The 112,672-nt window shown below is 73.9% G+C and carries 105 protein-coding genes, 1 pseudogene and 1 riboswitch (2 of these 107 cut by a window edge); of the genes and pseudogenes, 67 read left to right on the plus strand and 39 right to left on the minus strand.

Annotation, left to right across the window (positions count from 1 at the left end):
• Positions 1-928, plus strand: partial view of a sensor histidine kinase gene (locus ACZ46W_RS16925; protein ID WP_468337858.1) — the 3' portion only. Its footprint begins 170 nt before the window's first position; the window shows 928 of its 1,098 coding nt (coding positions 171-1,098); the start codon falls outside the window, past its left edge; its stop codon occupies positions 926-928.
• On the opposite strand, the gene ACZ46W_RS16930 is transcribed toward ACZ46W_RS16925, so the two are convergent.
• Positions 925-2,460 (minus strand): VWA domain-containing protein, encoded by a 1,536-nt coding sequence (locus tag ACZ46W_RS16930; protein ID WP_468337861.1) that lies wholly within the window; start codon positions 2,458-2,460, stop codon positions 925-927. The two genes, ACZ46W_RS16925 and ACZ46W_RS16930, sit on opposite strands and share 4 nt — an antisense overlap.
• A 259-nt stretch (positions 2,461-2,719) precedes the next feature.
• On the opposite strand from ACZ46W_RS16930, the gene ACZ46W_RS16935 reads away from it, so the two are divergent.
• Entirely contained in the window at positions 2,720-4,768 is a 2,049-nt protein-coding gene (locus tag ACZ46W_RS16935) for a PhoX family protein (RefSeq protein WP_468338779.1), read from the plus strand.
• Between the two features lie 10 nt (positions 4,769-4,778).
• Here the strand turns inward: ACZ46W_RS16935 and ACZ46W_RS16940 are convergent, their stop codons facing one another.
• The 4 genes from ACZ46W_RS16940 to ACZ46W_RS16955 all read right to left on the minus strand — a co-directional run bounded on the left by ACZ46W_RS16940 (position 4,779) and on the right by ACZ46W_RS16955 (position 8,998).
• Positions 4,779-5,729, minus strand: a complete 951-nt coding sequence (locus tag ACZ46W_RS16940) for a hypothetical protein (RefSeq protein ID WP_468337864.1) — start codon at positions 5,727-5,729, stop codon at positions 4,779-4,781.
• A gap of 104 nt (positions 5,730-5,833) precedes the next feature.
• Positions 5,834-7,336, minus strand: coding sequence for an APC family permease (locus tag ACZ46W_RS16945; RefSeq protein ID WP_468337867.1), 1,503 nt, complete (start codon positions 7,334-7,336; stop codon positions 5,834-5,836).
• A 429-nt stretch (positions 7,337-7,765) separates the two neighbouring features.
• Positions 7,766-8,002, minus strand: coding sequence for a DUF2630 family protein (locus ACZ46W_RS16950; protein ID WP_468337871.1), 237 nt, complete (start codon positions 8,000-8,002; stop codon positions 7,766-7,768).
• An 18-nt stretch (positions 8,003-8,020) separates the two neighbouring features.
• Positions 8,021-8,998 (minus strand): endonuclease/exonuclease/phosphatase family protein, encoded by a 978-nt coding sequence (locus ACZ46W_RS16955; protein ID WP_468337874.1) that lies wholly within the window; start codon positions 8,996-8,998, stop codon positions 8,021-8,023.
• Between the two features lie 113 nt (positions 8,999-9,111).
• Here ACZ46W_RS16955 and ACZ46W_RS16960 point away from each other — a divergent pair, with 113 nt between their 5' ends.
• From ACZ46W_RS16960 to ACZ46W_RS16975, 4 genes are all read left to right on the plus strand, one after another.
• Positions 9,112-9,519, plus strand: a complete 408-nt coding sequence (locus ACZ46W_RS16960) for a hypothetical protein (protein WP_468337877.1) — start codon at positions 9,112-9,114, stop codon at positions 9,517-9,519.
• 40 nt (positions 9,520-9,559) lie between these two features.
• Positions 9,560-9,865, plus strand: a complete 306-nt coding sequence (locus ACZ46W_RS16965; protein ID WP_468337880.1) for a hypothetical protein — start codon at positions 9,560-9,562, stop codon at positions 9,863-9,865.
• Positions 9,866-10,006: 141 nt separating this feature from the next.
• On the plus strand, positions 10,007-11,002 hold the full coding sequence (locus ACZ46W_RS16970) for an ATP-binding cassette domain-containing protein (protein WP_468337883.1): 996 nt from the start codon (positions 10,007-10,009) through the stop codon (positions 11,000-11,002).
• Positions 10,999-11,841: an ABC transporter permease gene (locus tag ACZ46W_RS16975; RefSeq protein ID WP_468337886.1), complete on the plus strand. Its 843-nt coding sequence runs from the start codon at positions 10,999-11,001 to the stop codon at positions 11,839-11,841. Before ACZ46W_RS16970 ends, ACZ46W_RS16975 begins: the two co-directional genes overlap by 4 nt.
• 15 nt (positions 11,842-11,856) lie before the next feature.
• Here the strand turns inward: ACZ46W_RS16975 and ACZ46W_RS16980 are convergent, their stop codons facing one another.
• Entirely contained in the window at positions 11,857-12,777 is a 921-nt protein-coding gene (locus tag ACZ46W_RS16980; protein ID WP_468337889.1) for a LysR family transcriptional regulator, read from the minus strand.
• A gap of 487 nt (positions 12,778-13,264) precedes the next feature.
• On the opposite strand from ACZ46W_RS16980, the gene ACZ46W_RS16985 reads away from it, so the two are divergent.
• From ACZ46W_RS16985 to ACZ46W_RS17030, 10 genes are read left to right on the plus strand one after another with little or no spacing between them, the layout of a single operon-like run.
• Positions 13,265-14,050, plus strand: a complete 786-nt coding sequence (locus tag ACZ46W_RS16985; protein ID WP_468337892.1) for an alpha/beta fold hydrolase — start codon at positions 13,265-13,267, stop codon at positions 14,048-14,050.
• The gene (locus tag ACZ46W_RS16990) at positions 14,047-15,663 is read left to right on the plus strand and encodes an amino acid adenylation domain-containing protein (RefSeq protein WP_468337895.1); all 1,617 of its coding nucleotides are present in this window, start codon (positions 14,047-14,049) and stop codon (positions 15,661-15,663) included. Before ACZ46W_RS16985 ends, ACZ46W_RS16990 begins: the two co-directional genes overlap by 4 nt.
• Positions 15,660-15,923 (plus strand): acyl carrier protein, encoded by a 264-nt coding sequence (locus ACZ46W_RS16995; protein WP_366128124.1) that lies wholly within the window; start codon positions 15,660-15,662, stop codon positions 15,921-15,923. The genes ACZ46W_RS16990 and ACZ46W_RS16995 overlap by 4 nt, the downstream gene beginning before the upstream one ends.
• A complete protein-coding gene (locus ACZ46W_RS17000) occupies positions 15,920-17,092 on the plus strand; it encodes an acyl-CoA dehydrogenase family protein (protein WP_468337898.1) in 1,173 nt (390 codons plus the stop codon). The genes ACZ46W_RS16995 and ACZ46W_RS17000 overlap by 4 nt, the downstream gene beginning before the upstream one ends.
• A 12-nt stretch (positions 17,093-17,104) precedes the next feature.
• Positions 17,105-18,313 (plus strand): acyl-CoA dehydrogenase family protein, encoded by a 1,209-nt coding sequence (locus tag ACZ46W_RS17005; RefSeq protein WP_468337901.1) that lies wholly within the window; start codon positions 17,105-17,107, stop codon positions 18,311-18,313.
• A gap of 5 nt (positions 18,314-18,318) precedes the next feature.
• Positions 18,319-18,852, plus strand: coding sequence for a flavin reductase family protein (locus tag ACZ46W_RS17010; RefSeq protein ID WP_468337904.1), 534 nt, complete (start codon positions 18,319-18,321; stop codon positions 18,850-18,852).
• Between the two features lie 13 nt (positions 18,853-18,865).
• Positions 18,866-19,294 (plus strand): aspartate 1-decarboxylase, encoded by a 429-nt coding sequence (gene panD / locus ACZ46W_RS17015; protein WP_468337907.1) that lies wholly within the window; start codon positions 18,866-18,868, stop codon positions 19,292-19,294.
• 5 nt (positions 19,295-19,299) lie between these two features.
• The gene (locus ACZ46W_RS17020) at positions 19,300-20,055 is read left to right on the plus strand and encodes an SDR family NAD(P)-dependent oxidoreductase (RefSeq protein ID WP_468337910.1); all 756 of its coding nucleotides are present in this window, start codon (positions 19,300-19,302) and stop codon (positions 20,053-20,055) included.
• Between the two features lie 46 nt (positions 20,056-20,101).
• The gene (locus ACZ46W_RS17025; RefSeq protein ID WP_468337913.1) at positions 20,102-20,914 is read left to right on the plus strand and encodes a phytanoyl-CoA dioxygenase family protein; all 813 of its coding nucleotides are present in this window, start codon (positions 20,102-20,104) and stop codon (positions 20,912-20,914) included.
• Entirely contained in the window at positions 20,911-22,023 is a 1,113-nt protein-coding gene (locus ACZ46W_RS17030) for a zinc-binding dehydrogenase (protein WP_468337916.1), read from the plus strand. Before ACZ46W_RS17025 ends, ACZ46W_RS17030 begins: the two co-directional genes overlap by 4 nt.
• Before the next feature lie 44 nt (positions 22,024-22,067).
• On the opposite strand, the gene ACZ46W_RS17035 is transcribed toward ACZ46W_RS17030, so the two are convergent.
• Positions 22,068-22,910, minus strand: coding sequence for a helix-turn-helix domain-containing protein (locus tag ACZ46W_RS17035; protein ID WP_468337919.1), 843 nt, complete (start codon positions 22,908-22,910; stop codon positions 22,068-22,070).
• Positions 22,911-23,110: 200 nt separating this feature from the next.
• On the opposite strand from ACZ46W_RS17035, the gene ACZ46W_RS17040 reads away from it, so the two are divergent.
• The gene (locus ACZ46W_RS17040; RefSeq protein WP_468337922.1) at positions 23,111-24,295 is read left to right on the plus strand and encodes an MFS transporter; all 1,185 of its coding nucleotides are present in this window, start codon (positions 23,111-23,113) and stop codon (positions 24,293-24,295) included.
• A gap of 55 nt (positions 24,296-24,350) precedes the next feature.
• On the opposite strand, the gene ACZ46W_RS17045 is transcribed toward ACZ46W_RS17040, so the two are convergent.
• Entirely contained in the window at positions 24,351-25,277 is a 927-nt protein-coding gene (locus ACZ46W_RS17045) for a LysR family transcriptional regulator (RefSeq protein WP_468337925.1), read from the minus strand.
• Positions 25,278-25,323: 46 nt separating this feature from the next.
• Here ACZ46W_RS17045 and cbiE point away from each other — a divergent pair, with 46 nt between their 5' ends.
• Both cbiE and cobM read left to right on the plus strand, forming a co-directional pair.
• On the plus strand, positions 25,324-26,577 hold the full coding sequence (gene cbiE, locus ACZ46W_RS17050) for a precorrin-6y C5,15-methyltransferase (decarboxylating) subunit CbiE (RefSeq protein WP_468337928.1): 1,254 nt from the start codon (positions 25,324-25,326) through the stop codon (positions 26,575-26,577).
• Between the two features lie 2 nt (positions 26,578-26,579).
• Positions 26,580-27,329 (plus strand): precorrin-4 C(11)-methyltransferase, encoded by a 750-nt coding sequence (gene cobM, locus ACZ46W_RS17055; RefSeq protein WP_468337931.1) that lies wholly within the window; start codon positions 26,580-26,582, stop codon positions 27,327-27,329.
• A 15-nt stretch (positions 27,330-27,344) separates the two neighbouring features.
• Here cobM and ACZ46W_RS17060 read toward each other — a convergent pair whose 3' ends face one another.
• Positions 27,345-28,472, minus strand: a complete 1,128-nt coding sequence (locus tag ACZ46W_RS17060) for a cobalt-precorrin-5B (C(1))-methyltransferase (RefSeq protein ID WP_468337934.1) — start codon at positions 28,470-28,472, stop codon at positions 27,345-27,347.
• Positions 28,473-28,484: 12 nt separating this feature from the next.
• Between ACZ46W_RS17060 and ACZ46W_RS17065 the strand changes: the two genes are divergently transcribed.
• Positions 28,485-29,237: a cobalt-precorrin-6A reductase gene (locus ACZ46W_RS17065; protein WP_468337937.1), complete on the plus strand. Its 753-nt coding sequence runs from the start codon at positions 28,485-28,487 to the stop codon at positions 29,235-29,237.
• On the opposite strand, the gene ACZ46W_RS17070 is transcribed toward ACZ46W_RS17065, so the two are convergent.
• Positions 29,219-30,598, minus strand: a complete 1,380-nt coding sequence (locus ACZ46W_RS17070) for a D-glucuronyl C5-epimerase family protein (RefSeq protein WP_468337940.1) — start codon at positions 30,596-30,598, stop codon at positions 29,219-29,221. The genes ACZ46W_RS17065 and ACZ46W_RS17070 overlap by 19 nt on opposite strands.
• Positions 30,599-30,983: 385 nt before the next feature.
• On the opposite strand from ACZ46W_RS17070, the gene ACZ46W_RS17075 reads away from it, so the two are divergent.
• Positions 30,984-31,661 carry a hypothetical protein gene (locus tag ACZ46W_RS17075; protein WP_468337943.1) on the plus strand — a complete coding sequence of 226 codons (678 nt, stop codon included), beginning with the start codon at positions 30,984-30,986 and terminating at the stop codon, positions 31,659-31,661.
• A 57-nt stretch (positions 31,662-31,718) separates the two neighbouring features.
• Here ACZ46W_RS17075 and ACZ46W_RS17080 read toward each other — a convergent pair whose 3' ends face one another.
• The 3 genes from ACZ46W_RS17080 to ACZ46W_RS17090 are packed head-to-tail and all read right to left on the minus strand — an operon-like array spanning position 31,719 to position 35,043.
• Positions 31,719-33,206, minus strand: a complete 1,488-nt coding sequence (locus ACZ46W_RS17080) for a precorrin-2 C(20)-methyltransferase (RefSeq protein WP_468337946.1) — start codon at positions 33,204-33,206, stop codon at positions 31,719-31,721.
• Entirely contained in the window at positions 33,203-33,850 is a 648-nt protein-coding gene (locus tag ACZ46W_RS17085; protein ID WP_468337948.1) for a precorrin-8X methylmutase, read from the minus strand. The genes ACZ46W_RS17080 and ACZ46W_RS17085 overlap by 4 nt, the downstream gene beginning before the upstream one ends.
• Entirely contained in the window at positions 33,847-35,043 is a 1,197-nt protein-coding gene (locus ACZ46W_RS17090; RefSeq protein WP_468337950.1) for a cobalamin biosynthesis protein CobG, read from the minus strand. The genes ACZ46W_RS17085 and ACZ46W_RS17090 overlap by 4 nt, the downstream gene beginning before the upstream one ends.
• A gap of 11 nt (positions 35,044-35,054) precedes the next feature.
• Positions 35,055-35,184, plus strand: a riboswitch (cobalamin riboswitch).
• Positions 35,185-35,220: 36 nt separating this feature from the next.
• On the opposite strand from ACZ46W_RS17090, the gene cobN reads away from it, so the two are divergent.
• From cobN to ACZ46W_RS17110, 4 genes are read left to right on the plus strand one after another with little or no spacing between them, the layout of a single operon-like run.
• On the plus strand, positions 35,221-38,865 hold the full coding sequence (gene cobN / locus ACZ46W_RS17095) for a cobaltochelatase subunit CobN (protein WP_468337953.1): 3,645 nt from the start codon (positions 35,221-35,223) through the stop codon (positions 38,863-38,865).
• A complete protein-coding gene (locus ACZ46W_RS17100) occupies positions 38,862-39,554 on the plus strand; it encodes a GNAT family N-acetyltransferase (RefSeq protein WP_468337956.1) in 693 nt (230 codons plus the stop codon). Before cobN ends, ACZ46W_RS17100 begins: the two co-directional genes overlap by 4 nt.
• Before the next feature lie 13 nt (positions 39,555-39,567).
• Positions 39,568-40,446: an SDR family oxidoreductase gene (locus tag ACZ46W_RS17105; protein ID WP_468337960.1), complete on the plus strand. Its 879-nt coding sequence runs from the start codon at positions 39,568-39,570 to the stop codon at positions 40,444-40,446.
• 57 nt (positions 40,447-40,503) lie between these two features.
• Positions 40,504-41,670, plus strand: a complete 1,167-nt coding sequence (locus ACZ46W_RS17110; RefSeq protein WP_468337963.1) for a DUF418 domain-containing protein — start codon at positions 40,504-40,506, stop codon at positions 41,668-41,670.
• A 266-nt stretch (positions 41,671-41,936) separates the two neighbouring features.
• Here the strand turns inward: ACZ46W_RS17110 and ACZ46W_RS17115 are convergent, their stop codons facing one another.
• Together ACZ46W_RS17115 and ACZ46W_RS17120 are read right to left on the minus strand one after the other, a co-directional pair.
• Positions 41,937-42,875 carry a nucleoside hydrolase gene (locus ACZ46W_RS17115; RefSeq protein WP_468337966.1) on the minus strand — a complete coding sequence of 313 codons (939 nt, stop codon included), beginning with the start codon at positions 42,873-42,875 and terminating at the stop codon, positions 41,937-41,939.
• A 23-nt stretch (positions 42,876-42,898) separates the two neighbouring features.
• A complete protein-coding gene (locus ACZ46W_RS17120) occupies positions 42,899-44,089 on the minus strand; it encodes a D-alanyl-D-alanine carboxypeptidase family protein (RefSeq protein WP_468337969.1) in 1,191 nt (396 codons plus the stop codon).
• Positions 44,090-44,264: 175 nt separating this feature from the next.
• Between ACZ46W_RS17120 and ACZ46W_RS17125 the strand changes: the two genes are divergently transcribed.
• Complete coding sequence (locus ACZ46W_RS17125) at positions 44,265-44,666, plus strand: SsgA family sporulation/cell division regulator (RefSeq protein WP_468337972.1); 402 nt, start codon at positions 44,265-44,267, stop codon at positions 44,664-44,666.
• Positions 44,667-44,688: 22 nt separating this feature from the next.
• Here the strand turns inward: ACZ46W_RS17125 and ACZ46W_RS17130 are convergent, their stop codons facing one another.
• Genes ACZ46W_RS17130 through ACZ46W_RS17145 form a run of 4 tightly spaced genes read right to left on the minus strand, consistent with a single transcriptional unit; the run spans position 44,689 to position 47,576 of the window.
• Positions 44,689-45,264: a hypothetical protein gene (locus tag ACZ46W_RS17130; RefSeq protein WP_468337975.1), complete on the minus strand. Its 576-nt coding sequence runs from the start codon at positions 45,262-45,264 to the stop codon at positions 44,689-44,691.
• Positions 45,261-46,487 carry an MAB_1171c family putative transporter gene (locus ACZ46W_RS17135; protein WP_468337978.1) on the minus strand — a complete coding sequence of 409 codons (1,227 nt, stop codon included), beginning with the start codon at positions 46,485-46,487 and terminating at the stop codon, positions 45,261-45,263. The genes ACZ46W_RS17130 and ACZ46W_RS17135 overlap by 4 nt, the downstream gene beginning before the upstream one ends.
• Complete coding sequence (locus ACZ46W_RS17140) at positions 46,484-47,044, minus strand: toxin (RefSeq protein ID WP_468337981.1); 561 nt, start codon at positions 47,042-47,044, stop codon at positions 46,484-46,486. The genes ACZ46W_RS17135 and ACZ46W_RS17140 overlap by 4 nt, the downstream gene beginning before the upstream one ends.
• A gap of 34 nt (positions 47,045-47,078) precedes the next feature.
• Positions 47,079-47,576 carry a hypothetical protein gene (locus tag ACZ46W_RS17145; protein ID WP_468337983.1) on the minus strand — a complete coding sequence of 166 codons (498 nt, stop codon included), beginning with the start codon at positions 47,574-47,576 and terminating at the stop codon, positions 47,079-47,081.
• Positions 47,577-47,984: 408 nt separating this feature from the next.
• Here ACZ46W_RS17145 and ACZ46W_RS17150 point away from each other — a divergent pair, with 408 nt between their 5' ends.
• Both ACZ46W_RS17150 and ACZ46W_RS17155 read left to right on the plus strand, forming a co-directional pair.
• Positions 47,985-48,782: a VOC family protein gene (locus tag ACZ46W_RS17150; protein ID WP_468337986.1), complete on the plus strand. Its 798-nt coding sequence runs from the start codon at positions 47,985-47,987 to the stop codon at positions 48,780-48,782.
• A gap of 12 nt (positions 48,783-48,794) precedes the next feature.
• Positions 48,795-49,532, plus strand: a complete 738-nt coding sequence (locus ACZ46W_RS17155; protein WP_468337989.1) for a DUF899 family protein — start codon at positions 48,795-48,797, stop codon at positions 49,530-49,532.
• A gap of 4 nt (positions 49,533-49,536) precedes the next feature.
• Here ACZ46W_RS17155 and ACZ46W_RS17160 read toward each other — a convergent pair whose 3' ends face one another.
• Positions 49,537-50,805: a serine/threonine-protein kinase gene (locus ACZ46W_RS17160; protein ID WP_468337992.1), complete on the minus strand. Its 1,269-nt coding sequence runs from the start codon at positions 50,803-50,805 to the stop codon at positions 49,537-49,539.
• Positions 50,806-50,991: 186 nt separating this feature from the next.
• Between ACZ46W_RS17160 and ACZ46W_RS17165 the strand changes: the two genes are divergently transcribed.
• Complete coding sequence (locus ACZ46W_RS17165) at positions 50,992-51,501, plus strand: flavoprotein (protein ID WP_468338781.1); 510 nt, start codon at positions 50,992-50,994, stop codon at positions 51,499-51,501.
• Here the strand turns inward: ACZ46W_RS17165 and ACZ46W_RS17170 are convergent.
• Both ACZ46W_RS17170 and ACZ46W_RS17175 read right to left on the minus strand, forming a co-directional pair.
• On the minus strand, positions 51,479-52,264 hold the full coding sequence (locus ACZ46W_RS17170; protein WP_468337995.1) for a DUF72 domain-containing protein: 786 nt from the start codon (positions 52,262-52,264) through the stop codon (positions 51,479-51,481). The genes ACZ46W_RS17165 and ACZ46W_RS17170 overlap by 23 nt on opposite strands.
• A gap of 21 nt (positions 52,265-52,285) precedes the next feature.
• Positions 52,286-54,229, minus strand: a complete 1,944-nt coding sequence (locus ACZ46W_RS17175; RefSeq protein WP_468337998.1) for a protein-arginine deiminase domain-containing protein — start codon at positions 54,227-54,229, stop codon at positions 52,286-52,288.
• A gap of 251 nt (positions 54,230-54,480) precedes the next feature.
• Between ACZ46W_RS17175 and ACZ46W_RS17180 the strand changes: the two genes are divergently transcribed.
• Positions 54,481-54,816: a YnfA family protein gene (locus ACZ46W_RS17180; RefSeq protein ID WP_468338001.1), complete on the plus strand. Its 336-nt coding sequence runs from the start codon at positions 54,481-54,483 to the stop codon at positions 54,814-54,816.
• 130 nt (positions 54,817-54,946) lie between these two features.
• Here the strand turns inward: ACZ46W_RS17180 and ACZ46W_RS17185 are convergent, their stop codons facing one another.
• The gene (locus ACZ46W_RS17185; RefSeq protein WP_468338004.1) at positions 54,947-55,228 is read right to left on the minus strand and encodes a hypothetical protein; all 282 of its coding nucleotides are present in this window, start codon (positions 55,226-55,228) and stop codon (positions 54,947-54,949) included.
• Positions 55,229-55,419: 191 nt separating this feature from the next.
• Here ACZ46W_RS17185 and ACZ46W_RS17190 point away from each other — a divergent pair, with 191 nt between their 5' ends.
• From ACZ46W_RS17190 to ACZ46W_RS17215, 6 genes are all read left to right on the plus strand, one after another.
• Positions 55,420-55,980, plus strand: a complete 561-nt coding sequence (locus tag ACZ46W_RS17190; RefSeq protein ID WP_468338007.1) for a hypothetical protein — start codon at positions 55,420-55,422, stop codon at positions 55,978-55,980.
• An 88-nt stretch (positions 55,981-56,068) separates the two neighbouring features.
• Positions 56,069-56,905, plus strand: a complete 837-nt coding sequence (locus tag ACZ46W_RS17195; RefSeq protein ID WP_468338010.1) for a DUF4097 family beta strand repeat-containing protein — start codon at positions 56,069-56,071, stop codon at positions 56,903-56,905.
• Positions 56,906-56,949: 44 nt separating this feature from the next.
• Positions 56,950-57,897 (plus strand): ATP-binding cassette domain-containing protein, encoded by a 948-nt coding sequence (locus ACZ46W_RS17200; protein WP_468338783.1) that lies wholly within the window; start codon positions 56,950-56,952, stop codon positions 57,895-57,897.
• Positions 57,894-58,685 carry an ABC transporter permease gene (locus ACZ46W_RS17205; RefSeq protein ID WP_468338013.1) on the plus strand — a complete coding sequence of 264 codons (792 nt, stop codon included), beginning with the start codon at positions 57,894-57,896 and terminating at the stop codon, positions 58,683-58,685. The genes ACZ46W_RS17200 and ACZ46W_RS17205 overlap by 4 nt, the downstream gene beginning before the upstream one ends.
• 56 nt (positions 58,686-58,741) lie before the next feature.
• Positions 58,742-59,950, plus strand: a complete 1,209-nt coding sequence (locus ACZ46W_RS17210) for a cytochrome P450 (protein WP_468338016.1) — start codon at positions 58,742-58,744, stop codon at positions 59,948-59,950.
• On the plus strand, positions 59,944-60,162 hold the full coding sequence (locus tag ACZ46W_RS17215) for a ferredoxin (protein WP_468338019.1): 219 nt from the start codon (positions 59,944-59,946) through the stop codon (positions 60,160-60,162). The genes ACZ46W_RS17210 and ACZ46W_RS17215 overlap by 7 nt, the downstream gene beginning before the upstream one ends.
• On the opposite strand, the gene ACZ46W_RS17220 is transcribed toward ACZ46W_RS17215, so the two are convergent.
• The 7 genes from ACZ46W_RS17220 to ACZ46W_RS17250 form a co-directional block, all read right to left on the minus strand.
• Positions 60,128-61,342, minus strand: a complete 1,215-nt coding sequence (locus ACZ46W_RS17220) for an MFS transporter (RefSeq protein WP_468338021.1) — start codon at positions 61,340-61,342, stop codon at positions 60,128-60,130. The two genes, ACZ46W_RS17215 and ACZ46W_RS17220, sit on opposite strands and share 35 nt — an antisense overlap.
• Positions 61,339-62,040 (minus strand): ATP-binding cassette domain-containing protein, encoded by a 702-nt coding sequence (locus ACZ46W_RS17225; protein ID WP_468338023.1) that lies wholly within the window; start codon positions 62,038-62,040, stop codon positions 61,339-61,341. Before ACZ46W_RS17225 ends, ACZ46W_RS17220 begins: the two co-directional genes overlap by 4 nt.
• The gene (locus ACZ46W_RS17230; protein ID WP_468338026.1) at positions 62,037-63,047 is read right to left on the minus strand and encodes an ABC transporter ATP-binding protein; all 1,011 of its coding nucleotides are present in this window, start codon (positions 63,045-63,047) and stop codon (positions 62,037-62,039) included. Before ACZ46W_RS17230 ends, ACZ46W_RS17225 begins: the two co-directional genes overlap by 4 nt.
• Complete coding sequence (locus ACZ46W_RS17235; protein ID WP_468338029.1) at positions 63,037-64,743, minus strand: ABC transporter permease subunit; 1,707 nt, start codon at positions 64,741-64,743, stop codon at positions 63,037-63,039. The genes ACZ46W_RS17230 and ACZ46W_RS17235 overlap by 11 nt, the downstream gene beginning before the upstream one ends.
• 8 nt (positions 64,744-64,751) lie before the next feature.
• Entirely contained in the window at positions 64,752-66,236 is a 1,485-nt protein-coding gene (locus ACZ46W_RS17240) for an ABC transporter substrate-binding protein (RefSeq protein WP_468338032.1), read from the minus strand.
• Between the two features lie 104 nt (positions 66,237-66,340).
• Positions 66,341-66,877, minus strand: coding sequence for a GNAT family N-acetyltransferase (locus ACZ46W_RS17245; protein WP_468338035.1), 537 nt, complete (start codon positions 66,875-66,877; stop codon positions 66,341-66,343).
• 10 nt (positions 66,878-66,887) lie between these two features.
• Positions 66,888-68,360 carry an alpha/beta hydrolase gene (locus ACZ46W_RS17250; protein ID WP_468338038.1) on the minus strand — a complete coding sequence of 491 codons (1,473 nt, stop codon included), beginning with the start codon at positions 68,358-68,360 and terminating at the stop codon, positions 66,888-66,890.
• Between the two features lie 126 nt (positions 68,361-68,486).
• On the opposite strand from ACZ46W_RS17250, the gene ACZ46W_RS17255 reads away from it, so the two are divergent.
• The 13 genes and pseudogenes from ACZ46W_RS17255 to ACZ46W_RS17315 form a co-directional block, all read left to right on the plus strand.
• On the plus strand, positions 68,487-69,743 hold the full coding sequence (locus ACZ46W_RS17255; protein ID WP_468338041.1) for an ATP-grasp domain-containing protein: 1,257 nt from the start codon (positions 68,487-68,489) through the stop codon (positions 69,741-69,743).
• A 44-nt stretch (positions 69,744-69,787) separates the two neighbouring features.
• The gene (locus ACZ46W_RS17260; protein ID WP_468338785.1) at positions 69,788-70,633 is read left to right on the plus strand and encodes a Rossmann-like domain-containing protein; all 846 of its coding nucleotides are present in this window, start codon (positions 69,788-69,790) and stop codon (positions 70,631-70,633) included.
• Positions 70,630-71,727 carry a PLP-dependent cysteine synthase family protein gene (locus ACZ46W_RS17265; protein ID WP_468338044.1) on the plus strand — a complete coding sequence of 366 codons (1,098 nt, stop codon included), beginning with the start codon at positions 70,630-70,632 and terminating at the stop codon, positions 71,725-71,727. Before ACZ46W_RS17260 ends, ACZ46W_RS17265 begins: the two co-directional genes overlap by 4 nt.
• Positions 71,724-72,788, plus strand: a complete 1,065-nt coding sequence (locus tag ACZ46W_RS17270) for a mandelate racemase/muconate lactonizing enzyme family protein (protein WP_468338047.1) — start codon at positions 71,724-71,726, stop codon at positions 72,786-72,788. Before ACZ46W_RS17265 ends, ACZ46W_RS17270 begins: the two co-directional genes overlap by 4 nt.
• Positions 72,789-72,799: 11 nt before the next feature.
• On the plus strand, positions 72,800-74,110 hold the full coding sequence (locus ACZ46W_RS17275) for an MFS transporter (RefSeq protein ID WP_468338787.1): 1,311 nt from the start codon (positions 72,800-72,802) through the stop codon (positions 74,108-74,110).
• Positions 74,107-74,895 carry a class I SAM-dependent DNA methyltransferase gene (locus ACZ46W_RS17280; protein ID WP_468338049.1) on the plus strand — a complete coding sequence of 263 codons (789 nt, stop codon included), beginning with the start codon at positions 74,107-74,109 and terminating at the stop codon, positions 74,893-74,895. Before ACZ46W_RS17275 ends, ACZ46W_RS17280 begins: the two co-directional genes overlap by 4 nt.
• A 54-nt stretch (positions 74,896-74,949) precedes the next feature.
• Positions 74,950-76,551 (plus strand): ABC transporter substrate-binding protein, encoded by a 1,602-nt coding sequence (locus tag ACZ46W_RS17285; protein WP_468338052.1) that lies wholly within the window; start codon positions 74,950-74,952, stop codon positions 76,549-76,551.
• Positions 76,548-77,501, plus strand: coding sequence for an ABC transporter permease (locus ACZ46W_RS17290; protein ID WP_468338055.1), 954 nt, complete (start codon positions 76,548-76,550; stop codon positions 77,499-77,501). The genes ACZ46W_RS17285 and ACZ46W_RS17290 overlap by 4 nt, the downstream gene beginning before the upstream one ends.
• The gene (locus ACZ46W_RS17295; RefSeq protein WP_468338058.1) at positions 77,498-78,283 is read left to right on the plus strand and encodes an ABC transporter permease; all 786 of its coding nucleotides are present in this window, start codon (positions 77,498-77,500) and stop codon (positions 78,281-78,283) included. Before ACZ46W_RS17290 ends, ACZ46W_RS17295 begins: the two co-directional genes overlap by 4 nt.
• Positions 78,280-79,809 carry an ABC transporter ATP-binding protein gene (locus ACZ46W_RS17300; protein ID WP_468338061.1) on the plus strand — a complete coding sequence of 510 codons (1,530 nt, stop codon included), beginning with the start codon at positions 78,280-78,282 and terminating at the stop codon, positions 79,807-79,809. Before ACZ46W_RS17295 ends, ACZ46W_RS17300 begins: the two co-directional genes overlap by 4 nt.
• 208 nt (positions 79,810-80,017) lie before the next feature.
• Positions 80,018-80,557, plus strand: coding sequence for an EF-hand domain-containing protein (locus tag ACZ46W_RS17305; RefSeq protein WP_468338063.1), 540 nt, complete (start codon positions 80,018-80,020; stop codon positions 80,555-80,557).
• 113 nt (positions 80,558-80,670) lie between these two features.
• The gene (locus ACZ46W_RS17310) at positions 80,671-81,228 is read left to right on the plus strand and encodes a DUF6875 domain-containing protein (protein WP_468338066.1); all 558 of its coding nucleotides are present in this window, start codon (positions 80,671-80,673) and stop codon (positions 81,226-81,228) included.
• A 24-nt stretch (positions 81,229-81,252) separates the two neighbouring features.
• Positions 81,253-81,678: pseudogene (locus ACZ46W_RS17315) on the plus strand (FAD/NAD(P)-binding protein); the annotation flags it as partial.
• A 1,029-nt stretch (positions 81,679-82,707) separates the two neighbouring features.
• Here ACZ46W_RS17315 and ACZ46W_RS17320 read toward each other — a convergent pair.
• On the minus strand, positions 82,708-83,163 hold the full coding sequence (locus tag ACZ46W_RS17320; protein WP_468338789.1) for a heavy metal-responsive transcriptional regulator: 456 nt from the start codon (positions 83,161-83,163) through the stop codon (positions 82,708-82,710).
• Between ACZ46W_RS17320 and ACZ46W_RS17325 the strand changes: the two genes are divergently transcribed.
• Positions 83,162-83,494 carry a DsbA family protein gene (locus tag ACZ46W_RS17325; protein WP_468338069.1) on the plus strand — a complete coding sequence of 111 codons (333 nt, stop codon included), beginning with the start codon at positions 83,162-83,164 and terminating at the stop codon, positions 83,492-83,494. The two genes, ACZ46W_RS17320 and ACZ46W_RS17325, sit on opposite strands and share 2 nt — an antisense overlap.
• A gap of 153 nt (positions 83,495-83,647) precedes the next feature.
• Here the strand turns inward: ACZ46W_RS17325 and ACZ46W_RS17330 are convergent, their stop codons facing one another.
• Both ACZ46W_RS17330 and ACZ46W_RS17335 read right to left on the minus strand, forming a co-directional pair.
• A complete protein-coding gene (locus tag ACZ46W_RS17330) occupies positions 83,648-83,818 on the minus strand; it encodes a hypothetical protein (protein ID WP_468338072.1) in 171 nt (56 codons plus the stop codon).
• Between the two features lie 33 nt (positions 83,819-83,851).
• Entirely contained in the window at positions 83,852-84,208 is a 357-nt protein-coding gene (locus ACZ46W_RS17335; protein WP_468338075.1) for a PRC-barrel domain-containing protein, read from the minus strand.
• Positions 84,209-84,348: 140 nt separating this feature from the next.
• On the opposite strand from ACZ46W_RS17335, the gene ACZ46W_RS17340 reads away from it, so the two are divergent.
• The 13 genes from ACZ46W_RS17340 to ACZ46W_RS17400 all read left to right on the plus strand — a co-directional run bounded on the left by ACZ46W_RS17340 (position 84,349) and on the right by ACZ46W_RS17400 (position 101,550).
• Positions 84,349-84,792: a MarR family winged helix-turn-helix transcriptional regulator gene (locus ACZ46W_RS17340; RefSeq protein WP_468338078.1), complete on the plus strand. Its 444-nt coding sequence runs from the start codon at positions 84,349-84,351 to the stop codon at positions 84,790-84,792.
• On the plus strand, positions 84,782-85,324 hold the full coding sequence (locus ACZ46W_RS17345; RefSeq protein WP_468338081.1) for an aspartate carbamoyltransferase: 543 nt from the start codon (positions 84,782-84,784) through the stop codon (positions 85,322-85,324). Before ACZ46W_RS17340 ends, ACZ46W_RS17345 begins: the two co-directional genes overlap by 11 nt.
• 90 nt (positions 85,325-85,414) lie before the next feature.
• Complete coding sequence (locus ACZ46W_RS17350) at positions 85,415-85,726, plus strand: hypothetical protein (protein WP_366128187.1); 312 nt, start codon at positions 85,415-85,417, stop codon at positions 85,724-85,726.
• Between the two features lie 99 nt (positions 85,727-85,825).
• Positions 85,826-87,181: a type VII secretion integral membrane protein EccD gene (eccD, locus tag ACZ46W_RS17355; protein ID WP_468338084.1), complete on the plus strand. Its 1,356-nt coding sequence runs from the start codon at positions 85,826-85,828 to the stop codon at positions 87,179-87,181.
• 33 nt (positions 87,182-87,214) lie between these two features.
• Positions 87,215-88,618: a MinD/ParA family ATP-binding protein gene (locus tag ACZ46W_RS17360; RefSeq protein WP_468338087.1), complete on the plus strand. Its 1,404-nt coding sequence runs from the start codon at positions 87,215-87,217 to the stop codon at positions 88,616-88,618.
• 37 nt (positions 88,619-88,655) lie between these two features.
• A complete protein-coding gene (eccCa, locus tag ACZ46W_RS17365) occupies positions 88,656-92,642 on the plus strand; it encodes a type VII secretion protein EccCa (protein ID WP_468338090.1) in 3,987 nt (1,328 codons plus the stop codon).
• A gap of 22 nt (positions 92,643-92,664) precedes the next feature.
• Positions 92,665-94,086, plus strand: coding sequence for a DUF6177 family protein (locus ACZ46W_RS17370; RefSeq protein WP_468338093.1), 1,422 nt, complete (start codon positions 92,665-92,667; stop codon positions 94,084-94,086).
• A gap of 135 nt (positions 94,087-94,221) precedes the next feature.
• Positions 94,222-94,554 (plus strand): hypothetical protein, encoded by a 333-nt coding sequence (locus ACZ46W_RS17375; protein WP_468338096.1) that lies wholly within the window; start codon positions 94,222-94,224, stop codon positions 94,552-94,554.
• A gap of 30 nt (positions 94,555-94,584) precedes the next feature.
• Positions 94,585-94,899, plus strand: coding sequence for a pore-forming ESAT-6 family protein (locus ACZ46W_RS17380; RefSeq protein WP_468338099.1), 315 nt, complete (start codon positions 94,585-94,587; stop codon positions 94,897-94,899).
• Between the two features lie 70 nt (positions 94,900-94,969).
• A complete protein-coding gene (locus tag ACZ46W_RS17385) occupies positions 94,970-95,395 on the plus strand; it encodes a DUF6507 family protein (RefSeq protein ID WP_468338102.1) in 426 nt (141 codons plus the stop codon).
• Complete coding sequence (locus ACZ46W_RS17390) at positions 95,392-98,952, plus strand: hypothetical protein (RefSeq protein ID WP_468338105.1); 3,561 nt, start codon at positions 95,392-95,394, stop codon at positions 98,950-98,952. The genes ACZ46W_RS17385 and ACZ46W_RS17390 overlap by 4 nt, the downstream gene beginning before the upstream one ends.
• On the plus strand, positions 98,949-99,716 hold the full coding sequence (locus ACZ46W_RS17395; RefSeq protein ID WP_468338108.1) for a hypothetical protein: 768 nt from the start codon (positions 98,949-98,951) through the stop codon (positions 99,714-99,716). The genes ACZ46W_RS17390 and ACZ46W_RS17395 overlap by 4 nt, the downstream gene beginning before the upstream one ends.
• A 79-nt stretch (positions 99,717-99,795) precedes the next feature.
• On the plus strand, positions 99,796-101,550 hold the full coding sequence (locus ACZ46W_RS17400) for an immunity 49 family protein (RefSeq protein WP_468338110.1): 1,755 nt from the start codon (positions 99,796-99,798) through the stop codon (positions 101,548-101,550).
• Positions 101,551-101,918: 368 nt separating this feature from the next.
• Here the strand turns inward: ACZ46W_RS17400 and ACZ46W_RS17405 are convergent, their stop codons facing one another.
• Positions 101,919-102,365, minus strand: coding sequence for a lamin tail domain-containing protein (locus ACZ46W_RS17405; protein ID WP_468338113.1), 447 nt, complete (start codon positions 102,363-102,365; stop codon positions 101,919-101,921).
• A gap of 173 nt (positions 102,366-102,538) precedes the next feature.
• Between ACZ46W_RS17405 and ACZ46W_RS17410 the strand changes: the two genes are divergently transcribed.
• Entirely contained in the window at positions 102,539-103,783 is a 1,245-nt protein-coding gene (locus ACZ46W_RS17410) for a cytochrome P450 family protein (protein ID WP_468338116.1), read from the plus strand.
• Positions 103,784-103,835: 52 nt separating this feature from the next.
• Here ACZ46W_RS17410 and ACZ46W_RS17415 read toward each other — a convergent pair whose 3' ends face one another.
• On the minus strand, positions 103,836-104,585 hold the full coding sequence (locus ACZ46W_RS17415; protein WP_468338119.1) for a DUF2470 domain-containing protein: 750 nt from the start codon (positions 104,583-104,585) through the stop codon (positions 103,836-103,838).
• A 167-nt stretch (positions 104,586-104,752) separates the two neighbouring features.
• Here ACZ46W_RS17415 and ACZ46W_RS17420 point away from each other — a divergent pair, with 167 nt between their 5' ends.
• Positions 104,753-106,921: an FG-GAP-like repeat-containing protein gene (locus tag ACZ46W_RS17420; protein WP_468338122.1), complete on the plus strand. Its 2,169-nt coding sequence runs from the start codon at positions 104,753-104,755 to the stop codon at positions 106,919-106,921.
• Positions 106,922-106,949: 28 nt separating this feature from the next.
• Here ACZ46W_RS17420 and ACZ46W_RS17425 read toward each other — a convergent pair whose 3' ends face one another.
• A complete protein-coding gene (locus tag ACZ46W_RS17425) occupies positions 106,950-107,423 on the minus strand; it encodes a Fur family transcriptional regulator (protein ID WP_468338125.1) in 474 nt (157 codons plus the stop codon).
• Positions 107,424-107,476: 53 nt separating this feature from the next.
• Here ACZ46W_RS17425 and ACZ46W_RS17430 point away from each other — a divergent pair, with 53 nt between their 5' ends.
• Entirely contained in the window at positions 107,477-108,418 is a 942-nt protein-coding gene (locus ACZ46W_RS17430) for an NAD-dependent epimerase/dehydratase family protein (RefSeq protein WP_468338128.1), read from the plus strand.
• Positions 108,419-108,422: 4 nt separating this feature from the next.
• On the opposite strand, the gene ACZ46W_RS17435 is transcribed toward ACZ46W_RS17430, so the two are convergent.
• Genes ACZ46W_RS17435 through ACZ46W_RS17445 form a run of 3 tightly spaced genes read right to left on the minus strand, consistent with a single transcriptional unit; the run spans position 108,423 to position 111,655 of the window.
• Positions 108,423-110,411 carry an ABC transporter permease gene (locus ACZ46W_RS17435; RefSeq protein WP_468338131.1) on the minus strand — a complete coding sequence of 663 codons (1,989 nt, stop codon included), beginning with the start codon at positions 110,409-110,411 and terminating at the stop codon, positions 108,423-108,425.
• 43 nt (positions 110,412-110,454) lie between these two features.
• Positions 110,455-111,237 carry a molybdate ABC transporter substrate-binding protein gene (gene modA, locus ACZ46W_RS17440; protein ID WP_468338134.1) on the minus strand — a complete coding sequence of 261 codons (783 nt, stop codon included), beginning with the start codon at positions 111,235-111,237 and terminating at the stop codon, positions 110,455-110,457.
• A gap of 22 nt (positions 111,238-111,259) precedes the next feature.
• Positions 111,260-111,655, minus strand: coding sequence for a TOBE domain-containing protein (locus ACZ46W_RS17445; RefSeq protein ID WP_366128210.1), 396 nt, complete (start codon positions 111,653-111,655; stop codon positions 111,260-111,262).
• Between the two features lie 165 nt (positions 111,656-111,820).
• On the opposite strand from ACZ46W_RS17445, the gene ACZ46W_RS17450 reads away from it, so the two are divergent.
• Positions 111,821-112,672 carry the beginning of an ATP-binding protein gene (locus tag ACZ46W_RS17450; RefSeq protein ID WP_468338138.1) on the plus strand. The gene runs 1,941 nt beyond the window's last position, so only the first 852 of its 2,793 coding nucleotides appear in the window; the start codon lies at positions 111,821-111,823; its stop codon lies off the right edge, out of view.

Here is a 112,672-nt window from a genome sequence, read left to right on the forward strand (position 1 = left end):
GGACGTCATCCGGGTGGAACGGGTCACGGACGACGTCAGCCGGGCGGCCTCCGAGCAGCTCCTGATCTGGTCCGGCGGCGCGCTGCTGGTCATGGCGCTGTGCGCCGTGGTGGTCGGGTGGTGGACGGCCGGGCGCGTCCTCCGCCCCGTACATGAGATGACGGCCCGGGCGCGGCGGCTCTCGGAGCGGAACCTGCACGAGAGGCTCCGGGTGCAGGGGCCGGACGACGAGCTGAAGGAGCTGGGCGACACGATCGACGCGCTGCTGGGGCGGCTGGAGTCGGCGTTCGACAGCCAGCGGCGGTTCATCGCGAACGCCTCCCACGAGCTGCGGACGCCGCTGGCCACGCAGCGCACGGCGATCCAGGTGGGCCTGGACGACTCCGTCCCGGCGTCGGTCAAGCAGGTGCTGCTGGACAGCAACCGGCGCAGTGAGCGGCTGATCGACGGGCTGCTGGTGCTGGCGCGCAGCGAGCGCGGCCTGGAGGAGCGGGAGGCCGTCCGGCTGGGGGACGTGGTGGCGGAGGAGTGCGACGCGTACGGCGTGGAGGTGTCCGGTACGGGTGGGGTGGTGCGCGGCAGCCGGGTGCTGCTCGCACAGCTCACCAGGAACCTCGTCGCGAACGCCGTCGCGTACAACCTGCCGGACGGTACGGGATGGGTCCGCGTGACCGTCGCCGGGGGCGTGCTGACGGTTTCCAATACCGGGCCGGTGGTCGCGGAGACGGACATACCGGGGCTTTTCGAGCCCTTCCGGCGGGGTGAGGGGCGGGACCGGATGGGGCCCGGCGCGGGGCTCGGGCTGTCCATCGTCCGGTCGATCGCGGCCGCGCACGGCGGAACGGTGTCGGCCGTGGCCCGGAACGGCGGAGGCCTGATCGTGACGGTACGGCTGCCCGTCGACGACCAGGCCCCCGGGCGGCCCTAGACCGACCAGGTCGCGAGGACCTCGCGGTAGAAGGTGGCGTGCGGGACGTCGCGGGGGGCGGGGCCCGCGTGGAAGAACCCGGCGTTCGGCACCTCCAGCTTGCGGAGGTAGTCGAACGCCTTGGAGTCCTCCTCGCCGAACGCCACGAACTGCCAGTACACGTTCTTGCCGCTCGCCGCGGCGTCCGTCAGCGCCTGGGTGGCGGCCGTCTTGGACTCGGGCGCGCCGTCCGTCTGGAACAGGACGAGAGCGGGGCGGTCCGACGCGTCCGACTTCTCGTGGTGGGCCAGCACCTCGCGGATCGCGCGGTCGTAGTTGGTCCGGCCCATCCGGCCCAGCGCGCTGTGCAGCGCCTCGATCCTGCCGTCGACGTCGTCGAGGGTGACCTCACCGGTGCCGTCGATCTCGGTCGAGAAGAAGACGACCGGGACGGTCGCCTTCTCGTCGAGGTGCGCGGCCAGCGCGAGTGCCTGCTCGGCGAGGTGCTGGGCGCTGCCGTCCTTGTAGTACGGCCGCATCGACCCGGACCGGTCGAGGACGAGGTACACGGTCGCGCGCGCCCCCACGAGCCCGCGCTTGCGCAGCACGGCCCCGGCCGCCTTGTACGCCTCGGCCAACTGGGGCGCCTTGCCCTTGACGCGGGCGGCGGAGTACGCGGGCTTCGCCGCCGGTGCGTCCGCCTCCGGTTCCTCGGCCGCGGCCGCCACGGCGGCGGAGGCGGGGGTGGCCTCCGGCTCAGGCTCGGGGGTGGGGGTGGGGGTGGCCTCGGGCTCGGGGGTGGGGGTGGCCTCGGGCTCGGGGGTGGCCTTCGGCTCGGGGGTGGGGGTGGCCTCCGGCCCGGTTGCGGCCTTCGGCTCAGGGGCGGCCTCGGGCTCGGGGGTGGGCTCCGGTTCGGCGGTGGCGGCGGGCTCGGCGTCGGCCTTCGGCTCGGGGGCGGCCTCGGGCTCGGGGGTGGGCTCCTCCGGTGCGGCCTCGGTCTCCGGCGTGGCCGACTGCTCGGGCTCGGGGGTGGCCTCCGGCTCGGCGGTGGCGGCGGGCTCCGGCTGGGTCTGCGGGGCGTCCGACTCGGGCTCGGCGGCTTCGGCCCGGGGCTCGGGGGACCCGGCGTTCGCCTCCGGCTCCTCCGCCGGGGCGGCCGCCTGCGGGGCATCCGACTCGGGCTCGGAGGCTTCCGGTGCCTGAGACGGGGCCTCCGGCTGGGACGGGATGTCGGCCTTCTGGGCGGCGGGGGCCGGGGCCTGGGTGGCTTCGCGGGCGGCCGGGACCGAGGCGCGGCGGGGCTGGGGGTTGTCGAACGACGCCGCCACCAGTTCCGCCGCCGTCTGCTCCGCGGACCGCTCGGCGGACCGCTCCGCCGCCGTCTCCGCCGTGCGTTCCGCCGGGGAGGGGGTGGACGGGGACGGAACCGTCGCCGTGGGCTCCTCCTGGGGCACCGTGCGTTCCGTCTGGGGCGGGACGGAGGCGGCTGCCGTCTCGTTGCGCTCCGCACGGTCGCGTCCAAACACCTTGCGCAGCAAGCTCCGAATGCCCATGGGCGAGGCCTTTCGCATGTTGGGTGCCGTGTATGTCCGTACTGCTAGGAATCATCCCTGGCCAGGGCGGACACGTAAGGTTAGCCGCCCCGAGTGGCGCGGAAAGGCAAGGGGCATTCGCGTCAACCCCATCCCGGACGCACCGGATTCATCCACCGTTCACTCCGCAGCCGCCGACCTGCACATCTACGCGCCTAACGTCACCGCCGGACCGATTCCCGACACCATGTCGGCGCAGCCCGCGCCGGAGGAGGACGAAGTGCGCCAACTGCTCCCGCTGCTGAGGACCACCCCGCACGGGGGCGGCCGTTCCGCCCTCACCTGCCGTTACCGGTGCGGCGACGCCTGCTTCAACGAGGTGCCCAACACCAGCGACAACGAGTACGTCGGTGACGTCATAGCCGGTGCCCTGTCGCGCCGTTCGATGATGCGCGCCGCCGCCGTCGTCACCGTCGCCGCCACGGCCGGCGGTGCCGTCGTCGCCCAGGCGGCTGCCGGGCCGGAGGCGGCCGCCGCCACGCCCCGTACCGCGGGGAAGAGCGCCGGCGCCCGTGGGCTGCGCTTCTCGCCCGTCGCGCCCAACACGGACGACAAGGTCACCGTCCCCGAGGGCTACGCCCAGAGCGTCGTCATCCGCTGGGGCGAGCCGATCCTCCGTGGCGCGCCCGCCTTCGACCCGGACAAGCAGACCGCGAAGGCGCAGGCCGGGCAGTTCGGGTACAACAACGACTTCCTGTCCCTGCTGCCGCTCAAGGGCGAGCACGGCCGCCAGGTCCTCGTGGCGAACCACGAGTACACCGACGAGGTGCTGATGTTCAAGGGGTACGACCCCGAGAACCCGACCCGTGAGCAGGTCGAGATCGCCTGGGCCGCCCACGGCCTGTCCGTGGTCGTCGTCCAGGAACAGCACCGTGACGGCCGTCTGACCCCGGTCACGAGGCACCCGCTCAACCGCCGCCTCACCGCGACCACCGAGTTCGAGCTCACCGGCCCGGCGGCGGGCGGCGCGCTGCTGCGGACCAGCGCCGACCCGACCGGCCGCAAGGTCCTCGGCACGCTCAACAACTGCGCCGGTGGCACCACCCCCTGGGGCACCACGCTGCACGGCGAGGAGAACTTCAACCAGTACTTCGCGGGCGGCTCGTCCGCGACCGACAAGCGGTACGGCATCGGCAGCGGCGCGTCCGAGCGCAAGTGGGAGCGGTTCGACAAGCGCTTCGACGTCAAGCAGGAGCCCAACGAGTCGCACCGCTTCGGCTGGGTCGTCGAGCTGGACCCGTACGACCCGGACTCCACGCCCCGCAAGCGCACCGCGCTCGGCCGCTTCAAGCACGAGGCCGCCCAGCCGCGCCTGACCGCCGACGGCCGCCCGGTCGTCTACATGGGCGACGACGAGCGGTTCGACTACTTCTACAAGTTCGTCTCGTCGAAGCGGATGATGAAGGGCGACTCGCGCCGGGCCCGCGAGCACAACCTCACCCTCCTCGACGAGGGCACGCTGTACGTCGCCAAGCTCACCGGCGACAGCCCGCAGGACATCGACGGCACCGGCAAGCTCCCGAACGACGGCGAGTTCGACGGCAGCGGCCACTGGATCCCGCTCGCGACGGGCGACAAGAGCCACGTCCCCGGCATGACCGCCGAGGAGGTGTACGTCTTCACCCGCCTCGCCGGTGACAAGGTCGGCGCCACCAAGATGGACCGGCCCGAGGACGTCGAGCCGTCCCCGCGCACCGGGCGTGTGTACGTCGCCCTCACCAACAACAAGGACCGTGGCGCGGCGGGCAAGGCCGGCGCGGACGAGGCCAACCCGCGCAACAACAACAAGCACGGCCAAGTCCTGGAGCTTGCCGAGCACTGGGACGACCCGGCCTCCGACGGCTTCGCCTGGCGGCTGTTCCTGGTCGCGGGCGACCCGGACGACCCGGCCACGTACTTCGCGGGCTACCCCAAGGAGAAGGTCAGCCCCATCTCCTGCCCCGACAACGTGGCGTTCGACCCGTACGGCAACCTGTGGATCTCCACGGACGGCAACCAGCTCGGCTCGCACGACGGCCTGTTCGGCGTGGCGACGCAGGGCGAGCGGCGCGGTGAGCTGAAGCAGTTCCTGACCGTGCCGACCGGCGCCGAGACGTGCGGCCCGATCATCCAGGAGCGCCGCGTCCTCGTCGCCGTACAGCACCCGGGCGAGGTCGACGGGGCGTCCGTCGAGAAGCCGGCGTCCGCCTGGCCCGACGGCCCCGGGAAGCTCGTCCGCCCGTCGGTCGTCGCCGTGTACCGCAAGGACGGCCGGAACATCGGCGTCTGACGCACGGGGGTCACGAGGTGGCGCGGCCGTCCCCGCGCCACCTCGTGAACTGCTCCGCCGGGTCTCCCGTGTACGCCCACGGCACCCACGAGGCCCGCGCCTCCAGGAGCCCGAACAGCTCCCCGTACACCTTCGGCAGGCCCGCGTAGCAGGCGGCGTGCGCCAGGTAGTTCAGCGGCTCGACCTCCTCGGGCCGCACCGGCCCGGGCGGCCGCCCGCCGAGCCACCGCTCCCAGGTGCGCCGTACCTCCGTCACCGCCAGCTCGTGCTTCCAGTGCTGGTCGAAGCCGCGCACCGGCCCCTTGCCGCGCGCCCCGTCCGCGATGTACCGGTACTCCTCCACCCGGGCGATCTGCACCAGCACCGGCAGCGGCGACCCGGGCGGCGCCGCCCCCGCCGCGTCCCGTGCGAAGTCGTACATCGAGCCGTGCGTACCGTGCCACCGTGCCGACCGGTACCGCAGCACCTGCACATGGCCCTCCAGGTTGTGCGGGTCCCGCCGCCGCAGCTCGTCCCACCAGCGCCGCAGCTCCGCCCGGCCCACCCCGCCCTCGTACAGCCGCGCCACCGTCAGCAGCGACACCCACGGCATCGGGTCGGCCGGCCGGGCGTCGGCGGCGCCCAGGCAGGCCATGACCGCGACGTCGAGCCGCGCCCGGTCCACCGCGCCACCGCGCCCCACCGCGATGGCCTCGTTGAAGACGCGGACGACCTCGGTCGCCGCCCGCAGCACCGCCGCGTCCGGGTCGCCGGGCTCGGCGGCCCGCCACGCCTCGACGGCGGTGCTGCCGGCGGCCGCGTGGGACAGCAGCCGCAGCCGGTGCGTGCGGAGGGCCCAGTCGTCGCCGGTGTCGCGCAGCAGGTCGCGCACGCCCTGCCAGCGGCCGATAACGATGTCGTGCCGGGCGTGGCTCAGCGCCCGGTCGCCGAAGTCCGGGTCGAAGTCCGGCTCGAAACGCATGGAGCGGCGGCTGCGGCGTACGGCCAATTCCCTGTCCCCCCGTCAGAAGTGCGTGCAGCGGACCCCGTTGTGTTCGTGTCGTCCTCGTCGTTCTCGTCGCCCTCTTAGAAGTCGGTCGACAGCGTTTCGTTCCCACCGGCCCGGTGGTGGTGCTGTCGCGGCATGTCGTACGGCCCGGCCGCCGCCATCGCGCGGGCCGCGTCCAGCCGGGCGGGACGGTAGTACGAACTGCCCTTGCGCCAGTACCAGATCATCGGTACCACCCCGGCCCCCAGCCCGCCCAGGCCGATCGCGGCGGCCGCGCCGGTCAGCCCGCCCAGCGACTCGAAGAAGATCCAGAACATGAAGGCGGCGCCGAGCAGCGGCCACGCGCCGCCCAGGACGAAGTCGCGTACGGACCTCAGCAGCATCCCACGGTAGGCCACCACGGCGGCGATGCCGGCGAGCCCGTAGTAGAAGGCGATCTGGAGCCCCATCGCGTTGACCGCGCTGCCCAGGATGTCGCCGACCGAGCCGAGCGCCGTCGCCGCCACGAACATCACCAGCGCCACCGCCCCGACCACGGCGATCGCCACCCACGGGGTGTTCCAGCGGCGGTGTACGGCTCCGAGGGCGGCCGGCATCGTCCGGTCCCGGCCCATCGCGAAAAGCGACCGGGTGACCTGGATCAGCGTGGTCTCCAGGGTGGCGATGCTCGACAGCATCACCGCCACGATGAGCAGTTTGCCGCCGACGCCGGGCCACACGGCGTCGCCGAGCAGCACCAGTACGTTCGCGCCGCCCGCGCGGATCTCGCCCGCCGACAGGACGACGTTGACGGCGATGGTGAACGCCTCGAAGAGGAGGAAGACGACCCCGATGCCGACGAGGGCCGCGAGCCCGGCCGTGCGGCGGCTGTCGCGGGTCTCCTCGCTCAGGTTGCTGGTGACGTCCCAGCCCCAGTAGTAGAACGCGGCGATCAGCGCCCCGGACGCGAAGCCGGACACCCCGTCGAAGTGCCCGAAGCCCAGCCACGACCAGTCGAAGGCGGTGGCGGCTCCCCGGTGCATGACCACGCCCAGGATGAACAGGAACAGGATCAGCAACTCCACGCCGGTCAGGAGCAGTTGCGCCCGTACGGTGAGCCGGGCGCCGCCCAGCACCACCAGCAGCATCATCAGGAACCAGCCGGCGCCCACGGCGGTGGCCAGTGCGGTGTCGCCGGCCATGCCGGGGGCGACGAGCGCCAGGGTGAGCTGCCCGGCCGGCAGTGACCCGGCCACCATGAAGATCGTCGCGGCGACGATCAGCGCCCATCCGGACAGGAAGCCCAAGGCGGGGTGGAGCGTCCGGCCCACCCAGGAGTAGCTGGCCCCCGCGTTGACGTCGATCCGGCCGAGCCGGCTGAACGCGAGCACGATGCCGAGCATCGGGATCGCGCAGTACAGCAGCGCGGCGGGCGCGGCGAGGCCGACGGCACCGACGAGTACGGCGGTGGTGGCGGCGACGGAGTAGGCGGGCGCGCTGCCCGCCACGGCCATCACGATCGTGTCGAACGTGCCGAGGACATTGGGCTGGAGCCCCCGCCCGGGAGCCCCGCTGTGAGCCTTGCTGGAAACGCTGCGCATGGCGAATGTCCTTGTATGGCACGGCATATGGCGGTAGAGCAGGAGCAGACCGCGCATGCTGCGGCATGTGGCGGCACGCGTGAGTCGTGCGCATCGTAGTCGGGTGGACGCGGTGCGGTGACGGCACCCGGAAGGATGACGTCCGGAAGGGCGTCACGCGCCGGTTCGGAGCCGGTCAGGGCCGCGGTGCGGGGCCGGTCAGGGCCGCGGTGCGGGGCCGGTCAGGGCCGCGGTGCGGGGCCGGTTCGGGGCCGGTGCGGCCGGGGTTGAGGCGCTGGGGCGCGCCGCCTTAGCCTCCTGGCGCGGCGCGGCGCGGCGCGGCGCGGCCAGGGCAGGCGGCTCCGTGCGACGGCGGCCCGGGACCACGGGCGCGGGCCGCGGGCGCGGTCGGCGCACCACTCAGGCGGGGGAGCCGTACGGTCGCGGGGGTCAGCTCAGGTAGCCCTCCACCTCGCCGGGCGCCCGGGTGCGCGCGTTGTCCGGGTTGTCGCCGAACTCGGACTTGGCGCGCCGCTGCCGCAGCAGGTCCCAGCACTGGTCGAGCTGGACCTCCACGGACCGCAGCCGTACGCGTTCGTCGTCGGTGAGGCCGCCTTCGCGCTCGCGCAGGGCGCGTTCCTCGCGGACGAGCGCGCCGATGTGGTCGAGGATCTGCTCGTTGTCCATGTCCCCCACCTTCGCGGATCAGGGGCGGGCACGCAGGTCGAGGTCGACGAGCAGTGCGCGGTGGTCGGTGCGGGGCAGGTCGAGGAAGCGGGCGCCGCGTACCGAGAAGTCGGCGCTGACCAGGACGTGGTCGATCTGCGCGTACGGTGGCACGGTCCGGCCCCGCGGCCAGGAGCCGGTGCGGGCGGCGCCGGCGAGGCGGGCGGCGTCGTGGAGGGCGCCGGAGTCGAGGACGGAGCGGAAGGCGGCGTGGTCCTGGGTGGCGTTGAAGTCACCGGCGAGGATGACGGGGCGGCCCCGGTGGGCGGCGGCGAAGTCGCGGAGGAGGCCCAGCTCGTGCCTCCACAGGCCGATGTGGCCGGGCAGCGGCGGCATGGGGTGGGCGAGGCGGACCGTCACGTCCTCGCCGCCGAGGCGCGCCGTGGCGCCGGGCATGCCCATGGTGGTGCCGGGCAGGGCGGGTTCGGGGGTCAGGGGCCGCGAGCCGAGGATCACCGAGCCGGCGGCCCCGGCGGCGGCGACCTGGGCGCCGTACGGGTAGTGGGCGCCCAGGCCGGCGCCGAGGGCCCGCGCGCAGGCGGGGTCGCACTCGGAGACGAAGACCAGGTCGGGGCGCTCGCGCCGGACGGCGGTGACCAGCTCGCCGGTCGCGTTGCCGAACTCCACGTTGGCGGCGAGCACCCGCAGCCGCGCGGTGACCGGCCCGTGGGCGGGGGTGTCGGCGGGGCCGTACGGCTGGGTGAACCACAGGGTCACGGCCAGGGCGCCGCCCGCCCAGGCGGTCAGGAACGGCCGGTGGGCGGGCAGGGCCAGCAGCAGGGCGAGCCCGGCGGGGACGGCGAGCCACGGCAGGAGCGCGAGGAGCTGCGGTACGGGGGTGACGGCGTCGGTGCCGAAGAGCCGGCAGCCGGTGACGACGGTGGGCACGACGAGCAGCAGCCCGGCGGCCCACGCGGCGGCCCGGCGGAGCAGGTGCGAGGTGTACGGATCGGCCAAGCCGTCACCTTCTCATGGCCTCCCCGCCCGCGTCCCCGGTTCCGGCGCTGATCCACTTGCCGGCCGGGCGCGGCGGGTGTGCCCTGGAGGGAGGTCAGTGGAAGGAGCGCGCCATGGCCGCACACGTGACGCTGCCGGGACGACACCGCCGCACCGGGGACCAGGCGCCCGCCCGCACCCGCAGCCGGGGCTGGGTCCTGCCCGCCGTGCTCGGCGTGATCTACGGTTTCTACGCCCAGTTCGTCGAACGCGACGGCGAAGGCCCCGTCACGGGCGGCCAGGCCGTGCTGGGCGTGGTCAGCGCCGTCGTCTTCGGCGGCCTCTGCTACCTCGTGGGCCGCACCCGCCACGCCCTGCCCCGCGAACTCCGCGCCACCGCCTTCGGCTCCGTCGCGGGCCTCGGCATCGGCTTCCTCTACAGCCTGACCGGCGCGAGCGTCCTCACATCGACGGTGATGGGCCTGATCGTCGGCGCGGGGGTGGGCCTGGGCGCGTTCTACGTCTTCTACACGCACGAGTAATCCGGGGCGGGGGCGGCGCGGCCGTCCGTACGATCCGCATGTGTGTCACTACGCCGAGAAGAACTACAAGCTGCACTACGCGTGCGTGACGTGCCGGGTCAGCTTCAAGCGGCACCCGGCGCCGGGCGAGCAGCCCTGCCCCCACTGCGCCCGCGCCCTCGTCCGCGCGGGCCACGACTTCGCCCCGCCACGGCGGCGTGACACGCGTGCCTGGTCCGTCGTCGCCGCGGTCCTCGCCGCCGGGCTCCGCTACGAGGGCCGGGAACCCTGCGGCTGCGGCAAGGACCCCAAGCCCCGTCCCCGTACCCGTGCCCAACTCCGGGCCTTCCGGGCGGGAGCCGGGTGAACGGGTGGCGGGGGGCGGGGCACGGGCCGAGACTGGGGAGGGATCGTGCCGCGATCCCGTGATCCCGATCCCGATCCCGTGACCCCGGCGATCCCGTAATGCCGTACGCCCCCGCACCCGCGGCCCAGGAGGGACGTGACGATGACGAGCACGGAGCCGGCGGGCCTGGCCGTCGAGACGAGCGGGCTGGTGAAGGCGTTCGGTGACAACAGGGCCTTGGACGGGGTCGACCTCCGGGTGCCCGCCGGGACCGTGTACGGGGTGCTGGGGCCGAACGGGGCCGGTAAGACGACCGCCGTGAAGGTGCTGGCGACGCTGTTGCGGCCGGACGCGGGTGAGGCGCGGGTGTTCGGCAGGGACGTGGTGCGGGACGCGGACGCGGTGCGCGGGCGGGTGAGCCTGACCGGGCAGTACGCGTCGGTGGACGAGGACCTGACGGGTACGGAGAACCTGGTCCTGCTGGGGCGGCTCCTCGGGCACGGGAAGCGGGCCGCGCGGGAGCGGTGCGCGCGGCTGCTGGAGGCGTTCGGGCTGTCGGAGGCGGCCGACCGGCAGATCAAGAACTACTCGGGCGGCATGCGGCGCCGTATCGACATCGCCGCGTCCATCCTCAACACACCGGACCTGCTCTTCCTCGACGAGCCGACGACCGGCCTGGACCCGCGCAGCCGCAACCAGGTGTGGGACATCGTCCGCGCGGTCGTCGCCCAGGGCACCACCGTCCTGCTGACCACGCAGTACCTGGACGAGGCCGACCAGCTCGCGTCCCGGATCGCGGTGATCGACCGAGGCAGGGTCATCGCCGAGGGCACGAAGGGCGAGCTGAAGGCGTCGGTGGGCTCCGGCTCCGTGCACGTACGGCTTCGCGAGCCGGGGCAGCGGCCGGAGGCGGCGCGGGTGCTGAGGGCCGCGCTGAACGCGACCGTGCAGCTCGACCACGACCCGGTGGCCCTGACCGCGACGGTCGACGGGCACGGTACGGAGCTGGGCGCGGCCGAGCAGGCGGCGCGGGCGCTGACGGAGCTGGCGCGGGCGGGCGTGACGGTGGACAACTTCGCGCTGGGCCAGCCGACTCTGGACGAGGTGTTCCTGGCGCTCACGGACCGCGGGGACGACACGGAGGAGACCACGGCATGAGCACCGTCACCGACGACGCCACCTTCGGCGGCCCCCGCACCGAGGACCTCGCGGCCCTGCTGCTCGCCGACGAGCGGCCGCCCCGCCCGAGCGCCCTGTCCGCCTCCCTGACCTTCGGGTGGCGGGCCATGCTGAAGATCAGGCACGTGCCGGAGCAGCTCTTCGACGTCACGGCGTTCCCGATCATGATGGTGCTGATGTACACGTACCTCTTCGGGGGCGCGCTGGCCGGTTCGGTCGCGGCGTACATCCAGTACCTGCTGCCCGGCATCCTCACCCTGAGCGTCGTGATGATCACGATGTACACGGGCGTCGCGGTCAACACGGACATCGCCAAGGGCGTCTTCGACCGCTTCCGTACGCTGCCGATCTGGCGCCCCGCCCCGATGGTCGGCTACCTCCTGGGCGATGCGCTGCGCTACCTGATCGCGTCCGTCGTGATGCTCACGGTCGGCCTGGTCATCGGCTACCGCCCGCACGGCGGCGTGGCCGGTGTGGCGGCGGGCGTGGTGCTGCTGCTGGTCTTCTCGTTCGCCTTCTCCTGGATCTGGACGATGTTCGGCCTGCTGCTGCGCGGCGAGAAGGCCGTGATGGGCGTCAGCATGATGGTGATCTTCCCGCTGACGTTCCTCAGCAACATCTTCGTCGACCCGAGGACCATGCCGGGCTGGCTCCAGGCGTTCGTCAACAACAGCCCGGTCACCCATCTGGCGAGCGCGGTACGGGGGTTGATGGCCGGGGAATGGCCCGCGGCGGACATCGGCTGGTCGCTGGGGTGGTCGGCGCTGTTCGTCGTCGTCTTCGGCGCGTTGACGATGCGGCTGTACAACCGGAAGTAGCGCCCGGGTGTGAGCTCAAGCGCGCTCCCAGGGCGGCAGGGACTCGGCGGAGCGGCCGGCGGTGGCCCGGCGGCGGGCGGGTCCCGGCTGGTCGGTGCTGACGTCCCGCCAGGCGGTCTCGGCGAACCGGGTGGCCTGCGGGTGGGTGCCGTGCGAGGGGTAGGCGAGGTGGGCGCGGACCAGCGGGGCGTCGCGGAGGGGTACGAAGCGGACGCCGGGGTGGTGGTAGCGGCGGGTGGTGTCCGCGGGTGCTGTGCCCACGCCGAGGCCCGCGGCCACCTTCTCCAGCCACTCGTCGTAGTTGGCGCACTCCGCGCCGACCTCGGGGCGGTGCCCGGCGGGCCACATGCCGGGGAACGTGACGCCGCTGACGGTGTTGACGACGAGGGGCCAGTCGGCCAGTTCGGCCCAGGTCAGCTCGGTGCGTTCGGACAGCTCCCACTGCGCGGGAACGGCCGCGACGCGGACGTCCTCGTAGAGGAAGACGCCGCGCAGGTGCTTGGGGAGGGTGTCCCCGCGCAGTAACGCCAGGTCGGCCGCGCCGGTGTCCAGCCCGGCGAGGGGGGTGTCGCAGCGGACGAACTCCACCTGGACGCCCTCCTCGCCGCCGAACCGGGCGGCCGTCATGGACAGGGCCTCGGGCAGCCCCCAACTGAAGCCCAGTCTGAGCCGCTCCCCGGCCCGTATGCCGTCCAGGGAGGCCTGCAACTGCCGGAGGACCGGTACGAGTTCCTCGTGCAGCCGCCGCCCCTTGGCGGTGAGCTGGATCCTGCGTGTGGTGCGGTCGAAGAGCCGGACGCCCAGCGCCTCCTCCAGGCCGCGGATGCAGCGGGTCAGGGTCGGCTGGGCCACGTGAAGTTTGCGGCCGGCGGCGGTGAACCCGCCCTCCTCGGCCACGGCGAGGAAGTACCGCAGATGACGAAGATCCACATCCATGCGGCCAGAGCATAGGTGATCTGCCATAGCTATTTCTCTATCCGGCCGGGCCTGCCTAATGTTTTCCACGGCGCCGGACAGGGCGGCCGACGGGGGCTGTGGAGGCTGAATCCGCAGGAGATCCCCTTGGTCGCCGTACTCCGGTGCGGCATTGCAAGACCGAGACGGGGGTCACATATTTTGTCTTTTCCTTGCCTATTCCTTACCGCGCCATGGCGGCAACAGTTTGCCGGTGATCGGTGCAGGTGAACGCGGTGACGGGACACCCGTAGGTCCCGCCCGGCCGTCCTCACGGCGCCTTCACATTTCCGCCTCCGCGGAGCCCTTTACCTCATTTTTGGTTGAAGGCTGAATCTTAACGACTCGTTATTAGGTGCTTCCTTTCTCAGCCACCCGGCGTGCCCGCCCACAAGGGAATGCCCGCCGGTCGGCACCACCTGCCCAAAAATCCGGACGACCCCACTCCGACCAGAGTCAAGGAATTGATGTGCCCGTAGTCGAGACCCGGCATGGCCCGATCGAACACGTCCTCATCGACGGTGACCCGCACCGCTCCCCCCTGGTCTTCCTGCACGGGGGCCTGGGCTGCGTCGCCTCCTGGGGCCGCTTCCCCGCCGCCCTCGCCGCCGCGACCGGCCGCCGCGCCCTGGTGTACTCGCGGCACGGCAGCGGCGGCTCCGGCCCGGCCGTGCTGCCGCGCACCCCGCGCTACATGCACGAACAGGGCCGGCGGGAACTGCCCGAACTCCTCGACCTGCTCGGCATCCACGCCCCGGTCCTCGTCGGCCACAGCGACGGCGCCTCCATGGCGCTGCTGTACGCGTCGGCGCACCCCGCCGAGGCGGTCGTCGCCATGGGCCCGCACCTGTACTTCGAGGAGGCCAACCGGACCGGGATCGAGGCGGCCCGCGCCGCCTACAACAGCGGCCCCCTGGCCAGGAAGCTCGCCCTGGTCCACGACGACCCGCACACCGTGTTCACGAGCTGGAGCGAGGTGTGGCTGTCCGACGCCTTCCGCACCTGGTCCATCGAGGACGACGTGGACGTCACCGCACCCGTCCTGATGATCCAGGGCGACCGCGACGAGTACGGCACCCTCGGCCAGCTCGACGCCCTGGAACGGGCCGTGCGCGGCCCCTCCCGGCGCCTCGTGCCCGAAGGGGTCGACCACTACCCGCACCTCGTGTGCCCCGACCTCGTCATCGACGCCGTCACCGGCTTCCTCGCCGAGCACACGGCGCCCGGCCTGTCCTCCGCCGGAGGCGCCCGGTGACCGCGACCGCCCCCACCGACCGGCGGCTGGACGGCCTGCTCGCCGACGCCGCCCGCCTGCACCCCGACCATCCCGCCCTCGCCGGACAGGGACCCACCTGGACCTACGCCGGACTCGACGCCGCCGTCACCGCCCTGGCCGCCGAACTCACCGCCGCCGGCGTCGAACCGGGCCAACGCGTCGGCGTCTACGCGCCCAAGACCCCCGAGACCGTGGTGGCCCTGTACGCCGCGCTCCGGGCCGGCGCGGTCGTCGCCCCGCTGGACGTGGCCGACCCGCCGCTGCGCACCGCCCGGATGCTCCGCAACGCGGGCATCTCCCTGCTGCTCACCACCGACCGCGCCCGCGCCGGAGCGTGCCGCGCCGCCACCGAGGCGCGCGCCACGAGCGAGCGGCCCGGAACCGGGGCGGGCACCGGCACGACGCCCCACGAGACGCCGTTCGGCCACGGGCTGACCGGCGTCGAGGTCCTGCCGCCCGGCGAGCGCCCCGCACCCCTGCCCGCCCCCACCGACCGCGGCGGATACCTGCTGTTCACCTCCGGCAGCACCGGCTGGCCCAAGGGCGTCCTGCTGTCGCACGAGAACGTCCTGCACTACGCGCTGTGGGCCGCCGCCGAGTTCGGACTCACCCCCGAGGACCGCATCGGCTCACAGGCCGCGCTGACCTTCGACCTCACCACCTTCGACCTGTACGGCGCGGCGGCCGCCGGGGCCTGCGCGGTGCTGATGCCCGACATGCTGCGCTCCTTCCCCAGGGACGTCGTCACCTGGCTGAACGAGCAGCGGATCACCGCCTTCATGGCGGTGCCCTCGCTCTACCACGCCATGCTCCAGCAGGGCGGCTTCGCGGGCGCGGTGCCCCCGTCCCTGCGGATCGCGGCCTTCGGCGGGGAACCCTTCGCCCCCCAGCTCCTCCAGGAGTACCTGAAGCTCCTCGGGGACCGGCCCTTCTACAACCTGTACGGCCCCACCGAGACCAACGCCTGCACCTACCACCGGATGCCCGCCGACTGGACGGCCGACGAGGAGCTGACCATCGGGCGCGGCATCGGCGGGGTGCGCATCGAGGTCCTGGACGACGACGGCCGCCCCACCGACGGGGAGGGCGAGATCCACATCGCCGGGCCCACCGTCTTCCAGGGCTACCTGCGCGACGGCCGGCTGACCGATCCGACGGTCCGCGTGGCCTTCCGCGACGGTGTCGTCCACCGCGCCTACGCCAGCGGCGACATCGGCCGCATCACCGGCGACGGCCGGGTCTTCCTGCGCGGGCGGCGCGACCACCAGGTCAAGCGCCGGGGCCACCGCATCGACCTGCTCGACGTCGAGAGCGCCGCGCTGGAGCTGCCACGGGTCACCACGGCGGCCGCGGTGGCGAAGGAGGCCCCGTACGCCGGGGAGATCTGGGTCTACGCCCAGAGCACCGCCACCGAGCGGGAACTGCTCGCGGACCTGCGCGCCGCGCTGCCCCGCCGGATGCTGCCCGACCGGATCGTCCCGGTGCCGTCCCTGCCCACCACCATCAGCGGCAAGGTCGACCGCCGGGCCCTCGCCGCCGACGTGCCATCGACCCCTTCCCCTTCCCCTTCCCTCCAGGAGAGCCGTTCATGAACAGCGTCGAAGACCTCTGCGCCCTCATCCACAGCCGGATCACCTGGGCGCGCGGCGAGGAGCCGCAGACCCTGGCACCCGACACCCCGCTGCTCGAAATGGGGCTGCTGGACTCGCTGGCGATCATGGAGATCGTCGCCGCGCTGGAGAAGCAGGCCGGCGTCACGCTCCCCGAGACCGAGATCGTCGCCGCCAACTTCCGTACCCCCGCCGCCCTCTGGTCGGTGGTCGACGCCGCGCCGCGCGGAGCGGACGCGTGAGCGGCGACCCGGACCTGCCGCTGCGGTGTGGCCCGGCCCCCGTCGAGCGCGTCGTCGACGCCTACCGCGAACGGGCCGCCGAGGTGGCCGGCAAGACGGCCGGTGCCGACTTCCGGGAGCAGTGGCGCACCCTGGCCGGCCTCGGCGTGCTGCGGATGACCGGCGACGGCCCCGAGGCGGGCCCGGACGTGCCCGGCCCGGTCACCCGCGGCCTCGCGGCGATCGAGGGCATCGGGCTGGCCGGCATCGACCCGGGGCTGTGCTACGCGCTGACGTCGCAGCTCTTCGGCATGCAACACCCGCTGTGGGACGCCCTGTCCGAGCCCGGCCGGGACCTCGCGGAGGCGCTCGGGAGCGGCCGTACCCTGCTCTGCCACGCGCTGACCGAACGCGCCGGCGGCAGCGACCCGTTCTCCATGACGACCCGCGCCGAGCGGACCGGCGACGAGTACGTGCTGCACGGTGCCAAGACGTTCGTCACGGCCGCCCCGGTGGCCGACCTGGCCGTCGTCTTCGCCCGTACCGGACCCGGCCGCACCCCCTTCGCGCTGTCCGCCTTCCTCGTCCCGCTGGAGGCCCCGGGCGTCAGCCGGGGCGAGACCTTCGACAAGACCGCACTGCGGACCGCGCCCATGGGGGAGCTGCTCTTCGACGGTGCGCCGCTGCCCGCCTCGGCCCTGATCGGGCGGGAGGGCTCGGGCCTGGCCGTGATGTCCTCCACCACCGCCTGGGAACGGGCCCTGATCATGGGCTACGCCCTCGGCCCGATGCGGCTGCTGCTGGACCGCACGGTGGAGTGGGCCGCGAGCCGCGAGCACTTCGGCCGCCGGATGGGCGCCAGCCACCAGGTCGCCGCCCGGGTGAGCGACATGGCGATGGCCCTGCACCGCTCGCGCACCCAGGTGTACGCGCTCGCGGCCGCCCTGGACGCCGGCACCCCGGCGCGGCGGCTCGCCGCCGAGGCGGCCCTCACCAAGATCTCGGTCGCCGAGGACTACGTGGCCCTGACCGACCACGCCGCCGCGCTCTCCGGCGTACGGGCCTTCCTCCCGGAGTCGGGTCTCGGCGCCGACCCGCACAGCGCCCTGGCGGCCCTCACCTACGCCGGACCCAACGACCTGCTGAGGGTGGGCGTGGCCCGCCGGCTCGGCCTGCCCGTCGAGAACTGACCGAGGAGAACGATGACGCATCCCCCCGTGGACGACCGTCTGGACGACGCCCTCAAACTGGTCGCCGAGACCGGTGAGGCCCTCGCCGCCCTCGCCGCCGACGTCGACGCCGGGCGCACCGACAGCCGCGCCACGTACGCCGTCCTGCGCGACTCCGGCCTGCTCGGCGCGCTGGTGCCACGCGAGGCGGGCGGCCTCGGGCTCGGCTTCGGGGCCTACTGGAGGGTGCTGGCCGCGCTGGGCGCCCACAACGGCGCCGCCGCGCTCGGCTTCAACATGCACCACGTGGTGCTCGGCGCGCTGGCCGACTCCGCCGGCACCCCGCTGCCGCCCGCCGCCGACCGGTTCCGCACCTGGATGCAGGACGAGGTGGTGCACGGGCGCAAGCTGTTCGCCTCCGCCACCTCGGAGGCCGGGCGGGGCGCCAAACTACGGGGCCTGACGACCCGATACCGCCTCGCGGACGACGGCGAGCACTACGTCCTCAACGGCGTGAAGTCGTTCGTCTCGCTCGCCGGGGTCGCCGACTACTACGTGGTCGCCGCCGCCGCGGAGGGTCCCGCGGACACGGCCGACGACACCGCAGAGGTCTCGCACTTCGTCGTCGCCGCCGACGACGAGGGCGTCTCCTTCGGCGAGGTGCACGCCATGTCGGCCATGCACGGCACCAGCACGGCCCCGATGACGCTGACCGACGTGACCGTCCCGCGCTCCCGGCTGTACCTGGGCGTGGAGGGCATGTCCCTGTTCAAGGTGGTGCGGGAGCCGCACTGGATGGTCGCCGGGTACACCGGCGCCTACCTGGGCATCGCCGAGGCCATCCACGAGCACACCGTGCGGTGGGCGACGGCGGACCCGGTCCGTGCCGCCTCCCCGGTCGTCCAGCACGAGCTCGGCCGCATGTCGGCCCGGCTGCGGGCGGCCCGCGCCCTGGTGCACGAGGCGGGCGACCTGGTCGACCGGGAGCGCGGCAGCCAGGAGGCCAACGCCATGGTGCACGCCGCGAAGTACGTGGTCGGCGAGGTCGGCCCGGCGCTGGCCCAGGACGCGGTACGGCTGTGCGGCTCCGCCGCGGTCAGCCGGGGCCGGCCGCTGGAACGGCTGGTCCGCGAGGCGTCGTTCGCCTCCGTGATGCCCGCCAAGCCGCACGAGTGCCTGGAGTACCTGGGCAAGGCGGCGGTCGGCGTGAACCTCCACGACGCCCGGGCCTTCGCATGGTGACGCGGGTGGCGGACGGGACCGCCGTCGACGAGCAGACCTTCCGGGCGCTGATGGCCTCCCACCCGGGCGGGGTGGCCGTGGTCACCACCGCCGACGGGGAGGGACGCCCGTACGGCTTCACCTGCACCGCGCTGTGCTCCGTGTCGCTGGACCCGCCGCGCCTGCTGGTGTGCGCCGCCCACACCGGGCGCACCCTGCCGGTGCTGGCCGCGCGCGGCGCGTTCGTGGTGAACCTGCTGCACACGGCCGGGCGCCGGGCCGCCGAGGCGTTCGCCGGCCGCGCGGCCGACCGGTTCGCGCAGACCGACTGGCGGCCCGGTGCGGCGACCGGCCTGCCGGTGCTCTCCGAGGACGCGCACGCGGTCGCCGAATGCCGCGTCGCCGCCCTGCACCCGTCCGGCGACCACACCATCGTCGTCGGTGACGTGCTGCGCAGCGAGGTCCGTTCCGGGGCCCCGGCGCCCCTGCTCTACGGCCGCCGGCAGTACGCCGCCTGGTCCCCGGCCGGCCTTCCCTCACTCCCTGAACCCCCTACCTGAAAGGGCGACACACATGCAGCGCACCATGATGAAGTCGAAGATCCACCGGGCCACCGTCACCCAGGCCGACCTGCACTACGTCGGGTCCCTGACCATCGCGAAGGACCTGATGGACGCCGCCGACCTGCTCCCCGGCGAGAAGGTCGACATCGTCGACATCGAGAACGGCAACCGGCTGTCCACGTACGTCATCGAGGGCCCCGCGGGCTCCGGCGTCATCGGCATCAACGGGGCCGCCGCCCGGCTCATCAGCCCCGGCGACCGGGTGATCATCATCTCGTACGCGGAGATGAGCGACGCCGAGTCGCGCGCCTACGAGCCCAGCGTCGTCTTCGTCGACGCCGGCAACCGCATCGTCCAGCGCGGCGGCGACCCGGCCGACGTCCCCGCCGGCTCGGGGCTGCTGCGCGGTGACGTGGTGGCCGCCCGGGCCGCGGGGTGAGCGCGGTGGACGGTGACCCCGGCGCCCGGCCCACCGCCGTGGTCAGCGGTGGCACCCGGGGCATCGGGGCGGCCCTGAGCCGGCGGCTGATCGCCCTCGGGTACCGGGTGGCGGCCCTCTACCGCGGCGACGCCAAGGCGGCCGCCGAGGCCGAACGCGAGGGCGGGGGCCACCTCGTGGCCCTCCGCGCCGACCTGGCGCGCCCCGCCGAGGTCCGCGCGGCCGCCGCCCGGGTGCTGGAGCGGTTCGGGCCGCCCGCCGTGCTGGTCAACAACGCCGGGATCAACCGCGACCGGCCCTTCCTGGCCATGACCGACCAGGACTGGGACGAGGTCCTCGCCACCAACCTGTCCGGCCCCTACCACCTCACCCGGGCGCTCGCCCCGGCGATGGTGGAGGCCGGGCGGGGCAACATCGTCAACATCGGCGCCACCACCGCCATCCGGCCGCGCTCCGGCGGCGCCAACTACTGCGCGGCCAAGGCGGGGCTGCTCCAGCTCACCAAGTGCCTGGCGCTGGAGCTGGCCCCGCACGTCCGGGTCAACGCCCTGCTGCCCGGCTTCACCGGCACCCGCGAGGTCGTCGAGCGCTACGGCCTGGACGACCCCGAGCGGCTCCGGGAGGTCCTCGCCACCATCCCGCAGGGCCGCACGGGCAGCCCGGAGGACATCGCCGACGCCCTGGAGTACCTGGTGGGCCCGCGCAGCGGGTACGTCACCGGCCAGCAACTGATCGTCGACGGCGGCCACTTCATGGGCTGACGCCGCCCGCCTTCCCCCACCCCCACGGAACGAAGGAACAGCACAGATGCAGCTCACCCAGCAGCAGGTGGACGAATACCACGACAAGGGATTCCTGCTCGTCGAATCCCTCCTCGACCCCGCCGAGGTACGGCGGCTCGGCGAGGCCTTCGCGCGCGACTGCGAGGTCCCCGGGCCGCACCGCGTCACCGAGGACGGCGGCACACAGGTGCGGGCCGTGTACGCCTCGCACCGCCGGCAGCCCGAGTACGCGGGCCTGATCCGCGACCCGCGCATCCTGCCGCCCGTGCGCCAGCTCCTCCCGGAGGACGTCTACGTCTACCAGTTCAAGATCAACGCCAAGCCGTCGTTCGGCGGCGACAAGTGGGCTTGGCACCAGGACTACCTCGCCTGGCGGATCGCCGACGGACTGCCCGCGCCGCTCCAGGTGAACATCGGCGTCTTCCTCGACGACGTCAACGAGTTCAACGGCCCGGTCATCTTCCTGCCCGGCTCCCACCGGGAGGGGCTGGTGCACCGCGAGCGCAAGGCGGACGCGAAGTCCGCGCAGCACCTCGACCCGGACGACATATCGCTGACGGCCAATCAGCTCGCGGCGCACGTGGACCGGTACGGCATGACCAGCCCCAAGGGCCCGGCCGGTTCCGTGGTGTTCTTCTCCCCCGAGATCGTGCACGGCTCGGCGCCCAACATGTCGCCGTACCCCCGGCGCCTGCTGATCGCCACGTACAACTCCTGCGCCAACCTCCCCCGCCCGCAGGGCGAGCCGCGGCCCGACTACGTCGTGTGCCGCGACAGCGCCCCGCTGCGGCCCCTGGAGCGCCGCTTCTCCGAGGAGCTGCGGACGGTGGACGCATGACCGGGCGCACCGTCCGGGCCGTGGTCCTGGAGGAGTTCGGCGCACCGCTCGTGCTGCGGGAGTTCCCGGTGCCCCCGGCGCCGGCGGGCGGCATGGTCGTCGGCGGCCTGTACGGCGGCGTCTGCGGCACCGACCTGCACCTCCAGCAGGGGCACCTGCCCATTCCGGTACCGCTGGTGCTCGGCCACGAGGGGTACGGCACCGTCCTCGAACTCGGCGCGGGCGCGGACCGCGACGCCCTGGGCGCCCCGCTCGCGGTGGGCGACGCGGTGATGTGGGCCTCGTCCATCGCCTGCGGGACGTGCCCGCCGTGCCGGCTGCACCGCGAGCCGACCCTGTGCGAGAACCGGCGCACCTACGGCGTGAACCGGGCGCTCACCGACGACGGCGGAACCGCCCTGTCGGGCTCCTGGGCCGACCACATCGTGCTGCGTCCGGGGACGACCGTGGTGAAGGCGGCGCCCGGGGTGTCCGCCACCGCCGCGATGGCCCTCGCCTGCGCGGGCCCCACCGTGGTGCACGCCCTGTACGAGCGGCGCCCGGTGAAGCTGGGGGAGACCGTCATCGTCCAGGGCAGCGGGCCGGTCGGGCTGGCCGCGGCGGCCTTCGCACAGCTCGCCGGGGCGGCGCGGGTGGTGATCGTCGGCGGTCCGGCGAACCGGCTCGCGGCAGCGGCGGCCGCCGGCATCGGCGACGTACACCTGGACATCGTCGGCGCCCCCGACCCGGATGCGGTGCTGCGTCGGGCGCGGGCGGCCGCCGGGCCCGACGGGGCCGACCTGGTCATCGAGTGCGCCGGGGTGCCGGCCGCGGTCGCCCAGGGCCTGACACTGGCCCGGCGGGGCGGCTCCTACCTGGTCGTCGGCCAGTACACCGACGCCGGGGACACCCTGGTCAACCCGCACCAGATCGTGCACCGGCAGCTCGACGTGATCGGCTCCTGGGCCTTCACCGGGGCCCACCTCGTCGAGTACGTACGGCTCCTGCCGGCCCTCGCCGCGCGGTTCGACCTGGCGAGCCTGGTCACCACCTACCCGCTGGAGCGGCACGCCGACGCGCTGGCCGAGGTCTCGGCCGGCACCGTCATGAAGGCCGTACTGGCGAGCTGAGGAAGGGCCCTCAGCCCCGCCGGCGCCCCCACGGCCGGCGGGGCTCAGGCGCGTTCCGGCGGCGCCTGGAGCCTGCGCAGCGCGTCCTCGGAGGCCTGGTCGTCGGGCAGGTACGCGAGGAAGTGGTGACCCGGCTCGTCCACCGCCGCCAGCTTCACGTACCGGAGGCGCAGGTCGCCCGCGACCGGGTGCCGGAAGTGGCGTACCGAGGGCTGGAAGCCCGCCGTCTCCCGCCGCTCGTACCAGCGGGCCGCGTCCGGGTCGGACAGCAGCACGCTCACCAGCTCCGCGAACCTCGGGTCCTGCGGGCGGCGCGCCGCCCGGGACCGGAACTGGCCCAGCAGGGTGCGGGCCTCCTGCTCCCAGTCCACGAGCAGGGCCCGGGCGGGCGGCCAGTGGAACACCAGCCACAGCAGGTTGCGCTGGTCGGGACGGAGCCGCGCCGGGTCGGTGAGCAGCGCGGCGTACCCGGCGTTCCACGCCAGCAGGTCCCAGTGCGGGTCGAGCACGACCGCCGGATGCGGGGTCATGGCCCGCACCAGGCTGAGCAGGTTGCGGGACACCCAGGTGGGGGCGTCGGCGGGCGGGGGGCTCTCCTCCACGAACGACAGCACGTGCGCGGTCTCCGCCGCGTCCAGCCGCAGTGCCCTCGCCACCGCCCGCAGCACCTGCTCGGAGGTGCGGACCCGGCCCTGCTCCAGCCACGTGTACCAGGACGTGCTGATGCCGGCGAGCTCGGCCACCTCGGCGCGCCGCAGCCCCGGCGTGCGGCGGCCCGGCCCGTGGGCCAGCCCCACGTCACCCGGTGCGAGCCGGTCCCGGCGCGAGCGCAGGAACGCCCCCAGCTCGCGGCGCGGGGAGCCGGCCGGCGGCCTGCCGGGTGCCATGGTGCCTGTCGTCCTCCGGGTCGCGGGCGCCCCACAGGCTCCCTCCACATGCTGCCGGTGCCGTACGGCGCACCGGCCCCGCTGGCTGTGAGCGATGGTAATAGTCTGCGCCGCCCGGCGCGGGACGCCCGGTGCTGAGCTGGAGTCAACTCCCCCCGCCCGGTGGGGAGGTGTGACCCCGTTCGAAAGGAGCGTCCCGCGTGACCACCACCACCGGCACCAACGCCTCACCGCCGGCCGCGGCGGCACTGCCCCGGTCCGCCCTGCGGCTGCTGCGCACCGCCGGATTCGTCAGCAACTTCGACCGCTTCTGCATCGCTCCGATGCTGGTGCTCATCGGCCCCCAGCTCGGCGCGCCACTGCCGACGGTGGTGCTCGCGGCCAGTGGCTACTACCTCACCTACGGCCTGATGCAGCCGGTGTGGGGCCTGGCCAGCGACCGGCTGGGGCGGGTGTGGGTGATGCGGGTGTCGCTGACCGGCGCGGCCGTGGCGGCCCTCTGCTCGGCCCTCGCCCCCAGCGCCCCGGTGCTGATCGTGGCCCGGGCCGTCGCCGGTGCCTTCTTCGCCGCGTCGATCGCCGCCTCCCTGACGTACGTCGGCGACACGGTGCCCGCCGCCGTCCGGCAGCGCCCGCTCAGCGAGCTGATGACCGCCTTCGCGCTCGGCACCGCCGTGGCCACGCTGGTCGCCGGCGTCCTGGCGCACTACCTGAGCTGGCGGCTGGTGTTCGCGCTGCCCGGCCTGCTCGCCGCGTACCTCGCGGTGGCGCTGCGCCGCCTGCCGGAGCCCGAGCGCGAGCGGCCCGGCTCCCTGCTGGCCCCCTTCCGGACCGTGCTCGGCTCGGGGTGGCAGTGGTTCGTCATGGCGGTCGCCCTGCTGGAGGGCGCCGTGCTGCTGGGCTTCCTGACCTACCTGGCACCGGCGCTGGAGGCCCGCGGGGTGCCGACCACGCTGGCCGGCGCGGTTGCCGCGCTGTACGGGGTCGGGTCCATGGCGGCGGCCCAGGTGGTCAAGCGGCTGGTCGGGAAGTGGACCCCGGTGGGCCTCATCGTGGCCGGCGGCGTCCAGATGGCCGTCGCGTACCTGATCGCCGGGTACAGCCAGGCCACGGCGGCGCTCGTCGTGGTGGCCCTGCTGCTGGGCGGCGGCTGGTCGTTCATGCACTCCACGATCCAGTCCTGGGCGACGTCCCTGTCGCCGACCGCCCGCGCCACCGGTGTCGCCATGTTCGGCGTCGCCCTCTACGTGGGCAGCGCCCTGGCCAGCGGGCTGGCCGCCCACACCGCCCAGGCGCACGCCTACCGGCCCCTGTTCTGGCTCGCCGCCCTGCTGACCGTCCCGCTCACGGCCGCCGCGGCCATCGGCCGGGCCCGCTACCGCTGACCCCCCGGACGCCCGGCCCGAGCACCCCGCCGAGTGGCCCGGGCGGCCGGGCGGCTCACCACTCGCGCGCCTCCCGCAGCAGCAGGTCGCGCACCAGCGCCAGGTGCGGGTCGTCCACCGCGCCCGGGCGGCGGACCAGGTAGGCCGTGTTGATCGGCGGGTCCTCGGGCGCCAGCAGCGCCACGAGCGTGCCGTCCGCCAGCTCGTCCGCGCACAGGTAGCGCGGCAGCACGGCGATCCCGCCGCCCGCCGCCACCGCCGCCAGGACGCCCCGCAGGTCGGGCACCGTCACCGTGGCCCGGGCGGTCAGCCGGGTGCCGAAGACGTGCCGCCAGTAGCGGCGGATGATCGGCAGGTCCTCCGCGTACGCCACCAGCGGCACGCCCCGCAGCCCCGCCGCGCCCTCGGCCGCCACCCGCCCGGGCCCGATCCGGTCCGCCCACGCGGGTGCCGCGACCAGCACGAACTCCTCGTCCATCAGCGGCGTCGCCACCAGCGCCCGGCCGCGCGGCCGGTACGTCGCGATCACCAGGTCGTGGTGGCCGGCCCGCAGCGCGTCCAGCAGCTCATCGGTCAGACCGGTGCCGACGCGCAGCCGCACGCCCCGTCCGGTCAGCGGCGCCAGGGCCGGCAGCACCCGCAGGCACAGCAGTTCGGCCGGTCCGGCGAGCCGCACCGGCTCGGCGGGCCGCTCGCCCGGCGGCCGGCCCGTCACCGCCTCCAGCGCGTCCAGCGGCTCGGCGACCTGTGCCGCGAGGTCGTCCGCGACGGCCGTCGGGGCGACCCCGCGCGGGAGGCGGGCGAACAGCTCCCGGCCGAGCTGCCGCTCCAGCGCCCTGATCTGCGCGGTGACCGTCGGCTGCGACAGGCCCACCAGCCGCGCGGCGGCCGTGAACGAGCCGGAGCGGTGCACGGCCAGGAACGTGCGCAGCAGCGTCAGGTCGAGCGGGCCGCTCGCCGTGTCGGGTGCCCTGTCGGTCATGACCCCGACCCTAGGGCTCCCTGACCGGCGGGTAGGGTTCCAGCCCGTGAGCAGCCCCGGCCCCGTATCCGACACCCGACCGCCCGTAACCGTCGTCGGCGTCGGCGCGGACGGCTGGACCGGGCTCGCCGACGCCTCCCGGGCGGCCCTGCGCGCCGCCGACGTCGTCATCGGCGGTGACCGGCAGCTCGCCCTGCTGCCCGCCGAATGCGCCGCCGAGCGCGTCGCCTGGCCGTCCCCGCTGCGCCCCGCCGTCCCCGGCCTGCTGGCCGAGCACACCCGTGACGGCCGCCGGGTCGCCGTGCTCGCCAGCGGCGACCCCATGTTCTACGGGATCGGGCGCGCCCTCGCCGAGACGGTCGGCCCCGAGCGACTGCGCGTCCTGCCGCACCCGTCCTCCGTCTCGTACGCGTGCGCCCGCCTCGGCTGGCCGCTGGAGGACACCGAGACGGTCACGCTCGTCGGGCGCCCCCTCGCCTCCCTCGCGGCCGCCCTGCACGACGGGCGACGGCTGCTGGTGCTGAGCGCGGGCGCGGCCACCCCGGGCGAGGTCGCCGGGCTGCTGCGGGAGAGCGGCTTCGGGCCGAGCGGCCTGACCGTCCTGGAACAGCTCGGGTCCGACCGGGAACGGGCCGTCACCGGCACCGCCGACGACTGGCCCCACCCGCCCGGCGACCCGCTGAACGTCATCGCCGTGTCGTGCGTGCGCCACCCGGACGCCCTGCGTCTCGGTGCCGTGCCCGGGCTGCCGGACGGGGCGTACGAGAACGACGGCCAGCTCACCAAGCGGCACGTGCGCGCGGCGACGCTCGCCGCGCTGGCGCCCGCGCCCGGCGAGCTGCTGTGGGACATCGGCGGCGGCTCCGGCTCGATCGGCATCGAGTGGATGCGTACGCACCGCACCTGCCGGGCCGTCACCGTCGAGCGCTCGCCCGAGCGGGCCGCGCGGATCGCCCGGAACGCCGCCTCCCTCGGCGTACCCGGCCTGGAGGTCGTCACCGCCGCCGCCCCCGCCGGGCTCGCCGGACTGGAGGCGCCCGACGCGGTGTTCATCGGCGGCGGGCTGACCGCGCCCGGGCTGCTGGACGCCTGCTGGGCGGCGCTGCGGCCGGGCGGGCGGCTGGTCGCCAACACCGTGACCCTCGAATCCGAGGCGCTGCTCGCCGACCGGTACCGGCGCCACGGCGGCGAGCTGATCCGGCTCGCGGTCGCGCACGCCGTCCCCGTGGGCGGCTTCACCGGCTGGCGCCAGGCCATGCCGGTCACGCAATGGTCCGTAACGAAACCCCAGGCAGGCTGAGAATGACCGTCTACTTCATCGGTGCGGGCCCCGGCGCCGCCGACCTGATCACCGTGCGCGGTGCCCGCACCCTCGCCTCCTGCCGGGTGTGCCTGTACGCCGGGTCCCTCGTCCCGCGCGAGCTGCTCGCCGAGTGCCCGCCGGACGCCCGGCTCGTCGACACCGCCCGCATGGACCTGGACGCCATCACCGCCGAGCTGGTCCGCGCCCACGAGGAGGGCCACGACGTGGCCCGCCTCCACTCGGGCGACCCGTCCGTCTTCAGCGCGGTGGCCGAGCAGATGCGTCGGCTGGACGCGGCGGGCATCCCATACGAGGTCGTGCCGGGCGTCCCGGCGTTCGCCGCGGCCGCCGCCGCGCTCAAGCGGGAGCTGACCGTCCCGACCGTGGGCCAGACGGTGATCCTCACCCGGATCGCCGAGCAGGCCACCGCCATGCCCGAGGGCGAGGACCTGGCGACCCTGGGCCGCAGCGGCGCCCTGCTGGTGCTCCACCTGGCGGCCCGGTACGTCGACCGGGTCGTCGCGGAGCTGACCCCGCACTACGGCGCCGACTGCCCGGCCGCCGTCGTGGCGATGGCCAGCCGCCCCGACGAGGTCATCCTGCGCGGCACGCTCGCCGACATCGCGGCGGCCACCAAGGAGGCCGGCATCACCCGCACGGCGGTCATCCTGGTGGGCCGCACCCTGGCGGCCACCCAGTTCCGCGACAGCCACCTGTACTCGCCGGAGCGCGACCGTCACGTCTGCTGAGGGCCCTGCGGGTCGTCACGTCTGCTGAGGGCCCCGGGGCTCGCTGCGACCCACCACGGTGCCGGCGCGGTCGATGCACACCACGTCGACCGTGACCGGCGCGCCGCGCAGCACCGCGAGGGCCTGGTCGCGGGCCGTCCGGGCGACCAGGTCGCCCAGCGGAACACCGGCCGCCGCGCACAACTGGAGCGCGGCCAGCCCCGTGTTGGCCCCGGCCACCTCCGCCGCCAGCTCCTCGTCGGCGCCGCCCGCGCGCGCCAGCTCCGCCAGGAAGCCCTTGTCGACCTGGGAGCGGGCCGAATGCAGGTCCAGGTGCCCGGCCGCGAGCTTGGACAGCTTGGCGAACCCGCCGCAGATCGTGAGCCGTTCGACGGGGTGCCTGCGGACGTACTTGAGCACGGCGCCCGCGAAGTCGCCCATGTCCAGCAGGGCGTCCTCGGGCAGCCCGTACAGGGACGTGACCGTCCGCTCCGACGTCGAGCCCGTGCACCCGGCGACATGGGTGCGGCCGGCCGCCCGCGCCACGTCCACGCCGCGCCGGATGGAGTCGATCCAGGCCGAGCACGAGTAGGGCACGACGATCCCGGTCGTCCCCAGGATCGACAGCCCGCCGAGGATGCCCAGGCGCGGGTTCCACGTCGAGCGGGCGATCTCCTCGCCGTGGTCGACGGAGACGGTGATCTCGACGTCCCCGGTGCCGCCGTGCTCGGCCGCCACCCGTGCGACGTGCTCGCGCATCATCCGGCGCGGCACCGGGTTGATGGCGGGCTCGCCCACCTCCAGCGGCAGGCCGGGCCGGGTGACGGTCCCCACGCCCGTGCCGGCCCGGAAGACCACCCCGGCCCCCGGCGCCAGCAACCGGACCGTGGCACGCACCAGCGCCCCGTGGGTCACGTCCGGATCGTCGCCGGCGTCCTTGACCACGCCCGCCATCGCGGACGCGCCGGTCAGTTCCTCCGCCGCCAGGGCGAACGCCGGGGTCTGCCCCTTCGGCAGCGTGATCGTCACCGGGTCGGGGAAGTCCCCGGTCAGCAGCGCGGTGTACGCGGCGGTCGTCGCCGCCGTCGCGCACGCCCCGGTCGTCCAGCCGGGCCGGAGACCGGTGTGCTTGAGTTGGGCGCTGCGCCCGCCACCCGTACTCATGGACGGACCCCGATGCACGTACTGATCCTCGGAGGAACGACCGAGGCCCGCCGCCTCGCGGAGGCGCTCCACGACAGCCCGAGCGTCCGCCTCACGTCCTCGCTCGCGGGCCGCGTCGCCGCCCCGAGGCTGCCCCCGGGTGAGGTCCGCGTCGGGGGGTTCGGCGGGGCCGAGGGCCTGGCGCGCTGGCTGCGCGAGCACCAGGTGGACGCGGTCATCGACGCCACCCATCCTTTCGCGGACACGATCAGTTGCAACGCGGCCGGTGCGGCCGCCGACGCCCATGTTCCCCTGCTCGCCCTCCGCCGTCCCGGGTGGGCCCCGGTCGAGGGCGACGACTGGCACCTGGTGGACACCCTGACGGAGGCGGCGGACACCGCCCGCGCCCTGGGCCGCCGGGTCTTCCTCACCACGGGCCGGATGGGTCTCGCGTCCTTCGCCCACGTCACGGACGCCTGGTTCCTGGTCCGCTCGGTGGACGCCCCGGAGCCGCCCTGCCCGCCGCGCATGGAGGTCCTCCTCGACCGGGGCCCCTTCACCCTGGACGGCGAGCGGGAGGTGCTGCGCCGGTACGCCGTCGACGTGCTGGTCACCAAGGACAGCGGCGGCGCGGCGACGGCCCCGAAGCTCCGTGCCGCCCGCGAGGCGGGCGTCCCCGTCGTGATCGTCCGCCGCCCGCCCGCCCCGCACGGCGTCCCGGTGGCCGCGACGCCCGAGGAGGCCGCCGCCTGGGTGCTCCGCCGGGTTCAGCCCACCGCGAGCTGAGCGACCGGCACCCACCACCCCCTGGCGTCCCCGTCGGCCGCCCGCAGCATCATGCGGCCGTCCACGAGTGCGCGGCGGTCGTACCGCACGGGGGTGTCCTCCGGGTACGTCACCGTCCGCTCCTCGCCGCCCCGGCGGCACACCACGCTCACCCCGGCCGGGAACCGCGCGCGCCGCGCCGGCCGGTAGTCGGACGCGCACCACTCGCCCCGCAGGTACGCGGCCGGGTACCGCTCGGCCACGTACCACCCGTCGCCCGGACCCTCCGTCAGCAGGTAGTGCACCTCCCGCCCCTTGACGCGCAGCCGGTGCGAGGCCGTGACCTCGGCGGGGCGCGCCACCTCCAGGGTGCGCGAGCCGCTGAGGGTGCCGTCGTCGTCGTAGCGCCGCAGCGTGTGCCTGCCCGCCGCGAGGTGGACCCGGCCGCCGTCCCGACCGAGCGACGGCTCCGGGTAGTCGTCCATCAGCAGGTCCGACTGCGCGGCGAGCAGCTCGCTGCCGGACAGCCAGGAGAGCTGGCGCAGCAGCGAGACGTGCAGGGGGTGGTACGACGCGGTCGGCACGGCGTGCGTACGGCAGTAGTGCGACAGCCAGCCGGGGTTGCGCATCTGCGTGAAGTTCGCGGCCAGCGTCGTCAGGGAGCCGTCGAAGAGGTCGTCGGCGAGCGGGTCGCGGGTCAGCACGTAGTAGTCCCACAGCCCGAGCGCGGCGAACATGAAGCCGTTGTACGTGTAGTCGGACGTGCCCGGCGCGTCGACCGGGTACTCGTGGATCCACAGGTGCCCCGCCGTGTCCCGCGCCACCACCCAGGGCACCTCCCCGTCCCCCGCCAGCAGCGACCGGAACGCCCCGTCCGCCGCCGCCCGGTACCGCCCCCGGTCCGCCGCCGGAACGGCCGGTACCTGGGCCAGTTGGGCGAACAGGCTCAGCGCCTCGCCCTGGGCCATGCCCGAGTACCAGGGCGCCTCGTAGGCGATACCGGTGTGCACCTGGTGCGTAAAGTCGAACGGGTACGGGAAGAACCACGCGCCCCGCCGCTCGTGCCGCCGCGCCACCACCCGCTCGGCCTGCGCCCGCGCCCGCGCCAGGAAGAACGCGTCCCCGGTGCGCCGGTAGGCGGCGAGGTTCTCCAGCCCGTACTGGATCTGCCCGACGGGATGGTCGTACAGCCGCCCCTTCCACCGGAACATCCGCACCCCGTCCCCGTCCCGCACCCCTCCGTCGTCCCGCCCGGCCACCCGGTCCCGCCACGGCCGCATCCCCTCGGGCACGTCCAGCACACACCGGAACCCGCGCACGCCGAACGCGAACGGCAGCCCGCCCGCCACCGCCACCTCCTCACCGGCAGCCCGCCGACCCATCGGACACCCGCCTCCCGCCAACGAACCGCCTGCGGCTCTCCACCACGAATCCCCCCATCAGGGCCGGCAGTCACCTGCTGTTCCCCGATGGAGGGATCCTGGATCTCACCCGGCGAGCCGCCGTGGCCGGCTCACCTGCCGTCAGCGCTCGGCCACCGGCTCCTGGGCCTGAGCGCGGTGCGGTAACAGCGGCAGGTGGGGCCGCGGACGGCGGCTGCGGAGGGCCTTGAGGGGGCGTCGGTTCCCTGTCGTAGCAATTCGGCTGGGAACCACGGTCTGTTCGGTGGGCCACTGCCACCATCACACGCACATCAGGCGGCGTACGACGCGTACGTCAGTACGTCCGTTCGCCGACCCCCCATGCACGTGTGAGAGGTACGAGAAGATGACGATGAACCGCGCCAGGCGGTACGGCGGACGCTTGCTGGCCATGACGGTCGTGGCCTTCGGGATCACGGTGGCGGGCGCGCTTCCCGCGTCCGCCGGTGAGCAGCCGACGAAGCCGGAGCTCATGGCGGACTGTGCCTCGGGGCTGGGCAAGTGCACGTTCAACGAGCCGAAGCTCGGGGAGGCGTACCTCGGTGCGTTCCGGCAGGTCTCCGATTCGCTGTACAACTGCTCCAGCTCGGACGCCACGCAGAGCATGACCTGGGACGACACCGTCGGCTCCACCGACTCCCTCGGGGTCTCGGTCACGGCGGGCGGCAAGATCGCGGGCATAGTGGACCTGAGCGTGACGGCGAGTTACAGCCACAGTTGGTCCAGCACCCACTCGGAGAGCAGCTCCCTGAACATGACGGTCAAGCCCGGCGAGGTGGGCTGGATCTCCCGTGCGCAGGTCATGCAGAAGGTCTCGGGCACCTGGCAGACCCACTACGACAGCCCCAAGTGGGGTCACTACTACTGGTTCTTCCAGGACACGATCACCGGACCGGCCAAGAACGGCACGGACGGCAAGAGCAACGCGGTCGTCGTGAAGACCCGCAAGATGACGGACGCGGAGAAGGGGTCGTGCTCCGCCGACGCGGGGCACAAGGGCAGGGCGTTCGTGCAGCAGCGCTGACGAGGGCGCGGGACGGGGGCCGGCGTCGGGGCGGGACGCCGGCCCCCCGAGGCCGGGTCACCCCTCCGGGTACCTCCGGGGTGTCCAGGCCACCGTGTCGCCGTCGCCCCGGCGGACCGCCTGGGTCTGGGAGGAGCCGATGAGGAGGAGGGTGCGCATGTCGACCTCCGCCGGGTCCAGGTCCGCGAGGGGCAGGACGCGGACGGACTCCTCCGGGCCGCCCACGTCGCGGGCGACGACCACCGGGGTGTCCGGGGCGCGGTGCTCCAGGAGCAGTTCGCGGGCCTTGGCGACCTGCCAGGTGCGGCTGGCGGAACCCGGGTTGTAGAGGGCGAGGACCAGGTCGGCCGTGGCGGCCGCGCGGAGGCGTTCGGCGATGACCTCCCAGGGCTTGAGGCGGTCCGACAGGGAGATCGTCGCGTAGTCGTGGCCCAGCGGGGCGCCCGCCTTCGCGGCGGCGGCGTTCGCGGCGGTCACGCCCGGCAGGACGCGGACCGGGACGTCCAGGTACGGGTCCTGGGAGGCGACCTCCAGGACGGCCGTGGCCATGGCGAACACGCCCGGGTCGCCGCCCGACACCACCGCCACCCGGCGCCCGCGCCGGGCCAGGTCCAGGGCGAACTCGGCGCGCTCGGACTCGACCTTGTTGTCCGAGCCGTGCCGCTGCTGGCCGGGTCGGGAAGGGACCCGGTCCAGGTAGGTCGTGTAGCCCACCAGGTCCGTCGCCGAGGCGAGGGCGCCGCGCGTCTCGGGCGTCAGCCACAGGGGCCCGGCGGGGCCCGTGCCGACGACCACGACCTCGCCCCGCTCGGGCTCGGCCGGCCCGGAGTCGACGCGGGAGGGGAGCACCGCCACGGAGAAGTACGGGACCGAGTCGGGGTCGACGTCCGCCAGGGCGCCCGTGCGTTCGCCGGCCATGGTGGCCCGCTCCACGTAGTGGGCGTCGTCCAGCCGGCCGGCCCGCTCCAGGGCGCGGCGCACCGCCGGGAAGGTGCGGCCCAGCTTCATGACGACGGCGGAGTCCGTGGCCGCCAGGCGGGCCGTCAGCTCCTCCTCCGGCAGCGTGCCGGGGATGATCGTCAGGATCTCCTCCGCCTCGCACAGCGGCTTGCCGAGCCGGGCGGCGGAGGCGCTCACCGATGTGACGCCGGGGATGACCTCCGTGTCGTAGCGGTGGGCCAGCCGCTTGTGCATGTGCTGGTAGGAGCCGTAGAACAGCGGGTCGCCCTCGGCGAGGACGGCCACCGTGCGGCCGGCGTCCAGGTGCGCGGCCAGCCGCGCGGACGCCTCCTCGTAGAAGTCGTTCAGCGCGCCCCGGTACCCGCCGGGGTGGTCCGTCGTCTCGACGGTCAGCGGGTACATCAGGCGCTCTTCGATGTGGTCCTCGCGGATGTGCTCGGCCGCGATGGAGCGCGCGATCGAGCGGCCGTGCCGGGCCGAGTGGTACGCGATGACGTCGGCGGCCGCGATGGCCTTCACCGCCGCCACCGTCATCAGGTTCGGGTCGCCGGGGCCGAGCCCGACGCCGTACAGCTTGCCGCTCATGCCTGGATCTCCGCCTCGTGCGCGATCGCGTTGACCGCCGCCGCCGCCATCGCGCTGCCGCCCCGCCGGCCCCGCACCACCAGGTGCTCCAGGCCCGGGAACGCCGCCAGCGCGTCCTTGGACTCGGCCGCCCCGATGAACCCCACCGGTATGCCGATCACCGCCGCCGGGCGCGGCGCGCCCGCCTCGATCATCTCCAGGAGGCGGAAGAGGGCGGTGGGCGCGTTGCCCACCGCGACGACCGACCCTTCGAGCCGGTCCCGCCACAGCTCCAGCGCGGCCGCGCTGCGCGTGGTGCCCAGCTCGGCGGCGAGCGCCGGGACGGACGGGTCGGAGAGCGTGCAGACCACGTCGTTGTCCGCGGGCAGCCGCTTGCGCGTAATACCGCTCGCGACCATCTGCGCGTCGCACAGGATCGGCGCCCCGGCGCGCAGCGCCTCGCGGGCGCGGGCCACCACGCCCGGCGTGTACGCCAGGTCGCGGACGAGGTCGACCATGCCGCAGGCGTGGATCATCCGCACGGCGACCTGGCTGACGTCGGCCGGCAGGTCCGCGAGATCCGCCTCGGCGCGGATCGTGGCAAAGGACTGGCGGTAGATCTCCGCCCCGTCCTTCTCGTAGTCGAACACTCTGCTCTCGCTCATTTCGTCGATCCTTGTACGGTCATCTGGTACGCGCCCTCGCCCGTCGCCACCATGTCGGTCCACGTGACGCCCTGCGGGTGGCCGCAGCGGCGGGCGCACCCCGACCAGTGGACGGGCAGCGCACCCTCGCGGGGGCGGGCGTCCGCCCGCACGTCGGACAGGGACTTGCCGCAGCCGGGGCGCCCGGTGCACGCGCTGACGCCGATCCAGGGCGAGTCGGTACGGGTGATGAACCCGGCCCCCTCCAGGGCGCGCAGCCGCTCCTCGGCCGCCGCCCGGCCGGCGTACCCGGGCAGCACGAAACCCCGCCACGGGGTGACCCGTACCTCCCGGGCCGGCAGCAGCGCGCGGAACTGCGCCGACGTCACCCTGCCGAGCCGGGCGAGGACGCAGACGGTGCCGTCGTCGAGTACGCCCGGCGGGGGCGGCGCGCTCGTCGGGCACACGAAGTCCTCCGCGGGCTCCGCCGCGATGCCCGCCCGCCTCAGGTGTCCCGTCACGTCCACGTCCTGCCCCGCCGGCAGCTCCCGCACCCGCCACGCCCCGGTGCCCGCGGCCCGCGCGGCCGTCAGGAACGCCTCGGCCGCCGCGAGCGCGGCGCGGGGCGCGTCCGCGCCGGCCACCCGGTATGTCCGGTCCGCGACCCGGAGCAGGGCGGCGCCGTCCGGCGCTGCGAGCAACGTCACATCGGCGGCCAGACCCGCGACGTCGCCCCGCCCGTCGTCCACGGCGAACAGGAAGCGGCCCGACAGCTCCACCGTCCGGTCCTCGCCGCACACCAGCTCGTCCAGCTCCACCGCCCAGGCCATGACGTCCGCCCCGGCGAGCGGTGAGACGACCATGTTCCGTACGCGCTCGTGCCGTTCGGAGGCGGGCAGCAGCCCGGCGTCCCGCAGCGTCCGGGCGAGGCCCAGCCCGCAGCTCTCGCCCAGCCCGCGCAGCTCGATGTTGCCTCGCGAGGTGAGGGAGAGGTGCCCGTCGCCGAGCCGGTCGGCGGCGTCGGCCAGCACGTCGACCTGATGAGGCGTCAACACACCTGTGGGTACGCGGAGTCGGGCGAGGGCGCCGTCATCGGCGCGGTGCAGCCGCAGCGCGCCCGGGCAGGCGTCACCGCGGTCCCGGACACGGTCCCGTATGTGCGCTTCACCCCGGTCCCGGGGGTTTGGTGAGCTGGGCGGCATGGCGGCGAGCATACGCGCAGCCTCTACTATGCAGACGGCACAGGGTCCCAGGGCCCTAGGGAGGAAGCCCGGTGGGAATCCGGCGCGGTCCCGCCACTGTGAGTCCGGCGGAAACCGGACGAGTCAGGAACTCCCGCCGTCCTACGACCACCCGGGGCGCGGACACCCCGAGGAAGGCCTGCGCACGCCATGACGCACGCGACGACGCCCGCCACCGGCCCCGAGGCGACGCCCGCCACGACGATCCTGCTGCTGTCGCACTCCGACACCGACCTGCTCAGCGCCCGCGCCTCCGGCGGACCCGTCGCGTACCGGTTCGCCAACCCCGCCCGGCTCCCGGTGGACGACCTGCCCGGCCTCCTCGACGGCGCCGACCTCGTCGTCGTGCGCCTCCTCGGCGGCATCCGTGCCTGGGAGGAGGGCCTGGAGGCGCTGCGCGCGACCGGCAAGCCGCTCGTCGTCCTCACCGGCGAACAGGCCCCCGACGCCCAGCTCATGGAGACGTCCACCGTCCCGATCGGCATCGCGGCCGAGGCGCACGCCTACCTCGCGCACGGCGGACCGGACAACCTGGAACAACTCGCTCGTTTCCTCTCCGACACCGTCCTGCTGACCGGCCACGGCTTCGAGCCCCCGGCCGCCGCCCCCACCTGGGGCCCGCTGGAGCGGACCGCGCGCAACATCACCGGCCCCACGGTCGCCGTGCTCTACTACCGCGCCCACCACATGAGCGGGAACACCGCCTTCGTCCACACCCTGTGCGACGCCATCGAGGACGCCGGCGGTCGGGCGCTGCCCCTGTACGTGGCCTCCCTCCGCGCCCCCGAGCCGGAGCTCCTTCAGAGCCTGGGGATGGCCGACGCCGTCATCACCACCGTCCTCGCCGCCGGCGGCACCAAGCCCGCCGAGGCCCAGGCGGGCGGGGACGACGAGTCCTGGGACGCGGGCGCGCTCGCCGCCCTGGACGTCCCGATCCTCCAGGCGCTGTGCCTGACCGGCTCGCGCGCCGCCTGGGAGGAGAACGACGAGGGCCTCTCGCCGCTCGACGCCGCCAGCCAGGTCGCCGTCCCCGAGTTCGACGGCCGGCTCATCACCGTCCCGTTCTCCTTCAAGGAGATCGACGCCGACGGGCTGCCCGCGTACGTCGCCGACACCGAGCGCGCCGCCCGCGTCGCCGGGATCGCCGTACGCCACGCCCGGCTGCGCCACATCCCCAACGCCGACAAGCGCCTGGCGCTGGTCCTGTCCGCGTACCCCACCAAGCACTCCCGCATCGGCAACGCCGTCGGCCTCGACACCCCCGCCTCCGCCGTGGCCCTCCTGCGCCGACTGCGCGAGGAGGGGTACGACTTCGGCGCCGAGGAGGTCCCGGGCCTCGCGTCCGGCGACGGCGACGAGCTGATCTACGCCCTCATCGAGGCGGGCGGCCACGACCAGGACTGGCTCACCGAGGAGCAGTTGGCCAAGAACCCGGTCCGCATCCCGGCCGCCGACTACAAGCGCTGGTACGCCACGCTGCCGGAGGAACTGCGCGAGAACGTCGAGCAGCACTGGGGCCCGCCGCCCGGCGAGATGTTCCTCGACCGGTCCCGCAACCCGGAGGGCGACATCGTGCTCGCCGCCCTCAGGCGCGGGAACCTGCTCATCCTCATCCAGCCGCCGCGCGGCTTCGGCGAGAACCCGATCGCGATCTACCACGACCCCGATCTGCCGCCCTCGCACCACTACCTGGCCGCCTACCGCTGGATCGCCACCCCGGCCTCCGACGGCGGCTTCGGGGCGGACGCCATGGTCCACCTCGGCAAGCACGGCAACCTGGAGTGGCTGCCCGGCAAGAACGCGGGCCTGTCCGCCGCCTGCGGCCCCGACGCGGCCCTCGGCGACATCCCGCTGATCTACCCGTTCCTGGTCAACGACCCCGGCGAGGGCACCCAGGCCAAGCGCCGCGTCCACGCCACGCTCGTCGACCACCTCGTCCCGCCGATGGCGCGCGCCGAGTCCTACGGCGACATCACGCGCCTGGAGCAGTTGCTGGACGAGTACGCGCAGATCTCCTCCATGGACCCGTCCAAGCTGCCCGCCATCCGCGCCCAGATCTGGACGCTCATCCAGGCCGCCAAGCTCGACCACGACCTGGGGCTGGAGGACCGCCCGGACGACGACGGCTTCGACGACTTCCTGCTGCACGTCGACGGCTGGCTGTGCGAGGTCAAGGACGCCCAGATCCGCGACGGCCTGCACGTCCTCGGCGGCGCCCCGACCGGCCCCGAGCGGGTCAACCTGGTCCTGTCCATCCTGCGCGCCCGGCAGATCTGGGGCGGTACGCAGTCCCTGCCCGGCCTCCGCGAGGCCCTCGGCCTGGACGAGTCCGCCGCGACCCGCACCACCGCCGACGAGGCGGAGGCCAAGGCCCGCGCCCTGGTCGAGGCGATGGAGGCCGCCGACTGGAACCCGGCCGCCGTGCCCGCCGTCGCCGAGGGCCACGGCGAGCAGGTGGCCGCGATCCTCGACTTCGCCGCCCGCCAGGTGATCCCGCGCCTCGCCGCCACCACCGACGAGCTGGACCACGCCGTCCACGCCCTCGACGGCGGCTTCGTCCCGGCGGGCCCCTCGGGCTCCCCGCTGCGGGGCCTGGTCAACGTCCTGCCGACCGGCCGCAACTTCTACTCCGTCGACCCCAAGGCCGTCCCCTCCCGGCTCGCCTGGGAGACCGGCCAGGCGCTCGCCGACTCCCTCCTGGAGCGGTACCGCACCGACAACGGCGAATGGCCCACCTCCGTCGGCCTGTCCCTGTGGGGCACGAGCGCGATGCGCACCGCCGGCGACGACGTCGCCGAGGCCCTCGCCCTCCTCGGCATCCGCCCCGTCTGGGACGACGCCTCACGCCGCGTCACCGGCCTGGAGCCCATCCCGCTCGCCGAGCTGGGCCGCCCGCGCATCGACGTCACGCTGCGGATCTCGGGCTTCTTCCGCGACGCGTTCCCGCACACCATCGGGCTCCTGGACGACGCGGTGCGCCTCGCCGCCTCCCTCGACGAGCCCGGCACTGACAACTACGTACGCGCCCACGCGCAGGCCGACCTCGCCGAGCACGGCGACGAACGCCGTGCCACCACCCGTATCTTCGGCTCCCGGCCGGGGACGTACGGCGCGGGCATCCTCCAGCTCATCGACTCGCGCGACTGGCGCACCGACGCCGACCTCGCCGAGGTGTACACGGTGTGGGGCGGTTACGCGTACGGGCGCGGCCTCGAAGGCAGGCCCGCCCGCACCGAGATGGAGACCGCGTACAAGCGCATCGCGGTGGCGGCCAAGAACACCGACACCCGCGAGCACGACATCGCCGACTCGGACGACTACTTCCAGTACCACGGCGGCATGGTCGCGACCGTCCGCGCGCTGAAGGGCACGGCCCCCGAGGCGTACATCGGCGACTCGACCCGCCCCGAGACCGTCCGCACCCGCACCCTCGTCGAGGAGACCTCCCGGGTCTTCCGCGCCCGTGTGGTCAACCCGCGCTGGATCGAGGCGATGCGCCGCCACGGCTACAAGGGCGCGTTCGAGCTGGCCGCGACCGTGGACTACCTCTTCGGCTACGACGCCACGACCGGTGTCGTCGCCGACTGGATGTACGACAAGCTCACCGAGACGTACGTCCTGGACCCGGAGAACAAGGCGTTCCTCCAGGAGGCCAACCCCTGGGCCCTGCACGGCATCGCCGAACGGCTGCTGGAGGCCGAGTCGCGCGGCATGTGGGAGAAGCCCGACCCGCGCGTGCTGGAGGAGCTGCGGCAGGTGTACCTGGAGACCGAGGGCGAGCTGGAGGACAAGTGACCATCACGGTCGGCGCCGAGGACAAGGAACTGTCGGCCCGCCTCGACAAGGAGCTGACGGCCTTCAACCAGGCCGCCACCGGCGCGTCCGACGAGGCCGAGCTGTCCGTCCGGGCCACCGACGACGAGTCGGGCGAGATCATCGGCGGGCTCACCGGCTGGACGTGGGGCGGCCTCGGGGGCGTCAGCATGCTCTGGGTCCGCGACGACCAGCGCGGCACCGGGCTCGGTACGCGACTGATGCGGGCGGCGGAGGACGAGGCGCGGCGGCGTGGCTGCGACCGCATGATCGTGTCGTCGTTCTCGTTCCAGGCACCGCCCTTCTACCGGCGCCTCGGATACGTCGAGACGGGCCGCTCCGAGGGCATCCCCGGCGGGAACGTGGACGTCCACTTCTACAAGCCGCTCGGCCCGGCGGCCGCCCCGGCCTTCCAGCTCGCGGTCATGCTCGACTACCCGGCGGACGCCGTGGCGGAGGCCCTGGCGTACGAGGAGAAGGCGCTGTCCCTGCTCCCGCGCCACGGCGGACGGCTGGAGCGGCGGCTGCGCACGGCGGACGGCCTGTCGGAGGTCCACCTGCTGAGGTTCCCCTCGAAGGAGGCCTACGGCGCCTACCTGGCCGACCCGGAGCGTACGCCGGACGGGCGGATCATCGCGCGCGTGCTGGAGGTCACCGAGGTGTACGCCTGACACACTCGCCGGTATGTCATCCGTGATCGCTGTGACCGGGGCGAGCGGCCGCGTCGGCGGCCGTGTCGCCCGCCGCCTCGCCGGCCAGGGCCTGAAGACCCGGCTGCTCGGCCGCGACCCGGCCCGGCTGCCGGACCTGCCGGGCGCGGTGAAGGCCGCGCCCGCGCCGTACGGGGACGGCGAGGCGATGCGCCGCGCCCTGGACGGCGCCGACACGCTGTTCCTGGTGTCCGCGCACGAGGGCCCCGACCGGATCCAGGAGCACCGCACGGCGGTGGACGCCGCGCTCGCGGCGGGCGTCGGGCGGATCGTGTACGTGTCGTTCCTGGGCGCCGCGCCCCAGGCGACGTTCACCTTCGCGCGCGACCACTGGCACACCGAGCGGTACATCGAGGCGCGGGGCGTGCCGCACACGTTCCTGCGCGACGGCTGGTACCTCGCCGCGTTCCCCGCGATGGCCGGCGCGGACGGCGTCATCCGGGGCCCGGCGGGCGACGGCCGGGTCGCGGCGGTCGCCCACGAGGACATCGCGGACGTCGCGGCGGCCGTCCTGCTGGGCGACGGCGAACACGACGGCGTCACCTACGACGTCACCGGCGAGGAGGCCCTCACCCTCGCGGAGGTGGCGGAGGAACTGACCCGCGTCACCGGCCGCCCGGTCTCCTACGCCCCCGAGACCCGCGCCGAGGCCTATGCCTCCCGCGCCCGGTACGGCGCCGAGCACTGGGAGGTCACCGGCTGGGTCACCTCCTACGAGGCGATGGCCACCGGCGAGCTCGGCACGGTCGCCGACACGGTCCGGCGCCTGACCGGCCACGCCCCGATGACCCTGCGCGAATACCTCGCGGCCCACCCGCGCTCGTACGCGCACCTGCTACATCCTTCGATGTAGCGCGGATTCGTCTGCGGTCACGACGATTCCGGCGCCGCCCACCGGGACGCTGGAGGCATGACCGAGACCCTTCGCGCCCCAGTACGGACAACGACGAAACGCCTCGCCCTCCTCGACGTACTGCGCGGGGTGGCGATCCTCGGGACGCTCATGACGAACGTGTGGGTGTTCACCGGGCCCGGAGCCGAGTGGGGCGTGCTCCAGGGCACCCTCGGCGAGATGTCGTTCGGGTCGCTCCCGGACGCCGCCGAAAGCGCGTTCCGGCTGCTGGCGGACGGGAAGTTCCTGTCGATGCTGACCATCCTGTTCGGTGCCGGACTGGCGATCCAGTACGGCTCGGCGGCCCGGCGCGGGCAGCCGTGGCCGGGGCGGTACAGGTGGCGGGCGCTGTTCCTGTTCGGCGAGGGCACCGTCCACTTCGTGCTGGTCTTCGCGTGGGACGTGCTGATGGGGTACGCCGTGACGGCGCTGCTCGTCGCCTGGCTGCTGACCCGTTCGCAGCGGGCGTGGCGGCGCGTGATGTGGTGGGCGGCCGGGCTGCACCTGACGGTGATGGGGCTGCTGACGGCGGCCCTGGCGTCGGCGCCCTCGGCGGGCGGCGAGGTCTCGCGGGAGGTCGTCGACCTGTACGCGCACGGGAGCTGGGCGGACCAGATCGCCTTCCGGCTCCAGAACGCGATAGCGCTGCGCCTGGAGCCGGTCCTGACGTTCTTCCTGCTGCTGTTCCTGTTCCTGCTGGGTGTACGGCTCTTCCGGGCGGGCGCCTTCGGGGCGGACGAGGCGGCGCGGCGCATCCGGGCCCGGATGCTGGCGTGGGGCCTGGGGCTGGGCGTGCCGCTGAACGTGGCGGTGGCGGTGGCCGGTCCGGACTTCTTCCTGTTGGGGCGGTACGGGGCCGCGCCGCTGATGGCGGTCGGGTACATCGGGCTGATCGGGGCGCTCGTGGACCGCGTGCGGCGGCCGGGGCGGTTCATGAACGGGCTGACGTCCGTGGGGCGGATGGCGCTGTCCGGGTACGTCCTGCAGAACGTGCTGTGCATGCTCGTCTCGTACGGCATCGGCCTGGGCCTCGCGTCCGAGCTGGGTGCGTCGTGGCGGCCGTGGTGGGTGATGGGTCTGTGGGCGGCGGTGTCGGTGGTGCTGCTGGTGTTCTCCACGCTGTGGCTGCGCCGCTTCCCGACCGGCCCGCTGGAGTCCGTACAGAAGTGGGCGCTGCGCCGCTAGGGAGTGTCCGGCGGATCATGGCGTCATCGGAGTCCGGTGCCCTTGTGGTGCTGGTGAGCAGGGTCTGGGGGTCCCCCCAGGCGAAGCCGAGGGGGAGCGTGCAGATGCAAGGCGGAGGAGGGAGCCACTGCGGTGGGGGCACCTCCCGTGCCCGAAGGGCTACGGGGGACATTGGCGACCGACGACAACGCCGCTGGGGGCGCCCCCTCTGGGGGAGGGCGTGCCAGGCCTCGCGGCCCAGGCATGATCCGCCGGACACGACCTGGTCACCCCAGGGCGCGTACGGCGTCGATGATCAGCTCCCAGAAGGCGGGGGCGTCGACGGCGGTGCCGACCCGGGCGTTGGCCGGGCGGCCCGTGACGCCGTCGAGGTCGACGACGGTGGCGCCCCGCGTGTGAGTGCCCGTCAGCTCGACGGCGACCGGGGCGCGGACCGTCGTGATCAGGTCCGGGTCGATCAGGTGGGCCACGGTCAGCGGGTCGTGCAGGGGCGGGGCCTCGAAGCCGAACACCTCGCGGTAGGTGGTGCCGAAGTACGTCAGCAGCTCCACGCACAGCCGCGACAGGGGCGTGCCGAGCTGCTCCAGGCGGGTGAGGACGTCGGGGGCGGCCGGGACCTGGTGGCTGACGTTCAGGCCGATCATCGTGACGTCCAGCCCGCTGGAGAACACGATGTCGGCGGCCTCCGGGTCGGCGGCGATGTTGAACTCGGCGGCCGGCGTGCGGTTGCCCCGCCCGGTCGACCCGCCCATCAGCACGATCCGCCCCACCCGCTCGGCGGCCAGCTCCGGGTGGGCCACCAGGAACGCGGCGATGTTGGTCAGCGGCCCGGTCGGGACGAGCGTCACGGGCCCGGGGTGGGCGAGCAGCGTCTCCCGCAGCAGCGTGATCGCGTCCCGGGGGTCGAGCGGCACGGTCGGCTCACCGAACCCGGGCCCGTCCAGCCCGGACTCGCCGTGGATGTTCCCGGCCACCATCCCCACCCCGTGCAACGGCCGCCCCAGCCCGGCGGCCACCGGCACGCCCCCGATCCCGGCGACGGTGCACACCCGCCGGGCGTTGAGCGCGGTCCTCTCGACGGACGCGTTGCCGGCGACGGTGGTGATCGCGAGCAGCTCGATGGCGGGGTGGGCGGCGGCCAGCATGATGTTGAAGGCGTCGTCGTGGCCGGGGTCGCAGTCCAGGATCACCGGGATGGGAGTCATGGAGGCAGTGTTCCGGACCGGGACTACCGCTCGGTGCGCCGCCGCACCAGCCACAGCGTCGCCGCCGCCAGGCAGGCCGAGCCGACGAAGGTCAGCGGCAGGAACAGGTGCGGGCCGTCGTCGTCGGGGAGCGTGGCGACCGACACGGCTGCCGTCGGGGGGACGGACCGCACGGCGCGTGGGGCGGCCGGGGCGGGCGGGGCCGGTGGGGCGGCCGCGCGGACCGGGGCGGTGGCGCGCGGGGGCAGCAGGGAACCGACCGGGCGGGCCCTGGCCCCGGCTTCGAAGCCCCAGTCCAGCAGGTCGCGGGCCTCCTCGTACACGGCGTACGCACCGCCCCGGCGCGGGTTCATCACCGAGACGACCAGCGTGCGGGGGCCCTTGCGGGCGGCGGCGATCAGGGTGTGGCCGGCGTTGGTGGTGTAGCCGTTCTTGACGCCGAGGATGCCCGGGTAGCGCCGCACGCCGTCGGCGCCGGTGAGCAGCCGGTTGGTGTTGCGGATGTCGTACGACCAGCGCCCGGCCGGGAACTTGGCGTACGCGGTGCCGGCGTAGCGGGCGAAGTCGGGGTTGCGCAGCCCCGCCCGGCCGAAGACCGCCAGGTCGTACGCGGACGAGACCTGGCCGGGCGCGTCGTACCCGTCGGGGGACACCACCCGGGTGTCGTACGCGCCCAGGGACCGGGCCGTGGCCTGCATCTTCCGGGCCGTTTCCGTCCAGCCGCCGTTGAGGCCGGCGAGGACCCGGACGGCGTCGTTGCCGGAGCTGAGGAACACCCCGCGCCACAGGTCGGCGACGCGGTACGTGACCTCCTCGCGCACGCCCACCAGGCTGCTGCCGTCCCCGACGCCCCGCAGCTCGTGCTCGCTGACCGTGTGCTGCCGGTCGGGCGGCAGGCCCGGCAGCGCGGTGAGCGCGAACAGCGCCTTGAGCGTGGAGGCCGGGGGCAGGCGCCGGTGGGCGTTGCGGGCGGCGAGCACCTCGCCCGTACCGGCGTCGGCGATCAGCCAGGACCGGGCGGAGAGCCTCGGCGGTGCCTTGACCCCGGGCGGGAGCCGCACCTGCGTGCCGGGGCGGTGCAGGACCGCCGGATCGACGGGCACGGCGGCCGGCGGCGGTACGGGTTCGACGGGGCGCGGGGCGGCGGCCGGGGCGCCCGGCACGGGCGGGACCAGCAGCAGGGCGGCGGCGGCCGCCAAGGAACTGACGATCATTCAGCCACGGTATGAACGGGGCGTACCGCCCGCAGGGTGATGTGCCGCCGACCGGAGTACCGCCGGTCGCCCGGTCGCCCGCACGAGTCGCCCGCACGAGTCGCCCCGCATTACTCGGGTTTCCCGGGGCACCTGAGAGGGGGCTCTCCGTCACGCACCCTTCTGGAGGAACGACATGAACGCGGTCCTGCGCGACAAGGTCTTCATGCGGCTTCTCTCGCCGGACGGCCACGAACTCCCCGTCCTCGCCCACCTGACCTACGACGTCCGCGACCCGTACGCGGTCACGGTCGGCTTCACCCACGCCGGGTTCGTCTACGCCGAATGGCGCCTGGACCGCGACATGCTGCGGGACGGCATGACGTACGAGGTCGGCGAGGGCGACGTACGGATGTGGCCGGTGCGCAACGGCACCCGCGAGGAGCTGCGCATCGAGCTGCTGCACGCAGCGGTGTTCACGGTGTGGGCGCCGTCGCTGTGGCGCTTCCTCGCCCGCACCTACGAGCGGGTGCCGGCGGGCCAGGAACGCCTGGAGGACCTCGACGCCTTCCTGGCCGAGCTGCTGGCCGCCGGCTGACCGGGGCGACGGCGCGGGCGGCTCACATCAGCCAGGCCGCCGCCGCGGTCGCCGCGCCCAGCGACGCGCCCGCCACCGTCTGCGCCACCGTGTGGTACCGCAGCGCCACCCGGGACCAGCACACGGCGACGGTCATCGCGTACGCGGTCAGCCACCAGGGCGAGTGGACCACCGAGAGCAGGGCCACGACGGCCGAGGCGACGGCCGAGTCGACCGAGATCTTCCAGACCGTGTTCACCGCCAGCAGCCCGACCGTCATCACCCACAGCGCGAGCATCGCCAGCAGGATCCCCACCGGGGCGTGCCCGAGGACCATGACCACCGAACCGGTACCGATGGAGCCGAGGATCACGAAGAAGATCGGCGCCCGCTTCGTGCGGTCGACCACGTGCCGGTCGCCCCACGTGCCGCGCCCCCGCTCCCACTCGATGTACCCGGCCGGTATCAGCCCCGCGCACAGCGCGCCGAGGAACCCCCACAGCAGGCCGCTCCAGTGACCGGCCGCCGCCCAGCCGATGGCGAGCATGCCGACCAGCAGGACGTTGCGGGGCTGGAAGACATCGGTGACGGTACGGGCGGTCGCGGTCGTGGTGGTCATGCGTCCTGCTCCAGGGGCGCGAGCAGCCCCCGCGCCCGGTCGTCGTCGGCGTTCCGGTACGCGGCCGCCACCCGGACCAGCCACGCCACCTCGTCGTCCTGGTCGGTGGCGTGCTTGGCCTCGACGGCGGCGGCCTTGCCGGCGGGCGCGCCGCCCGCCTTGGCGGCGAGGGCGGCCTTGATCCAGTACGCGTCGGCGAGCGGGCCGGGCCCTCCCGCGGCGGCCGCGGCCGCGTCGACCAGGCCGTCCGGCACGTAGTGCCGCAGCTTCTCGACGGCGTCGGCGATGTCGGCGGCCCACCGGTCGACGCGCAGGTCGGCGGGGGTGTCGAAGCGGGTCAGCTCGCGCGCGAGCGAGGCGGGCGGCTCGAAGGGCTGGTCGGGGAAGGCGGTCATCAACTCCCGCCACAGCGGGTGCAGTCGCGTCTGTGCCCGCCACAGCTTCACCCGCCGCCAGCCCTTGCTGAAGGCGGGGATGGACGCGCCCACCGCGAACAGCGCGAACAGCACGATCTGGGCCAGCTCGGTGACCTTGTCGAAGGTCTGCGCGAAGCCGTGGCTGGGGTGGTGGACGACGCTGACCCACATGAACAGCGTCCGGCTGACGGTGTAGCCGACGCCGATGAACATGGCGGCCGTCATCATGCCGAGCCCGACCCGCAGGTGCCGCAGCCGCGCGTTGCCGGTCGCCAGCGCCCACTGGTACGCGCAGACGGCGGACGCGGCGCCCAAGTACAGGTAGAACACGCTCATGTAGAGCGTGGCGCCCCACTGGCCGGCGTGGTCGGAGACGAACCGGTCGGAGGGGACGGACCGGTCGACCACCGTGAAGAACAGCACGGTCAGCAGGATCAGCGTCGCGACCGACGCCTTGGTCGCCACCTGCTGGACCACCCGCGCGAACCGCACGTGCCGGGGCACGGTGCCGCCCTCCGGGTAGTGGCCGTAGATGGCGACGATGTAGCTGAGGATGGCGAGGATCGCGATGGTCGCCGTGTAGTGCTTGATGAGGACGGCGAGGTCGACGACGGGGCTGTTGTTGAGCCCGATGCGGACGGCCTCGGTCTTGGTCCACAGGGCGGCGGCGAACCCCGCGTAACAGCCCCACAGGGCCCGTCTGCGCCGGTCCTCCTCGTCGCCCCACAGGGCGGCCGGCATACGCCACAGGGCGACAGCAGTCATCAGGCCGGCTATGAGGTAGCCGGCGAGGTCGAGCGCGGTCACGAGGAATCCTTGGGATGACGTCGGAAGAAGCCGCGCCGCCGGTGGGCGACGGGCCGGGACAGGGAGTTGGCGAGCCGTCCCACCATGTCATCACTGGTCACGTCCCGGGCCATCCGGGGTATCAGCGAGGCGCCGAACTCGGCCACCCGCTCGTCGTGCGTGTCGTACTGGGCACGGGCCTGGACGGTGGCGCCGGAGTCGAGCACCCGGGAGATCAGCGAGGTGTCGAAGACGGGCAGCAGACGACGCAGTTGCTCGGCGTCCAGGGTCGTGCCGTGGTCGAACCACTCGTGGCACAGCTCGTGGAGGATGACGTGCTGCGTCTGGTACGCGGTGGGGCGCCGGCGGTAGAGCACGAAGCTGGTCGTGCCGGAGGTGAGGCGCAGCCCGCAGGCGGCGTTGACGCGCGCCAGGCGGTCGGGCAGTTCGCGCAGGACGATCCTGCGGCCGCGGGCGGCCTCCATGTTGGCCACCAGCCCTTCGATCGTGAAGGGGGCCGGGATGGGAAGGTCGGCGAGTCCGGCTTCGCACTCTTTCCGCAGCTCGCGCATGGACATGGGGTGCCTCTTGCCCTCGTGATGATCCGCGAGTTTACCGGCCCGGTGCCCCCTGGCCGGAGCCCTTGTCCCGGCTTTCCCGGCCTTCCCGGCCCCCCTGGCTCTCCGACTTGCTCTCCTCCAGGAGCGAGAGGGCGAACTCCAGCAGCTCCGCCGTGATCCCGTCCTCGTCGTTGCCGCGCGCGGCCACGCCGCTGATTTCCCCGGTGCGCCGTTTCGCCAGGAATTGCAGCCCTGCGACGACATCGTCGACGACTTCCGATTCGTCCTTGAAGAAGCGCCAGTCGACGCCGAAGCCGAGGCCCAGCGCCTTGAGGATGTCCTCGGAGGGGTGGGTGACCTTCCCGGCCAGGATGTTGGAGAAGTAGCTGTGCGAGAGGGAGCCGCCGCGCTGCTTCACCAGGTCCGCGAAGACCCGCCCGGAGATCTTCTGGCCGGGGAAGGTCTTCTCGACCATGTACTCGACCTTCTGCTGCAACGTCCGCAGTTCTGGCGTGCGCTGCTCGCCGCTGCGCTGTTCGGCGTTGTCCATCCGGGTCCCCACGTTGCGCGATGTTCGAGTTCGGTCAACGGGCTCGTACTGTAATCGACACAGAACGTTGGCGTCTTTGCATCAGCGACAAAGTGGAGCATCCCACTCCAGCATCAGAAGCAGACTTGCGCAAGCACTCTACGTCACTGTTAACTCGAAAAAACACGGGCAGGGGGCCACGAGGGGAGTCCCTTGCCCGTGCATGCCCGCCCGGACAGGGATGTAGCCCATCGCGACGGGGGATGCACGATGGGCTACATTCGCATTATGACACCTCGTCAAGGTGTCGGGGTCCACCTTCGGCCGACTTTCCCATCTTGTCGCCGCCCGTTTCGGCGAGCGTACCGACGTAACGCTCGCTAGCGTGACAAATCGGACTGCACGCATGAGCGGAACGAGGACGGAACCATGGCGGTACCACGTGAGGGCGCGCCCATCTGGGCGGACGCGATGTTCACGGACGTCGAGGGCGCGAAGAGCTTCTACGGCGATGTGCTGGGCTGGACCTTCGGCGAGGCGTCGTCGGAGTTCGGCAACTACACCGAGGCGTACTCCGACGGCAAGGCCGTGGCCGCCGTCGTGCCGCCGATGCCCGGGGCGGAGGGGCAGTCGTCCTGGTGCCTGTACTTCGCCTCCCCGGACGCGGCGGCCACGGCGCGCAAGATCGGCGACAACGGTGGCGAGATCCTGATGGGGCCGATGCAGGTCGGCGACTTCGGCTCCATGGTGCTGGCCCGCGACCCCGGCGGCGTCGTCTTCGGGGTGTGGCAGTCGGGCACCCACGAGGGCTTCCAGTCCATGGGCGAGCCCGGCGCGTACTGCTGGGCCGAGGTCTTCACCCGCGAGCCGGGCAAGTCCGACGCCTTCTTCCCCGCCGTCTTCCCCTACGCCGCGAAGACGATGGAGTCGCCCGACGGCATGGACTTCAGGGTCTTCCACGTGGGCGACGACCCCGTACTGGGCCGGATGAGGATGACCGACGAGTTCCCGCCGGACGTCCCGCCCTACATCAACGTGTACTTCGGCGTCGACGACTGCGACGCGGCGGTGGCCAGGGCCACTGAGCGCGGCGGAGCGGTGGTGTGGGGGCCGATGGACACCCCGTTCGGCCGGTTCGCGTCGCTGCGCGACCCGCAGGGCGCGACGTTCTCGGTCATCGACATGAGCAGGACGGTGGGGGACGTGCCGAAGATGACCGACGTGTGAGGGGAGCCTGCCGTGCGGATCAGCTTCCCCGGTGAGACGCCGGAGTACCGGGCCGCCCGCGACCGGCTCCTGGCCCAGGAGATCGAGCTGCGCCGCGCCATGGAGGCGGTCGCCGCCGCGCGGCGCGCCCTGCCGCCCGGCGGCGAGGTGCCGGAGGACTACGTCTTCCGGGGCGCGGGCCCCGACGGCGCCCCGGCCGACGTACGGCTCTCCGAGCTGTTCGCGCCCGGCCGGGACTCGCTGGTGCTCTACGGCTTCATGTTCCCGCGCCACCCGCACGACGACCGGCCCGGCCCGAGGACCGGCCGCACGGCCGAACTGCCGCTCGCGGAAGGGCCGTGCCCCTCGTGCACGGCCTTCCTCGACCAGCTCGACGGCGCCGTCCCGCACCTCACCCCGCACCTCAACCTCGCGGTGGTGGCCAGGGCGCCCCTGGACCGCCTCCTCACCTTCGCCGAGGAGCGCGGCTGGCGGTGGCTCCGGCTGCTGTCCACGGCGGGGAACGGCTACAGCCGCGACTACCTCGCCGAGGCGGCGGACGGCGCGGCGGAGCCGATGCTGAACGTCTTCCGGCGCGACGGCGCGACGATCCGTCACTCCTGGGGCTCCGAGCTGCTCTACGCCCCCATGGACCCCGGACAGGACCCCCGCCACCTCGGCACGCTGGAGCCCGTCTGGAACATGTTCGACCTCACCCCGGAGGGCCGCGGGGGCGACCGGGACGAACAGCTCGCCTATGACGAGGTCTGAGCGTTCAGTTGCCGCTGTCCCCGCTCAGCGTGTCCGGCGTCGCCCCGATCTCCACCTGGGGCGTCTCCGTCGAGGTGGTGTCGGGCGAGAACACCGCCATGCCGATCAGCACGGCGGCGAAGAACGCCACGGTCCCGGCGATGACGCTCGCCACCCGGGGCCGCCGCCTGACGAATTCCCGCGCGCTGCCGGTCCCGTGCTGCGCCGGCGCGGCACGCCGGCCCCGGCCCTGGCGCGGGGTGCTCGGCAGCATGTACGTGGTCGCCGTACCGCCCTCCGAGGGCGCCGGCCCCGGCGCGGGCGTCGGCAGCGGCCCGGGTGGGGGCAGCGGCCCGGGTGCCGGCAGGGGCCCGCCGCCGTGCCGGGCGGGAGCGGCCGCCGGTATGGGGCCGGGTACGGGGCCGGGCGCGGCGGCCCGCGCGAGGCTGGGGCCCTGGTGGGGGTCGGGGAGCGACTGCGCACGCCCCTGCCAGGCGCCCGAGGCGAACCAGTCGGCGACCTCGTGGGCGGTGGGCCGCTCCTCCGGCTGCTTGGCGAGCATCCCGAGCAGGTAGTTCTCGAACGCGGGCGGCACGTCCACCCCGAGCCGCTGCGGCGGCACCGGCGCGGTGTCGATGTGCTGGTACAGGATCGCCGTCGCGGTGTCGGCGTGGAACGGCGGACGCCCCGTCAGGAGCTGGTACAGCACGCACCCGAGCGAGTACACGTCCGACGCCGGACCGGCCGGCTGCCCCAGCGCCCGCTCCGGTGCCAGGTACAGGCTGGTGCCCACGATCTGGCCGGCCTGGGTGAGCGCGGCCGCCGGATCGTCCACGAACCGGGCGATTCCGAAGTCGCCGAGCTTCACGGTCCCGTCCGCGTCGGACATCAGGTTCCCGGGCTTGATGTCCCGGTGCACGATGCCCTGCCGGTGCGCCGACGCCAGCCCCGCCGCCGTCTGCGCCGCGACGGCGGCCACCCGGGGCGCCCTCAGCGAACCGGCGGCCGCCAGCTCCTGCGCCAGGCTGCGCCCCTCCACCAGCTCCATGACCAGGTAGAAACGGCCCTCCCAGGCCCCGAAGTCGAAGACGGCCACCACATGCGGGTGGCTCAGCCGGGCCGCCGTCTGCCCCTCCAGCCGGAACCGGGCCGCCGTCTGCGCGTCCGAGTCGTCCCCGAGCAGCAGCTTCATGGCCACCGGCCGGCCCAGCACCTCGTCCGTGGCGCGCCAGACCTCGCCCATCGCGCCGCGGCCGATGGGCGACTCCAACCGGTACCGATCCGCCACCAGCACCCTGTGCACCTGCCTGATTCCGATCGATCCGTCAACCCAACCGACGCCGGCGGAACGAGGGGAGAATCCGCGACGGGCTCAGGGTACCTACCGCGCGCCCCGCGCACTGCGCCACCATCGGCGTACACCGCCACCACACAACGGAGTTGCCACGTGTCCGACCAGCCGTCCGAGCCGTCCAAGCCCATGCTGTACGTCGTCGTCTGCGCGGCCGGAGTCGCCGGCGGCGTCGGTACGCTCATCGCCGCCGCCCAGGAACGGCGGTGGGACGTCGGGGTCGTCGCCACCCCGCACGCCCTCGGCTTCATCGACGCCCCGGCCGTCGAGGCCCAGACCGGCTACCCCATCCGCTCCGCCTGGCGCCGCCCCGGCGACCCGCGCCCGCTGCCCGACCCGGACGCCATCGCGGTCGCCCCGGCCACCTTCAACACGATCAACAAATGGGCGGCCGGGATATCCGACACCCTCGCGCTGGGCATCCTGTGCGAGGCGTACGGCAACGGCGTCCCCACCGCCGCCCTGCCCTGCCTGAGCTCCGCCCAGGCCGCCCACCCCGCCTACCGGCGCAGCCTGGACGCGCTGCGCGAGATGGGGGTCCGCATCGGCACCCAGGAACCGGACCAGCTCACGTCCGGCGGCTTCCGCTGGGAGGAGGCGCTGGACCTGCTGAACGTCACTCCCGTACCGGGCCGTTGAGACGGGAGGGCGTACGCGTCACCGTCCGGCCCAGCGCGGCGGCCGTCCGCCCGAACAGCGCGGCGTCCCGGACGGCGGCACCGCCCGGGTCGTTGTTGAAGTACACGTAGACGTCGTCCTCGTCCGCCCAGGTGGCGCAGACGCGTCCCGCCCAGGACGCCAGGGCCCGGCGCCCGTAGCGCGGCCACGGCCGGGCGGCACCGGCGTGGAACCGCACGTACCCCCAGGGCGCGGTGCGCCACAGCGGGGTCACCGGCCGTGATCCCCGGTCCGCCCAGCACAGGGCGGCGCCGTACCGCTCCAGCACCGTCCGCAGCTCCCGCTCCGCCTCCCACCACGACGGGTGGCGCGGTTCGACGGCCACCCGGACCGTGCGGGGGAAGCGGCGCAGGCAGGCGTCCAGCAGGGCGGTGTCCTCGCGGAGGTTCGGCGGCAGTTGGACCAGGACGGGCCCCAGCCGGTCGCCGAGGCCCGCCGCACGGCCCATGAGCCGCTCCACGGGCTCCTCCGGGTCGCGCAGCCGCTTGATATGGGTCAGGTAGCGGCTGGCCTTCACCGCCATGACGAACCCCTCGGGGGTCCGCTCGCGCCAGGCGGTGAAGACCTCCGTGGTGGGCAGCCGGTAGAAGGCGTTGTTGTTCTCCACGGTCGCGAAGTGGCGGGCGTACTCCTCCAGCCAGAGCCGCTGCGGCAGCCCGGCCGGGTAGAGCACGCCGCGCCAGTCCGCGTACTGCCACCCCGAGGTTCCGACAAGCATGGGCACATCACCCATGCTCCCCGGTGTCTACCGCTTCCACCACGCGGCGGAGGCGTCGCGCAGGGTGTTGGTGCCGCAGTGCACCTCGCCCATGCCCAGGTGGTACGTCTCCCAGTCGTCTATGTACGAGACCTTCATCCCGGCGCCCGAGTAGGCGGCGGTCACGGCGGCCGTGAAGATGTCCTTGCCGGCGATGACCGGCCCCCACTGGCGCGGGGCCAGGTAGCGGTCGCCGCCCAGCAGGATGCCGTTGACGGCGCCCGGGACGTACGCGCTGGTCATGACGGTGCCGGGGCCGGCGGACCGGCCGTCGCGCCCGGCCTCGCGCCGGTCCAGCCGCTTCTGCTGGCCGTACTCGCCGACCGCCTTCGGCACCTCGCCGGCGCCCAGCCGCGACAGGCGCGGCACGCGGTCACCGCGCTCGCCCACCTGCTCCGTACCGCGCGTGTACAGCGCCGGTACGCGCACGACCTCGGCGTCCGTCACACCGGTCTCGCGCTGGAGGACGGCCAGGTTGGCCTTGATCCGCGCGGCGGCCAGGGCGTTGTCGGCGATGAGCTCCTTGGAGGCGAGGGCCTGGTCGATGGTCTCCTTCGGGGCGAGCCGCTCCTCGGAGTCCGGTACCGAGAACATGCGCGTCTTGCCGTGCCCGGCCTTCTGCGCGTCGCGCAGCAGCTTCAGCCCCGCCTCGGGGTCGGCGATGCCGATCTTCCACCCGCGCGGGGTGCCCGGCGCCGGCAGGAACTGGACGAACTCGTCCACATGACCCACGTGCAGCCACGACGTGTCCAGCAGCAGCGGGTCCTGGAAGCCCTGGGAGGCCAGCAGGGTCCGCATCACCTGCGCGGGCTTGGAGCCGTCGTCCTTGCGCTCGCCCATGATGATCCGCCCGGCGGGGAAGGACTTGCCGCCGTGCGCGTACGGGGGAATGGTCTCCAGGTTCCCCATGGAGTTCAGCGTCCACTCCTCCGAGTCGCGGACCCCGGAGACCTGGACGACGCCCACGCCGTTGCCGCGCACCTTCTCGAACAGCTCGCGCCCCGCCTCGCGGTCGGGCTGCGCCGAGCGCAGCATCACGCGGATGACCTGGCGGCGCCCGTCGGCGCCGGTCATGCTCACGTAGCCGGGTTCGACGAAGTCCTGCGCCCATATGTCCTGGTACTTGTCGAAGGTGATGAGCGGCTTGTCGATGCCGGCCGACTTCACCTCCTTGGCCAGGCCGTTCACGAACGCCTGCTGGCGGCGCGCGAAGTAGTCCTTGCCGGGCACCTTGGTGACCAGCACCTGCTGGGCCTTCTGGAGGTGGTGGTGGGTCAGCAGCGGCGCGACGCGGAGGGTGATGTCGTCCGTGGCGGCCGGCCTGCCGGGCGTGGTCACGGTCAGGCGGATGACGGCGCGCCCGTCCCACACCTTGCTGTCGCGTACGACGTCGGTGCTCTCGACGCCGAACTCGACCCCGGCGCGCAGCTCGGCGGCGGTCAGCCGGGTCTTGCCCGTGACGTGGGCCCAGCCGGTGGCGCGCTTGACGAACACGCGCGTGTGCTTGCCGCCGGCCGGGACGCTCACGGCGCCGGTCGCGGTGGCGGGCAGGTTCGCCATCGGTACGGCGCGGACGCGGGCCAGGTCGGCGAGGTCGGCGGTGCCGTTGACGACGGCGTCGGAGGCGTCGCTGCAGGCGGCGAGCTTGGCGTCGGACAGCGGCTTGCCGCCCGGGGCCGCCGTCGGGCACCGCTTGGTGTCGTCGTCGATGTTGGGCAGGAACACCGCGCCCCGGGCGGGCGTCCAGGTGTCCTCCCCGGCGGTGTCCGTCGCGCCGGTGACGTCGACCCGCCCGTCACGGTCGACGTCCGCCCGCAGGTCGACGGGGGGCGGTGCGGCCGGGGCGGCGAACGCCCCTGGTGCGGGCGCCAGTACGGCGACTGTCGCCGTGAGTGCCAGGGTCGCTCGTCTCGCGTTGCTCGTAACCACCATGCGTCCCTTCGTGGGGGATTGGGTTGCCGAGTCGCAAGAGGGCGTGGGAGCGCATGGCGTTGCCTGGGGGGCGCAAGATTGGCGGGTTCGGTGTGGTGGGCGCGGAGAGGATGGCGTCGGTCGGAGGCCGGCCGGCGGGATGCTGGACTGTGGACCGGCACGTGTCCGAACGTCCCGTACGCCCATGACGTGCCGTAGCCCATGACGTCCCGTACACCCGTGCCCGAGCCCACTGGAAGGACCCCGCCGCCGTGCTCGTCGCCCGCTCCGTCGCCCTGTTCGCCGTCGCCGCGCTCTTCGAGATCGGAGGGGCCTGGCTGGTGTGGCAGGGCGTCCGTGAACACCGGGGCTGGGTCTGGATCGGGGCGGGAGCGATCGCCCTGGGCCTGTACGGGGCGGTGGCCACCTTCCAGAGCGACGAGAACTTCGGGCGCGTCCTGGCCGCCTACGGCGGGGTGTTCGTCGCCGGTTCCATCGCCTGGGGCATGGTCGCTGACGGCTACCGGCCCGACCGGTTCGACGTCGTCGGCGCGATCGTCTGCCTCGTCGGCATGGCGGTCATCATGTACGCGCCGCGCGGCGGCTGATCGTCCACAGCCTGTGGACGGACGGCGGCGGCAAGTGCGCCGGGGCCGCCTGCGCACACGCGGGGCCGCGACCGGTGATCCTTGCCGGTCGCGGCCCCGCGTGCGTGTGCTGGTGGGGGAGTGCCGTTGGCTACTTCAGCGCGGTGAGCGGGCCGAGCAGCCCCTGCGCGAGCTGGGTGGCGCCGGAGAGGCCGCCGGCGGAGGCGAGGTGGGTGGCGCTGCCGAGCGGGGCGGTCACGCTGCCGAGGGGGCCGGACGCGCTGTCGAGGAGGCCGCCGCCGAGGCTGCCGGTGAGGCCGCTCAGGGGGTCGGCGGCGGCCGCCTGGGCGGTGGCGGCCCCGCCGAGGGCGAGGGTGGCGGTGGCGGCGGTGGTGGCGACGATGCGGGCGGTGACGCGGCGGGTCCTGGTCATGAGCTTCTTTCCGATCGGTTGTCCGGGTCGGTTTGCCGTACCCCGACAACGCGGCCACGCGCCCCGAAGGCACGGCCCGGGCCTGCTGTGGCACCTATTGGTGGCGTGTTGGCGCCATGGTGCGCCAAAAAGACGCCATGGGTGTGCCATGGAGGGTTGCGGTGGCGCCACGGTGGTGCCACTATGGCGTTATGGACCTCACGCCCTACGTCGAACATCTCCGGCACGAGCTCGCGGTCGCCGCGGACGCGGGTGGCGCGGACGCCCGTGCCCTGGCCGAGCGGCTCACCGCGCCCCTGGAATCGGCCGCCCGGCTCGCCCTGCTCAACGCCCTGTCCGCCGCCATGGACGAGGTCACCCAGGACCTCGCGCCGGGCTCGGTCGACGTACGGCTGCGCGGCCTGGACCCCGAGTTCGTGGTGACGCCGCCCCCGGTGCAGGTCGCGTACGAGGACGCGGCCGGGCACCACGGGCCGCCCGCCATGGCCCCGGCCGCCACCGTCCCGCCGGCCGAGCCGCCGGTGGGCGCGGCCCCGGCGGACGGCGCCGAGGGCGGCACGGCACGGATCAACTTCCGGCTGCCGGCCCACCTCAAGTCCCGCGTCGAGGACGCCGCCGGCCAGGAGGGCCTGTCGGTCAACGCCTGGCTGGTACGGGCGGTCGCCTCCGCCCTGGAGCCCGGCGCGCCCGATCGCGGCCCCGGCCGCAGCCGCCACCGGGGCCAGCAGGGCTTCACGGGCTGGGTCCGCTAGCCCCACCACGTCCACTCCGGCCGCTCCGATCCGACCCGGCCGTTTCACCAGCGAAAACACCCACCACAGTCACGAGGACGGGACAGCCATGCCTTCTTTCGACACGCCCGAACCGATCTCCGTCACCCTTGAGTTCGACGTCGGGTTCGCCCGCATCACGGCGGGCAAGCGTACGGACACGGTCGTCGAGGTGCTGCCGACCAACGGTTCCGAGGAAGCCGACGTACGGGCGGCGGAGCAGACCAAGGTGACCTACTCCAACGGCACGTTGGTGATCAAGGGGCCCAAGAAGCGCTCCCTGTTCGGCAAGAGCGGGTCGGTCGACGTGCGCGTCGAGCTGCCGGCCGGCTCCGACGTCGAGGGCACCGCGCCGATGGCGGACTTCACCTGCGAGGGCCGCCTCGGTGACTGCCGGCTCAAGACCTCCTACGGCGACGTCCAGGTGGCCCAGGCGGCGGCCGTGAACCTGAAGACCGGCCACGGCGACATCCGCCTGGACCGCGCGGCCGGGAACGCCGAGGTCGCCGGCGCGGGCCGGGTCGACATCGGCGAGGTCGCGGGCACGGCGACGGTACGGAACGGCAACGGCGAGACCGTGGTCGGCGAGGTCGCCGGTGACCTGCGGGTCAACTCCTCCAACGGCCGTATCTCCGTGGGCGTCGCGCACGCCGGGGTCGAGGCCAAGTCGGCCAACGGCGGCATCCGCATCGGACAGGTGGCGCGCGGACAGGTCGTGCTCCAGGCCGCCACCGGTGACCTGGAGGTCGGCATCCCGGAGTCCACCGCGGCCTGGCTCGACGTCAGCACCCGCTTCGGCAGCGTGCACAACGCCCTCGGACCCGCCGAAGGCCCCGGCGACGCCGCCGACACCGTCGAGGTGCGCGCCCGCGCCGGGGTCGGCGAGATCATCATCCGCCGCCCCTGACCACGCCCACGCCCATCCACCACGAGACAGGGACCGCCATGACCATGCCCACATCCGGGTCCGCATCCAGGGCGGCGATCACCGCCGAGGGAGTGTCCAAGTCCTACGGCGACAAGGTCGTGCTCGACGGCATCGACCTCCGTATCCCCGAAGGCACGATCTTCGCGCTCCTCGGGCCCAACGGCGCCGGCAAGACCACCACCGTGCAGATCCTCTCCACGCTCATCCCCGCCGATGCCGGCCAGGTCCGGGTCGCGGGCCACGACCTGGTCCGCGAGGCGGACGCCGTACGCCGCGCGATCGGCGTCACCGGCCAGTTCTCGGCCGTCGACAACCTGCTCACCGCCGAGGAGAACCTGCTCCTCATGGCCGACCTGCACCACCTGCCCCGCCGCGAGGGCCGTCGCCGCGCCGCCGAACTGCTGCGGCGGTTCGAGCTGACCGAGGCGGCCGCCAAGCCCGTGGTCACGTTCTCGGGCGGCATGCGGCGCAAGCTCGACCTCGCCATGACCCTGGTCGGCGATCCGCGCGTCATCTTCCTCGACGAGCCGACCACCGGGCTCGACCCGCGCAGCCGCCGCACCATGTGGGACATCATCCGCGGCCTGGTCGCCGACGAGGGCGTCACCATCTTCCTCACGACGCAGTACCTGGAGGAGGCCGACCAGCTCGCCGATCGCATCGCCGTGCTGGACGGCGGGCACATCGTCGCCGAGGGCACGGCGGAAGAGCTGAAGCGCCGCATCCCGGGCGGCCACATCCGCCTCCGGTTCGCCGACGCCGAGCGGCTCACGTCGGCCGCCGCCCTCTTCCCCGCCACCAAGCGCGACGACGAGGCACTGACCCTGCACATCCCGGGCGACGGCGGCGTGCCCACGATCCGCGCCGTCCTCGACATCCTCGACGGCGCCTCGATCGAGGCCGACGCGCTCACCGTGCACACACCCGACCTCGACGACGTCTTCCTCACCCTCACCGGGAGCGCCCGATGACCACCCTGTCCTATGCCGCCCGTGACGCCAGGACCATGCTGCGGCGCAATCTCAAGCACGCGCTGCGCTACCCCTCCATGACCGTCTCGGTCGTCGCGATGCCCGTCCTGATGCTGCTGCTCTTCAACTACGTGTTCGGCGGCGCCCTGGGCACGGGCATCGGCCCCACCGCCGCCGGCAGCACCGACTACATCGACTACGTCGCCCCCGGCATCATCCTGATGGCGGCGACCTCCGGGGCCGTGGCCACCGCGGTCTCCGTCTGCGTCGACATGACGGAGGGCATCGTCAACCGCTTCCGGACGATGGCGATCTCCCGCGCGTCGTTCCTCACCGGACATGTCGTCGGAAGCGTCATCCAGACGCTGATCAGCATCGCCTTCGTCGTCGGCGCCGCCCTGCTCATGGGCTTCCGGCCGAACGCGACCCCGGTCGAGTGGCTCGCCGCCGCCGGTGTCCTCACCCTGCTCGTATTCGCGCTGACCTGGCTGTCCGCCGGCATCGGCATGGTCACCAAGACGCCGGAGACGGCCAGCAACATCCCCCTGCCGCTGACGTTCCTGCCCTTCCTCGGCAGCGCCATCGTCCCGCCCGAGTCCATGCCGACCGGACTGCGCTGGTTCGCCGAGTACCAGCCCTTCACCCCGGTCATCGAGACGCTCCGGGGCCTGCTCATGGGCACCGGGATAGGCAACAGCGGGCTCGTCGCCCTCGCCTGGTGCGTCGGCCTCAGCCTGGTCGGCTACCTGTGGGCCCGGTCCGTCTTCAACCGCGGCACCGTCCGCTGAGCACCCACCCAGCCACCCACCCGTCGAGACTCCCACCCGACACCGGAGGACACACCATGCACCAGGAACCCACCCGCTTACCGGTCGACCGTCCCGAAGGCTGCCCCTTCGACCCGCCCACCGGCCTGGCCCGGCTGCGCGAACAGAAGCCGCTGACCCGGCTGCACTACCCCGACGGCCACATCGGCTGGCTGGCCACCGGCCACGCGACGGCCCGCGCGATAGCGGCCGACCCCCGCTTCAGCTCGCGGATGGAGCTGATGCACTACCCCTTCCCCGGCGGCCCCGAGGGTCCCCTGCCCCCGGCCCCGGTCGGCGACATGACCGGCATGGACGCCCCCGAGCACACCCGCTACCGGCGACTGCTCGCCGGCAAGTTCACCGTCCGCCGGATGCGGGAACTGACCGCCCGCGTCGAGCAGATCACCGCCGAGCACCTCGACGCCATGGAGCGCCACGGCCCGGCCGTGGACCTGGTGGAGGCCTACGCGCACCCCGTCCCCGCCCTGATGATCTGCGAACTGCTCGGTGTACCCGAGGGCGACCGCGAGGTCTTCAAGAGCCGCGCCGCCGCGATGTCCGACCCGGAGGCGAGCCTGGAGGAGCAGATGGCCGCCATGACCGGGCTCGGCGAGTTCGTCCACGAACTGGCCCTGGCCAAGCGGGCCCACCCGACGGACGACCTGCTCAGCGACCTGACCGGCAGCGACCTCACCGACGCCGAACTGGCCGGTGTCGGCAGCTTCCTCCTCGCCGCCGGGCTCGACACCATGGCCAACATGATCGGGCTCGGCACCTTCGCCCTGCTGAGCAACCCCGACCAGGCCGCCGCCCTGCGCGCCGACCCCGGCCTCGCCGACCAGGCGGTCGAGGAGCTGCTCCGCTACCTGACCATTGCCCACACCGGGGCACGGGTGGCGCTGGAGGACGTCGAACTGGACGGCGAGCTGATCAAGGCCGGGGAAACGGTCACCGTCTCCCTCCAGGCCGCCAACCGCGACCCCGCCAGGTTCACCGACCCCGACACCCTCGACCTGCACCGGAAGGCCACCGGGCACCTGGCCTTCGGACACGGCATCCACCAGTGCCTGGGCCAGCAACTGGCCCGCGTCGAAATGCGGGTCGCCTTCCCGGCGCTGTTCACCCGCTTCCCGACTCTGCGGCTGGCCGTGCCGCCCGAGGAGGTGCCGCTGCGCACGAGCATGAACATCTACGGCGTGCACCGGCTGCCCGTCACCTGGGACCAGGAGGCCCGGCCATGCTGAGACTGCGCGTCGACCGGGAACGCTGCATCGGCTCCGGCATGTGCGCCCTGACCGCCCCGGACGTGTTCGACCAGGACGACGAGGACGGCCTGGTGCGGCTCCTGGACGCACAGCCGCCGGCCGGCTCGGCCACCACCGCCGCCCGTCAGGCCGCGGGGCTCTGCCCGGCGGGGGCCATCACCGCTCTCGGCCCGGGGCGGCCCGGGACCTGACGGCCCCCGCACCGCCCGACCGGCGCGGCACCAGCGCCAACCCCACCAGCGGCACGGCCGCCAGGGCCGCCCACGCCCAGCCTCCGCCCACCTCCACCAGGGCCCCGGCCGGGGCGCCGCCCGCCAGCACCACGACACCCGACAGGGACGACAACGCCCCGGTGTACAGGCCGAGTCGCCGCTCGTCCACCAGATCCGGCAGCCACGCACGCGTGGCGGGCACCACCAGCATCTGCCCGGCCGTCAACAGCACCACGAACGTCAGCGACGGCCATGGGCCACCCACGGGAAGCAGCGCCCCGGCCGCCCCGAATGAGACGGCGATCAGCAGCAGTCCCGTACGGACCGAGGAGCCCCACGACAGCCGGGCCGCCGCCCACCGTTCCAGCGGCAGTTGGCCCGCCACCACGAGCACCGACGACAGCGCGAACAGCCAGCCGAGCGCGGCCTGCGACCCCGTCGCCCGCTCCAGCTCGGCGGGCAGCGCCAGATAGAGCTGGTTGTAGGCCAGCAGATAGGAGGAGTACGCGAAAGTGAGGGCGAGGAAGCGGCGGTGGCGGAGCAGTTCCCGTGCGGCGGGCCTCACCGAGGCGGTCCGGTGAGCCGCGCCCGACGGCTCGCGGTGCGGCATCAGCCGCCAGTGGCCCGCCAGGACGAGGGCGAAGACCGCCGCCCCCGCCACGCACGCCGCCCCGAACCCGCCGTACAGCAGTAGGACGCCCAGCACCGGGCCGATCAGCGCGCCGGCCTGGCCGCCGGCCGAGAAGCGGGCGAGCAGGCGGGTGCGCGGGGTGCCGGTCGCCGCCTCGTGGCATACCGCCTCCCGCGCGATCTCGGACTCCACGGCGGGCGAGAACAGCGCGGCGGCGAAGCCCACCAGCAGCACCGCACCGGTCACCGTCCACACCGACCCCGCGACCGCCAGCCACAGGAACCCGGTCACGCGCAGCGCACACCCGGCCAGGACCACGGGGCGCGGGCCGAACCGGTCGGTGAGGGCACCACCGACCACGAACAGACCCTGCTGGCTGAAGGTGCGCAGGCCCAGCACCAGGCCGACCAGCCAGCCACCCAGCCCCAGGGAGTCGCTCAAGTGCTCGGCGAGATACGGAAGGACGGCGAAGAAACCGACGTTGAACGCGAACTGGCTGCCGATGAGAAGACCGGCGAGGGGGCTCATGGGGTGGTGATCCGTTCGATGCGGCCCGCCCGCATCTCGGCGGTCCGGTCGGCGAAGTGCCGTACCAGTGCCATGTCGTGGCAGATGAAGAGGAAGCCGAGCCGGAGGCGTTCCTGGAGGTCGGAGAGGAGGTTGAGGATCCCGGCGCGGACGGACGGGTCGAGTGCCGAGACCGGTTCGTCGAGGACGAGCAGTTGCGGCTTGCTCGCCAGGGCGCGGGCGATGCCGGCGCGCTGGCACTGGCCGCCGGACAGCTCGTGCGGCAGCCGGCCGCCGTGCGCGGTGTCATCGAGTCCGACGAGGGCGAGCAGTTCGGCGACCCGGGCCGGGCCGGTGGCGGCGTCCCAGCGGCCCTGGACGCGCAGCGGCTCGGCGACGGCGTCGCGGATGGTATGGCGTGGGCTGAGCGAGCCGTACGGGTCCTGGAACACCGGCTGCATCGCCGGCCGCAGCGGCCGCAGCTCCCGTTCGGTCAACCGGGTCAGGTCGCGCCCGTCGAACCACACCTCCCCGGCGGAGGGGCGGCGCAACTGGAGCACGGCCATGGCGGTGGAGGACTTGCCGCAGCCCGACGGACCGACGAGGGCGAGGGTCTCCCCGGCGCGCAGGTCGAAGGAGACGTGGTCGGCGGCGACGGTCGGTCCGTACCGTACGACCAGGTCGCGGACGTCCAGCAGGGTGTCCGGGGTGTCGCTCATACGCGCTCCATGGCGAACAGGTCGGCGGCGGACTCGGGTACGTCGTCCCGGCGGTGGCAGGAGACCTCGTGTCTGCCCTCCCGACCGTCCACGGGCTGGGGCCGCGGGCGTTCGGTGCGGCAGCGGTCCTCGGCCAGCGGGCAGCGTGGCGCGAAGGCGCAGCCCGTCGGCAGCGCTCCGGGCGCGGGCGGCGTACCGGCGATGGCGGGCAGGCGGCGGCCGCGCTCCACGGGGGTGAGCGCGGCGAGGAGCCCGGCGGTGTAGGGGGCGCGGGGCCGGGCGAACACCCGGTCCACGGGGCCGGATTCGGTGTGCCCGCCGGCGTACATCACCACTACCCGGTCGGCGTGGGCGCGGACCGCGTCCAGGTCGTGGGTGACGAGGACGAGCGCCGCGCCGGTCGCCTCGCGCTGCTCGGTGAGGGCGTGGAGGACCCCTTCGCGCAGGTCGGGGTCGAGGGCGGTGGTGGGTTCGTCGGCGACGACGAGCTCGGGTTCGTTGACCGTCGCCATGGCGATCACTGCACGCTGCCGCATCCCGCCGGACAGCTCGTGCGGGTACGCGCGGGACCTGGCCGCCGGGATGCCGACGCGCTCCAGGGCGGCGGCGGCCCTGGTGCGGGCGTCCTTGCGGGACAGGCCCGTCACGGACCGGACGGCGACGGCCAGTTGGTCGCCGACCGGGTGCACGGGCGACAGCGCGGACAGCGCGTCCTGCGGGACGAGCGCCACCCGCCGCCCCCAGAGGGCCTGGGGGCGCGCACCCACCGGCTCGGTTTCACCGTTCGCCGTCCGCATCCGCACGCTGCCGCTCACCACCGCCCCGCGCGGGGGCATGCCGAGCAGCGCCCGGGCGGTCAGGGACTTGCCGGCGCCGGACTCGCCGACGAGGGCGAGGACGTCACCGTCGTACACGTCGAAGGACAGCCCGCGCACCGCCTCGACGTGCCCGAAGGAGACGCGCAGGTCGCGGACGGACAGCAGCGGCGGCGGTGGTTCAGCGGCCATGGGCGGGCACCCTCCTGGTACGGCTCGTGTACGCCGACAGCGACACCGCGAGGCCCGCCAGCAGCGCCAGCGCCACGGCGGGGGCCAGCGCGGCCCACGGCGCCCGCTCCACATAGGCGCGGGACTCGTCCAGCAGCAGGCCCCACTCCGGGGCGGGCGGCTGGGCGCCCAGGCCGAGGAAGCCCAGGGACGCCAGGGCGAGGGCCATGCCCGGCAGGCGCAGCACCGCGTGGCGGGCGACCGGGGCGGCGACCGACGGCAGGACGTGCCGCCACACGATCCAGCCCGGTGTCGCCCCGATCGCCTTCTGCGCGAGCAGGAAGCCCGACGCCCGCACCTCCTGGGCCAGGGCGGCGGCGTGGGCGGCGAGCGGCGGCCAGGAGATGAGAGCCACGGCGAGCGCGGCGCCGCCCGTCCCCGGGCCGAGGACGGCGGCCACGAGGATGCCGACGATGACCGGGGGCAGGGCGTTGGCGATGTCGGAGAGGCCGGAGGTCACGTTCGGTACGAAGCCGAGGGCGACGGCCAGCAGCCAACTGAGCGCGCACACGGCGGCCGCCGTGCCGGCCGTCGCGGCCGCCCCGTGTCCGAGCCGGGCCAGGACGTCACGCCCGAGGCCGTCCGCGCCGAGCGGGTGCGCGAGGGACGGCGGGGCGAGCCGGGCGGCGGTGTCGACGGTGTACGGGTCGCGCAGCAGCCCCCAGCCGATGACGGCGGCCAGGACGACCCCGAGCACCACCGGCACGGCGGGGGTGACCCGGACCGGCCGGGCGGCGGGCAGCGTCAGGCCCGCGTCCCGCAGCCCTGGGCCGAGCAGCCGCCGCCGTATGAGGGCGGCGAGCGCGCCGACGGCCAGCCCGAGCACGAGCAGCGCCAGCACGGAACCCTGGAGCAGCGGCAGGTCCTGGGACTTGGCCGCGCCCAGCGACGTACGCCCGATGCCGGGCACCGCGAACACCGTCTCGACAGCGACCGCCCCGCCCGTGAGCCCCACCGCGACCATGCCGAACTGCGGCACCAGCGGCGGAGTCACGCGCCGGAGCGCGGCCAGGGCGACCCGTACGCGCGAGACACCCGCCCCGCGCCACAGTTCCACCCACCGCTCGTCGTACACGCCGGGCAGCGCGTCGGCGACCAGCCGCCCCAGCAGCCCGCCCGCCGGAACGCCCAGCGCGACGGCGGGCAGCACCAGGTGCGCGGGCCCCTGCCAGCCGGACGTGGGCAGCCAGCCCAGCCATACCCCGGCGACGATCAACGCCACGGTGGCCAGCAGGAATTCGGGCACGGCGGCCAGCATGGCCGCGAACGCGCCCGACGTGCCCCGGCCGCGCACCAGCACCGGCGCGGCGAGGGCGACCGCGACCAGCAGGGCGACGGCGAGCGCGGCCCCCATCAGGCCCAGCGACACCTGGAGCCCCGCGACGACGGACGGCAGGACGTCGGTGCCCGACACCCACGAGGTGCTCAGGTCGCCCCGGGCCAACCCGGCGGCCCAGCCGCCCAGCAGCGACAGGGGCCCGGCGTCCAGCCCGAGGTCGGCGCGGATGGCGTCCAGCGCCTCGCGCGTGGCCTCCTGCTCGGCGGACCGGGCGCGCAGCACGGTGAGCGCCGGGTCCCGCCCGGACAGCCAGGGCAACAGCCCGACCACCGCGACGACGGCGGCGAGCGCACCGCCCAGCCCGGCGCCGCGCCTCACACCCGCCTTCACCTGACGTAGGTGGCAGGCGTGACGAGCAGCCGTTCGCGCGGGTCGTGCTCGACGCCCACGACACCGGCCGCGTCGCCCTGGACGACCCGCTCGTGCAGCATCGGGATCGCGGCGTCGGTGGCCAGTACGGCGGCCTCGGCGGCCATCACGGCCCGGCGGCGCGCGTCACCGGCCTTCGTCGCGGCGGCCTTGTCCAGGGCCTTGTCGACGGTGGGGTCGGCGAGCTGGGAGATGTTGAACGAGCCCTTGGAGGCGAAGTCGCTGTAGAGGTACGCGGCGGGGTCCCCGGAATCGAGGACGGTGGCCCGGGACAGGATGAACGCGTCGAACTCGCCCGCCAGCGCGTCGGATTCGATGTTGGCGTACTCGCGCACCTCCAGCTTGACCTTGAAGCCGGCCTTCTGGAGCTGCTGCTGGAGGGTCTGGGCGACCTCGGGCAGTTCGGCACGGTCGGTGAAGGTGCCGATGGTGATCGCGGCGCCCTTCGGGGTGTGGGACGTCGCCCGCTTCGGCTCGGCGCGCAGGCCCGCCGCCCACGGGAGTGCCGGGCCGAGCAGCCCCTTGGCGACGTCGGCCCGCCCCTCGTACACGCCCTCGACGATCGCCGTGGCGTCGATGGCCTCGCGGGCGGCGGCGCGCAGCCCGGCGTTCTGGAAGGGGCCCTTGGCGCTGTTGAGGTAGAGGGTGTTGGTGCGCGGCATCGGCACCTCGGTGATCAGCTTCGGGTCGAGGAGGGCGGCCTGCGAGACCGGGACGGCCTCGACGATGTCGGCCTCCCCGCTGCGCAGCGCGGCCGCGCGGGCGGTGCCGTCCGGGACGAAGGTGACGTCGATGCCGGGCGCCTTGGCCTTCGTGCCCCAGTAGCCGTCGTACCGGTCGAGGGCGGCGGACGAGGTGCCGTTGACTTTGGTGAGCCGGAAGGCGCCGGTGCCGGTGCCGACGGGGCTGACGGTCTTCCCGCGGTACGCCTTGGCCGACAGGATCGACAACTGGGGCGAGCTGAGCCGCTGGGGGACGAGCGGGTCGGGGGCGGCGGTGGTGACGGTGACGGTGTTCCCGGACGCCTTCACGCCGAGCGTGACGCCGTCGAGGATGCGGGGCTTGGGCGAGGCGGTGGCGGCCTTGGTGAGGGAGTGTGCGACGGCCCGGGCGGTGAGCGGGCTGCCGTCGTGGAAGGTGACGCCGTCGCGGACGGTGAAGGTCCAGGCCCGGCCGCTCTGCCGCCATGCGGTGGCCAGGGCGGGCCTGGGGTCACCGTTGGCGTCGAGGGTGACGAGGGTCTCGGCGGTGGACCAGCGGGACAGCTTGAAGGCGTCGTCGGAGAGCGGCGAGAGCCCGGAGCGCGGCGGGTTCATCATCGCCACGCGGATGCGCTCGCCGTCGCTCCCCGACGCGCCGCCTGACGCGCTGAAGCAGCCGGTGAGCAGGGCGGACGCGGAGGCCAGGGCGGCGGCGTGGAGGAGGCGGGCGGGCAGGCGCACGGGGACCCTTCCGGGCGGGACGAGCAGCGGGGCGGAAGGGACCGTAACACAATGACAATCGTTTTCAGAACCAGATTCAACAATTGAACGTTGGTCTACTTGGGTCAGTGCGGCAGCGGGATCTCGAAGTGGACCGTGCCCACCCCCGGGCCGTGCTCGCCCGTCGTGCGGGCGTCGAACACCTCCCTGGCCAGGCTTCGCCAGAAGGCCTCCGCGCCCGGCACGTTGACGTTGGTGTGCAGGTAGACGCAGTCGTAGCCGGGGGTCGACGCGGCGAAGTCACAGGCCCGCCGCACCAGGGTCCGCGCCAGGCCGTGCCGCCGGTGTTCGGGCGCGACGTACACGCGGACGAGCTGCGCGGTGGTCCCGGGCGGGTAGCGGTCGGCGAGCCGGCGCGGGTGCGGCGGGTGCGCCGGGCCCGTGGACCGTACGCCGGTGGTGGCCACCACCTCGCCGTCCCGCACGGCCACCAGGAGCAGGTGCCGGGGGTGTTCGAGGTAGGTGCCGGCGAGGTCGATGACGTCGCGGTGCCACTCGGGCACGTAGCCGTAGCCGAAGTCCCGGTAGAAGGTGTCGAGCATCAGCCGCCGCGCGCCGTCGACGTCGGCCGGGGTGGCGGGGCGGATGGTGTAGTCGCTCATGGGGGGGTTCCTAGGGGGTGGGCAGTCCCGGGCCGGTGCAGTGCACGTCGGCCGGCGGGACGGTGCCGGCGGTGAGGTACGCGGCGGCGGTCGCGTCCACGCACGCGTTGCCGCGGCTGGCGAACACGCCGTGCGAGTAGTCGTCGTGGAGGGTCACCAGGCGTGAGCCGGGCAGCCGCCGCTGGAGCGCGCGGGCACCCTCGATGGGCGTGACGGGGTCGTGCGCGGAGGCGACCAGCAGCACGGGCGGGGCGTCCGGTGAGCCGAGCGGGGTGCGGTGGGCGGGCTCGTGGTGCCAGTAGGCGCAGGCGGACGCCTCCATGCCGGTGAGCACCGGGTGGGCGTCGAGCCGGCGTATTCGGCGCAGGTCGGCCACCACCCGCCCGGGCGTGGGCCCGGGGCCGTCGGCGCACTTCACGGCGCGGTTGGCGGCTTCGTACGTGCGTGAGGCGGGGCTGTCGAACGGCTCCTTGGGGCGCAGTGGCGCGGTGTCGCCGTCGCGCAGGTAGGCGCGGATGCCGTCGGCGAGCGGGGCCCAGCGTTCGGTGCGGCCGAGGGCCCGGTACACGGCCCGGTCGAACTCCGCCGGGCCGTAACCGGCGCGGGCCCGCAGGTAGGCGGCGCGTATCTCCTCGGCGGAGTGGCCCAGGCCGAAGCGCTCGTGGTGCCGGGCGGTCCAGGCGAAGAACACCTCGCGCTGGCGCAGCAGCGCGCGGCTCTGGCGTACGTCGAAGTCGTACCAGTCCCAGGGGCCGACGACGCTGTCGAGCACCATGCGCCCCACCCGGTGCGGGTACCGGGCGGCGTACGCGGCGCCGAGGTAACTGCCGTACGACACGCCCAGGAAGCCGATGCGCTCCTCGCCGAGCGCGGCACGGATCGCGTCCATGTCGTGGGCGGTCCGGACGGTCGACAGGTACGGCAGGGCGTCGCCGGTCCCGGTGGCGCAGTCGTCCGCCATGCGCCGCAGGGAGTCCAGGTACGCCGCCTCCGCCGTGCGGTCCGCCGGTACGGGATCGGGGCCGGGGGCCTCGAACAGGCCGCCCATCGCACCGCAGTCGGCGGGCGCGCTGAGCCCGGTGCCGCGCGGGTCGAAGCCGATGACGTCGTACGCGCGCCGCACGCTCTCGGGCAGCTTGGCCCGCTTGGTGACGGCGTACGGCAGCCCGGAGCCGCCGGGGCCGCCGGGGTTCACCAGCAGGACGCCGCGCCGCTCGGCGGGCGTGCCCGAGGCGGGCACCCGCGAGACGGCGATACGGATCAGCGGGCCGCCGGGGCGGTCGTGGTCCAGCGGCACGTCGAGCCACCCGCACTCGACCCGGTCGGGCGCGGGCGGGGCCGGCACGGAGGCGGGACAGGCGCCGAACCGGAGCGCGGGGGCGGATGGTTCGGCCCGTGCGGGGGCCGGGGCCAGCGCGGCGGCCGCCGTGGCGGCGACAAGGGCGTACAGCAGGGCGGGACGGCGGCGGGCAGCGGGAAGCACGGGTCTCGCATTCAAAAATCGACGCACAATCAGATGACAATGAAAACGATTATCGATAACGTGCTCTCCGGTCAAGCTCGCAACACGTCCGGGAACACCTCCGAGAACACCGATGAAGGGGAAGCCGTGGCTCATCTGCTGATGGTCGAGAGCTGGGTCGGATCGATGAGCAGACTGCTGCCGAGGGCGATCCGCGAGGAGGGCCACGAGTTCACCTTCCTCACCCGCGACCTGCACCACTACCTGCGCTCCGCCCCCGAGGGCACCGCGCACCCACTGCTCGCCGCCCGCCATGTGCTCAGCGCCGACACCAACGACACGGACGCGCTGCTGCCGTTCGTCGAGCGGGCCCACGCCGCGCTGGGCTTCGACGGGGTGATCACCTCCTGCGACTACTACCTGCCCACCGCCGCCCGGATCGCCGGGCACCTCGGCCTGCCGGGCCCCGCCCCCGAGGCGGTCGAGAACGCCTGCCGCAAGGACGCCACGCGCCGCGTCCTGGCGGAGGCCGGGGTGCCCGGGCCCCGCTTCGCGGTCTGCGCCGACTGGGCCGAGACCGCCCGCTCCGCGGCCGGGATGGGCTACCCGCTGGTGCTCAAGCCCGTGGACCTGTGCGCCGGGATGTTCGTCCGCCGCGTCGACGACGAGGCCGCCCTGTCCGCCGCCCACCGGGCGCTCGCCGGCTTCCCCGTCAACGCGCGGGGCCAGCGCCGGGCGCCGGTCGTCCTGCTCGAAGAGCTGCTGGAAGGACCGGAAGTCAGCGTCGAGACCGTGTCGTTCGACGGCACCTCCCACGTGGTCGGGGTGACCGACAAGTCCATCGGCGGCGCGCCCGCCTTCATCGAGACCGGCCACATGTTCCCCGCCGCCCTGTCCGCCGCCGACACCGAGGCGGCCGAGCAGACCGCGCTCCAGGCCATCAAGGCCCTCGGCCTGGACGCCGTGGTCACCCACACCGAGATCAAGCTGACCCCCGCCGGGCCCCGCGTGGTCGAGGTCAACCCCCGCCCCGCCGGCAACCGCATCACCGAGCTCATACGCCACGTCACCGGCATCGACCTCGCCGCCGCCTGTGTGGACGTCGCCCTCGGCCGCGAGCCCGACCTGCGACGGCGGGCCACCGGCCTGCGCAGCGCCGCCATCGGCTTCCTCGTCCCCGGCGAGGAGGGCGTGCTGGACGGCATCGACGGCGCCGACGAGGTGGGCCGCGCACCGGGGCTCCTGGAACTCCAGCTCGCCGAGCCGGGCAAGGCCGTCAAGGCGGCGGGCAGCAACAACGAGTACCTCGGCCACGTCATGGCCGGCGACGCCGACGGCCCCGGCGCCCGGGACCGCGTCGAGGCCCTGCTCTCGGCGCTCCGCCCGAAGGTGGTGAACCGATGACCTCCCAGCCGATGACCACCGAACCGATGACCACCGAGCCGATGATGACGGCCACGGCCACGGCCACGGCGACGGCCACGGCGACGGCCTCCTCGTACGACGAGCTCGTCGCCCGCGTGCTCGGCGGCGAACTCGGCCCCGACCCGGGCAGCCAGCGGATCTCCGTGGCGTTCACCACCCGCCAGTCCGTGCGCCACGACGGCCGCAGCGGCGGCTACCGCAACGAGGTGCTGAGCCTGCGCCTCGCGGCCGCCGTCGGCTCCTGCGCCGTCGAGCCGGGCGGACTGCCCGACGGGGCGGTCGACGACTGCGTCGGCGCGGACGTCGCCCACCTGCTGGGGCACGAGCTGCTGCCGGTACGGGTGGCCGCGCTGGACGCGTACCTGGCGCACGTCCTGCCGCACGCGCCCGAGCACGGCGCACGCCCCGTCCACCTCCCCGCCGGCAGCTCGCTGGAGAAGTCCCGCGCCCGCGCGAGGGCGGTCACCGGCCTGCTCGACGCCTCCCCGGGCGACACCGTGCTCGTCATCGGCGTCGTCAACTCACTGCTGGAGGCACTGCGGGCGCGCGGCCTGGCGTACGTACCGTGCGACCTGAAGGGCGGCACGACCGAGTGGGGCGAGCCGGTGCGCACCGACGCCCTGGCGGAGCTGGACCGCTGCGACGCGGTCCTCGCCTCCGGCATGACGCTCGGCAACGGCACCTTCGAGCCGCTGCGCGAGCACGCGGTGCGACACGGCAAGCCGCTGGTGATGTTCGCCCAGACCGGCAGCGCGGTCCTGCCGCGCCTGATCGGCGCCGGGGTGAGCGCGGTGTGCGCGGAGCCGTACCCGTTCTTCTGGCTGGACGGCGGGCCGGGCACCATCCACCGTTACGGGGGCGCCCTGTGACCACGGCCGTCCTCCCCGGCTCCACGGCCGGCAACCGCGAGCTGCTCGCCCTCGTCGGCCGCACCCCGCTCGCCCGGGTCACCGCCGACCTGCCCTGCCCGCAGCCCGGGTTCTGGGCCAAGCTCGAAGGCCTCGGCGTCGGCGGCATGAAGGCCCGGGCGGCCGTGTCCATGCTGCTCGGCGCCCGCGAGCGCGGCGAGCTGCGCCCCGGCGCCCCGGTCGTGGAGTCCACCTCCGGGACGCTCGGCATCGGGCTCGCCTTCGCCGGCCAGGCGCTGGGACACCCCATCGTGCTGGTCGGCGACACCGAACTGGAGCCGTCCGTGAGGCAGTTGCTGCGCGCCCACGGTGCCCGGCTGGAGCTGGTGGACCGCCCGGCGGCCGAGGGCGGCTGGCAGGCGGCCCGGCTCGCGAAACTGCGCGAGCTGCTGGCGCTGCTGCCGGGCGCGTACTGGCCCGACCAGTACAACAACCCGGACAACACCGCCGGTTACGCGTCGATGGCCGCCGAACTGGCCGGCCAGCTCGACCACCTCGACGTGCTCGTGTGCAGCGTCGGCACCGGCGGCCACAGCGCCGGCATCGTCGGCCCGCTACGGCGGCACTGGCCCCACCTGCGCCTGATCGGCGTGGACGCCACCGGCTCCACCATCTTCGGCCAGCCAGCCCGGCCCCGCCTGATGCGCGGCCTCGGCAGCAGCATCCACCCGCGCAACGTCGCCTACGACGCCTTCGACGAGGTCCACTGGGTCGGCCCGGCCGAGGCCACCGACGCCTGCCGCCGCCTGGCCCGGACCAGCTTCGTCAGCGGCGGCTGGTCCACCGGCGCGGTCGCCCTCGTCGCCGCCTGGGCCGCCCGCGTCCATCCCGGGGCCGTCGTCGCGACCGTCTTCCCCGACGGGCCGCACCGCTACCTCGGCTCCGTCTACGACGACGACTTCACCACCGCCCACGGCGTCGACCCGGCCACCGCCGCCACCCGGCCCGTCGAGATCCCGCACCCGCGCGCCGTCGAGGCCACCGGCTGGGTCCGCTGCCGGACCGTGACCGACCCGCTCGACATCCCTACGGAAGCCACGAAAGAGAACCCGTGAACGTCAGCCGGCGCACCGTACACCTCCGGCTCACCGAGCCGCTGCGCATCTCCCGCTCCACCATGGCCGCCCGCGACGCCGTGTGGCTGAGCGTCGAGCACGAGGGGCTGAGCGGCCACGGCGAGGTCGTGACCAGCACGTACTACGGCCTCGACGCCCCGGCCATCGGGCGGCTGCTGGACGACAAGGCCGTCGAACTGCGCCGTCACGCCGACCCCGAGAGCGCCCTCGACGCCCTCCGCGCCGGTGAGCCCACCCTTGACGACACCCCGCCCGCCGTGACCGCCGCGGTCGAGTCGGCGCTGCTCGACCTCGTCGGCAAGCGCGCCGGAGTCCCCGTCCACCACCTGCTGGGCGCCCCCGCCGCGCCCTGTGCCGCGACCGCCTTCACCATCGGCATCACCCCGCCGGACCGCGCCGCCGGCCAGGCCGGGCGCCTGGCGCGGGACGGGTTCACCGTGCTCAAGGTCAAGGCCGGCGCCCCGGACCCCGGCGACGACGTCGAACGCGTACGGGCCGTCCGGGCGGCCGCCCCGCACGCGCGGCTGCTCCTCGATCCCAACGGGGCGTGGACGGCCGAGGAGTGCGAACGGCTGCTGCCGCTCTTCGCGGCGCTCGGCGTGGAGGCCGTCGAGCAGCCGCTCGCCCCGGGCGACCCGGAGGCGCTGGCGAAGCTCGCCGAACGGTCCCCGCTGCCGGTCATCGCGGACGAGGACGCGGTCGGCATCGAGGACGTCCGGCGCCTCGCCGGGCGCGTCCAGGGCGTCAACGTCAAGCTCGCCAAGTGCGGGGGCGTCACGGCCGCGCTGCGGATCGCCGAGCTGATCGAGGGCACCGGTACGGAGCTGATGCTCGGCTGCCTGACCGCCAGCACGCTCGGCCTCGCCCCGGCCGTCCACCTCGCGGACCGCGCCCGCTGGGCCGACCTCGACGGGCACCTGCTGCTCGCCGACGACCCGTGGACCGGCATCGGCGGCGCCGACGGCACGGTCCGGGCGGGCCGTGGCCCCGGCCTGGGCGTGCGGCCGCGCCACCCGGAGGAGCGGGAGGCGAGCGCGTGAAGACGTGGCGGATGTGGCACGAGATACGCGGCTTCCCGCTCGCGATCCGGCTGCTCCTGGTCAACCAGCTCGGCGTCAACATCGGCTTCTACCTGCTCATCCCCTACCTCGCGCTGCACCTCACCGAGGACCTGGGGATGTCGGCGGCCGTGGTCGGCGTCGTCCTCGGCGTCCGCAACCTCAGCCAGCAGGGCCTGTTCCTCATCGGCGGCTCGGCGTCGGACCGGCTGGGCGCGCGCCGGGTCATCATCGCCGGGTGCGGGCTGCGGACCGTCGGCTTCGGGCTCTTCGCGCTCGGCGACGGGCTCGCGGTGCTGCTGGCCGCCTCCGTGCTCAGCGGGCTGGCGGGCGCGCTGTTCAACCCGGCCGTGCGCGCCTATCTCGCCCAGGAGGCGGGCGGGCGCAAGGCCGAGGCGTTCGCCCTGTTCAACGTGTTCGCCACGACCGGCGCCCTGATCGGGCCGCTCCTCGGCAGCGCCCTCCTGCTGGTCGACTTCCGGGCCTCCGCGCTCACCGCGGCCGGGATCTTCGCGCTGCTCACCCTCGCGCAGGCGCTGGTCCTCCCGGCGCGCGAGGTCGCCCCGCCGGCCAACAGCAGCGTCCTCGGGGACTGGCGGGAGGTCGTCGGCAACCGGCGCTTCCTGGCCTTCTCTCTGGCCATGGTCGGCATGTTCACCATGGAGAACCAGCTCTACCTGCTGCTGCCCGACGGGGCGCGCCGGGCCACCGGCTGGGACGGCGCGGCCGGGCTCGTCTTCCTCGTGGGCACCCTGTCCAACCTGTGGCTCCAACTGCGCATCACCCGGTCGCTGAAGGAGCGCGGCAGCCGGGCGCGGTGGATCGCCACGGGCCTCGCCCTGATGGGGCTGGCCTTCGTGCCGCCCATGGTGGTGGCGGGAGCGGCGCCGGGGGACGGTCCCGGCGGGGCCGTGCTGCGGGCGCTGCCCGTCCTCGCCGGGGCGCTGCTGCTGTACCTGGGCGTGATGATCGCCCAGCCGTTCGTGATGGAGCTGATCCCCGGCTTCGGCCGCCAGGAGCTGACCGGCACGTACTTCGGGCTGTTCTACGTGGTCTCCGGCATCGCCGCGGCGGTGGGCAACACGGTCGTCGGCTGGGCCATGGACACCGGTGAGCACGGGGCCGCGCCCTGGCTGCCCTGGGCCTGCTGCCTCGCCTTCGGGCTGGCCTCCGCGGCGGGCGTGGCGTGGCTGCACCGGCTGGGCGTCCTCCCGGAGCGCGCCACCGAGCCCGTACCGGAAGCACGGACGGCCCCAAAAGCAGAACCGACGCACGAGACCGGCCACGTGAGGCGACGCGTATGACCACCATGACCAACCTCCTCACCGACAACCCCGCGCTGTACGAGGCCCGCTTCCCCGACCCCGACCGGCTCGCCGGGCGGTGGGCCGAGGACACCCTGCGCCGGTACGGGGCCGGGCCGCGCGTCCTGGACATCGGCTGCGGCACCGGCCGCGACGCCGCCCACCTGCACCGGGCCGGCCGCCGCGTCACCGGCGCCGACCTGTCCGAGGCGATGCTGGCGTACGCCCGCGAACACCACCCCGGCCCCGACTACGTCCGGGCCGACCTGCACGGGTTCGACCTCGGCGAGGACGCCTTCGACGCCGTGGTGTGCCTGGACAGCGCCCTGCTGTACTGCCACACCAACGCCCAGCTCGACGGCTTCCTGGCGTCCTGCCGCCGCGCCCTGGCGCCCGGCGGGCTGTTCGTCGCCGAAATGCGCAACGGCGCCTTCTTCCTCGGCCGCACCGAGCTGCTCGACACCCCGGCCCGCGCCGCCTTCACCTGGCAGGGCACCACCTACCGGTCCGTCACCACCCTGTACGTCGACCGGACCGCCCAACTGCTGCGGCGCACCCGGGTGTGGACCGCCGACGACGGCTCCCCGCCCGTCGAGCAGCGCTCCGCCTGGCGGCTGCTGTTCCCGCAGGAGCTGCGCCACGTCCTGGCCGCCCACGGCTTCGAGGTGCTGGGCCTGTACGACCGGCCGGGCCCGCGCACCGAGCCGCCGTGGCGGGAGGGCGACCCGCCCGCCGCCACGGCCGACGCCGACCGGCTGCACCTGGTCGCCCGTCTCCGCACGTAACGCCGCCGCCCCCCACGCCTTCCATCCGCTCGTCCAGCAGCAAGGGAATCCGCCATGAACGACGTCCCCGTGAACGACCCACGCTTCCCCGGTCTGCGCCGCCGGGGCTTCCTCACCGTCGCCGGAGGCGCGGCCGCCGCCGGCCTCGGCGCGCTCGCCCTGACCGGCTGCGCGGGCGGCGGGCCCGCCACCGGCACCACCGGCGCGGGCGACGGCAAGCCCAAGCGCGGCGGGCGGCTGCGCGCCGCGTTCGCCGGGGGCGGCGCGAGCGAGACGCTCGACCCGCACCTCGCCAACCTGTTCGCCGACGTGGCCCGCGCCAAGGCCCTGTTCGACAAGCTCGCCGACTACGGGCCCGACCTGTCCGCCCGGCCGCGCCTCGCCTCCGCCTGGGAGCCCAACGCGTCCCTGGACCGCTGGAAGGTCACCCTCCGCAAGGCCACGTTCCACAACGGCAAGCCGGTCACCGCCGCCGACGTCCTCTTCAGCTACCGCCGCATCGCCGACCCGGCCAAGGCGTTCCGCGCCAAGGCGTCCCTGGAGCCCATCGACCTCAAGGCGAGCCGGGCGGTCGACGCGCGGACCGTCGAGTTCGTCCTCAAGCGCCCGACCGCCGAATTCCCCAACGTACTCGCCGCGTTCGGTGCCTACATCGTCCCGGCCGGCGAGCAGGACTTCGACAAGGAGCCAGTCGGCAGCGGGCCGTTCCGCTTCGTGTCCTTCGCCCCCGGCCGCTCCGCCGTCTTCAAGCGCAACGACGACTACTGGGACGGCGCCCCGTACCTCGACGAGCTGGAGTTCGTCGTCGCCAACGAGGAGTCCGCGCGGGTCAACGCCCTCCTCGGCGGCCAGGTCGAGTACGCCCACGAGCTGAACCCCACCACCGCCCGCGCCCACGAGAAGCAGGGACAGGTCCGGATCGTCCGGCTGCGCAACAGCGCCATGCAGTCGTTCGCCATGAAGACCGACCGGCCGCCGTTCGACGACAAGCGGGTCCGCGAGGCGTTCTTCCTGATCGCCGACCGCAAGGAGCTGGTCGACGGCGCCCTGTCCGGCGCGGGCGAGATCGGCAACGACCTGTTCGGCAAGGGGTACGAGTACTACGCCGCGAGTCTCCCGCAGCGTGAGCGGGACCTCGACCGGGCGAAGGCGCTGCTCAAGCAGGCCGGTGCCGAGAAGCTGAAGGTCACCCTGGACACCTCGCCCGTCGCCGCCGGGTTCACCGAGGCCGCGGCGATCTTCCGCGACCAGGCGGCCGAGGCCGGCGTCACCGTCACGGTCAGGACGGGCAGCAAGGACAGCTACTGGAAGGACATCCTCGACTCCGGCACCCTGTGCTGCTACCGCTCCGGCGCCATGCCCATCGAGGCGCACATCTCCCAGCGCCTGCTGACCGGTTCGACCACCAACGCCACCAAGTGGCAGCACAAGGACTTCGACGCCCTGTACCAGCAGGCGCAGTCCACCAAGGACAAGACCGCGCGGACGGCGGTCTACGAGCGGATGCAGCGCCGCCTGCACGCCGAGGGCGGCTTCCTGGTCTGGGGGTTCGCCGACTGGATCATCGGTACGGCCAAGAACGTCCAGGGCGTCGAGTCCAAGGCGCCCGCCAACTCCCTCGACTGGGCGCGGTTCGACAAGGTGTGGCTGGTGTGAGCGGACTCCGCTCCTACGTCACCCGGCGGCTGCTGCTCGGTGCGGGCCAGACGGCGGCCGTCGTGCTGCTCGTCTTCGCCCTCACCGAGGCGCTGCCGGGCGACGCCGCCGTCGCCCTCGCGGGCGACCAGCCCGATCCGGAGCGGATCGCCGCCATCCGCGAGGCGATGGAGCTGGACCGGCCCGCCCACGAGCGGCTCGCGGACTGGGCGGCCGGGCTGCTGCGCGGCGACTTCGGCACCTCGCTGGCGTCGGGCCGGCCCGTCGCCACCTACCTCGCGGACGGCTTCGGGCCGACCGTGCTGCTCGCCGTTCTCACCGTGACGCTGCTGGTGCCGGTCGGTGTCGGGCTCGGCGTGCTGGCCGCCCGGCACGAGGGGCGGTGGGCGGACCGGCTGGTCAGCTCGGTGACGCTGGGGGTGTACGCGGTGCCGGAGTTCGCGTTCGGGGTGCTGCTGATCACCGTGTTCGCGCTGCGGCTCGGCTGGCTGCCGCCGACCGCCGTCGGCTACGGCACCGACCTGCTCGCCCACCCCGCCGCCCTCGTCCTGCCCGTGCTGGTCCTGCTGTCGCGGCCGGTGTGCTCGCTGGCCCGGCTGGTGCGGGCGGGCATGATCGACGCGCTGGCCGCGCCGTACGCCGCCCAGGCCCGGCGGTACGGGATCGGCGGCGCCCGCGTCCGGTACGCGCACGCGCTGCCCAACGCGGTCACGCCCGCCGCCCAGCAGTTGGCCCGCACCATCGACTGGCTGCTGTGCGGGGTGATCGTCGTGGAGGCGCTGTACGTGATCCCGGGCCTCGGCACCGTCCTGATGAACGCGGTCGCCGAGCGGGACGTGCCGGTGGTGCAGGGGCTCGCGGTGGTCTTCGGGGTCACCACGGTCGTCCTCAACCTGGGCGCCGACCTGGTCGCGCACCGGTTCGCGCCCCGAGCGGGGGTGGCGGCGTGAAACGGCGCTTCGTCCTGGGCGGGCTGATCGTCGGCGTGCCGCTCCTCATCGCCCTGCTCGGCCCGCTGTTCGCGGGCGAACCCGGGCCCCGGGCCACGTCGTTCACCGCCGGCGGCGGGCACTGGCTGGGCACCGACTTCATCGGGCGGGACGTGTGGCGGCAGGTGCTGCTGGGCGGGCGGCCGGTGGTGGTCGTCGCGCTCGCCGCGACGGCCCTCGCCTACGCCGTGGCCCTGCCGCTCGGCCTGATCAGCGCGCTCACCCACCGCACCTGGCTGGAGGAGCTGCTGATGCGGCCGCTCGACGTGCTGCTCGCGGTGCCGTCGCTGCTGATGATCCTGCTGGTCGCCGCCGTCTTCTCACCCGGCGCGGTCGGCCTCGCGCTGCTGGTCGCGCTCGTCAACATCCCGGACGCGGCACGCATCGTGCGCGCCGCGGCGGCGGAGGCGGCGTCCCGCCCGGCGGTGGAGGCGCTGCGCATGCAGGGCGAGACGTGGTGGCGGATGGCGGTCGGGTACGTCGGCAGGTCCACCGCGCGCACGCTCGTGGCCGACGCGGGCGTACGGCTGACGGGCGTGCTGTACCTGGTGGCGACGGCCGCCTTCCTCGGTGTCGGAGTCGCGCCGGACGCCGCCGACTGGGCGGTGATGGTCGACCGCAACCGCACCGGGCTGTTCGTCCAGCCCTGGGCGGTGGTGGTGCCCGCGCTGCTGATCGTCGCCCTGACCATGGGGAGCAACCTGCTCTTCGACGCGGTACTGGAGAAGAGGAAACGCACGTGAACCCCGTCGCTGAAGTCAGGGACCTGCGCGTCGAGATCGGCGACCGGGCGATCGTCGACGGCGTCCGCCTGCGGGTCGAGCCCGGGAAGGTCACCGCCCTGGTCGGCGCGTCCGGCAGCGGCAAGACCACCACGGGCCTGGCCCTGCTCGGCGAGTACCCACCCGGTGCGCGGGTGAGCGGCGACGTCCGCGTACCCGAGGGGCTGGTCGGGTACGTGCCGCAGCACCCGGGCGCCGTCCTCAACCCCGCCCGCCGGGTGGACGCCCTGCTCACCGACATCGCCCGCGCCCAGGTGCGCGACCTGCCGAGGCGGGAGCGCCGGGCGGCCGTCCGGGACCGGGTGCTGGACGCCCTCGCCCGCGCCCAGCTCCCGGACGGCGAGGCGCTGCTGCGGCGCTACCCGCACCAACTGTCCGGCGGCCAGCAGCAGCGCGTCGTCCTCGCGCAGGCGCTGCTGCTGGGGGCCAGGGTCGTCGTCGCCGACGAGCCGACGACCGGCCTCGACCCGCTGACCAAACGGCACGTGGTGGACCAGCTCGCGGCGGTGGCCCGGCAGGGCATCGCCGTGGTCCTGCTCAGCCACGACCTGGACGTCGTACGGGACCTCGCCGACGACGTCCTCGTGATGCGCGCCGGCCGGGTGGTGGAGTCGGGCCCCGCCGAACGGCTGTGGCTCGCGCCCCGGCATCCCTGGACGCGCGAACTCCTCGCCGCGGCACCGGAGTTCCCCGCCGACGCGTCCGCCGATGAGGGGCGCGTCGTCCTCCACGTACCCGAGGGCCTCACCGCCCGGCACGGCCGCACCACCGTGCTGCGCACCGCCGAGCCCCTCACCCTCCGCACCGGCGAGTGCCTGGCGCTGGTGGGCCGGTCCGGCAGCGGCAAGACCACGCTCGGCCGCTGCCTGGCCGGGCTCCACCGCGACCACGACGGCGACGTCCACCTCGACGGCAGCCCGCTGCCCCGCAGCCTGCGCGCCCGCACCCGCGAGCAGTTGGCGGCGGTGCAGTACGTCTTCCAGGACGCGCGGGCCGCCTTCGACGAACACCGCCCGGTCCTGGACCAGGTGGCCCGCACGGCGGTACGGCTGCGGGGCGCCGACCGCGAGGAGGCGACCGCCGAGGCGCTGGCCACCCTGACCGGTCTCGGGCTGAGCGACGCCCTTGTACGCCGCCGCCCCGGCCGGCTCTCCGGCGGCGAACTCCAGCGCGCCGCCCTCGCCCGCGCCCTGCTGGCCAGGCCCCGGGTGCTGGTCTGCGACGAGATCACCTCCGGCCTCGACACGGTCACCCGGCGCGGCATCCTCGACACCCTCACCGGCCTCCTCCGGGAACGCGGCGACCTCGCCCTGGTCCTGATCACCCACGACCTGGACACCGCCGCCCTGGCGGGCCGGATCGCCGTCCTCGACGCGGGCGAGCTCGTCGAACAGGGCCCGGCGCGGCAGGTTCTGACGTCCCCCCGCCACCCGTTCACCGTCTCCCTGCTGGACACCGCCGTCCGCCTGGCCGCGGAGCCGCGCTGACAGGGCGCTCACGGCGGAGCCTCCACCGTTCAGCCCGGTCCTCAAGGTGACCGGACACGGGTGGTGTGACCTGCCGTTTTGCTGCAATCGGCGGCATGTTCCGCAGGCCGCGCCAGGTGGTCGCTCCGGACGCTCGTCGCTACAGCTTGTCTCGGCCGGTCCGGCCGGACCGGCCGAGAAGCGGTTCGAACAGAAGGAGACACCTCCCGTGAGCCTGAATGACTACCGACAGAAGATCGCCTCGCGGTTCAGCACCTTCGACCGTGATGGGGACGGTGTGGTGACCGAGGCGGACTTCCGGCAGCTCGCCGAGTCGATCCTGGCCGAATTCGGTGAATCACCCGCCACGCCCAAGGGCAAGGCGCTGATCCAGGGCGCGCTGCACCTGTGGGGATCCTTCGCCGACATCGCCGACAGGGACGGCGACGGCCGGATCACCGAGGACGAGTTCGTGCGGGCCGCCTGCGACCACTTGCTCGACAACCCCGCCGGATTCGTCGACATGGTCCGGCCCTGGGCCGCCGCCGTGATCGACGTCGCGGACGCCGATGACAGCGGCGGGGTGACCGTCGAGGAGTGGGAGCGCATGCTCCGGGCGATGCGGGCGACGCCGGAGCGGGCGCGGATCAAGGCGGCGCAGCTCGACACCGACGGTGACGGACGGGTCTCGGTGGACGAGGTGCTGAAGTCCGCCATCCGCTTCTACGCCACGGACGAGCCGATCGCCGACTTCGCGGTGGCGCGCTGAGCATGCTCACCGGACCGGCGACACCGGGTCGGACAGATCGGTGGCGCGCGGGCGACGGTCATGGGGCGGCAGCGCTGCCGGCCCCGTGGCCGCTCGACGCGGTGCCGCCCGGGGTGGCGCACCCGGAAGCCTGCCGCGCGGTGGTGCGGTGGGTGCGGGAGTACCTGGCCCGCCCGCACGGCGAGCTCGGGCGGCCCGGTCCCGTCTGCCCGTACGTGCCCGGCGCGCTGGCCCATCGGGGCCTGCGGGCCGCGGTGTGGCCCGACCGGCCGTCGGGGACGGGAGAGGTGATCGCGGTGATGCGGGCGTACCGGGACTGGTTCACCGGGCACGGCGGCGTCATGCCCCAGGTGGCCGACCGGCGAAGGGCCGCACTCCTGGTGCTCTTCCCGGCGCTCACCCGGAAGGACCTCGCCTGGGCGATCGAGGCGGCACAGCGCGCGCTGAAGACGGAGTTCGTCGAACAGGGCCTGATGGTCGGGGAGTTCCACGACGGTCCGCCCGCCGCCCCAGGTCTGTGGAACCGTGACTTCCGCCCACTGCGCAGCCCGGTGCCCCTGCTGGCCATTCGGGCCATGGTCCGCTCCGACCTGCCGTTCCTGCTGGACGACGCTCGCCAACTCGCCGCCCACCAGGGACGTTTCGGCGTGACGCACGGGCGGGTGAGCTGACGGGTGGGGCGGCACGTGGTCATCGTGGGAGGGGGCGCCACGGGCGTCGCCGCGTTCGTCGCGCTGGTCCGGCACCGGGTCGCGGCACGCATCGACATCGTCGATCCGTTGCCGGTGGGTACGGGCAGGGCGTTCGCGACGACGTCACCGGCGCTGCTGTGCAACACCTCCGTGGGCATCATGTCCCTGGTGCCGGGCTCCCCGGACGACTTCCTGGACCACCTGCTGGCGCGTGGGGTCCCCGCCGACCGGTACGCCTTCGTCCCCCGCCACCACTTCTCCCGGTACGTCCGGGACCGCTACGTGACCTACGGAGTGCTGCACCGGCGGGGTGGCGGGGCCGGCGGGCACGTACCCGGACGGGCGAGCGCCGTGCGCCGTCTCCCCGGTGGCGGGTACGAGGTCGTGCTCGACGACGGCCGCCGCGTCGGCGCCACCGACGTCCTGCTCTGCCAGGGCTACGCCGGTCCTGTCGTACCCGCGACACTGCGGCCCCATCTCGGCAGGCAGGGGCTGTTCCTCGGCCCGTACCCCGAGGGCGCCCTGCTCGCGGCGATGCCCCGGACCGCCTCCCGCGTCCTGGTGCTGGGCAGCAGGCTGTCCGCGATCGACGCCGCGCTGCTGCTGTGCGGGGCGGGTCATCGCGTCGTCATGGCGTCCCCCTCGGGAGAGCTGCCCGCCGTACGCGCCCGTACCGGAGCCCGCCCCGGCCCGCCGCTGACCGCGGACTTCGCCGCCCTGGACTTCTCCGGCCCCCGGCTCGAACGGCAGCTCGTCGCGCTCGTCGCCAAGGCGACGTCCACCGTCGGTGCCGAGCGGCTCCGCGACCAGGTGACCACGTCCGTCGACACGGTGGAGCGGCTGCGCCGGGAGATCCGGCTCGCCGAGAACGGCCACACCCACTGGCAGGACATCCTCTGCGCGTTGGTGGACGCGGCGAACCAGGTGCTGCCGGCCCTGGACGCCCCGGCGCGCGCGACCGTACTGCGGCGGTGCGCGCCGCTGCTCCGCTACCTCGGCGCCTTCCCGCTCGGCACGGCCCGGACCCTCCTCGGCCACATGGAGTCCGGCCGGCTGACGGTCCGGCGCGGGGTGCCGGCGGAGGTCGCGCCCGGTCCGCCCTGGCGGGCGGTGTGGGCCGGGGGCGAGGCCGAGCGGTTCGACGCCGTCGTCACGGCCGCGGGCTACGACGACCCGCCGCTGCACACGTCGGGCGACCGGCTCCGCCTCGACGCCCCCACCCCGCGCTCTCGCCCGGGGCCGGCGCCCCACATCGGCGAGGACCTCCGCGTCCGCTTCCCCGGCAGTCCGGTGCCGGAACGCGTCTGGGCCGTGGGCGTCACCTCGTCGTCCCGCGTACCGAGCGTCAACGCCGTCTACCCCGTGGTCCAGCAGGCCGACACCATCGCCCGCGGGTGGCGTGATCAGGACACGCCGGACCCGGCCGGCACCCGCCGGGCGGCCACCCGCGCGGCCACGTCAGCTCGTGCCGAGGATGCGGCAGACGGGGCCTTCCGGGCAGGTGGCCGGGTCGGTGGCGTCGGCCTTCTCCTTGAGGTCGAGGAGGGCGGTCCGGGCCCGGGTGAGCTCGGCGATCCGCTCCTCGACCTGCCGGAGGTGCCGGGCGACGAGCATGCCGACGTGGCCGCACGGGGCCTCGCCGCTGTCGCGGATGGTGAGGACCTCGCGGATCTCGGCGAGGGTGAGCCCGGCGGCCTGGGCGTTGCGGATGAACGCCAGCCGGTCGGCCGCCCGGGGCGGGTAGTCGCGGTAGCCCGAAGGGGTGCGGGGAGGTTCGGGGAGCAGCCCGGCCTGCTCGTAGAAGCGGACGGCCTTGGTGCTGATCCCGGCCGTGGTGGCGAGGGCTCCGATGCGCATGTGTCCACCGTACGGCTTGACCTTCCACCGCACTGGAAGGTCTAGCGTCGCCGGCATGGAGACGGTGGCATTGACCGTGCTGGTGGTGCCCGGGTGCCCGAAGGCCGACGTGCTGCGGGAGCGGCTGGCCGAGGCGATGGCCGGGCAGGAGGACGACGTCCGGGTGGAGTGGCGGGAGGTGCGGGACGAGGCCGAAGCCGTACGGCTGGGCATGCACGGCTCGCCGACCCTGCTGGTGAACGGCGCCGACCCGTTCGTACGGGAGGGGGAGGCGCCGAGCCTGTCGTGCCGGGTGGACCCCGGCGGGAGCGCCGTGCCGACGGTGGACCGGCTGCGTGCCGTCCTCGCCGTGGTCCGGGGCGGCCGGGGGCGGCTCGCGCCCGAGTAGGGCGGCCGGCGCGCGGTGCAGCGGGCGGTGCTGCGCGCCTTCGCCACGCACGGCCGGCCGCCGACGGAGGAGGAACTGGCGGCGGCGGCAGCGCCGTACTGGCGGAGGCGCTGGGCCGGGCCGTCTTCGGACCGCTGCTGACCTGAAGCCCGCTCAGCGCACCGGGCGGCGGCGGGAGCGGCGGTTCCAGCGGTACGCGAAGAGGAGCACGTCGAGCACCAGCACGACGATGCCGATGATCAGCAGGTACATCAGGCCCTCGGCGACGGCGCCGATGAGCCCGAGAATGATCGCGACGATGATCAGGAACAGGAACAACGCCATGGGGCGAACACCTCCTCGGGGTGGGCGGCCGGGTCAGCGGCGCGCGAGCTTCCGTTCGCCGTTGGCGCCGGGCTGGTAGGCCATGCCGTAGTGCTGGAAGATCTGGGCCTCGCCCTCGACGGGCAGGACGTCGTCCGTGCCGATGGACGGGGCTTTGCGGACCTCGCCCTTGGGGTGCGAGACCTTGAGGTAGCCCGGTCCGACGACCGCCTCGTCGAGGGGGACGAAGACCAGCCGCTGCCGGGTCGGCAGTCCTGTCCTGACGGTGGCCATGGCCGGTTCGTCGGTGGCGGTGTCCACGTAGACGGCCTCCAGCACGCCGATCTTGTGCCCCTTGGGGTCGACGACATCGTGATTGCGCCACTCGCGGATATCTGCTGACTGGATCATGCGTTCTGCCCTCTGAGCGGGTCCGTACGGGTCGTGCTCGCGTCCTCGCAGTCCAGCCTCCGCCCGCACGCCGTACGGCGCCACCGCACCGCCGCCAAAAGTGGTTGCAAGATGGGACTAGATAGTTCTACATTGCAACCATGTCCGGTCGTTCCGACGACGCTTCGGCGGAAGCGTTCTCCGATGCCTTCGTGCGCTTCGTGCGCACCTTCGGCCTGCTCGACGCCGATCGCACCCCGTGCGGCGCCCCGCTGTCCACGGCGGAGGCCCACGCGGTCACCGTGCTGCGCCCCGGGCGCCTGTCCCAGCGGGCGCTGGGCGAGCGGCTGAACCTCACCAAGTCCACCACCAGCCGGCTCGTCGACCAACTGATCGCGCGCGGCTGGGCCGACCGGGCGGCGGACCCCGCCGACGGCCGCGGCCGGCTCGTCGGGCTGACCGAACGGGGCGAGCGGGTCGCGGCCGACGTGGCCCGCCGCCGGGCCGACCGGCTCTCCACACTCCTCGACAGGGTGCCGAAGGCGCAGCGCCCCGCCGTGATCCGGGCACTGCGCCTACTGGAGGAAGCAAGCCGTGACCTGTAGAGGTGCCCTTCGGGGCATACGCCTCCTCGTGCCGCTCGTACCGCTCGTGGCGCTGCTGTCCGCCGGCTGCGCCGCGTCCGACGGGGCGCCCGCGGACCGGCCCGGGCCGGAGCGGTCCCGGCAGGAGCAGTCCCGGCAGGAGGAGGTCGCCCGCAAGGGCGCCTCCGTCATGCCGTTCGACCTCGACCGCACCACCCACCGGTTCACACCGGCCGCCGACGGACTGGTGGAGGAAGTGGTGAGCGACGACCCCGCCGACGCCGGGCAGATCCGGCTGATCCGCGCACACCTGGCGGGCGAGGCGCAGCGGTTCCGCGAAGGCGACTACGGCGACCCCGCCCGTATCCACGGCACCGGCATGCCGGGGCTCGGGGAACTGGCCGCCGGCGCCGACCGCGTCCGGATCACGTACGCCGACCGGCCCGCCGGCGCCACCCTGCGGTTCCGCACCGGCGACCCCGCCCTGGTCGACGCCCTCCACCGGTGGGGCGCGGCCCAGGTCTCCGACCACGGGGAACACGCCACCCACTGACCCGGCCACCGGCCCCGGTGGCCCTGGGGTGTACCTGCCGCTCGGCCATGCTTTATGTTGCGGAGGCAAAGCAAGGGGGACGGACGACGCATGGCACGGGATTACGACAGCCAACTGCTCGAGTCGGTGGCCGTACGCCGGCGCAGAATGCGGGACGCGCTGCTGTTCGGCGCGCAGCGGGCGCGGCGTACGGCGGACGAACGGCTCGGGAAGGTCTTCGCGGGCATCGCCATCGCGGCCGTCCTGTGCGCGGGGTGCGTCGGGTGGTCCTTCCTCCAGCACACGCTCGCCAAGCAGAAGGCCGAGCAGCGGAAGCAGGAACAGCGGTACGAGCAGCCGGCGAAGCCGGCGAAGACCGAAAAGCCGGAGGAGTCCGGCGAATCCGGCAAGAGTTCGCAGTAACTTCCGTAAAGGGAATGGGGGAAACGCTGGCAGTGCAGACATCGAGTCCGGTGGAAATGACCCGAATGTTCCCGACGCCGCGATGATAGGTTCCCGTAAGTGGTGAGCACAGCAACGACTTCCCGGGCGCAACTGAGCCGGGTGACCCTGGTCGGCGAGCGACGCCGGGCCGACATCGTCCTGCCCTCCGACACACCGATCGGTCAACTGCTCCCGGACATCCTCCAGTTGCTGGACGACCGGGCCGCCTCGCGCCCGATGACCCGGCAGTTGATCACGTCCGACGGCTCCGCGCTGCCGCACGACAGCACGCTGGCGTCGGCCGAGATCGCCGACGGCGCCGTCCTCCGGCTCGTCCGGGCGCACTCCGCACCGCCCGCGCCCGTGGTCCACGACGTCACCGACCAGGTGGCCGACGACCTCGACCTCCAGGCCTGGCGCTGGCGCCCCGCCGCCCGCCGGGCCGGCGCCGGCGTGGCGACGGTCGCCTTCGCGGTGACCGCCGCGCTGCTGGCCCGCCGGGAGTTCGCGCTCGACGCCCTGGCCGGCGCCCTCGCCGCCGTGACGTTCCTCCTCCTGGCGGCCGGTGCGCTGGTCGCCAGGATAGGCAAGGGCAACCGGGGCCTGGCGACCGCTCTCCTGCTCGCCTCCGGCAGCCTCGGTGTCCTCACCGCCTGGACCGCCGCCGACGCGAACGCCTGGTCCGGCGCCGTGCGGCTCGCGGCCGTCGCGGGTGCGCTGGTCGTGACGCTGGCGATGCTCGGGTACTTCTCGCCGCTCGGCCGGGGCGGGCTCATCGGCGCCGGCGCCACCGCCGGGATCGCCCTCGTCTGGGAGGCCGTCGCCGCCGTCCAGGACGACCTGGCCCGGCTCGGCGCCGTCATGGCCGTCTTCTCCGTGGTCCTGCTCGGCCTGCTGCCCCGGCTCGCCCTGATGGCGTCCGGCCTCACCGCGCTGGACGACCGCCGCTCGGGCGGCGTGTCCGTCAGCCGCCACCAGGTGGGCAACGCCCTCGCGGCCACGCACCGGGGCCTCGCCCTCGCCACGATCGTCACCGCCCTGTCGGCGGCGGCCGGCGGCTGGCTGCTCACCCTCGCGGACCGGCCGACCGTCTGGACGGTCGTGCTGCCGTCGGTCGTCGCCGTGGTGCTCCTGTCCAGGGCGCGGGCCTTCCCGCTGGTCGCGGAGGTCGTGGCGCTGTTCACCGCGGCGGCGTTCCTCGTCGTGCGCCTCGTGATGCTGTGGATGGACCACGCCGGGGGCGCCGGCCCGCTCACCGTGCTGTGCGCCGCCGCGGTGCTGCCGCTGGTCGTCCTCGCCATCCAGCCGCCGGAGCACGTGCGGGTGCGGCTGCGGCGCATGGCCGACCTGGTCGAGTCCATCGGCATGGTGGGGCTGTTCCCGCTCGCGGTCGGCGTGTTCGGCGTGTACGGGCAGTTGCTCAACAAGTTCTGAGTTCAGCGGCAGGGCGGGAGAAGAAGGGCAGACATGCCGAACGGAGACAACTGGCAGGGCGACGTCCTGCGCGACCTGCGCGCCGGTGCGGCCCGGCAGGCCACGCCGCGGGAGGACGCCCAGGGCCAGGCCCCGGACACGCCCGGCACGCCCGTCGCACCGGGCACGCCCGACGCGGCCGGTACGCCCGGCACTCCGGTGCCCCCGGGCGCGGCGCCCGTCGCCCCGGCCACCCCGGGGGACGGCGCCCCGGTGCAGGGAACGAACACGGCCGTCCCCCTGCCGCACCAGGCGGCCTCCCCGGCCCCCGGCCCGGCCGGCACGGCGCCCCAGGGCGCGCCCCAGCCCCCGGCCGGGTACGCCCACCAGGCCCCCGCGCCGCCCGCGCCCACCGCCCCGGCCGCGTACCCGCCGCCCCAGCCGCAGGCCCCCCAGCAGTACCGGCCCCACCCCCAGGCGCACCCGCACCAGGCGGCCGCCCCCGGGGCGTACGCCCAGCACCGGACCGCGCCCACCACCCCCGACTCCCGGCCCGTCGTCGACAAGGGGCTCGCCGCCGCCGGGCGCAAGGCGCGTCACGGGGAGGGGTTCGCCACCCGGGCCGTGCGGGCCGTGCGCCGTACCGTGTCGTCGTCCGCCGCCCGCGAGGTCGCCGAGACCACCCGTACCGCCGAGACGCTCCAGCAGCCGGTGACGACCGGGCGGCAGATCGCCGTCACGTCCATCCGGGGCGGGGCCGGCAAGTCGACGGTCGCCGCGCTGCTGGGGCTCACGTACGCGCACTACCGGCAGGACCCCGTCCTCCTCGTGGAGGCCGACCCGGCGCTCGGGTCGCTGCCGCTGCGGCTCGGCGCCGAGACGCTGCGGTGGACCACCGGCGACGTCGCCGGCATCGTCGAGCCGCAGATGTCGCTGCTCGACGTCACCGGCTACCTCGTCCAACTGCCCGACAACGCCTGGCTTCTGCCCGGCAGCCAGGGCCAGATCGGGGCCATGCTGGACACCCGCGCGTACGAGCGGGTCATGGTGGCGCTGCGCCGCTACTTCGGCGTGACCGTCGTCGACTGCGAGACCCTGCCCGCCGAGGTCGCCCGCGTCGCGCTGTCCGCCGCCCAGGCCCGCGTCCTGACCGCGCCCGCCACGCTGGAGGGCATCACCAGCACCTACGCGGTGCTCCAGTGGATGCAGGGCCTGCCCCGCCACGTCATCGCCGGCACCGTCGTCGTCCTCACCGAACTCGTGCCGCACACCGGGCTCGACCTCGACAAGGCCGCCGAGAGGCTCGCCTCCACCGGGGCGAGCGTCCAGGTCCTGCCCTACGACCGGCACCTGGCCGCCGGCGGCCCGATCCGTACCGAGCTGCTCGCCCGGCCCACCCGGCAGGCCGCCACCCGCCTGGCCGCCGACGTCTTCCAGCTCTCCCAGAAGCGCCACTGAGGCGAGGGACACAGGGACACAGGGACCCAGGGACACGATGAGCACCCGACTGATACACCGCCCCGCCAGGACCACCCGGCCCCCGGCCGCCTCCGAGGCGCGCACCATCGAGGCGCCGCCCAACCTCCCCGAGGGCAAGGGCGGCAACATCGCGATGTCGCTGCTGCCCGTCGCCGGTGTCATGTCGTCCGTCGTGATGATGACCGTCGTACGCAACAGCCAGTTCGCCGCACTGGGCGCGCTGATCCTCGTCATCACCATCATCGGCTCGCTCGTGCTCGTCTTCTCGCAGCGCGGCAAGGCCCAGCGCACCCGCCGCACCCAGCGCGAGGCCTACCTCGCCTACCTGGAGGACCTGCGCGAGGAGCTCTCCGCCGAGGAGCGCGAGCGGCGCGAGCGCGCCGATGTCCTCAACCCGCCGCCGCACGCGCTGTACGACATCGTCCGCGACCCGGCACGTCTGTGGGAGCGCCGCCGGCTCGACGCGGACTTCCTCCGCGTCCGCGTGGGCACCGGCGAGATGCCCGTACGCGACCTGAGGATCGCCGACCAGGGCGGCTCGTCCGTCCTCACCCCGCCCGACCGCTTCATGCTCAACGAGGCGTCGGCGCTGATGGACCGCTTCCGCACCGGCACCGAACTCCCGCTGACCGTCCCGCTGGACCGCGTCGGCAACATCAGCGTCGTCGGCCCCCGCGAGGACTGCCTGCGCGTCGCCCGCGCCCTGCTCGTGCAGGCCGCCGCCATGCACGCCCCCGACGACGTGGCCATCGCGCTCGCGGTGCCCGGCGGGCGGCTGGCCGACTGGGAGTGGGCCAAGTGGATGCCGCACCTGCTCGACACCGAGCAGTTCGACGGCCCCGTCGCGGCCCGCCGCATCGCCCCCTCCGCGCCGCAGCTCGCCCGGCAGCTCGGCCCCGAACTGCGCCGCCGCGCCTCCTACGCCGCCGAGGTCCGCCGCGGCCTGTCCGGCAAGGACGCCCTGTCGATGTCGTCCCGGCTGCTCGTGGTCACCGACGCGCACGGCGAGGACGCCGTCGACCTGCCGCGCCCCGACGACGCGGTGGGGCTGCGCGAGATGGGCGTCACCGTCCTGCACCTGGTCGAACAGCGCGTCCAGGAGCCGGGCCACGTCGGCGTCCGCATCACCGTCGACGGCGACCAGGTGCTCATCGAGGACCTGCGCGAGCAGGAGCCGGTCAGCGCGCACGGCACGGTCGACGAGGTGTCCGTCCCCTTCGCCGAGGGCCTGGCCCGCATGCTGGCGCCGCTGCGGCTGTCCGCCGAGTCGCTGGTCGACGCGCCGCTGTCCGGGCCCGTCGACTTCGCCGACCTGCTCGGCATCGACGACGTGGCGCGCCTGGACCTGGCGACGCTGTGGGCGCCGCGCGGCGAGCGCGCCTTCCTCCGCGTACCGATCGGCATCAGCGACTCCCGCGAGCCGGTGCTGCTCGACCTGAAGGAGTCCTCCGAGCTGGGCATGGGCCCGCACGGCCTGTGCGTCGGCGCGACCGGCTCCGGCAAGTCGGAGCTGCTGCGCACCCTCGTCCTGGCGCTGGTGGCCACCCACCCGCCGGAGGACCTCGCCCTGGTCCTGGTCGACTACAAGGGCGGCGCGACCTTCGCCCCCTTCGCGGACCTGCCGCACGTCGCCGGTGTCATCACCAACCTGGAGAACCAGGCCGGTCTCGTGGAGCGCGTCCACGCCTCGCTCGCCGGTGAGGTCAAGCGCCGCCAGCAGGTCCTCAAGGACGCGGGCAACGTCGCCGACATCGGCGACTACGCGGCGCTGCGCGCCGAGAAGCGGCCCGACCTGGACCCGCTGCCGCACCTGTTCATCGTCATCGACGAGTTCGGCGAGCTGCTGACCGCCAAGCCGGACTTCATCGACCTGTTCCTGTCCATCGGCCGCATCGGCCGCTCCATCGGCGTGCACCTGCTGCTGTCCAGCCAGCGCATCGAGGGCGGCAAGCTCAAGGGCCTGGACACCTACCTGTCGTACCGCCTGGGCCTGCGCACCTTCTCCGCCGACGAGTCGCGCACGGTCCTGGACACCACCGACGCCTTCCACCTGCCGCCGCTGCCCGGCTTCGGCTTCCTGAAGGTGGACACCAGCCACTACGAGCGGTTCAAGGCGAGTTACGTCTCCGGTGCCTACCGCGGCCCGGTGCGGCGCGTGGAGGACGAGGACACCGGGCCGCTGGCCCTGGAGTACGAGGCGTACAACACCCTCGGCCAGGCGGAGGAGTCCGGCGCGCAGGAGGCGGCCACGGTACGGCGCCGCGAGACCGGGCCCACCGAACTGGGCGTGATGGTCGAGCAGTTGGAGAACGCGCCGACCGACCCGGTGCGCCGCATCTGGCTGCCGCCGCTGCCCGCCGCGGTCGCCCTCGACCAGGTCGCCGGCCCCCTTGAGGCCGGCCCGCGGGGCATGCAGCTCGCCGGCCGCCGCGGCCCGCTCCAGGTGCCGCTCGGCCTGCTGGACGACCCGACCAAGCAGTGGCAGGGCCAGTGGTACCTGGACCTCACGGTCGCGGGCGGCCACGCCGCCGTCATCGGCGGCCCCCAGTCCGGCAAGACCACCCTGCTGCGCACGCTCGTCCTCTCGCTCGCCCTCACCCACACCCCGCAGGAGGTGGGCGTCTACGGCCTCGACCTGGTCGGCGGCGGCCTCCAGGCCCTCTCCGGCCTGCCGCACGTCGGCGGCATCGCGAGCCGCGCCGACCGCGAGCGCGCCGCCCGCACCGTCGAAGAGGTGCGGAACATGCTCGCGGCCCGCGAGGACCTCTTCCGCGAGCACAACATCGACTCCGTCGAGCAGTTGCGCACCCTGCACGCGGCGGGCCGGCTGCCGCAGCTCGCCTCCGCCGAGATCGTGCTCGTCATCGACGGCTTCGGCGCGCTGCGCGACGACTTCGACGAGCTGGACGACGCCGTCGTCGACATCCTCAAGCGCGGCGGCGGGTACGGCATCCACGTCGTGGCCGGCATGCTCCGCTGGAACGACGTGCGCATCGCCACCCAGTCGTACTTCGGCACCCGGGTCGAGCTGCGCCTCAACGACGCCACCGAGACCAGCATCGACCGCAAGCTCGCCGAGACCCTCTCGCCCGACGAGCCCGGCCGCGTCCTGACCGACGGGCAACTGTTCGCGCAGGCCGCCCTGCCGCGTACGGACGGGCTGTCCGACGCCACCGAGCTGGGCACCGTCCTGGAGCGCACCGCCCGCCAGGTCCGCGCCGCCTGGAGCGGCGAGGTGGCCCAGCCGGTCCGGGTCCTGCCGCACGTCCTGGAGCCGCACCTGCTGCCGGGGCCGGTCGCCGAGCCCAAGCGGGTGCCGATCGGCCTGGACCAGACGGCGCTCGCGCCGGTGCTGCTCGACCTGTTCGAGCACGATCAGCACCTGCTGGTGATGGGCGACAGCGAGTGCGGCAAGACCAACCTGCTGAAGACCATCGCGGGCGGGCTGATCGACCGGTACGGGGAGGACGAGCTGGTCCTCGCCGTCATGGACCCGCGGCGGGGCCTCAGGGGCGTCGTGCCCGAGGAGTTCCTCGGCGGGTACGCGTACAACGCCAAGCTGTGCGGGGGCCTGGCCGCCGGTATCGCCACCGAGCTGGAGAAGCGGCTGCCCGACGAGACCGCCCGCCTGGAGGACCTGGAGCCGGGCAGTTGGGGCAGCGGTCCGCGGATCGTGGTCCTCGTCGACGACTACGACGTGCTCACGACGGCCGGGCAGGCGCCGCTCGCGCCGTTCCTGCCGTACATCCCCTCGGCGGTCGACATCGGCCTGCACTTCGTGCTGACGCGCCGGGTCGCGGGCGCGTCGCGCGGCATGTACGAGCCCCTGGTGCAGGGGCTGCGCGAGTCGGGGGCGTCGGCGATCCTCATGGCGGGCGACCGCAGCGAGGGGCAGTTGTTCCCGGGCGTGTACGCCTCGCAGCAGCCGCCGGGCCGGGGCGTCCTGATCCGCAGGGGCCAGTCGAACCGCCTGATCCAGACGGTGTACACACCCGACCACTGATGAAGAAGGACCGGACGGACCCATGACCAAGGACGTCATCGCCCTCACCGAGCGCATGCCCGACCCGTGGAGCGTGCTCGCGGGCCTGCTCTCCGGCGGCCCCGACAAGCTGGTGAACACCACCGGCGAGGACGCCGTCGTCCAGCTCTGCGACGAGGAGGGCCGGCCGCTCGTCTCCGTCGAGGCGCCGCTGCTGGTGCAGGTCGCGGGCGAGGCCGAGCGGCTGCTGGGGGCGACGCCGCCGCCGGTGCCGTTCTGGTGGACCGAGGCCCGCGCGACGACCGGGGTCGCGGAGGCGGAGCGGCTGGCGGGCACGTTCGCCGCCCGGCTGACCTCGCTGACGGGCGGCTCGGCGTGGCCGCCCGAGGCCGCCCGGTCGCTGGCCGTGGTGGCGTCACAGGGCGTGGGCGTGGCGCCTCCGGCGGAGGCCGCGACGCCCGCCGTGGACGTCCTCACCGACAAGGTCGCCGTCGTCATCCAGGACCGCCCGGTGGTGGCCATGACGGCGTGGCTCGCGGACGCGTTCCGGGCGGCGGCCGAGGGCGGGCTGGGGCTCCAGATCGTCAGCCCGGCCGGTACGACGCTCTCCCCGGCGGTACGGGGCAGCCTGCCCGGCTGGCCGTCGCGGTGGGTCGTGCAGGACGAGCGGGACGGCTACTACGACGGGCTGTCCGGCGCGGTGCTGGCGTGGCGGGACGGCATGTTCGCCCCCGTCGCGGCGCCCGGCTCCACGGACGAGGAGCCGCGCGCCCGGGTGGCGGCCTCGTACCAGGAGGGCGTCGAGGACACCGGTGAGCGGCAGTTGGCGCTGACGTTCCGCACGGTGCACCCGGCGGACGACCGGCTGGTGCTGGGCGGCGCCCTGGAGGCGGTGTGGCGCGAGCTGACGGGCGAGGCGCCCGCCGGGTGGGGCACGGCGGAGCCGGCCAACCTGCCGTGGTCGCTGCGCCGGCTGACCGACGTCGCCCACGAGCGGGCCCCCGAGCCGACGTGGGTCGTGGTGGTCGGCAGCCCGCAGCGGCCCGGCCTCGCCACCGTGCGCGTCAGCCGTACGAAGGCGGGCGTGGAGGAGGAGGTCACGCTCGCGTTCGGGTACGGGGCCGGCGAGGAGGCGCCGGTGGACGCGGTGCGGCGGGCTGCGGAGGTGCTCGCCACCCGTCACCACCTCCAGTCGATGCTCGTACAACTCCGCAAAGCACGGCGTGACCTGGCGGTGCCGCCGCGCTTCGAGGGGCCGGGCGTCCCGCTGGCCTTCGTGCTCGGCGCGGATGAGGTCCGTGCCATGCCCGGCGACCGTGCCCGGAACACGCCGCTGGACCGTGCCCCTGTCCCGCTGGGCCCGAAAACCCGCCCGGCGCTGTACTACCCGCTGCCCGGCGACCCCTCGGACCTGTCGGGGTGGCGGGACTTCGAGCGGTTGGTGCGGCACCTGAAGGGCGAATGACCCCGTCGGATGTCATGTGTTCGTCACAGAGGGTCCCGGGTGTGTGATTGCTGATTGCAAGAGCGACGCATGAGTTGATAGGCATGTCGTACATTCGATCCATACGATCGTCCATCGCAGCGGGGGGAGAGCCCGATGAAGTTCGATATGGGGGCGCAGGTTCTGTCGACCCTGATGTCTCAGTCGCAGGGTTCGAGCAATGACCTGGGCCTGTTGATCCGTCAGCTCGTCCAGGCGGCGGCGCCCTTGGAGGGCAAGTTCAACGGCGCGGGCAAGGTGGCGTTCGACTCGTTCAAGTCGCGCTCGGACGAGATCACGGCGGCGCTGAACGGCTCGCTGGCGGCCATCCTGGGCGGCCAGTCGGGCATGGAGTCGGCCTTCGGCTCCGGTGACCAGGAGCAGGGCGACAACGCGCGGACGCAGATGTCGGCGGCGAACTTCGACGCGGCGCGTTTCTCGGGCCGCTAGACCGATCCGTACACGGGGAGTTGATTTGTGATGGCTGCTGCGGGTAGCGACCGTCGTTCGTACGACACGGGTGCCTCGTCCGAGGCGCAGATGAACATCCAGGCCGTGATCGCGCGCCTGGAGCAGGTGATCACCGCGCGTGACGCGCAGGTCAAGGCGGCGATGACGGACTTCGCGGCCGACGGCGTGGCGGACGAGTACCACGGCAAGGAGCTGCGCTGGAACGCGGCCTCGCAGGAGGTCCGCAACATCATCCAACTGCTCAAGACGACGCTGGAGAAGAACGACGCGACGGCGCAGCAGACCCTCCAGCGGGCGAAGGCCGCGGTCGACAACATCGGCTGACGCGTCGCGGGTGCGGGCGCTGAGGCAAGCAGGGCAGCAGGATTAGCAGGGGTTCGCAGGGGGAGCGTTCATGACGTCGTGGGACATCCAGCCCCAGGGGGTGCAGGGCCAGCTCAAGGTCGTCGGCACGCATGCCGGGGATCTGGAGAAGGCCCTCAACGCCCTGGTCACGGACATGCAGCAGGCCGCGCAGGCGGCGGGTACGGCCGTGCCGGGTTCGGCGGCCGAGATTCCGTTGCAGGGGCCGACGGCCTCCGGCAAGCCGCTGACGCAGAAGGCGACCGGCCCGGTCGGGGCGGCGCTGGCCGAGTACATGACGGGGCGGCAGAAGACGCACTTCGAGCCCATGGCCAAGCGCATCCAGGCGGCCGTCATCGGCGCGGCCACGGCGACCAACGAGTACGTCGAGGGTGACCTGGACCAGGCCAAGCAGGCCCAGGACGCGGCGCGGCAGGTGCGGCTGGACCTGCTGAAGGAGCTCGGGGGGAAGAAGTGAGCGAGAACCAGCCGGTCAACCCGGCCGAAATCCCGGTCTTCACCGGCAATCTCGAACTGCTCGACGAGAAGGTGAAGGCGCTGTCCGGCGCCGGTGGCAAGATCGCGACCGCCGCCGGGGACGTCCACACGTCCTTCGGCGGCCTCCGGTCCTTCTACAAGGCGCCCGAGGCGGAGCAGTTGTTCGCCACCACGCAGCCGGTGAAGGACAAGGCGCTCGACATCAGCTCCGACATGTGCACGATCGCGGGCGCGCTGGGCACCTACGCCAGTGACATCCGCCCCCTGAAGCAGAAGCTGGACGACCTGCGCCGGGACGCCGTCGCCTTCCGCGAGAAGATCGCCGACGACGACAAGTGGCGCGAGGACGGCGACCTGGTCGAGGAGAACAACGACCGCCGCAACGAGATCGCCGAGGTCTGGACCCAGTTCCAGGCCGCCGAGCGGGCCGCCCACGCGAAGATCGTCGCCCTGGTCGGCGGCAAGGCGCTGAAGGTCAACGACGGCTCCAACGGCAAGGACATGTACGGCTACGACGCCGAGGCCCTCAAGCAGGCCAAGAGCCTGCCGTGGGGCGACGCGGTGGAGGAGTCGACGCCGTGGTGGCAGGTGTGGGAGCACGCCTACGACTTCGGCAAGGGCGTCATCGTCGACGGCGTGTGGGGCACCATCAAGGGCCTGGGCACCCTCGTCGGTTTCCAGGGCTGGGACGCGGCCGGTCAGGCCTGGAAGGGCCTGGGGCAGCTCGCCACCGGTCTGGTCATCACCGCCAGCCCGCTGGGCGCGGCGTTCTGGCTGGCCGACGACAAGGACCTGCCCGGCTGGATCCGGGACTCGCGTACGGCGATGAAGGAGACCGGCAAGGCGCTGGTCGCCTGGGACCAGTGGGGCTCCAACCCGGCCCGGGCCGCCGGCGCGGTCACCTTCAACGTGCTCACCACGGTCTTCACCGGCGGCGCGGGCGGCGCGGCGGCGGGCGCGGGCAAGGCGGGCGCGGCCGCCAAGGCGATCTCCTTCGCGGGCAGGGCCGGCCGGGCGATCGACCCGACGACGTACCTCTTCAAGGGCGCGGGCGCGGGCATCACGAAGATCGGCGACGTGATGAACGGCCTCAAGGGCATGGGCAACATCAACATGCCGCCGATCCCCGAGGGCACGGTCGTCCTTCCCGAGGGCTCGCTCATGCGCCCCGACGGCACGATCAACCTGCCCGACGGTGCCCCCGTGCCCGCGGGCGCCATCGAGGTGCCCTCCGGCGCGGTCCGCCTCCCCGAGGGCACCCCGGTCCCCACGGGCGCGGTCGACCTCGGCGACGGTGTGGTCAAGCTCCCCGACGACGTCCCGGCCCCGGCGGGCTCGGTCCCGCTCCAGGAGGGCACGATCGCCCTCCCCAAGGACACCCCGGCCGTCCCGGCGGACGCCACGCCCCTCCCGGTCGACGAGGGCGCCCCGGCGCGCTACCTCGACGGCCAGGGCAACGTCCTGGACGAGAACGGCAAGGTCGTCAGCGACGTCAAGGACGCCCCGACGGACACCGTCGACCGCCCCGCCGCCGGCGCGGACAACCCCCGCGTCGACACCCCGGCCAAGGTCCCGGCCATGGCGGGCGCCGCGGTCCACGCGGGCGACAACACCGCCATCCACCTCGGCGACAGCCTGGACACCAACCTGGGCGACGTGGGCCGCGTCCCGGACTCCCCGGCGGGCCTCGCCGACAACCTGCCCACGGGCCAGGCCGGCAACAACCTCCCGGGTGGCCTCACCGACAACCTGCCCACGGGCCAGGCGGGCAACAACCTCCCGGGTGGCGGCGCCAACCACCTCCCGGGCGGCGGCGCGGGCGACCACCTGCCCACCAACAGCCTGGACAACACCCCGCCCACGGGCGGCGGCCGCGACGTGCCTCCCGGCGGTTCGACGGCCGACAACGGCGTGCCCGGCGGTTCGACCGCCGACAACGGGGCCCCGGCCGGCCACGGCGAGGGTCCGGCCACGGGCGGCCACGACGGGCCGGACGCCGGTTCGCAGGGCACCGGTGGCAGCGGCGGCGACCACGTCCCGCCTCCGCCGCACGACGGCGGTTTCGGCGGAGCGGAGCCGACGGTGCCCGACGCCCCGCGCGGCAACCTCCCCGACGGCTCCTGGGTGGGCGAGAACGGCCTGACCCTGGACCGGACCGCCAACGCCGCCGCGGACGACTTCATGCGCCGGTCCGCCGAGGCGGAGCCCCGCATCACCGAGTCGATGCAGGCCATCGCCGGCCGGGTGGACAACGGCCGGCTGATCGGGCTCGAGTACCGCCTCAAGGGCGAGGACTCCCTCAAGCGCAAGATCGCCACGGACATGCTCGAAGACATCGGCATGGACCACACCCGGGTGCTCGACGGCATCAAGGACTCCATCCGCTACACGATGGAGGTCCCGAGCCGCGGCTACGGCCGTGGGGTGCAGCAGGCGATCGACGATCTCCAGGCCAGGGGCTTCGAGAACGTCACGTTCAAGAACACCTGGGACTCCGCCGGCTACAAGGGCATCAACTCCACGTGGCGGGACCCGGTCAGCGGCCAGGTCTTCGAGCTTCAGTTCCACACGCCGGAAAGCTTCGCGGCCAAGATGGACGGCCACGCCCTGTACGAGAAGGAGCGTCTGCCCGGAGTCAGCGCCGACGAGCTCGCGGCGATCAGGGCCGAGCAGACGGAGCTCTTCGGCAAGGTGCCCGTGCCGCACGACGCCGGTGCCATCGGCCTCGGCTCACGCGCCGCCGACGACGCGGTGTCCGGGCTCGGCAAGGACCTCGACGGGGCGGCGGACGACATCGCGTCCGTGACGGACGACGTGGGCGACCTGGGCGACGAAGCGGCCGGCGCCGCCGACGATGCCGCTCGCACGGGTGACGACGCGGCCGACGGCGCGGACGAGGCCACCAGCCCGTACACCAACGGCCCCGACGGGGGCTGGGGCGGCGCGGGCTGGGTGGAGGAGCCCTCGGCATACGCGGCGAGCGTGTACGACTCGCTCCGGGGCACCCCCAACCACGTGGACGTGCCCGTGATGGCCCGCAACACCGGCCTCAACGAGTCCGTCCTCCGCCAGGTGAAGACGCACATGATGCGGCAGTTGCACGATGTGGTCGTCCGGCCCGGCGAGTGGAAGCGCGGTCTGTTCACCCCCCGCGACGACATCGCGGCCCTGTGGGACGGCGCCCGCAAGGGCACGCTGGACGCGGACCAGATCAGGGAGTTCCGGAACCTGATGACGCACGAGTACGTGGAGAGCCGGCTGATGAAGGGCGGCCTTCCGTACCTGCACGACCAGACGGGCCTGTGGCGGTACGGCGAGGACGGCGACTTCCAGGGCAGGAGGTCCCCGAAGAGCCTCTCCGCGGCCGGTGCGCACGACCTGGCCCCCAACCCGGTGCGGGGCGGCTTCGGTACGCAGTGGCAGAAGCTCGGCCTCAAGCACCCGAAGACCGTTCTCGCCGACGATTTGTCCAACATCGATGACTTCGTGAAGGATATTGTGCAGGAGCTGCGAGCCAAGGGGGTGAACGTGAAGTGACCGAGAGCCCTTCACGCCAGGTGCTGGAACGGCTGCGTGCCGTGGACTGGGCCGATGACCTCGGCGCGTCCGACCACGCCAACTCCCGCGCCCTGCTCATGCGTGAATACCTGCGCCGGGCGGCCCTGTGGGCGCGTGCCTACGGGGCGGAGGAGGCCTGGCCCTTCTTCGACATCGCGGAGCGCGTCGACGCGGAGGTTTCCGTCCCGGCCGATGTCGCGGCCGAGCTCGAAGAAGCCCTGTCCGGGCTGGCACCCGCCTCGCTCAAGCGGACCTGCCGAGCGGCCGTCCGCTGGGCGGCGCTCCGGGACGCCCGTGACGATCTGCCCGCGGAGCTGCCGGACCCCTACGAGCCGCTCCTGCTCTTCTACGAGCGGGGCGGTGGGTACTACCTCGAGGAGTACCTCGATCTCAACGGCGCGATGATCCGGCTCGGCACCGTGGAGAGCAACGCCTCCGCCACGCCGTTCCTGACCCTCGCCCCGGCCACGCTCGACGCACTGGACGCCGAGGGGCAGATCACCTACTACGCGAAGGTGAGCGAGGACCACCCCCGGCACAAGCCGCGCGGCATCGTCCGGCGTCGCGTCGACGAGGACCAAACCTATGACGAGGCCTTCACCAGGAACCTCCGCTGGGAGCCGACCGAGTACCTGAGGCTGTACGACCTCGGTCACAACGAGGTGGACCACGTCAAGATCACCGAGATCGAGGCCGCCGCGTTCATCGAGTCGGCCACGGCGAGAATCCTCGGCTCTTCGTGAACCCCGGGTGAGCCGTTCGTGAGCCGTGCGCTTGCGTGACCTCACCCGGTGAGCCGACCCCAAGTCAAGGAGTGGCCAGGTGGTCACGCGCATACCGCGCCATGAGTTCCGCACGGACAACGCGGCCGAAGCCATGGCACCGGTCGTCAAGGGCGCCCAGGAGGTGCTCCAGCGGGTCGAGACGTCGGAGTTCGACCGATTCGACGCGCTGGAGCAGACGCTGGCGGCCGCCAAGTGGCGGTGCCTGACCGACCCCGGGGCGGCGGAGTTCCCGACCTGGGAAGCGTGGGTCACGGCCATGCAGACCGGGGTGGCGCTGTTCGACGCCGGGATGGCGGCCGAGGGGCGGGTGCCGTGCCGGATCGGGAGCATGGGGGAGGTGAGGCACCTCCCCGCGACCGGGCCGCGGGAGTACCTGCACGCGGGGAACTGGCTCACCGCGTACTACCTCGCGGTGATCTGCCGTGAGAACGAACGCGCCCACCGGCTCGCCCAGGTGCCCGTCTCCTTCCTCCGGGCGTCGGGTGCCGAGTTCGACGAGTACGTGTACCCGTGGGTGGAGACGCTCCAGCACGCCGGGTTCCAGCGGCCGGAGATGTGGGACACGCTGGTCGCGGCGGTGGACGGCACCGATCCCGAGGGCGTGCGGGTGGCGAGCCGGGAGCTGATGCTGAAGATCCTCTATCCGCCCATCGAACTCTTCCACCGTTACCGGCGCGAGCAGGTCGAGGAGTTCAACAAGGCGCTCGCCGACGCCCTGACCTGGCACAAGGAGTACTGGACCGCGAACGAGGCCCGGGCACGCAGCGGCGACGGCCTGGTGGCGCTCGGGCCGCTGGCCGTCGCCTGCCTGGCGTATGACGCGGGCATCCCGGTCGAGGTCGAGTCCGAGTACCTGCCCAAGCACCTGCTCCAGCGCAGTTGGGTGGGCGAGTACGACACCGGGGCGGTCGCGTACGACCCCGGCCTGCCCGCCCTGACGACCCGGCAGGCCGGCTACCTGCGCGACCTGGTGCGCCGGCACCACGCCGATCGTGGCACGCCCGTCACCGTCACCGGGGCCACCGTCCACGCCGAGCAGGGCACCCAGAGCCTGCACAACCTCGCCGAGTTCTGCCGGCGGGCCGATCCCCGGGCGTGGCCCGAGCTGGTGGACCGGCACTTCAGCGCTCTGGAGAGCGCCACGCACACGAAGACGGACGCGCCCGAGCGGATGCTGGAGAACGTCTTCCTCCGGCTCGTACCGGACGACGCCTTCCCGCCGGAGGTCGCGTCCTCGTTCCGTTACGCGCGGAAGATCGCGCCCGGGCTGCTGGAGACGCTGGCGCTGGACCTTCCGGAGACCGTACGCGTCCTGGACGACAAGGACGTCGCGCGCGCCGGGCTGGAGGCGCTGCGGGCCGCCGGCCGCGCCAACCTGGTCGGGGAGCCCGTCGCGTACGACACCGTCCGCACGGAGAGCGGCGCGACCCTGCACGTCGTGTCGGGCGAGTCGATGTTCGTCGCCAGCAAGGCGCTGGTCCTCGACGAGCTCGCGCGTGCCGTGACCGGGCGCGAACTACCGGCCGACGGCGCGCTGTTCACCGTGCCGAGCCGGCACCACCTCGCCTTCCACCCGCTGGAGGACCGGCACGTCGTCGGCGCCGTCAACGACCTGGCCGCCTTCGGCCTCGGCGCCCACAACGACAACCCGGGCCCGCTGTTGCCGCGGCTGTACTGGTGGCACGAGGGTGCCATCACCTGCCTCACGCGCATCGACGAGGCGACGCGCTCCTTCTCGGTCGAGCCGCCCGACGAACTGATGGCCATCATGCGGCGCCTGCACACCGCCTAGGACGGCCACACCGTCCGCCCGTCGCGCACCACCAGCGGGTCCGGCTGCCACTCCTCGGGTGTGGCGGTCGGTGGCCCTGGTGGCCAGCCAGGTGAGGAGCTCCCCCACCTCGTCGTACTGGTCCGGGTGCATTTCCTGGCGGACGGTGAGCGCCCAGCCGCCTGCGCGGCGGGGGGTGAGCACGGAGGTGAGCGCGCCGCCCACCTTCCATGCCTCCCCGTGGTGGGGGGAAGAGGGGACCGTCCTCCTCCGCGATCACGTACGTGCGCACTGGTCAAGCGCGAGCGTGAGTTCGTAGACGTCGGCCATGCCCGCACCGTATCGGCGAGCGCCCGGGTGCCGGCCCCCGGGCGCCCTGACGGCGGGTGTCAGCAGTACTTCGACGAGCCGGTGGCGCTCCACGAGCACGAGTCGACGAGGGTGCCCGACGCCTTGCGCAGGTAGGCGGTGTCACCGTCGTTGTTCCACACGTACGCCGACCGGCCCCAGTACCGGTGCCCCGCGGTGTTGCTGCCCCGGCCGGTGTGGACCGTCACGTACCGCTTGGCGCCGATGGTGCCGCTGAAGGTGTACGTCCAGCCGGCCCGGTCCTTCAGCTTCCAGTTGGTGAGGGAGATGGCGGCCGAGCTGGAGTTGTAGAGCTGCACCCACTCGGCGTTCAGCGACGTGTTGGAGCGGTCGTCGGTGCCCGGCGAGTTGTAGTACACGCGGTAGATGCTCACACCGCCCGCCGCCTGGGCGGGAGCGGCGGTCAGCAGGCCGCCGGCGACGGCGGTGGCCACGACGGTGGTGGAGACGGCGAGACGAACCTTCAAGAATCCTCCCCAAGGTGAACCGTGCGTTCCACGGCGGGGAAAGCACACCATATGGTGATGTTGTTACCGGTCGGTTTCGACCAATCGGGAGTGAACCGACGCGGTCTCGTCCCCGGGCCGTACCGCGCGTAGCGTGATCCGCCCTACTGGCAGGCGAGTTCAGGGAGACGCTGATGCGTGATCAGGACCCCGTGGTGATAGACGCGACCGGCAGCGACATACACGGGGAGGCCGCGCGGTTACGTGAGCGGGGCCCCGTCGCGCGCGTGGTGCTGCCCGGTGGGGTGGAGGCGTGGGCGGTCAGCAGTCCCGGGGCGCTGAAGCGGCTGCTCACCGATCCGCGGGTCTCGAAGGACCCGCACCGGCACTGGCCGACCTGGATCAACGGCGAGATCCCGCCGGAGTGGCCCCTGTACACCTGGGTCGCGGTGCGCAACATGTTCACCGCGTACGGGAGCGAGCACAAGCGGCTGCGGACCCTGGTCGCCAAGGCGTTCACCGCGCGCCGGACCGCCGCTCTGCGGCCGCGCGTGGAGGAGATCACAGCGGGCCTGCTGGACCGTATCGCCGAGGCGGGCCGCGGGGGCTTGGTCGTGGACCTGCGGGAGGCGTACGCGTACCCGCTACCCATCCAGGTGATCAGCGAGCTGTTCGGCCTTCCCGAGGAGAAGGGCGAGGAGCTGCGGTCCATCGTCGACAGCCTCTTCCACACCTCCGCCGATCCGGAGGAGGTCACCGGCACCTACACCCGGCTGTACGCCGTGATGGGTGAACTGGTCGCCGCCAAGCGCCGGTCGCCCGCCGACGACATGACCAGCGCCCTGATCGCGGCGCGTGACGACGAGGGCGACACCCGGCTCAGCGAGCAGGAACTGCTCGACACCCTGGTGCTCATGATCGGCGCCGGTCACGAGACCACGGTCAACCTCATCGACAACGCCATCCACGCCCTGCTCACCCACCCCGAACAGCTCGCCCTCGTCCGGGAGGGCCGCGCGTCCTGGGACGACGTCATCGAGGAGACGCTGCGCTCGGACGCGCCGGTCGCCAGCCTGCCGCTGCGGTACGCGGTCGAGGACATCGAGGTGGACGGGCTGGTCATCCGCCGGGGCGACGCCATTCTGGCCGCGTACGCCGCCGCCGGGCGTGACCCCGAGCGGTACGGGAAGGACGCCGACCGTTTCGACGTCACCCGGGCCGACAAGGAGCACCTGGCCTTCGGCCACGGGGTCCACTACTGCCTGGGCGCCCCGCTGGGCCGCATGGAGGCCCGTATCGCGCTGCCGGCGCTCTTCGAGCGGTTCCCGGACATGGTGTTGGCCGTGCCGCCGGATGAGCTGCGGCCGGTGGACTCCTTCATCTCCAACGGGCACGGTTCGCTGCCCGTACGGCTGGGTTCGCGGGCCGGGGGCGTGTAGAGCGCGGCGGCGCGTGGCGCGGCACGGATGATGGCCGCGACCCGATCGTCCGTCACGGCCGGGTGCGCAGGCGGCGGCGCGGGCAGGCGTGGGCGGCCGCGAGCAGCGCCTGGACGCGGTCGCCGAACTCGGCGGCCTCGCGCAGCGCCGGGGTGAAGGGCAGCCGTACGTCGTGGTGGGCGCTGGCGTGTTCGAGCCGGAGGGTGACCCCGTACCGGTCGAGGGCCAGCGGCACCACGCGCCGGACGCCGTGCAGGTGGCGCGGTTCCACCAGCCGGGCCAGGCGCGCCACCGCGTCGGGGTGGTCGTCGGTCAGGTGGAGGAGCAGCGCCGCCTCGTGGTCCGCCAGCGGATCCGGCGCGGCGAGGACGAATTCGTCCAGGCCCACGAAGACGACGTCGTCGCCCGTGTGGAGGGTGACGCGCACGGGGTCCAGGCGCAGCGCGACTGCGTCCTGGCGGGCCTCCGCCCGGGCCTCCGCTCCGCGCCGGGCCCGGGTCAGCCACCCGGAGAGCGTCACCCTGGCCCGTACCCGGTCCCGGACGGCGGTCGGCGCCACATCGGTGAACTGGAGCATGGCGGCCAGATCGCCCCCGGGCGCACCGGCCACCGCCGCGGCGAGGTGGCCGTCGGCCGGCAGACGCAGCGTCAGCCGGCCGCGCTCGTCCAGGCGGTGGACACCGGCCAGGTCGCAGCGGTACCCGTGCGTGATCACCGTCAGCGACCGTGCGGCGGAGAGCACCGAGCGGACCCGTTCCGCGTCCGTCGGCTCGGTTGTGCGGGCATCGGGGACACCGCTCATCATCTCTCCTCACTTAGGTAAGCCTTGCCTAAGCTACCGGATGGGGGCTGGGTACCGCCACCATCGCGCCGGAGGGCATCCGTCCGGATCGCCGTACAACCTCCGAGGCAGGTGGGTGGTCATAGCGTCAGAGCGATCAGAGGTTCGACATGGGAGCAGACATAGACATGACCGCCCGCAGGAAGAGACGTCCGGGCTGGATACTCGGTCCCGCCGTCACCGCGCTCGCGGTGACCGGACTCGCACCGGTCCCGTCCGCGTCGGCGGCGGAACCGTCGCCGACGGGCGAGGCCGTCATCACGCTCGGCACCTACGACGGCCGCAACGTGAGGCCGGAGCAGATCGCCCTGGGCGGTGGGCGGCTCACGGCGACGGGCTGGCCGGATGCGGAGACGGGGCGCGTCCTGTACGAGTACGACCTGCCCGCCCACGGCAGCGTCCAGCCCGGCCCCCAGCGGATCGTCGAGCGCAACTTCTGGATGAACTATCCGTGCGCCGGCGACCCCGACGAGTTCTGCAGCGAGTTCGACTCCCGCCTGTGGGCCCTCGGCGACGGGCGCGTCGGCTACCAGGTGCCGCACGGCGGCCAGGACGCCTCGGGCGGGCAGGTGCCGTCCAGCAGCGTCGGGCTCGCCTCTGGGCACCCTGCGGGCGGCGACTTCGTGGCCGGCGCGGCCGGGCAGTACGTCATCGTCGACAACTGGGAAAAGCGCCAGCAGCTCATCGGCTCGTTCGACAAGGCCGACGCGGGCGAGGGAAGCCTGGTGCACTCCCGGCCCATCACCGCGTCCTCGGTCTGGGGCGACAGCCTGTGGCAGCCGGGCACGGCGGCGGGCACCGTCAACGCGTACAACCTGCGGACGAAGGCCACCACGCCCGACATCGACGTCGACCCCGGATCGGACTGCGTGCCCGACTCGATGCAGGCGGTCGGGCGCTGGCTGTTCTGGCAGTGCGACGAAGAGGCCCGGGCCGGGGTGTGGGACCACCAGAAGGCGAGCGGCATCCCGGTGCAGGCGATGCGCTGGGGGCAGCTCGGCGACGGCTTCCTGGTCGGCCGGCCCGCCGACGGCGAGCTGCGGCTGCTGGACTTCCACCGGGGCGCCGGTGAGACGCCGTCCGAGCGGGTGCTGGCGCAGCGGCCGACGATCTCCCGGTGGACCGTCGACAAGTACGGCGGCCACGTGGCGTACGTCGACGAGGAGAACCGGATCCGGATCGTGCCGGTGGACGTGCCGCGCTCGCCGGTGACCGCTCTCGACGCGCGCACGACCACCACGATGGACCTGCGTCCCGGGGCGAAGACGCCGGCGTGGAGCGGCCAGTGGCGGCTGAGCCGCCCGGTGGCGTCCTGGACGCTGACCTTCTGGGACGCCCAGGGGAATCTGTCGCGGACGCTGACCGGCACGGGGCGGGACGGTGCCGCGATCCGCGCCACGTGGGACGGCCGCACCGCCGACGGCAGGCTCGCGCCGGGCAGGCAGCACCGGTGGATGCTGACCGCCGACCCGGGCGACGGCGGCCCGCACCGGAGGATCGGTGAGGGCACCACGCTGGTGGTGGGCGGCCGTTCCGTGTACCGCGACGCCTCCGGCGACGGGCTCGGCGAGTACTACGCCATGACCAGCGGCGGCAAGCTCTCCGTGCACTACCTCGGCACGAACACGGGAACCTTCGTGCACCACGGGTGGGACCCGGCCACCCGGTTCATCCCGTTCGGCGACATCACCGGTGACGGCTGCGACGACATGCTGCTGAAGACCAGCGACGGCAAGCTGTTGCGGGCCAGCGGCGGTTGCGAGGGCCGCTACGCGCCGGTCGACCACGCCACCCCGCACGCGCAGATCGGCAAGGGCTGGAACTCGTTCGACGCCGTCACCAGTCCCGGCGACATGACCGGCGACGGCCGGCCGGACCTGCTGGCCCGCCAGACCACCACCGGTTACCTGTTCCTGTACCGGTCGAACGCGTCCGGCGGCCTGGACGCCGCCGTCCGCGTCGGCACGGGCTGGAAGGGCTACCGCCTGATCGGCGCGGGTGACATCGACGGCGACGGGAACGGCGACCTGCTGGCCCGTGACAGTTCGGGTGAGCTGTGGCGCTACAGCGGCACCGGGAAGGGCACCTTCAAGCCCCGGGCCCTGGTGTTCCGCGACTGGGGCGCCGGGCGCACGGACATCATCGGCGTCGGCGACGTCACCGGCGACTCCCTGCCCGACCTCCTCTCCCGCGACACCAGCGGCAAGCTGCTGCGCAACAAGGGCAACGGCAAGGGCTCCTTCGGGGCGACGGCCACGATCTCCACGGGCTGGCAGAACTACCGCGGCCTGTACTGACACGCCCGCCGTACGCCGCGTACGCGCTCTACGGCGTACGCGGCGTACGGCAGCGGGGGCAGACGCCGCTGAGTTCGAGGGTGTGCTCCACGTCGGCGAACCCGGAGGTCTCGGCGAGGCGTTCCGCCCACTGTTCGACGACGTCGGTGTCGACGGCCTGACTGCGGCCGCACCGGCGGCAGATGAGGTAGTGCCGGTGGCCGGCCGTCGGCCGCCACCGGTACAGCCGTTCGCCGTCCGCGTCCCGCACGGTGTCGAGCCGTCCGTCGCGGTCGAGCGCCTGGAGCGTGCGGTACACGGTGCTCAGGCCCACGTGGAGGCCGGCGCCCGCCATCCGGGCGTGCAACTGCTGCGCGGAGACGAAGTCCTGACACGCGTCGAGGGCTTCCAGGACGTCGGCACGCTTCTGCGTCGAGCGCGTACCCACCCGCGCCCTCGCCGCACCCGCCATCTCCGACCTCCCGTTGACCCCGGCCCCGTCGAGCCCCATCGGTTGCGGCATGCTAAATGAGAATGATTTCCAGGTCCATTGAGCCCCCTCGCTAGGCTGCGCGTATGAGCCTTCATGTGGTCATAGGATTCGGGCCCGCCGGAGCGGCGACCGCACGGCAGTTGGTCGACAAGGGCCATGAGGTACGGGTCGTCACCACGTCCGGCCGGAGCCCGGAGCCGGGCATCGAGCACCTCGCGCTGGACGCGACGGACGGCAAGCGGCTCACCGCTGCGGCACGCGGCGCTGCCGCGATCTACGGCTGTGCCGCACCGCCCTACCACCGCTGGGCGAGGGACTGGCCACCGCTGGCCTCGTCGCTCCGCGCTGCGGCCGAGGCGACCGGGGCCGTGCTGGTCATGCTGGGCAACCTCTACGGCTACGGCCCGGTGGACGGACCCATGACCGAGGAACTCCCGCTCGCCGCGACCGGCGCCAAGGGGCGGGTGCGCGCCGCCGCGTGGGAGCAGGCGCTGGAGCTGCACGAGCAGGGCCGTATCCGGGCGGTCGAGGTGCGGGCCTCGGACTTCTTCGGCCCCGGTGTCACCGACGGCGGGCACCTGGCCGCGCGCGTCGTGCCCCGGTTGCTGCGCGGCAAGCCCGTCTCCACGCTCGGTGACCCCGACGCGCCGCACAGTTGGAGCTACCTCCCCGATGTCGCCAGGGCCCTGGTCGAGGTCGCGGGCGCGGAACGCGCCTGGGGGCGGGCCTGGCACGTCCCGGCCGAACCCCCGCTGTCCGTGCGGGAGATGGTCGAGCGCCTCGCCGCCGAGGCCGGGACGGGGCCGGTCGCGGTGCGAAGGCTGTCGCCCGCCGTGCTGCGGGTCGTGTCGCTGGTCTCGCCGCTGATCCGTGAACTGGCCGAGATCAGCTACCAGTTCGACCGCCCCTTCGTGGTCGACTCCAGCGCGTACGAGGCCGAATTCTCGGTACGGGCCACCCCCGTCGAGGAGCAGGTCAGGGCGACGGTGGACTGGTGGCGCGGGCGGACGGCCGGGACGGGGTGACCCGTCAGCGCGTCACCAGTGTGACTTCGGTGGCCTTGACGGAGGTGAAGACCGGCGTGCCGTCGGTGAGGCCCAGGTCCGCCGCGGCCGCCGGGGTGATCTCGGCGACGAGGTCGGGGGCGTGGTCGGAGGTGACGAGGACCCGCATCCGGCTGCCGACGGCGGTGAGTTCGCGTACGGTGCCGGGCCAGGTGTTGCGGGGGCTGCCGGTGGGCCTGTCGCGGTGGAGCGAGACGGCCTCGGGAGCGATCACGGCGAGGGCCTCCGTGCCGGGCGGGACGGGGTCGGCGGCGATGACGGCGGTGCCCCCGGCGAGGGCGAGGCCGTCGGCGGTGGCGGTGCCCGGCCAGGCGTTGCGGCCGAGCATGCGGGCGACCCAGGGGGAGCGGGGGTGCCGGGTGACCTCGGCGGGGGTGGCGTCCTGGACGGCGCGGCCGGCTTCGAGCACGAGCACCCGGTCGGCGAGCGAGACGGCTTCCACCGGGTCGTGGGTGACGATCAGGCAGACGCCACCGAAGCCGTCGAGGTGGCGGCGCAGGGTGTGGCGGACGTGGGCGCGGGTGGTCTGGTCGAGCGCGGCCAGCGGCTCGTCGAGGAGCAGCAGCCGGGGGCGGGCGGCGAGCGCGCGGGCCAGGGCGACGCGCTGGGCCTGGCCGCCCGAGAGCTGGCCGGGGCGCCGGTGGGCGAGGTGGCCGACGCCGAGTCGGTCGAGCCACCGCTGGGCGGCCGCCCGTGCCTCGGCGCGGGGCACGCCCTGGGTACGCAGCCCGTACGCGGTGTTGGCGAGGGCGGTCAGGTGCGGGAACAGGGCGCCGTCCTGCGGGACCCAGGCGACACCGCGCCGGTGCGGCGGCAGGCCGGTGACGTCGGTGCCGCCGAGCCGGAGGCGGGCGTGGGCGCGGTCGGTGAGGGCGAGCAGGGCGCGCAGGAGGGTGGTCTTGCCGGCGCCGTTGGGTCCGACGACGGCGATGGTGGTGCCCGGGTCGGCGTCGAGGACCAGGTCGTTGAAGCCGGTGACCTCGGCGTGCAGGGCCCAGCGGCGGACATCGGCGTCGGGCGCGGGCGCGGGCGCGGATGCGGGTGCTGATGCGGCGGCGAGGGGCGCGGTGCCGTCCCGGTCGGGACGGGTGCCGTCCAGGTCCGGCGCTGTGCCGCCCCGGTCCGGCGGGGGCTCCTCGGCCGTGGGCGCCGTGCCACGGGGTGCCGTGGTGAAGCGGCCGCGCAGCGCGACGAGCACGGCCATGGCGATGGCGAGCAGCAGCAGGGAGACGGAGGTGGCCGCCTCCGGCTGCTCCTGGAGCAGCAGGTAGACCTGGAGCGGGAGCGTCTGGGTGGTGCCCGGCAGGTTGCCCGCGAAGGTGATGGTGGCGCCGAACTCGCCGAGCGCCCGCGCCCAGGTCAGCGCGGCACCCGCCGCCAGCCCGGGCGCCACCATCGGGAGCGTCACCGTGCGGAACACCCGCCACGGCGAGGCGCCCAGGGAGGCCGCGGTCTCCTCGTACCGCTCACTCAGCCCGGCGAGCGCGCCCTCCAGGCTGATGACCAGGAACGGCATGGCGACGAAGGTGGCCGCGACGACCGCGCCGGAGGTGTGGAACGGCAGCGTGATGCCGAACCAGTCCTCCAGCCACGGCCCCAGCAGCCCCCGGCGGCCGAACCCGACGAGCAGCGCGACGCCGCCCACGGTGGGCGGCAGCACCATCGGCAGCAGCACCAGCGACCGGACGAGCGCCTTGCCGGGGAAGGAGACCCGCGCCAGCAGCCACGCGAGGGGCACGCCCAGCAGCATGGACAGGCCGAGCGCCCAGACGGAGACGACGAGGGACAGCCGGAGCGCTTCGAGGGACTGCTCGGTGCCCAGGTGCTCGCCGAGGTCGCCCCACGACGTTCGGGCCAGGATGCCGATCAGGGGCAGCAGCAGGAACGCGACCGCCAGCAGCGCGGGCAGCGCCAGGGCGACGGGGGTGCGGCAGTGCGGGAGGAAGCGTCTCATCGGTGGGTCCTGGACTTCCTGAGGAAGGGCGCGTGATGGCCTGTCATGGCTTCTGGAAGCCCGCGTCCCGGAGGATCTTCTGACCCTCGGGACCGGACAGCCAGGACACGAACGCGGCCGCCGCCTCGGCGTGGCGGGAGTCCTTCAGCGTGGCGGCCGGGTACTCGGCGATGGCGTTCTGCGCGTCGGGGATCGGGACGGCGTCGACCTTGCCCGGGGCGCTTTCGGCGTCCGTCCGGTAGACGAGACCGGCGTCGGCCTCCCCCAGCTCCACCTTGCTGAGAACGGCGCGGACGCTCGGCTCCTGGGAGACCGGCTTCACCGTGATCCTCCGCGCGGCGAGGATCTTCTCGCTGTACTTGCCGGCCGGCACCTCGGGCGCGGCCAGCACGACCTTCAGCTTCGGGTTCCCGAGGTCGTCCAGGGTGCCGACCTTCTTCGGGTTGCCCTCGCCGGTGACGATGACGAGGCGGTTCTTCGCGATGACGGACCGGGTGCCGGTCTCGCCCTTCACGCCGTCCATGCTCCTGGTGTCCGCGGTGACCAGCACGTCGGCGGGTGCGCCCTGCCTGACCTGGGAGACCAGCTCCTGGGAGCCGGCGAAGGAGAACGTGACGCGCGTGCCGGGGTGGGACTTCTCGTACGCGGCCCCCGCGGCCCGGAAGGCGTCGGTGAGCGACGCGGCGGCCAGCACGGTCAGCTCGGCCTTCGGCGCGGAGCCGGCGCCCTCCTCCGTGCCGCCGCCACCGCAGGCGGCCAGCGGTACGAGGAGCGCGGCGGTGATGACCGCGGCGACGGCACGGCGCCGGGGGAGGGGCTGGGGCATGGCGGTTGACTCCTGGTCCGTGTCAGGGGCGGTCGATGTGCACGTTGGTGGACTTCACGCGGGCGGTGGCCTGCATGCCGACCTCCAGCCCCAGTTCCTCGACCGCCTCGCGGGTGAGCAGGGAGACGAGCCGGTGCGGCCCGGCCTGGATCTCGACCTGGGCGGCGACGTCGCCGAGCTTCACGGCGGTGACGATGCCGGGGAAGGCGTTGCGGGCCGTGGTGTAGGGCCCGTCGTCGTCACCCGGGGTGCCCTGGGCGACCTCGATCGAGAAGGCGGCCAGGTCCCGGCCGTCGATGAGGCGGCGCCCGGCCTCGTCGCGATGGGTCGCGATCCGTCCGGCGTCCGCCCAGCGGCGCGCGGTGTCGGGACTGACGCCCAGCAGCCGCGCCGCCTGACCGATTGTGTAGGACTGCATGTGCGCCACGCTAGGGCTGTCAGGCTCGCATATGCAATTGTCTGAGGCTTCCTCCATGGCAGATGCGAGGTCCTCGGATGAACGCCCAAGAGCCGGCGGGCAGGGGGCCGCGCGGCTGCCTAGCATGGGAGGAGGCGATCGTCCCGAGCGGTCAGGGTGTTGCGAATGGCGCGGCGACTACTGGGGCGGGAGCGCGAAGAGGGGCGTCTGCGTGAGGCACTCGCTCGGCTACCGGGCGGTGACGGCGGGCTGTGGCTCGTCGAGGGGGACGCGGGGACCGGCAAGACGACGCTGGTGGAGTCCGTGCTCTCCGCTCTCCCGTCGGCATGGCGGGTGATGCGGGGCGGCGGGCCGGGCGGCGGGGTGCCGTACGGGCCGCTCAGGACCGCGCTCGGTGGCCGGGTGCCGGGGGCGGAGGGTGCCGAGGGCGACGTGCCGGCGGCTGTGAGGGAGGCGTTCGAGCGCCTGGCGCGGGACCGTCCCACGGTGGTGTTCCTCGACGACCTCCAGTGGGCGGACGCCGCGACGCCCGCCGTGCTGGGCGCCTGGGCGGCGCCGGAGGCCGGGCTGCCGCTGCTGGTGATCGGGGCGTACCGCAGTGACGAACTGCCGCGCGGGCACCCCGTGCGCGACCTGCGGTCCACGGTGCGGCGGGCCCCGGGAGGCAGGGACCGGCAGGTGCGGCTGGGGCCTCTCGGGCCCGAGGACAGCGCCGCGCTGGTGCGGCGCGTGCTGGGGGAGGCGGCCGCGCGGGACGTCGTGGACACCGTGGTGCGGCGCGCCCGCGGTGTGCCGTTCTACCTGGAGGAGCTCGCGGCGGCGGTCGCCGAATCCGGGAGCGCCGAGGTGGTGCCCGAGTCGGTCAGCGACGCGGTGGTGCAGCGCGTGGCCAGGACGTCGGAGCCGGCGCGCGCGGTCGCGCAGGTGGTGGCCGTGGGCGGGGCGGTACCGCTCGACGTGCTGGCGGGGCTCGGCGCGGAGGAGGCGGCGGTCGAGGAACTGTTCGACGCCGGTGTG

Source organism: Streptomyces sp. NPDC031064 (assembly GCF_055570965.1).

Excerpts from the sequence above, each read along its gene's own strand:
- ACZ46W_RS17035 (WP_468337919.1), bottom strand. The coding sequence starts at position 22,910 with ATGGCACCCGGCAGGCCGCCGGCCGGCTCCCCGCGCCGCGAGCTGGGG.
- ACZ46W_RS17125 (WP_468337972.1), top strand. The coding sequence starts at position 44,265 with ATGAACGCGGTCCTGCGCGACAAGGTCTTCATGCGGCTTCTCTCGCCG.
- ACZ46W_RS16950 (WP_468337871.1), bottom strand. The coding sequence starts at position 8,002 with ATGGACAACGAGCAGATCCTCGACCACATCGGCGCGCTCGTCCGCGAG.
- ACZ46W_RS17325 (WP_468338069.1), top strand. The coding sequence starts at position 83,162 with ATGGAGACGGTGGCATTGACCGTGCTGGTGGTGCCCGGGTGCCCGAAG.
- ACZ46W_RS16995 (WP_366128124.1), top strand. The coding sequence starts at position 15,660 with ATGAACAGCGTCGAAGACCTCTGCGCCCTCATCCACAGCCGGATCACC.
- ACZ46W_RS17220 (WP_468338021.1), bottom strand. The coding sequence starts at position 61,342 with ATGAGCCCCCTCGCCGGTCTTCTCATCGGCAGCCAGTTCGCGTTCAAC.
- cobM (WP_468337931.1), top strand. The coding sequence starts at position 26,580 with ATGACCGTCTACTTCATCGGTGCGGGCCCCGGCGCCGCCGACCTGATC.
- ACZ46W_RS17285 (WP_468338052.1), top strand. The coding sequence starts at position 74,950 with ATGAACGACGTCCCCGTGAACGACCCACGCTTCCCCGGTCTGCGCCGC.
- ACZ46W_RS17070 (WP_468337940.1), bottom strand. The coding sequence starts at position 30,598 with ATGGGTCGGCGGGCTGCCGGTGAGGAGGTGGCGGTGGCGGGCGGGCTG.
- ACZ46W_RS17145 (WP_468337983.1), bottom strand. The coding sequence starts at position 47,576 with ATGGACAACGCCGAACAGCGCAGCGGCGAGCAGCGCACGCCAGAACTG.
- ACZ46W_RS17120 (WP_468337969.1), bottom strand. The coding sequence starts at position 44,089 with ATGATCGTCAGTTCCTTGGCGGCCGCCGCCGCCCTGCTGCTGGTCCCG.
- ACZ46W_RS17110 (WP_468337963.1), top strand. The coding sequence starts at position 40,504 with ATGACCGAGACCCTTCGCGCCCCAGTACGGACAACGACGAAACGCCTC.
- ACZ46W_RS17025 (WP_468337913.1), top strand. The coding sequence starts at position 20,102 with ATGCAGCTCACCCAGCAGCAGGTGGACGAATACCACGACAAGGGATTC.
- ACZ46W_RS17085 (WP_468337948.1), bottom strand. The coding sequence starts at position 33,850 with ATGAGCGAGAGCAGAGTGTTCGACTACGAGAAGGACGGGGCGGAGATC.
- ACZ46W_RS17075 (WP_468337943.1), top strand. The coding sequence starts at position 30,984 with ATGACGATGAACCGCGCCAGGCGGTACGGCGGACGCTTGCTGGCCATG.
- modA (WP_468338134.1), bottom strand. The coding sequence starts at position 111,237 with ATGCCCCAGCCCCTCCCCCGGCGCCGTGCCGTCGCCGCGGTCATCACC.
- ACZ46W_RS17370 (WP_468338093.1), top strand. The coding sequence starts at position 92,665 with ATGACCAAGGACGTCATCGCCCTCACCGAGCGCATGCCCGACCCGTGG.
- ACZ46W_RS17185 (WP_468338004.1), bottom strand. The coding sequence starts at position 55,228 with ATGACCAGGACCCGCCGCGTCACCGCCCGCATCGTCGCCACCACCGCC.
- ACZ46W_RS17410 (WP_468338116.1), top strand. The coding sequence starts at position 102,539 with ATGCGTGATCAGGACCCCGTGGTGATAGACGCGACCGGCAGCGACATA.
- ACZ46W_RS17360 (WP_468338087.1), top strand. The coding sequence starts at position 87,215 with ATGCCGAACGGAGACAACTGGCAGGGCGACGTCCTGCGCGACCTGCGC.
- ACZ46W_RS17260 (WP_468338785.1), top strand. The coding sequence starts at position 69,788 with ATGACGGCCACGGCCACGGCCACGGCGACGGCCACGGCGACGGCCTCC.
- cobN (WP_468337953.1), top strand. The coding sequence starts at position 35,221 with ATGACGCACGCGACGACGCCCGCCACCGGCCCCGAGGCGACGCCCGCC.
- ACZ46W_RS17320 (WP_468338789.1), bottom strand. The coding sequence starts at position 83,163 with ATGCCGGCGACGCTAGACCTTCCAGTGCGGTGGAAGGTCAAGCCGTAC.
- ACZ46W_RS17330 (WP_468338072.1), bottom strand. The coding sequence starts at position 83,818 with ATGGCGTTGTTCCTGTTCCTGATCATCGTCGCGATCATTCTCGGGCTC.
- ACZ46W_RS17350 (WP_366128187.1), top strand. The coding sequence starts at position 85,415 with ATGGCACGGGATTACGACAGCCAACTGCTCGAGTCGGTGGCCGTACGC.
- ACZ46W_RS17230 (WP_468338026.1), bottom strand. The coding sequence starts at position 63,047 with ATGGCCGCTGAACCACCGCCGCCGCTGCTGTCCGTCCGCGACCTGCGC.
- ACZ46W_RS17245 (WP_468338035.1), bottom strand. The coding sequence starts at position 66,877 with ATGAGCGACTACACCATCCGCCCCGCCACCCCGGCCGACGTCGACGGC.
- ACZ46W_RS17340 (WP_468338078.1), top strand. The coding sequence starts at position 84,349 with ATGTCCGGTCGTTCCGACGACGCTTCGGCGGAAGCGTTCTCCGATGCC.
- ACZ46W_RS17375 (WP_468338096.1), top strand. The coding sequence starts at position 94,222 with ATGAAGTTCGATATGGGGGCGCAGGTTCTGTCGACCCTGATGTCTCAG.
- ACZ46W_RS17165 (WP_468338781.1), top strand. The coding sequence starts at position 50,992 with ATGCTGTACGTCGTCGTCTGCGCGGCCGGAGTCGCCGGCGGCGTCGGT.
- eccCa (WP_468338090.1), top strand. The coding sequence starts at position 88,656 with ATGAGCACCCGACTGATACACCGCCCCGCCAGGACCACCCGGCCCCCG.
- ACZ46W_RS17140 (WP_468337981.1), bottom strand. The coding sequence starts at position 47,044 with ATGTCCATGCGCGAGCTGCGGAAAGAGTGCGAAGCCGGACTCGCCGAC.
- ACZ46W_RS16970 (WP_468337883.1), top strand. The coding sequence starts at position 10,007 with ATGACGAGCACGGAGCCGGCGGGCCTGGCCGTCGAGACGAGCGGGCTG.
- ACZ46W_RS17030 (WP_468337916.1), top strand. The coding sequence starts at position 20,911 with ATGACCGGGCGCACCGTCCGGGCCGTGGTCCTGGAGGAGTTCGGCGCA.
- ACZ46W_RS17150 (WP_468337986.1), top strand. The coding sequence starts at position 47,985 with ATGGCGGTACCACGTGAGGGCGCGCCCATCTGGGCGGACGCGATGTTC.
- ACZ46W_RS16980 (WP_468337889.1), bottom strand. The coding sequence starts at position 12,777 with ATGGATGTGGATCTTCGTCATCTGCGGTACTTCCTCGCCGTGGCCGAG.
- ACZ46W_RS17065 (WP_468337937.1), top strand. The coding sequence starts at position 28,485 with ATGCACGTACTGATCCTCGGAGGAACGACCGAGGCCCGCCGCCTCGCG.
- ACZ46W_RS17130 (WP_468337975.1), bottom strand. The coding sequence starts at position 45,264 with ATGACCACCACGACCGCGACCGCCCGTACCGTCACCGATGTCTTCCAG.
- ACZ46W_RS16940 (WP_468337864.1), bottom strand. The coding sequence starts at position 5,729 with ATGCGTTTCGAGCCGGACTTCGACCCGGACTTCGGCGACCGGGCGCTG.
- ACZ46W_RS17045 (WP_468337925.1), bottom strand. The coding sequence starts at position 25,277 with ATGACCGACAGGGCACCCGACACGGCGAGCGGCCCGCTCGACCTGACG.
- ACZ46W_RS17385 (WP_468338102.1), top strand. The coding sequence starts at position 94,970 with ATGACGTCGTGGGACATCCAGCCCCAGGGGGTGCAGGGCCAGCTCAAG.
- ACZ46W_RS17280 (WP_468338049.1), top strand. The coding sequence starts at position 74,107 with ATGACCACCATGACCAACCTCCTCACCGACAACCCCGCGCTGTACGAG.
- ACZ46W_RS17425 (WP_468338125.1), bottom strand. The coding sequence starts at position 107,423 with ATGCCGCAACCGATGGGGCTCGACGGGGCCGGGGTCAACGGGAGGTCG.
- ACZ46W_RS17210 (WP_468338016.1), top strand. The coding sequence starts at position 58,742 with ATGCACCAGGAACCCACCCGCTTACCGGTCGACCGTCCCGAAGGCTGC.
- ACZ46W_RS17335 (WP_468338075.1), bottom strand. The coding sequence starts at position 84,208 with ATGATCCAGTCAGCAGATATCCGCGAGTGGCGCAATCACGATGTCGTC.
- ACZ46W_RS17175 (WP_468337998.1), bottom strand. The coding sequence starts at position 54,229 with ATGGTGGTTACGAGCAACGCGAGACGAGCGACCCTGGCACTCACGGCG.
- ACZ46W_RS17005 (WP_468337901.1), top strand. The coding sequence starts at position 17,105 with ATGACGCATCCCCCCGTGGACGACCGTCTGGACGACGCCCTCAAACTG.
- ACZ46W_RS17195 (WP_468338010.1), top strand. The coding sequence starts at position 56,069 with ATGCCTTCTTTCGACACGCCCGAACCGATCTCCGTCACCCTTGAGTTC.
- ACZ46W_RS16930 (WP_468337861.1), bottom strand. The coding sequence starts at position 2,460 with ATGGGCATTCGGAGCTTGCTGCGCAAGGTGTTTGGACGCGACCGTGCG.
- ACZ46W_RS17275 (WP_468338787.1), top strand. The coding sequence starts at position 72,800 with ATGTGGCACGAGATACGCGGCTTCCCGCTCGCGATCCGGCTGCTCCTG.
- ACZ46W_RS16960 (WP_468337877.1), top strand. The coding sequence starts at position 9,112 with ATGGCCGCACACGTGACGCTGCCGGGACGACACCGCCGCACCGGGGAC.
- ACZ46W_RS17435 (WP_468338131.1), bottom strand. The coding sequence starts at position 110,411 with ATGAGACGCTTCCTCCCGCACTGCCGCACCCCCGTCGCCCTGGCGCTG.
- ACZ46W_RS16945 (WP_468337867.1), bottom strand. The coding sequence starts at position 7,336 with ATGCGCAGCGTTTCCAGCAAGGCTCACAGCGGGGCTCCCGGGCGGGGG.
- ACZ46W_RS17380 (WP_468338099.1), top strand. The coding sequence starts at position 94,585 with ATGGCTGCTGCGGGTAGCGACCGTCGTTCGTACGACACGGGTGCCTCG.
- panD (WP_468337907.1), top strand. The coding sequence starts at position 18,866 with ATGCAGCGCACCATGATGAAGTCGAAGATCCACCGGGCCACCGTCACC.
- ACZ46W_RS17225 (WP_468338023.1), bottom strand. The coding sequence starts at position 62,040 with ATGAGCGACACCCCGGACACCCTGCTGGACGTCCGCGACCTGGTCGTA.
- ACZ46W_RS17420 (WP_468338122.1), top strand. The coding sequence starts at position 104,753 with ATGACCGCCCGCAGGAAGAGACGTCCGGGCTGGATACTCGGTCCCGCC.
- ACZ46W_RS17430 (WP_468338128.1), top strand. The coding sequence starts at position 107,477 with ATGAGCCTTCATGTGGTCATAGGATTCGGGCCCGCCGGAGCGGCGACC.
- ACZ46W_RS17445 (WP_366128210.1), bottom strand. The coding sequence starts at position 111,655 with ATGCAGTCCTACACAATCGGTCAGGCGGCGCGGCTGCTGGGCGTCAGT.
- ACZ46W_RS16975 (WP_468337886.1), top strand. The coding sequence starts at position 10,999 with ATGAGCACCGTCACCGACGACGCCACCTTCGGCGGCCCCCGCACCGAG.
- ACZ46W_RS17215 (WP_468338019.1), top strand. The coding sequence starts at position 59,944 with ATGCTGAGACTGCGCGTCGACCGGGAACGCTGCATCGGCTCCGGCATG.
- ACZ46W_RS17060 (WP_468337934.1), bottom strand. The coding sequence starts at position 28,472 with ATGAGTACGGGTGGCGGGCGCAGCGCCCAACTCAAGCACACCGGTCTC.
- ACZ46W_RS17205 (WP_468338013.1), top strand. The coding sequence starts at position 57,894 with ATGACCACCCTGTCCTATGCCGCCCGTGACGCCAGGACCATGCTGCGG.
- ACZ46W_RS17090 (WP_468337950.1), bottom strand. The coding sequence starts at position 35,043 with ATGCTCGCCGCCATGCCGCCCAGCTCACCAAACCCCCGGGACCGGGGT.
- ACZ46W_RS17115 (WP_468337966.1), bottom strand. The coding sequence starts at position 42,875 with ATGACTCCCATCCCGGTGATCCTGGACTGCGACCCCGGCCACGACGAC.
- ACZ46W_RS17200 (WP_468338783.1), top strand. The coding sequence starts at position 56,950 with ATGCCCACATCCGGGTCCGCATCCAGGGCGGCGATCACCGCCGAGGGA.
- ACZ46W_RS17080 (WP_468337946.1), bottom strand. The coding sequence starts at position 33,206 with ATGAGCGGCAAGCTGTACGGCGTCGGGCTCGGCCCCGGCGACCCGAAC.
- ACZ46W_RS17190 (WP_468338007.1), top strand. The coding sequence starts at position 55,420 with ATGGACCTCACGCCCTACGTCGAACATCTCCGGCACGAGCTCGCGGTC.
- ACZ46W_RS17105 (WP_468337960.1), top strand. The coding sequence starts at position 39,568 with ATGTCATCCGTGATCGCTGTGACCGGGGCGAGCGGCCGCGTCGGCGGC.
- ACZ46W_RS17415 (WP_468338119.1), bottom strand. The coding sequence starts at position 104,585 with ATGAGCGGTGTCCCCGATGCCCGCACAACCGAGCCGACGGACGCGGAA.